The organism is Pseudoalteromonas luteoviolacea, assembly GCF_000814765.1.
Taxonomy (GTDB): Bacteria; Pseudomonadota; Gammaproteobacteria; order Enterobacterales; family Alteromonadaceae; genus Pseudoalteromonas; species Pseudoalteromonas luteoviolacea_H.
This window is the reverse complement of sequence record NZ_JWIC01000005.1, coordinates 288358-403700: the sequence shown is the minus strand read 5'-3', so window position 1 is coordinate 403700 and position 115343 is coordinate 288358. Positions and strand designations below refer to the sequence as shown.

At 41.2% G+C, this 115343-nt stretch carries 96 protein-coding genes and 1 other RNA gene (1 of these 97 running past the window's edge); 65 read left to right on the top strand and 32 right to left on the bottom strand.

Annotation, left to right across the window (positions count from 1 at the left end; translation table 11 throughout):
* The first annotated feature begins 684 nt into the window (after positions 1-684).
* Complete coding sequence (locus JF50_RS26020; protein ID WP_052262212.1) at positions 685-1821, top strand: hypothetical protein; 1137 nt, start codon at positions 685-687, stop codon at positions 1819-1821.
* A 147-nt stretch (positions 1822-1968) separates the two neighbouring features.
* On the opposite strand, the gene ssrA is transcribed toward JF50_RS26020, so the two are convergent.
* The 3 genes from ssrA to JF50_RS09245 all read right to left on the bottom strand — a co-directional run bounded on the left by ssrA (position 1969) and on the right by JF50_RS09245 (position 3725).
* Positions 1969-2326: a transfer-messenger RNA gene (gene ssrA, locus JF50_RS26700) on the bottom strand.
* Positions 2327-2514: 188 nt separating this feature from the next.
* Entirely contained in the window at positions 2515-3177 is a 663-nt protein-coding gene (locus tag JF50_RS09250) for a hypothetical protein (protein ID WP_039609156.1), read from the bottom strand.
* 50 nt (positions 3178-3227) lie between these two features.
* A complete protein-coding gene (locus tag JF50_RS09245) occupies positions 3228-3725 on the bottom strand; it encodes a hypothetical protein (RefSeq protein WP_039609155.1) in 498 nt (165 codons plus the stop codon).
* A gap of 218 nt (positions 3726-3943) precedes the next feature.
* Between JF50_RS09245 and JF50_RS09240 the strand changes: the two genes are divergently transcribed.
* Positions 3944-4870: an ADP-ribosylglycohydrolase family protein gene (locus tag JF50_RS09240; protein WP_052262211.1), complete on the top strand. Its 927-nt coding sequence runs from the start codon at positions 3944-3946 to the stop codon at positions 4868-4870.
* A 273-nt stretch (positions 4871-5143) separates the two neighbouring features.
* On the opposite strand, the gene JF50_RS27140 is transcribed toward JF50_RS09240, so the two are convergent.
* Entirely contained in the window at positions 5144-5317 is a 174-nt protein-coding gene (locus tag JF50_RS27140) for a hypothetical protein (protein ID WP_160290461.1), read from the bottom strand.
* 374 nt (positions 5318-5691) lie between these two features.
* Between JF50_RS27140 and JF50_RS09235 the strand changes: the two genes are divergently transcribed.
* From JF50_RS09235 to JF50_RS09150, 19 genes are all read left to right on the top strand, one after another.
* Positions 5692-6738, top strand: a complete 1047-nt coding sequence (locus JF50_RS09235) for an energy transducer TonB (RefSeq protein WP_039609154.1) — start codon at positions 5692-5694, stop codon at positions 6736-6738.
* A 169-nt stretch (positions 6739-6907) separates the two neighbouring features.
* Positions 6908-7795, top strand: coding sequence for an ABC transporter six-transmembrane domain-containing protein (locus JF50_RS09230; protein WP_039609153.1), 888 nt, complete (start codon positions 6908-6910; stop codon positions 7793-7795).
* Positions 7785-8957, top strand: coding sequence for an efflux RND transporter periplasmic adaptor subunit (locus tag JF50_RS09225; RefSeq protein ID WP_052262210.1), 1173 nt, complete (start codon positions 7785-7787; stop codon positions 8955-8957). The genes JF50_RS09230 and JF50_RS09225 overlap by 11 nt, the downstream gene beginning before the upstream one ends.
* Entirely contained in the window at positions 8941-12033 is a 3093-nt protein-coding gene (locus JF50_RS09220; RefSeq protein WP_039609152.1) for an efflux RND transporter permease subunit, read from the top strand. Before JF50_RS09225 ends, JF50_RS09220 begins: the two co-directional genes overlap by 17 nt.
* A gap of 54 nt (positions 12034-12087) precedes the next feature.
* Positions 12088-13014: a helix-turn-helix transcriptional regulator gene (locus tag JF50_RS09215; RefSeq protein WP_200890388.1), complete on the top strand. Its 927-nt coding sequence runs from the start codon at positions 12088-12090 to the stop codon at positions 13012-13014.
* 84 nt (positions 13015-13098) lie between these two features.
* Positions 13099-13317: a DUF6500 family protein gene (locus JF50_RS09210; RefSeq protein WP_039609151.1), complete on the top strand. Its 219-nt coding sequence runs from the start codon at positions 13099-13101 to the stop codon at positions 13315-13317.
* Positions 13318-13550: 233 nt separating this feature from the next.
* A complete protein-coding gene (locus JF50_RS09205) occupies positions 13551-15737 on the top strand; it encodes an OsmC domain/YcaO domain-containing protein (RefSeq protein WP_039609150.1) in 2187 nt (728 codons plus the stop codon).
* 193 nt (positions 15738-15930) lie between these two features.
* Positions 15931-16977 (top strand): S66 family peptidase, encoded by a 1047-nt coding sequence (locus tag JF50_RS09200; protein WP_039609149.1) that lies wholly within the window; start codon positions 15931-15933, stop codon positions 16975-16977.
* Between the two features lie 85 nt (positions 16978-17062).
* The gene (locus tag JF50_RS09195; protein WP_039609148.1) at positions 17063-17953 is read left to right on the top strand and encodes a helix-turn-helix domain-containing protein; all 891 of its coding nucleotides are present in this window, start codon (positions 17063-17065) and stop codon (positions 17951-17953) included.
* A 106-nt stretch (positions 17954-18059) separates the two neighbouring features.
* On the top strand, positions 18060-18350 hold the full coding sequence (locus tag JF50_RS09190) for an antibiotic biosynthesis monooxygenase (RefSeq protein WP_039609147.1): 291 nt from the start codon (positions 18060-18062) through the stop codon (positions 18348-18350).
* 71 nt (positions 18351-18421) lie between these two features.
* Entirely contained in the window at positions 18422-18955 is a 534-nt protein-coding gene (locus tag JF50_RS09185) for an RNA 2'-phosphotransferase (protein ID WP_039609146.1), read from the top strand.
* A gap of 21 nt (positions 18956-18976) precedes the next feature.
* The gene (locus JF50_RS09180; protein ID WP_039609145.1) at positions 18977-19612 is read left to right on the top strand and encodes a Vat family streptogramin A O-acetyltransferase; all 636 of its coding nucleotides are present in this window, start codon (positions 18977-18979) and stop codon (positions 19610-19612) included.
* 297 nt (positions 19613-19909) lie between these two features.
* Positions 19910-27148 (top strand): leucine-rich repeat domain-containing protein, encoded by a 7239-nt coding sequence (locus tag JF50_RS09175; protein WP_039609144.1) that lies wholly within the window; start codon positions 19910-19912, stop codon positions 27146-27148.
* Between the two features lie 357 nt (positions 27149-27505).
* Positions 27506-27601 (top strand): hypothetical protein, encoded by a 96-nt coding sequence (locus tag JF50_RS27885; protein ID WP_419177502.1) that lies wholly within the window; start codon positions 27506-27508, stop codon positions 27599-27601.
* 1 nt (position 27602) lies between these two features.
* Positions 27603-27734 (top strand): hypothetical protein, encoded by a 132-nt coding sequence (locus JF50_RS27880; protein ID WP_419177501.1) that lies wholly within the window; start codon positions 27603-27605, stop codon positions 27732-27734.
* 415 nt (positions 27735-28149) lie between these two features.
* Positions 28150-28713, top strand: coding sequence for an AAA family ATPase (locus JF50_RS09165; protein ID WP_039609143.1), 564 nt, complete (start codon positions 28150-28152; stop codon positions 28711-28713).
* A 264-nt stretch (positions 28714-28977) separates the two neighbouring features.
* Entirely contained in the window at positions 28978-29595 is a 618-nt protein-coding gene (locus JF50_RS09160; protein ID WP_039609142.1) for a hypothetical protein, read from the top strand.
* Between the two features lie 103 nt (positions 29596-29698).
* Positions 29699-30319 carry a hypothetical protein gene (locus tag JF50_RS09155; protein ID WP_039609141.1) on the top strand — a complete coding sequence of 207 codons (621 nt, stop codon included), beginning with the start codon at positions 29699-29701 and terminating at the stop codon, positions 30317-30319.
* 649 nt (positions 30320-30968) lie between these two features.
* Positions 30969-31496, top strand: coding sequence for a GNAT family N-acetyltransferase (locus tag JF50_RS09150; protein WP_152614495.1), 528 nt, complete (start codon positions 30969-30971; stop codon positions 31494-31496).
* Positions 31497-31558: 62 nt separating this feature from the next.
* On the opposite strand, the gene JF50_RS09145 is transcribed toward JF50_RS09150, so the two are convergent.
* Entirely contained in the window at positions 31559-32101 is a 543-nt protein-coding gene (locus JF50_RS09145; RefSeq protein WP_039609140.1) for a redoxin domain-containing protein, read from the bottom strand.
* Positions 32102-32113: 12 nt separating this feature from the next.
* Positions 32114-32695: an NAD(P)H-dependent oxidoreductase gene (locus tag JF50_RS09140; protein WP_039609139.1), complete on the bottom strand. Its 582-nt coding sequence runs from the start codon at positions 32693-32695 to the stop codon at positions 32114-32116.
* A gap of 118 nt (positions 32696-32813) precedes the next feature.
* Here JF50_RS09140 and JF50_RS09135 point away from each other — a divergent pair, with 118 nt between their 5' ends.
* Complete coding sequence (locus tag JF50_RS09135; RefSeq protein WP_039609138.1) at positions 32814-33176, top strand: winged helix-turn-helix transcriptional regulator; 363 nt, start codon at positions 32814-32816, stop codon at positions 33174-33176.
* An 88-nt stretch (positions 33177-33264) separates the two neighbouring features.
* Here JF50_RS09135 and JF50_RS26010 read toward each other — a convergent pair whose 3' ends face one another.
* Positions 33265-33933, bottom strand: coding sequence for a response regulator transcription factor (locus tag JF50_RS26010; protein ID WP_052262207.1), 669 nt, complete (start codon positions 33931-33933; stop codon positions 33265-33267).
* Positions 33934-34450: 517 nt separating this feature from the next.
* Between JF50_RS26010 and JF50_RS09125 the strand changes: the two genes are divergently transcribed.
* The 5 genes from JF50_RS09125 to JF50_RS09105 all read left to right on the top strand — a co-directional run bounded on the left by JF50_RS09125 (position 34451) and on the right by JF50_RS09105 (position 41502).
* Positions 34451-35194: a sulfite exporter TauE/SafE family protein gene (locus tag JF50_RS09125; RefSeq protein WP_235423409.1), complete on the top strand. Its 744-nt coding sequence runs from the start codon at positions 34451-34453 to the stop codon at positions 35192-35194.
* Between the two features lie 235 nt (positions 35195-35429).
* Positions 35430-36086, top strand: coding sequence for a TetR/AcrR family transcriptional regulator (locus JF50_RS26005; protein ID WP_052262206.1), 657 nt, complete (start codon positions 35430-35432; stop codon positions 36084-36086).
* Positions 36070-37419 carry an efflux RND transporter periplasmic adaptor subunit gene (locus JF50_RS09115; RefSeq protein ID WP_039609137.1) on the top strand — a complete coding sequence of 450 codons (1350 nt, stop codon included), beginning with the start codon at positions 36070-36072 and terminating at the stop codon, positions 37417-37419. The genes JF50_RS26005 and JF50_RS09115 overlap by 17 nt, the downstream gene beginning before the upstream one ends.
* A 1-nt stretch (position 37420) precedes the next feature.
* On the top strand, positions 37421-40552 hold the full coding sequence (locus tag JF50_RS09110) for an efflux RND transporter permease subunit (RefSeq protein ID WP_039609136.1): 3132 nt from the start codon (positions 37421-37423) through the stop codon (positions 40550-40552).
* A 119-nt stretch (positions 40553-40671) separates the two neighbouring features.
* Positions 40672-41502 (top strand): sterol desaturase family protein, encoded by an 831-nt coding sequence (locus tag JF50_RS09105; RefSeq protein WP_039609135.1) that lies wholly within the window; start codon positions 40672-40674, stop codon positions 41500-41502.
* Positions 41503-41579: 77 nt separating this feature from the next.
* Here the strand turns inward: JF50_RS09105 and JF50_RS09100 are convergent, their stop codons facing one another.
* The 3 genes from JF50_RS09100 to JF50_RS09090 are packed head-to-tail and all read right to left on the bottom strand — an operon-like array spanning position 41580 to position 43741.
* Entirely contained in the window at positions 41580-42809 is a 1230-nt protein-coding gene (locus tag JF50_RS09100) for an NAD(P)/FAD-dependent oxidoreductase (RefSeq protein ID WP_039609134.1), read from the bottom strand.
* Between the two features lie 10 nt (positions 42810-42819).
* Positions 42820-43143 (bottom strand): 2Fe-2S iron-sulfur cluster-binding protein, encoded by a 324-nt coding sequence (locus JF50_RS09095; RefSeq protein ID WP_231099535.1) that lies wholly within the window; start codon positions 43141-43143, stop codon positions 42820-42822.
* A gap of 7 nt (positions 43144-43150) precedes the next feature.
* Entirely contained in the window at positions 43151-43741 is a 591-nt protein-coding gene (locus JF50_RS09090) for a carboxymuconolactone decarboxylase family protein (protein WP_052262205.1), read from the bottom strand.
* Positions 43742-44026: 285 nt separating this feature from the next.
* Here JF50_RS09090 and JF50_RS09085 point away from each other — a divergent pair, with 285 nt between their 5' ends.
* From JF50_RS09085 to JF50_RS09045, 9 genes are all read left to right on the top strand, one after another.
* Positions 44027-45103, top strand: coding sequence for an alpha/beta fold hydrolase (locus JF50_RS09085; RefSeq protein ID WP_039609132.1), 1077 nt, complete (start codon positions 44027-44029; stop codon positions 45101-45103).
* A complete protein-coding gene (locus JF50_RS09080; RefSeq protein ID WP_039609131.1) occupies positions 45100-46320 on the top strand; it encodes an NAD(P)/FAD-dependent oxidoreductase in 1221 nt (406 codons plus the stop codon). The genes JF50_RS09085 and JF50_RS09080 overlap by 4 nt, the downstream gene beginning before the upstream one ends.
* Before the next feature lie 40 nt (positions 46321-46360).
* A complete protein-coding gene (locus JF50_RS09075; protein ID WP_039609130.1) occupies positions 46361-47503 on the top strand; it encodes an acyl-CoA dehydrogenase family protein in 1143 nt (380 codons plus the stop codon).
* Complete coding sequence (locus JF50_RS09070; protein ID WP_052262204.1) at positions 47500-49059, top strand: amino acid adenylation domain-containing protein; 1560 nt, start codon at positions 47500-47502, stop codon at positions 49057-49059. Before JF50_RS09075 ends, JF50_RS09070 begins: the two co-directional genes overlap by 4 nt.
* 110 nt (positions 49060-49169) lie before the next feature.
* Positions 49170-50717 (top strand): NAD(P)-binding domain-containing protein, encoded by a 1548-nt coding sequence (locus JF50_RS09065; protein ID WP_039609129.1) that lies wholly within the window; start codon positions 49170-49172, stop codon positions 50715-50717.
* A gap of 18 nt (positions 50718-50735) precedes the next feature.
* Positions 50736-51344 (top strand): chorismate--pyruvate lyase family protein, encoded by a 609-nt coding sequence (locus tag JF50_RS09060; RefSeq protein WP_052262203.1) that lies wholly within the window; start codon positions 50736-50738, stop codon positions 51342-51344.
* A gap of 3 nt (positions 51345-51347) precedes the next feature.
* Complete coding sequence (locus JF50_RS09055; RefSeq protein ID WP_039609128.1) at positions 51348-52823, top strand: cytochrome P450; 1476 nt, start codon at positions 51348-51350, stop codon at positions 52821-52823.
* 237 nt (positions 52824-53060) lie between these two features.
* A complete protein-coding gene (locus tag JF50_RS09050) occupies positions 53061-53258 on the top strand; it encodes a hypothetical protein (RefSeq protein ID WP_039609127.1) in 198 nt (65 codons plus the stop codon).
* 635 nt (positions 53259-53893) lie between these two features.
* Positions 53894-54085, top strand: a complete 192-nt coding sequence (locus tag JF50_RS09045) for a hypothetical protein (protein ID WP_039609126.1) — start codon at positions 53894-53896, stop codon at positions 54083-54085.
* A 262-nt stretch (positions 54086-54347) separates the two neighbouring features.
* Here the strand turns inward: JF50_RS09045 and JF50_RS27840 are convergent, their stop codons facing one another.
* Positions 54348-55655, bottom strand: a complete 1308-nt coding sequence (locus JF50_RS27840; protein WP_039609125.1) for a methyl-accepting chemotaxis protein — start codon at positions 55653-55655, stop codon at positions 54348-54350.
* 481 nt (positions 55656-56136) lie between these two features.
* On the opposite strand from JF50_RS27840, the gene JF50_RS09035 reads away from it, so the two are divergent.
* On the top strand, positions 56137-58065 hold the full coding sequence (locus JF50_RS09035) for an alpha/beta hydrolase family protein (RefSeq protein WP_039609124.1): 1929 nt from the start codon (positions 56137-56139) through the stop codon (positions 58063-58065).
* 299 nt (positions 58066-58364) lie between these two features.
* Positions 58365-58862, top strand: a complete 498-nt coding sequence (locus JF50_RS09030; RefSeq protein ID WP_152614494.1) for a hypothetical protein — start codon at positions 58365-58367, stop codon at positions 58860-58862.
* 249 nt (positions 58863-59111) lie between these two features.
* Here the strand turns inward: JF50_RS09030 and JF50_RS09025 are convergent, their stop codons facing one another.
* A complete protein-coding gene (locus tag JF50_RS09025; protein ID WP_039609122.1) occupies positions 59112-60008 on the bottom strand; it encodes a LysR substrate-binding domain-containing protein in 897 nt (298 codons plus the stop codon).
* A 153-nt stretch (positions 60009-60161) separates the two neighbouring features.
* On the opposite strand from JF50_RS09025, the gene JF50_RS09020 reads away from it, so the two are divergent.
* Positions 60162-60926, top strand: a complete 765-nt coding sequence (locus tag JF50_RS09020; protein ID WP_235423408.1) for an isocitrate lyase/PEP mutase family protein — start codon at positions 60162-60164, stop codon at positions 60924-60926.
* A 207-nt stretch (positions 60927-61133) separates the two neighbouring features.
* Here the strand turns inward: JF50_RS09020 and JF50_RS09015 are convergent, their stop codons facing one another.
* Positions 61134-61580, bottom strand: a complete 447-nt coding sequence (locus JF50_RS09015; protein ID WP_039609121.1) for a hypothetical protein — start codon at positions 61578-61580, stop codon at positions 61134-61136.
* A gap of 665 nt (positions 61581-62245) precedes the next feature.
* Between JF50_RS09015 and JF50_RS09010 the strand changes: the two genes are divergently transcribed.
* Complete coding sequence (locus tag JF50_RS09010; protein WP_039609120.1) at positions 62246-63877, top strand: DUF342 domain-containing protein; 1632 nt, start codon at positions 62246-62248, stop codon at positions 63875-63877.
* 46 nt (positions 63878-63923) lie between these two features.
* Here the strand turns inward: JF50_RS09010 and rnt are convergent, their stop codons facing one another.
* Positions 63924-64586, bottom strand: coding sequence for a ribonuclease T (rnt, locus tag JF50_RS09005; RefSeq protein WP_039609119.1), 663 nt, complete (start codon positions 64584-64586; stop codon positions 63924-63926).
* 210 nt (positions 64587-64796) lie between these two features.
* Here rnt and JF50_RS09000 point away from each other — a divergent pair, with 210 nt between their 5' ends.
* Positions 64797-65672, top strand: a complete 876-nt coding sequence (locus tag JF50_RS09000) for a flagellar protein MotY (protein ID WP_052262250.1) — start codon at positions 64797-64799, stop codon at positions 65670-65672.
* A gap of 31 nt (positions 65673-65703) precedes the next feature.
* Here the strand turns inward: JF50_RS09000 and mnmC are convergent, their stop codons facing one another.
* Positions 65704-67686, bottom strand: a complete 1983-nt coding sequence (mnmC, locus tag JF50_RS08995) for a bifunctional tRNA (5-methylaminomethyl-2-thiouridine)(34)-methyltransferase MnmD/FAD-dependent 5-carboxymethylaminomethyl-2-thiouridine(34) oxidoreductase MnmC (RefSeq protein WP_039609117.1) — start codon at positions 67684-67686, stop codon at positions 65704-65706.
* Between the two features lie 181 nt (positions 67687-67867).
* On the opposite strand from mnmC, the gene fabB reads away from it, so the two are divergent.
* The 3 genes from fabB to JF50_RS08980 all read left to right on the top strand — a co-directional run bounded on the left by fabB (position 67868) and on the right by JF50_RS08980 (position 70244).
* A complete protein-coding gene (gene fabB, locus JF50_RS08990; RefSeq protein WP_039609116.1) occupies positions 67868-69082 on the top strand; it encodes a beta-ketoacyl-ACP synthase I in 1215 nt (404 codons plus the stop codon).
* A 201-nt stretch (positions 69083-69283) separates the two neighbouring features.
* Positions 69284-69721, top strand: coding sequence for a hypothetical protein (locus JF50_RS08985; protein WP_200890387.1), 438 nt, complete (start codon positions 69284-69286; stop codon positions 69719-69721).
* Between the two features lie 16 nt (positions 69722-69737).
* Positions 69738-70244 carry a hypothetical protein gene (locus tag JF50_RS08980; RefSeq protein ID WP_152614493.1) on the top strand — a complete coding sequence of 169 codons (507 nt, stop codon included), beginning with the start codon at positions 69738-69740 and terminating at the stop codon, positions 70242-70244.
* A 58-nt stretch (positions 70245-70302) separates the two neighbouring features.
* Here the strand turns inward: JF50_RS08980 and smpB are convergent, their stop codons facing one another.
* Positions 70303-70782 (bottom strand): SsrA-binding protein SmpB, encoded by a 480-nt coding sequence (gene smpB, locus JF50_RS08975; protein ID WP_023401520.1) that lies wholly within the window; start codon positions 70780-70782, stop codon positions 70303-70305.
* A 141-nt stretch (positions 70783-70923) separates the two neighbouring features.
* On the opposite strand from smpB, the gene JF50_RS08970 reads away from it, so the two are divergent.
* Positions 70924-71358: a type II toxin-antitoxin system RatA family toxin gene (locus JF50_RS08970; protein WP_039609113.1), complete on the top strand. Its 435-nt coding sequence runs from the start codon at positions 70924-70926 to the stop codon at positions 71356-71358.
* Positions 71359-71673 carry an RnfH family protein gene (locus JF50_RS08965; RefSeq protein ID WP_039609112.1) on the top strand — a complete coding sequence of 105 codons (315 nt, stop codon included), beginning with the start codon at positions 71359-71361 and terminating at the stop codon, positions 71671-71673.
* A 61-nt stretch (positions 71674-71734) separates the two neighbouring features.
* Here the strand turns inward: JF50_RS08965 and JF50_RS08960 are convergent, their stop codons facing one another.
* From JF50_RS08960 to JF50_RS08940, 5 genes are all read right to left on the bottom strand, one after another.
* A complete protein-coding gene (locus tag JF50_RS08960) occupies positions 71735-72172 on the bottom strand; it encodes a DUF2069 domain-containing protein (RefSeq protein ID WP_039609111.1) in 438 nt (145 codons plus the stop codon).
* Positions 72169-72720: an NAD(P)H:quinone oxidoreductase gene (gene wrbA, locus JF50_RS08955; protein WP_039609110.1), complete on the bottom strand. Its 552-nt coding sequence runs from the start codon at positions 72718-72720 to the stop codon at positions 72169-72171. The genes JF50_RS08960 and wrbA overlap by 4 nt, the downstream gene beginning before the upstream one ends.
* A 4-nt stretch (positions 72721-72724) precedes the next feature.
* Positions 72725-73072 carry an arsenate reductase (glutaredoxin) gene (arsC, locus tag JF50_RS08950; RefSeq protein WP_039609109.1) on the bottom strand — a complete coding sequence of 116 codons (348 nt, stop codon included), beginning with the start codon at positions 73070-73072 and terminating at the stop codon, positions 72725-72727.
* Between the two features lie 122 nt (positions 73073-73194).
* Positions 73195-74643 carry a M48 family metalloprotease gene (locus JF50_RS08945; RefSeq protein WP_039609108.1) on the bottom strand — a complete coding sequence of 483 codons (1449 nt, stop codon included), beginning with the start codon at positions 74641-74643 and terminating at the stop codon, positions 73195-73197.
* A 1-nt stretch (position 74644) separates the two neighbouring features.
* On the bottom strand, positions 74645-75310 hold the full coding sequence (locus tag JF50_RS08940; protein WP_039609107.1) for a hypothetical protein: 666 nt from the start codon (positions 75308-75310) through the stop codon (positions 74645-74647).
* Positions 75311-75562: 252 nt separating this feature from the next.
* Here JF50_RS08940 and JF50_RS08935 point away from each other — a divergent pair, with 252 nt between their 5' ends.
* The 3 genes from JF50_RS08935 (at position 75563) to JF50_RS08925 (ending at position 79032) form a co-directional block, all read left to right on the top strand.
* Positions 75563-75811 carry a sulfurtransferase TusA family protein gene (locus JF50_RS08935; protein ID WP_039609106.1) on the top strand — a complete coding sequence of 83 codons (249 nt, stop codon included), beginning with the start codon at positions 75563-75565 and terminating at the stop codon, positions 75809-75811.
* Positions 75804-76871 carry an AI-2E family transporter gene (locus tag JF50_RS08930; protein WP_039609105.1) on the top strand — a complete coding sequence of 356 codons (1068 nt, stop codon included), beginning with the start codon at positions 75804-75806 and terminating at the stop codon, positions 76869-76871. Before JF50_RS08935 ends, JF50_RS08930 begins: the two co-directional genes overlap by 8 nt.
* A gap of 127 nt (positions 76872-76998) precedes the next feature.
* On the top strand, positions 76999-79032 hold the full coding sequence (locus JF50_RS08925) for an aminotransferase class V-fold PLP-dependent enzyme (protein ID WP_039609104.1): 2034 nt from the start codon (positions 76999-77001) through the stop codon (positions 79030-79032).
* A gap of 17 nt (positions 79033-79049) precedes the next feature.
* Here the strand turns inward: JF50_RS08925 and JF50_RS08920 are convergent, their stop codons facing one another.
* Positions 79050-80111, bottom strand: a complete 1062-nt coding sequence (locus tag JF50_RS08920; protein WP_039609103.1) for a LacI family DNA-binding transcriptional regulator — start codon at positions 80109-80111, stop codon at positions 79050-79052.
* Between the two features lie 371 nt (positions 80112-80482).
* Here JF50_RS08920 and pgi point away from each other — a divergent pair, with 371 nt between their 5' ends.
* The 14 genes from pgi (at position 80483) to JF50_RS08850 (ending at position 100850) form a co-directional block, all read left to right on the top strand.
* A complete protein-coding gene (gene pgi, locus JF50_RS08915) occupies positions 80483-82129 on the top strand; it encodes a glucose-6-phosphate isomerase (RefSeq protein ID WP_039609102.1) in 1647 nt (548 codons plus the stop codon).
* A 310-nt stretch (positions 82130-82439) separates the two neighbouring features.
* Entirely contained in the window at positions 82440-83912 is a 1473-nt protein-coding gene (gene zwf, locus JF50_RS08910) for a glucose-6-phosphate dehydrogenase (RefSeq protein WP_039609101.1), read from the top strand.
* The gene (gene pgl / locus JF50_RS08905; RefSeq protein ID WP_039609100.1) at positions 83912-84622 is read left to right on the top strand and encodes a 6-phosphogluconolactonase; all 711 of its coding nucleotides are present in this window, start codon (positions 83912-83914) and stop codon (positions 84620-84622) included. Before zwf ends, pgl begins: the two co-directional genes overlap by 1 nt.
* 890 nt (positions 84623-85512) lie before the next feature.
* The gene (locus tag JF50_RS08900) at positions 85513-88185 is read left to right on the top strand and encodes a TonB-dependent receptor (RefSeq protein WP_039609099.1); all 2673 of its coding nucleotides are present in this window, start codon (positions 85513-85515) and stop codon (positions 88183-88185) included.
* 52 nt (positions 88186-88237) lie between these two features.
* Positions 88238-89758, top strand: a complete 1521-nt coding sequence (locus JF50_RS08895) for a tryptophan halogenase family protein (protein WP_039609098.1) — start codon at positions 88238-88240, stop codon at positions 89756-89758.
* A 610-nt stretch (positions 89759-90368) separates the two neighbouring features.
* The gene (locus tag JF50_RS08890; RefSeq protein WP_039609097.1) at positions 90369-91079 is read left to right on the top strand and encodes a SapC family protein; all 711 of its coding nucleotides are present in this window, start codon (positions 90369-90371) and stop codon (positions 91077-91079) included.
* A 199-nt stretch (positions 91080-91278) separates the two neighbouring features.
* Positions 91279-92268 (top strand): isoaspartyl peptidase/L-asparaginase family protein, encoded by a 990-nt coding sequence (locus tag JF50_RS08885; RefSeq protein ID WP_235423417.1) that lies wholly within the window; start codon positions 91279-91281, stop codon positions 92266-92268.
* 88 nt (positions 92269-92356) lie between these two features.
* Positions 92357-92785, top strand: coding sequence for a CBS domain-containing protein (locus JF50_RS08880; RefSeq protein ID WP_039609095.1), 429 nt, complete (start codon positions 92357-92359; stop codon positions 92783-92785).
* A gap of 79 nt (positions 92786-92864) precedes the next feature.
* The gene (gene hrpA, locus JF50_RS08875; RefSeq protein WP_039609094.1) at positions 92865-96746 is read left to right on the top strand and encodes an ATP-dependent RNA helicase HrpA; all 3882 of its coding nucleotides are present in this window, start codon (positions 92865-92867) and stop codon (positions 96744-96746) included.
* 85 nt (positions 96747-96831) lie between these two features.
* Positions 96832-97215, top strand: a complete 384-nt coding sequence (locus tag JF50_RS08870; RefSeq protein ID WP_036977231.1) for a response regulator — start codon at positions 96832-96834, stop codon at positions 97213-97215.
* Between the two features lie 9 nt (positions 97216-97224).
* On the top strand, positions 97225-97521 hold the full coding sequence (locus JF50_RS08865; RefSeq protein WP_039609093.1) for a PilZ domain-containing protein: 297 nt from the start codon (positions 97225-97227) through the stop codon (positions 97519-97521).
* 201 nt (positions 97522-97722) lie between these two features.
* The gene (locus tag JF50_RS08860; protein ID WP_039609092.1) at positions 97723-99228 is read left to right on the top strand and encodes an ATP-binding protein; all 1506 of its coding nucleotides are present in this window, start codon (positions 97723-97725) and stop codon (positions 99226-99228) included.
* Positions 99229-99314: 86 nt separating this feature from the next.
* Positions 99315-99986, top strand: a complete 672-nt coding sequence (locus JF50_RS08855; RefSeq protein WP_039609091.1) for a response regulator — start codon at positions 99315-99317, stop codon at positions 99984-99986.
* Complete coding sequence (locus JF50_RS08850) at positions 99987-100850, top strand: hypothetical protein (RefSeq protein ID WP_052262202.1); 864 nt, start codon at positions 99987-99989, stop codon at positions 100848-100850.
* Positions 100851-100899: 49 nt separating this feature from the next.
* On the opposite strand, the gene JF50_RS08845 is transcribed toward JF50_RS08850, so the two are convergent.
* From JF50_RS08845 to JF50_RS08805, 9 genes are all read right to left on the bottom strand, one after another.
* Positions 100900-101760, bottom strand: coding sequence for a Tim44 domain-containing protein (locus JF50_RS08845; RefSeq protein WP_039609090.1), 861 nt, complete (start codon positions 101758-101760; stop codon positions 100900-100902).
* A gap of 110 nt (positions 101761-101870) precedes the next feature.
* On the bottom strand, positions 101871-102602 hold the full coding sequence (locus JF50_RS08840) for a DUF3379 family protein (protein WP_039609089.1): 732 nt from the start codon (positions 102600-102602) through the stop codon (positions 101871-101873).
* Positions 102602-103117, bottom strand: coding sequence for a sigma-70 family RNA polymerase sigma factor (locus tag JF50_RS08835; RefSeq protein WP_039609088.1), 516 nt, complete (start codon positions 103115-103117; stop codon positions 102602-102604). Before JF50_RS08835 ends, JF50_RS08840 begins: the two co-directional genes overlap by 1 nt.
* Before the next feature lie 51 nt (positions 103118-103168).
* Complete coding sequence (locus JF50_RS08830; RefSeq protein WP_039609087.1) at positions 103169-104815, bottom strand: BatD family protein; 1647 nt, start codon at positions 104813-104815, stop codon at positions 103169-103171.
* A complete protein-coding gene (locus JF50_RS08825) occupies positions 104809-106686 on the bottom strand; it encodes a vWA domain-containing protein (protein ID WP_039609086.1) in 1878 nt (625 codons plus the stop codon). Before JF50_RS08825 ends, JF50_RS08830 begins: the two co-directional genes overlap by 7 nt.
* Position 106687: 1 nt before the next feature.
* Positions 106688-107674 (bottom strand): vWA domain-containing protein, encoded by a 987-nt coding sequence (locus JF50_RS08820; RefSeq protein WP_039609085.1) that lies wholly within the window; start codon positions 107672-107674, stop codon positions 106688-106690.
* Entirely contained in the window at positions 107667-108101 is a 435-nt protein-coding gene (locus JF50_RS08815; protein ID WP_039609084.1) for a DUF4381 domain-containing protein, read from the bottom strand. The genes JF50_RS08820 and JF50_RS08815 overlap by 8 nt, the downstream gene beginning before the upstream one ends.
* Positions 108102-108106: 5 nt before the next feature.
* Entirely contained in the window at positions 108107-109048 is a 942-nt protein-coding gene (locus JF50_RS08810) for a DUF58 domain-containing protein (RefSeq protein WP_039609083.1), read from the bottom strand.
* Between the two features lie 16 nt (positions 109049-109064).
* Complete coding sequence (locus tag JF50_RS08805) at positions 109065-110021, bottom strand: AAA family ATPase (RefSeq protein ID WP_039609082.1); 957 nt, start codon at positions 110019-110021, stop codon at positions 109065-109067.
* Positions 110022-110313: 292 nt separating this feature from the next.
* Between JF50_RS08805 and fadI the strand changes: the two genes are divergently transcribed.
* On the top strand, positions 110314-111624 hold the full coding sequence (gene fadI / locus JF50_RS08800; RefSeq protein ID WP_039609081.1) for an acetyl-CoA C-acyltransferase FadI: 1311 nt from the start codon (positions 110314-110316) through the stop codon (positions 111622-111624).
* Entirely contained in the window at positions 111625-113727 is a 2103-nt protein-coding gene (fadJ, locus tag JF50_RS08795) for a fatty acid oxidation complex subunit alpha FadJ (protein ID WP_039609080.1), read from the top strand.
* A 675-nt stretch (positions 113728-114402) separates the two neighbouring features.
* Here fadJ and JF50_RS08790 read toward each other — a convergent pair.
* Positions 114403-115343: the 3' portion of a S8 family peptidase gene (locus tag JF50_RS08790; protein WP_052262201.1), read on the bottom strand. It continues 901 nt past the right edge of the window; the window shows 941 of its 1842 coding nt (coding positions 902-1842); its start codon lies beyond the right edge, outside the window — the gene reads right to left on this strand; it ends in the stop codon at positions 114403-114405.

The following is a 115343-nucleotide window of genomic DNA, read 5'->3' as shown; positions in this document are numbered from 1 at the left end:
GGCTAAAAATTTCACAAAGCAAACGACAGTTGTAGTATCGTCGCCTGTAATAGGTTAGCGAGACAATAGAGTTAGATTGTGGTGAATTACTAAACGCGTGGAAGTTGGCTAATAAAGTATTTAAAGCTCACTCCAATTTTCTAGATGTAAAGCTTTGTTTGTATTGAAAAACACTACCAAATAGAAGGTAAGGAATTAACTTCCCGAGTTAAGCTGATGTTTATTGCGACGACCAAATTAAACAAACCGTAACTTAAATCAGCCAATGACTAATTTAATAGTGTTTTAAATGATGATGTAGCAAACCCTAAAACCAGTGTGCTTAGTAATAGGAAGTGACGATGAAAATGATGACTTACAAACTAAATTGGTTATTGTTCTGTTTGAATTACGATTTACTTAACTTATTAACTGTATAAATAGTTTTTCTTAGAAAAACAGATTTAGCTAATGATTATGTATACCAAGGAGCCATTAACTTACCTGTAAATTTATAAAAATGCAGCCAAGTACAATGTAAGTGTCTTTTTATGAATCAATAGTGACTTGCACAACGAGTAAAACGAGACAGACAGAGCCAGTACATAAGATATAAATAGCGCTTGTAATAAATTGTAATAGTAACTTTTAGCCATGTAACTATCATTTTGTTTGCCGAATACGACAACCAAAAAGGAAATAGTTATGAATAGTTCTAGCACGCTAGAAGGCACATCTTGGGTTTTTAAACTGAATATCAATAATCAAACAGATAGAGATTTAACATTAACGAATTCAAATCTATCTTGGGGCTATTGGTATAGAGATAATGAAGATGACAGCGCGCCAGTGACTGTGCCTGCACGAGAAAATGTAGAAGCCTTGGGTGTAAGGGCTGCCAGCGGGACATGGACAGGATATGAGTGCGATGCGACTTGGAAAGATGAAACAAAAGGGGAAGGTAATCTAGGTACCATCAGCCTTTATATTGACGTCCCGTTCTCGGGTGATAACGAGTCCAGCTTAGATGTGAACGGGTTAGTGTCTGTTGAAGGGTGGGAGGACCTCCCTAAAAGTGGCCACCACTTTACGCGCAATATAACGGTTATAGAAGTGGGTAATCAGCTACAGGTATTAGATGAAGATGTGCAAAGAGTACAATCAGAATTCTTAGAGTACTTGAATGTGACCGCTGAGCTCAATGCGGTAGTGCAAAACTGGGATGTGTTAAAAGACGTAGAAGCAAAAAATGAGTTTAACATCCTTGAATATGTGCCTAAAGGCTACATGTACCCACCTAAGGATACATTGCTGTTCAGAACGGACAAACATTTAATTGAGAAGAAATTGTGGCAAGGCATTGCAGATCCAATATATACCTCTCGATATGCGAAGGACACCTACGTTGATGAGTATTTTTCTGTTGGATTATACTTTGTAAATACTAACCCTCGATTAACAGAAACGATCCCAGCGGGTGTCACAAAAGCCTATGAAACAACGGTTGAAGTGACTTCTGCAATTAAGAGTACGCTCACAAACTTCATGTCTATTAGAGCCGCTTTAAAAGTGGAGTCTAAGGATCCGATTTCAGGCAGTGCAATCGCTTCAGAGCTGGAGTCTACGTATTCAGTTCAAAATGTACTAGAAGAGTCGAACTCTTACTTTAAACGAGAAAAACAGACGATTGAGCTCGAAAGGTCTGAGAACAACAGACTGTTTGTTCAATGGTTATTTAGTACCGCAGTGTGCATATATCGCAAAGATAAAAAAGGCAATGTTTCATTGGTCTCTATATCGGAGTGGGGCGAAGAAGTAATAGATCAAGTCTATGACTATTAAGCCGTAGTTTAGTGTATTAAATCGGTTTTGGGGTGGTTACACTATTAGGAAGCTTTTTGGACACACCAATATCATTATTAATATGAATTAAAAACAAAAAAGCCAGTTAAAGAAGTTCTCTAACTGGCTGTTTTATAACACTTAATGTGGTGGAGCTGGGGGGATTTGAACCCCCGTCCAGAAAGCGTCGACCCTCGGTCCTACATGTTTAGTATCGTCTATTGGTTAACCTTTAAGTCTCGGACGAACACGATAAGTAAAGGCGAGGCCGCTTATATTTAGCCCTTCAACCCCGGCCAGGGTTTCCGTAGCGATCTTATGTAGGGTGACACTCCAAATCCAGAACCACAAGCATTTCTTGGAGGAGTGCTAGCGGGCTTATTATGCCGCTAGAGCGTAGTTATCGTCGTTTGCGATTACTTTAAATGCGGCTTTTTTACGAGGCCAACCGCCCCTCGACATGCACCTCAGGCTTCATGAATCCTGTCGAATCCTAATCAGCCCCTGAAATCTTTCATTCAGTACATAACAGTTCACTTTTAATACTAAGTTAAGCTGTTATTTTCCGGCATTGTAGCCCTAATATATTGGCTTAGCAATAGTTTTTATGGCTTTTGTGTGACTGTGGCGGTTAGTTGCTGATTAACTAACCGCTTTGTTTGTAAAGTATCCTGAACTCGTCAATTTACTTTGCTAATGTAAAGCATGCTGTTTAAATCGGGCGTTCCAGTCAACTTGGTGTAATTGTGATAGCTGTTTTGCACTTAATACTTGTGACAATTGTTCTGTTTTGATTTGGTTGAGCTTTTTGACCTGTGCGTTAAATGCGTCAAAACCTGCGTAGGTATCGGTATCAGCTATCACATAGGCCACGTCAATGAAGTTGTCGCGCAATATTGAAAAGACTTGCTGCTGTTGGTTATGGGTGAGTGCATCATTTTGTGATAAATGCGCGACCATCATTTGTGCTTTTTTATCTGAGTCGGCTTGCAAGGTTGGTAAATACTGTTCTTGCCACTGGGTCCGGCCTGTTAAAAATTCTTGATCTACTCTTTGTTGTGCTGAAAGCGTTGATGGTGTGTTTTTAGGTTTGATTATCTGTTTTTTAGCGTACGTTTGATGAGCGGTGTTTTGTGCGGATTGCTCAAGCAGATGCAATCGATTTTGTATATCTTGTAGTTCTGTACTCACATCTGCGGTGGGGTCATTATCTTTTTGTGATTGCAAAGTGAGTTGTTGTTCAAGGTTGCTAATTTGCCCAGACAATTTAGTTAACTCAAGTTGCGCTGCAATATTGGCAAGCAACAATACCAAGGTTAATAAAATAAACAAATAATGGGTTTTAGAGTATGTCATATTCATTTCCTAAAAGGCATCAGCCAAATTGAGCTGATGCCAAGCTGGGTCTATTTACCGTAACCTTCCTCTTTTTCATAAACATAACCGCCAGATGAAGTTGCGTTGAGCATTTCAACGACATCGGCAGTGTAAAAATGATTAACCAGTTCACTGTTAAAGCCACGGTAAATAGTTTTAGCCTGAGAGCGAGTGGTATAGCCCTCAGTGCCTTCATACTCATAGCCTAAAGCCTTGACATTTAGTGCTTCTAGGTTATCTGATGTGTAAAAGTGATTTCCACCAGGGCCTGCATTTGGGTTATGCATGCGATAAAATGCTTTGTTAGCATCGCTATCGTCATAGCTGACTAAAATGACAGCGGGGCCTTCATAGGTATAGCCCCCAGAGCCTACTGCATTAATCATTTCAGTCACGTTGGTTGTATAAAAATGATTACCATGTTTGTACGCTCGGTATAGTGTTTTGTCAGCAGCTAAAGTTGATAGGCTGGTTGTGGCTAATAGTGCGCTTAATAATAAGGCGACTTTTTTAGTTTTTCTTTCCATCTTCATTCCTTGTATTTATCTAATTAGGCGTTAAAGCCAAAGTGATTATAACATTTAATTTCATTTATTAATAATTAATTTACATTTGGTTGGGTGTTAGGTATTTAAGTCATTGATGGTAAATATAGTTTTGCAGTGCTTTCATTCAGTATTCAGCTAAAATTAGGTATTAATTTTGATTACTTAGCCTTTTAAAAAATACCTTTGGAGCCTAAATAATGATTGAAAAAAGTAAGTTTGTTGGATGCTTCAAGGGGCTTGCGATTGGTGATGCGTTGGCGGCTTCTTATGAAGGGGGTCCAGTAGAGCGACTTTTATGGCGCTTTATAGGGCGAACAAACACCGGACAAAGAAGGTATACAGACGATACGCAAATGTCTATTGATATTGCGCAGTCATTTTTAACTCAAAAACACATAGATCAAACGCATCTTGCACACACATTTGCTCACAGCTATAAATGGTCTCGAGGGTATGGACCAAGCGTTGCCTCTTTGCTTAAAGGCATTAAAAACGGGCAATCATGGGAGAGTCTCAATCGAAAAAAGTTCTCGCAGGGCTCTATGGGCAACGGGGCCGCTATGCGAGCGCCAATTGCAGCATTATGTTGTTTAGGTTGTGAAGAGAGTTTAAATGAGTATGTACATAAAAGCGCAGAGATCACGCATGCACACCCTCTGGCAATAGAAGGGGCGCAGTTAATTGCTAAAGCGACGCATTTATCAATGAGAGGCGTTGAAACTATTGGGATCTTACAAACTCTATGTGCGAGTGCCGTTGATCCTGTCTATCAACTTAAACTTCGTAAATGTCTGGATTATATGGTCGATGCAAAGGCGCATAGCTTAGCGTTAGTAAAGAAGGAGTTCGGTAATGGCATGCTCGCGACTGAGTCTTGTATTACGGCACTTTATTTCGCTTTTACATATCGACGGCAATCATTTTCTGACATGGTGCAAGCAATTTGTGATTTGGGAGGGGTTTCAGATACCATAGCTGCAATGGCAGGGGCCATTTGGGGCGCATGTAATGGTGGGTTGTCGATGATTGAGTACGACAATCGCATCGAAGATTTAACCTTGGTTGAGCAGTTAGCAGGTCAAATTTATTTACACTATCAAGAACGCATCGAATCGATTAATTAAGCGCTCGGTACTCATTAGTTAAAAACTAACAAGTATATTATTCGTGCTAAATTTATAAACATGTCAGCTTTAATATCTCGTTTTTATTGCGGTATGTATCGCTTGCTGAAGGTAACTACTGACATTGATAGCTATTTTTTAGTTTTAAGCCGTCACGTAATTGTCGTGATTATTTCGATTATCCATTTGTGGGTGAGTACTTTATGGGTTTCATACTCGGTATTAAAAAAAGCCACGTAAAAGCTGCGGCTATAATGGTGTTTTAAGGGGGTATTAGCAATAACGGCTATAGCAAGTACCTTGCGAGCAACACGCTTGAGTATTGCCAAAGCAATTTGTCCAGCCAGAGTTACAACCACCTGCCACATTAGGTGTTTGTGCGTCAGGTAATGCTTGCTTGTTTTTACTCAGATCTTTAATGCGCTTCTTATCAAGTGTTAGTTTCATAATGCGTCCTTTTATTCAAACTTGTTGATGATATTTTTCACTTTGTGTGTCTGTGCACACAGAAAGTGTTTTTGAGCTTATGCATTAATTCATATTAAGGCTATTGAAAATTTATCATCTTATCTAAGTTAATGACTCAATTTTTTGATTGAAAAATACGCGGGTTTTCGGTTTTACCTAAAAAAGGTTCTTTACTTGTTTATTTTTATTATTGCAATATGCGAAAATAAAATCAGTGCATGCCCGTTATAATCACTCATTATAACCAAGCTATAAAATCTCAAATTGTAACGATGATAAAATGAGCATATTGAAATATATCTTTGATAAATTTTTATCTGGCATGTGCTTTATTTCAATCAAAAAGGAAGAATATGAAGTTAATTTCAGCATTGCTACTCGCTGCGTCTACTTTCACTTATGCGGCAAAAGCAGCACAAACAGGTGAGGATTTAAGTGCAGAGGTTATCGACGCAGTACCGATAAATAAGCCCGCCGCAGTATTTCCAAGGTTAGCTGCTAATCGCGGCAGAGAAGGGTGGGTACAACTAAGTTATGTCATCAATGAGAAAGGTGAAGTTGAATCACCAGTTATAGAATATTCGTCAGGACATGCTTCATTTGAGCGTTCAGCACTTAAGGCTGTGAATCAATGGAAATTTAAGCCTGCATTGCAAAATAATAAACCAGTAAAGCAATGTAAAAACCAAGTTCAAATGTCATTTTATCTTCCAGATGCGCCTCGTAGTGTTTCTTCTTCGTTTTTGAACCGTTATAAAAAGATTGGTAAAAAAATTGATAGCAATGATTTGGAGTTAATTCCTGAATTATTTGGTGAAATGCGAGAACGGAAGCTTAAAAACTTTACTGAAGATACATATTATTGGGTAGCAAAAGCACGTTATTATGCTGCAACAGGAGATAAATATCGCGAGCTGCACGCGATCATAAGAGTTATCAACGCTAGAAAAGGGTATATACCAGATGATATGTTTATTGCTTTTTTGAGTCGAGCAACCGTTTTAAACCTAGAGCATAATCTGCTCTTTTATGCACTACATACATTTGAGCGTTTGTCTGAATTTCCTGGTGCACAAGCGTCGATTAACAAGTTAAAGCCATTTATCGATAAAGCTGACGCCTTAATAAAAGACGACAGTAAAACGATTTGGGTAAAAGGGAAAATCAAGCGGTCTTTGTGGAGCCATAAATTGGTAAGAAACGCATTTACGATTGCTGATATCAATGGCAGCCTATCTTCTTTAGAAGTCAGGTGTAAAAATCAATTTTCATCGTACGATGTAAAGCCAGGGTTGAAGTGGAATATCCCGAAAAATTGGCAAGGCTGTCAGGTCTACGTGTACGGAGAAAAGGGTGCGTCATTTCACCTAGTTGAAACGCCGCATGGAGAAGAGGTCTAGTTAGTTAAAATGGCGTGTGGTCAAGTTTGTATGCACACGCCGTTCAATTCTACTCATGTTCAAACTATTGTGCGTTTTTAAGTGCAATAGTCACAAAACAGCAACTGGGGACACTTTTTCTTCCCTTCAATTGGCCATACTGCGCACTAGAAGTATTTAGGAGTGTGTTATGTCCAATCAAAATTCCATTTCACTATTTTCTGTTGTTAGCTTAAGCCCCTTTAAGGTGGCTATGACATGGCTAATGGTTGTGGCAGAAAATATTTTGCTGATCTTATTGCCACTATTAATAGGCTATGCCATTGACGGTGTCTTGGAGAACAGTACTGCGCCTTTACTTGCTTTTGCGGCGAGCTTATTTGGTTTGGTGGTCGTAAGTGTACTGCGTCGATTTTACGATACGCGGGTGTATGGTGATATTCGTGTTAAGTTGGCCGAAACGGTTGCACATAATTTACGTGGTACAGATATATCCGCCAAAAATGCTCGTCTTATGATGTCTCGAGAGTTGGTGGACTTTCTAGAAAATGATTTACCAGCACTGATGACGGCAGGGATCCAGCTGGTGTCCATCGTGATCATTTTAGCGACATTTCACACTTACTTTGCATTGAGTGTATTGGCTGCAAGTTGTGCGATGTTATTGGTTTATGGGTGTTGTCATAGCACATTTAAACACCTCAACGGCAGATTGAATGACCAAACTGAGAAGCAAGTCAAAATACTAAGTGGTAAACCTTTTGCCGCTTTAAGCGCCCACCTAGAAAAGCTCAAAAAACATGAAATTGCCCTTTCTGACACAGAGGCCCTAGTGTACGGCTGCATTTTTTCACTGCTTTTTGTGTCGGTGCTCGGCAACTTATGGTTAGTTAATATGCTACCTAGCCCGTCTACGGGTGAAGTCTTTTCCATTCTCACGTATTCACTCGAGTTTGTTGATACCGCCATTATGTTGCCGGTGACGCTGCAGGTGCTTTCGCGCCTAGAGGAAATTACTCAGCGCCTCAATCGAGATGAGTCAGTTTTTAATGATAAGGAAGCAAGCTATGAAGTATAAAAAGGGGGCAGCCATAGGCGCTGGGTTATTTGCAATTTTTATCGCATTGGTGATTGTGGATGAATTAGCGGTCAAATCTGAACCATCAGTCGTTAACACTGAGACTAAGCAGACTGTATCAACATTAACTTTAATGGCCAAACCTCACTACCCAAGCGTAGCGTTGATTGGCAATACACGAGCACGATTTGTGACTCAATTAAAAGTCACCAGTGACGGCCAATTAGCTTGGTTAGATCAACATCTGGAGCCGGGCACGCTCATTGAGCAAAACACACCGTTGGCTAAGTTGGATGTGACCCATCTTCATTCTGAACTGGCACAGGCCAACAGTCGCGTGGTGCGTGCTGAGCTTGAATTAGAGCGACAGCTGCACGAGCAATCTGTTGCTTTGAGTATGCTATCGACTAAAAATCAAAGTCGCTTCGCTAAAAGAGAGCCGCAAGTTGCGGCTGCCAAATCTGACTTAGCACAAGCGAAACAAGCATTAAAAAGCAGTCAAAAGCGATTGCAAGAGGCTAATATTATTGCGCCATATGATGCGGTTATATTGTCGAGGTTGGTTAGCCCAAATGACTTGCTAACAGCGGGACAAGCGCTTTTTGAAGTGGCAGCCAGTGACAGCATGGACGTGGTAGTGCCAGTGTCGGAACCTCTGTGGCAAAAATTTCATCCTCAGTTATTAAGCCAACAAATTAGGGTAAATGTAACAGACCGTGCGGGTAGCACTTGGCCGGCAGCACTCAGGTATGTCGCGCCCAATGTGGACTTAACGACTCGCCAGCGTCAGTTGGTTTTTAATGTTGTTAACCCTTATGCACACGTATCGCCATTGTTGCCAAATCAGCCAGTACAGGTGAACGTGTCATTTTCAGAGCCGCTTATGTCATATCAAGTCCCGCAAAGTGCGGTGACCAGAGATGGCTATGTATGGACACTGAGTGAAAATAATACGCTACAAAAAGAAGCGGTAGAGGTACTCTCCCACAATGAGGAGCATGTACACATTCGTTTCAATACAGAAACTTTAAACACCAAACAAGTGGTCGTTTACCCATTACTTAGCATGATAGCGGGCACGCAAGTGAGTGCTATCAAAAGTTACACACAATTTGCAGGTAACCAAGATACGCTGGGAGGGGCTGATGAGCTGGCTCACTAAATGGTTTATTGATAACACTGTGGCGGCAAACTTATTGATGTTTGCCATCATCGCCAGTGGCGTTTTAGCGATGGGGCAATTACGAGTTGAGTCTTTTCCACAGATACCACCGTCGACCATTTCTGTTTCTGTGTCGTATCCCGGAGGGAGTGCTGAGCAAATTGATAAAGGCGTTACTCAGCGTATTGAAGAAGCTGTTAGCGATGTTGCTGGCGTTAAGCAAGTAATCAGTGAATCGAGGGAAGGGACATCGACAGTCACCATTCGTAAAACGACTGATACAGATATAGATCAGCTATTGAGTGAGGTACGAGAGCGGGTTAATGCCATCGTGGGGTTTCCGACGTTGGCAGAGAGACCTATTGTCAGTAAAGACGAATTTACCAATTTGGCAGCGTTTGTGATTGTCTCTGCGCCGCGTACAAGTGAGGATTTACAACCTATCGCAAGACAGGTTGAAATGGCGCTAAAGAAGCATGCCGATATCTCTCGCGTTGACAACTGGGGCAGTCGCAGCCCGCAATTGGTGATTGAGCCTGATCCTATTCAGCTTGCCCAGCTGGGTTTGACATTGGAAAGTGTGGCCGTTTCGATAGAGCAGTTTTCTTTAGAAACCAGAACCGGAGAGCTTGAAAGTCAAAGTGGTCGATTGCTTTTACGAGGCGATGGCTATGCTGATAGCATCCAACAGCTTAGCAGTATTCCTGTTGTAACCAATGCTCAAGGGACAATCAAGTTATCTGATATTGCACAGGTATATCGTGACTTCGCGCAAACCCATTCGATTGTGCGCAACAATGGTGAAAATGCCATCGCATTGCTTGTGAGTACCAGTCAGTCAGATAATTTGCTGCATGTGAGCAAAGCGGTCAATGACACGCTTGAACAAATGCGTAAGCACCTACCGGCTGATGTTCAGCTAAGTACCATGGCTGATATGGCGCCTTATATTGAAGATCAGCTATTTAGACTGGGTAATAATGCATGGCAAGGACTGCTCATTGTGATTGTATTGCTTGGCATCTTTTTAGACTTAAAATTGGCATTTTGGGTATCTGCGGGCATTCCGGTGGCGCTATTTGGTACCTTAGGGGCTCTTCAGCTGACCGATCATAGTATTAATGACATTACCTTATTTGGTTTTATCTTAGTGCTGGGGATATTGGTCGATGATGCGGTGGTTGTCGGGGAGGCCATTCATGAACAGCGGGGAATGCATAAAAGTAGACAACTGGCTGCATTTAAAGGCGTTCAGTCGGTGTCGGTGGCAACCATATTTGGTGCTTTGACGACCATTGCCGCCTTTTCGCCAATGTTGTGGATCAACAATGAGTTAGCCAAGCTCTTGGCGGGCTTTTCCGTGGTGGTGATCCTCGCATTGTTATTTTCGCTTATTGAAAGTAAGTTTATTTTACCATCACACTTGAGCGCCTCAACAACAAGCAAGCTCAAATCTCCCTCTGTAGTGAGTTGGGTGCAAAAGCGAGCACAAGCACTGTTGAACAATGTAAAAACCAAGGTATACCAACCCGCACTTAGTTTTTCCATTCGCTATAAGGTAGCGAGCTTATTATTTTTTACCGCGTTTATTACGTTAGCTTATGGCATGTGGTCGACAGGGACGATCCGAAGTGCTGTCTTTCCGGAAATTCCCGGGCGTTACATTACAGCCAAAGTGTCATTGCAAGATGGCGCGCCTTTGCCATTGCAAGCTAACGCATTAAGTCAATTAGAAAGCGCTGCGAAAAAAGTGTCTGATATGCTTAAAAGGGATTTTGAATTAGCGCAGCAGCCGTTTGCTAATGCACTGGCTTGGTCAGATGGATATGGCGATATTGAGGTCACGTTAGAGCTTTCAAACGAGGCACTTAGCACCTTGCCAAGTCATTTACTCACTGATAGTTGGCGCAAGCAAACAGGCGCGGTGGAAGGTGCTTACTCGGTGCAGTTCTCAGCCTCAGAAGCCCCTGCTGGTGGGACGTTTATTTCAATCACAGCGCCTGAAAAAGCACAAGCCAAGCTTGTGAGCAGCCAGCTCTCACATGCGCTGTCGTTACAAGCAGGAGTGATGGATATTTATGATGACGCCAAAGGCGGACAATGGCAGGTGCGTATTGTACTCAATCAGTATGGTCAGCAATTGGGTTTGACTCAGCATCATATTGCCAACTTTTCTGGCGGTGCGTTTGGCCATAGGGAAATACACAGATTGCTAGATCAAGGCCAAGAGACCAAGGTCATAGTGCGGTATGCGCAGCATGAGCGTCAAAGTATCGAGCAGCTAAAGCACAGTATATTGACATTAGACTCAGGCCATAGCGTTCGATTAGAGGATGTCGCTATATTCTATTTTGAACAAGTGCCAGAAGTGATTTATCGAAGAGAGCATGCCGAGGTGGTCAATGTGTACTGGAAACAAAATAGACATATCCAGTCGCCAGAGGAGGTGCTGGTCAACCTGCAAACTGAGATAAGTCGCCTTGAACAGCAGTATCCGACTGTAAAAATAAAAGCGGGCGGGGAGTTTGAAGAGATATCAGAAGTGTCGAAAGGGTTTAAATCAGCCATGTGGATGACAGTGATCCTCATTTATATTTTATTGGCCATTCCGCTTAAATCTTACTGGCAGCCGTTAATAATTATGGCGGTGATCCCATTTGGTTTTGCGGGCGCTATTTTTGGTCATTATATTATGGACCTGCCAATCAGCTTGCTATCGATGTTTGGTATGATGGCGATGACGGGGATTGTGATCAATGATTCCTTGGTATTGATCACCCGTTTTAACTACCTTTATCGAACGGGCACGCCATCGAATGAGGCTTTAATACAAGCGGGGCTCAGTCGTTTTAGAGCGATATTTTTAACCACGGTGACGACCGTCTGTGGTTTACTGCCACTGTTGTTTGAGCAAGCAGAGCAGGCACAATATTTAAAGCCTGCGGCTGTTTCTCTTATTTTTGGCGAGCTGTTTGCAACGACTGTCACCTTGATACTCATCCCTGTATTGCTCGGGTTATTTTGCCGTAAGCAGCCAAAGGCGCAAACCTCTGGCTTACTGGAGCAAAGTAGCTAACTACAATTGTTTACACCGTGAAAATTGCTTTTATCTGCTGAGCGCGAGATAGTTGTGACATTCGCCACAACTATCTCGCTTATGTCTGAACAAAACTCACCCCCTTTTGTATTGGTGCCTGAGTACGCTTTATTAGAGTCGTTACCTAAGAATGTCCAAACTCGCTTTGCTACCGCTTTGACGTTGATGCATGAAGATTTAGCGTCAGGGCTAAGTTGGGAGCAAATTGCCACACAAAGTGCTATTTCTCCATTTCACTTTCACCGTCAATTTACTGAGTTATTTAACGAAACGCCGGGGCAATATTTGAGCCGGTTACGTTTGCAGTATGTGGTTCACTATCTCTTTGCAGAGCAAGATTATAAAGTCATTGATATTGCGCAAGAGTGCGGGTTTTCGTCATCTCAATCACTGGGTAAAGCACTTAAAAAAGCGCTGGGTCTAACAGCGAAGCAGGTCCGTGCACTGGGTGTCAGTGGCACCCCTCGTCAAACAGCTGAAATTATCAGCAAGCTTGCACACCCTGATGCGCAGGGCACGATTGAAAACAAGCTGGCAGCCAAGCTGCCTTGTGAATTGGTGTGGTACCCACAAAGGGGCATGAAGTTTTTACCGCATGTGAGCAATGACTGGGATACGATTTTTGATACCTTTGGTGAGAAGTCCACACGGATCATGGCAATGACACCAATCAACCAATTAGAAAAAAGCTGGCAAGATATCGAAACCCACATAGGTGATTGGCAAGCCTCTGTATCTGAACACACCCTATCCGTGGCTGAAGGGCATTACTTTTGCTGTGATGTGTATGTGGTGTCAGATGCGGGATACGCCGCTGCGCTCGAGCAGCTATTTAGTATCATTGAGTCTCAAGGCTATCAATTGGACGAAAAGGGGTATTTGGTTGAAATCATTCGTGATATCGAAATGACGGATACAGGCGGGGTAACGTTTTCATTTCAAGTACCTATAAAGATATAAAGTCTGATAGATATGTCTGAACACGATTGAGAAAAGGTCGCAATGCAAGTAACATGGCGAAAAATTTAAAATAATAAAAGTAATATGAGACAAAGCCTTAGAGATAAAATCATTCAAGTGTGTGAACAGAAAATTGAGAAAAAAGGAGAGGGCGTTGGGGTATCATTTTATGCTTTCTTTGCGAACAAAAATAGCGATCCCGAGCTATTGATGGAAGCGGCAACATGGTGGATCCAAACGCACCAATTAGATCATTTTGAAAAAGCACTCAAAATAAAAGAGATGGTGCAGCAGGGCGTCTAACATTTGTTTAGATAACCAGGTTTTTTAGCACTTTTTGAGCATTTAGCCGAGTCTAAGTGTGAATTTTACCCAGAACTCTGCTGTGGGTCGGCTAAAAGCCAATTTTATTTGCTGAATTTTGCAATTAACCCAAGACTAATGACACGAAAAAGAAGATAATTGCACAGTTAAGATCATTTTTTGCTGTTTGGTCGCGTTTACCGAGCAGCTGCACAAAACTGTGGAAGAATTCAATGGAAATTAAAGTTAATTTTCTCGACAACCTTAGACTTGAAGCTAAGTTTGACGATTTTAGTGTCATTGCCGATCAGCCGATCCGATATAAAGGTGATGGTTCTGCACCGAGCCCATTCGATTATTTCTTAGCTTCATCAGCACTTTGTGCGGCTTACTTCGTGAAGGTTTACTGCGTATCTCGTGACATCCCGACAGATGGCATTCGCGTATCACAAAACAACATCGTTGACCCAGAAAACCGCTACAACCAAATCTTTAAGATTCAGGTTGAGCTTCCTGAGAGCATTTCTGAAAAAGACAGAAAGGGTATCCTACGTTCAATCGACCGTTGTACGGTGAAAAAGGTAATTCAAACGGGTCCTGATTTTCAAATTGAAGATGTTGAAAGCCTAGACGATGATGCGCAAGCTATGTTGATGGTGAACCCCGAGCAGGATGCTAATACATTCATTCTTGGTAAAGACCTGCCTTTAGAGCAAACGATTGCCAATATGACGGGGATTTTGTCTGATTTGGGTATGAAGATTGAAGTGGCGTCATGGCGCAACATCGTGCCAAATGTGTGGTCACTGCATATCAGAGATGCGGCGTCGCAAATGTGCTTTACTAACGGTAAAGGTGCAACGAAAGAAAGCGCGCTTTGCTCAGCACTGGGTGAATTCATCGAGCGATTAAACTGCAACTTCTTCTACAATGATCAATTCTTCGGTGAAGAAATCGCAAACAGCGACTTTGTGCACTATCCAAATGAAAAGTGGTTTAAGCCGGGTCCAAACGATGAATTACCGAGCGAGATTTTGGACGAATACACGCGCGATGTGTATGACGCAGAGGGCGAACTGAAGGGCTCAAACCTGATAGATACAAACTCTGGTAATGTTGAGCGCGGTATTTGCTCAATTCCCTACACGCGCCACTCAGATGGTGAAACGGTTTACTTCCCGTCAAACCTAATTGAAAACATGTTCTTAAGTAACGGCATGAGTGCAGGCAACAACATGGCTGAAGCCAAGGTACAGTGTTTGTCTGAAATCTTTGAGCGTGCAGTTAAAAAGCAAATCATTGAACAAGAAATTGTATTGCCAGATGTACCCGAAGAGGTGCTTGCTAAATACCCAGGTATCGTAGACGGTATCAAGGGGCTTGAAGCGCAAGGCTTTCCAGTTGTAGTAAAAGATGCGTCATTAGGCGGTCAGTTCCCTGTGATGTGTGTGACGCTGATGAACCCAAAAACAGGGGGCGTATTTGCGTCATTTGGTGCACACCCAAGTTTAGAAGTTGCGTTGGAGCGTAGTTTAACTGAGCTACTGCAAGGTCGTAGCTTTGAAGGCCTAAACGATGTCCCTCGTCCAACTTTTAACAGCATGGCAGTCTCTGAGCCAGAAAACTTTGTTGAGCACTTTATTGATTCAACCGGTGTGATCTCATGGCGCTTCTTCAGTGCAAAGAAAGACTATGACTTTGTTGAGTGGGATTTCTCTGGCACAAATGAAGAAGAGTGTGACAAGTTATTTGGAATCTTAAAAGACCTTGGTAAAGAAGCATATATTGCTGAGTTTACAGATTTAGGTGTGGCTTGCCGTATTCTAGTGCCTGGCTATTCGGAAGTATATCCAGCTGAAGACCTTATTTGGGATAACACCAACAAAGCACTTCAGTACCGTGAAGATATTCTTAACTTACACAGATTGTCTGATGAAGAGTTGGCGGATTTGGTGAACCGTTTAGAGGAAAGCCAGCTAGACAACTATACAGATATCATTACTTTGATAGGTATTGAGTTTGACGAAAATACGGTTTGGGGTCAGCTAACTATCCTTGAGCTGAAATTACTGATTTACTTGGCGCTAGGTGATTTAGAAGAAACTATGGACTTGGTTGAGTCTTTCCTTCAATACAACGACAATACAGTGGAACGTGGACTTTTCTATCAAGCGATGCACACAGTGCTTGAAATCGCCCTAGATGAAGAGCTAGAGATTGAAGACTATATCCATAACCTGACTCGTATGTTTGGACAGGAAAACATGGACAATGTGATTGGCTCAATCAATGGTGACGTGAAGTTTCATGGCTTAACAGAGACAAACACGCAGTTAGAAGGACTAGATAAGCACCTTAAACTGATTGAAAGCTATACAAAACTGCACAAAGCGCGTGCAGCCATCGCAGCGAAAAAATAAGCTAAATACCTAAAGCCCTAACTCAGTTTAGGGCTTTTACATTTCAAATTTATCTTGCATTGCATCTTTTGTTACCAGCATAAACGCTGCGCTTTTTACTCAGTATCATATTATTACCTCATAATGCTCTTTACCTAACTTACTGATTAAGTAATATATTGCTTGTTACGTTTACGTGTTAAATAGGGTTTACATGATAAAGCCAAAGCCGCTACAAAAAGGCAGTAATATTGCCATCTTGGCACCATCCGCTGGGTTGTCTTGTGTTTTTCCACATATCTATCAACTGGGCATAAAAAACCTTACTGAAATGGGGTTTAATGTCCTTGAGTATCCGACAACTAAAATGAGGGCCAAAGAAGTCTTTGATAACCCCAAATCCCGAGCTGAGGATATTAACCGCGCCTTTGCAGATGATAATGTACACGGCATTATTTCTTTGATTGGCGGAGAAGATTCTGCGCGTATACTGAAGTACTTGGACCCTGAAATCATTCAGGCTAACCCCAAGTTATTTATGGGGTACTCTGACTTTACCGCGGTATCTGTGTTTGTGAATCAGTTAGGGGTAGTGACATTCAACGGGCCCTCCGTCATGGCGGGATTCGCCCAGATACACAATTTGCCTGATGAGTATCGCGCGTACGTTAAAGCGTTTTTGTATGGTGAGCTTGAAAACGCAACCATACCCACTTTTTCACACTTTTATGATGGATACCCTGATTGGTCCGACGCTTCTACAGCTGGACAGTTAAACCCGATACAAGAGAATGTTGGGCCAAGGTTTTTTGGTGGTGTTTTAGCTGATACAGATAAAGTGTCTGGGCAGCTCTTTGGTGGCTGTATTGAAGTACTTGAAATGTTAAAAGGCACACAGTTTTGGCCTGCTGCTGATTTTTGGCAAGGTAAAGTGTTATTTCTTGAGACCTCTCAAGAGAAGCCTTCCCTTGATTATGTAAAGTATTGGCTTCGTAATTATGGTGTGATGGGGGTATTCGAACACTTATCTGGGCTTTTGATCGGTCGTGCACGGGATTACAGTGCAGATGAAAAAGCACAGTTGGATGAGGTTGTTTTATCTGTTATTCGTGATGAGTTTGAGTGCCATAGCTTGCCGGTTGTGACCAATTTAGACTTTGGGCATACAGATCCTCAAGTGATTTTGCCACAAGGTGGTGATATTGAAATTAATTTAAAAGCCAAGCAACTAAAATTGTTAGGAAGTGCGTTTAAAGCGTAAATTACACTTCACTAATTGTGACGAAATGGTCTAAATTAGCTGCATGTAACCTCTCTGTAACTTATTAAGTGAAAAGGCAACAAGGATGAATACGGCAAATTATTGTCAGCAACATGTGTTGGTGATCCCACAGGCGCTGGGCGCACTTTCTGATGTGCATAAGAAGGCTGCGTTAAATGGCAGTGCGATTTACAGCAAAGATTTGGAGCAAAATTTAGTTGATGTGGAATTTTACACAAATCAGCTGTGTATTGTTCATGTTGAAGAAGGGACGGAAACGCTCACTTGTTGGGATAATCAGTCGATTGAACTCAAAGCGGGTCAATCCATTTTGCTATGTCAGGGTCAAAATTTACATTCAGATTTTGTACATAGTACGCAAAACTTAAAAGCGTGGTTGGTCTTTTTTGACAGAAGTATTATTGAGCAATTTTTAATTTCAAACCATTTACAGCAGCCTAAAGGCAAGAGGGATGTAAAACCGTCGTTGAAGCTTGAGCATTGTTTAGTAGAAGGGTTTTTTAAACAGCTGAGGTTATACGTCGAGCAGGAAATAGATATTACACCGGTATTAAACTCTAAACTAACAGAGTTATTGTATCTTTTACTTCATATACTCGGTGATGACTTAATCGTCACGCTTAATATGGCTGACCATACATTACCAGCGAGAAGAAACCTGAAAAGGCTACTTGAAAACAAAACGGTATTAAAGTTTTCAGTTTCGGACTTGGCAAAACTCTCAGGACGAAGCGTATCGGGTTTTCAAAGAGACTTTAAACAACAATTTAATGAACCGCCAAAACAGTGGTTGATCAAGCAACGTGTACATTATGCCAAATCTTTAGTTGAGCAAGGGAAATTATCCATCACAGATATCGCGCTTGAAGTTGGTTATACCAATATTTCTCATTTTATCAAAGCCTATAAAAACCAGTTTGGTGAAACACCAAAGCAAGATGGTATTAAGCTTTGACTGAAAAAGTCGGCTATGACCGAAAAACGGCATTTTTTTGTGTTAGCAGCATTTAATAATTTCGTCATAGATATACTCAATACCACTTTCATAAATCGGAGCGAGTATGTCTGTAAAAGTAATGATAGAGTGTAACCTGAAACAGGGTAAAACTGGTGAATTAGATGCGTTTTTATTGGCCAATGTACCTACTGTAAGAGGTTTTTCGGGGTGTGGTCGGGTAAGCGTTAGTTTTGATGAGCACAGCGTGGTGATGATGATCGACGAAGATTGGCAAAGTGTCTCTCATCATCAAAAATACCTGCAATTCATTAGTGATAACGGTGTATTACAGCAGCTTAAATCGTTTATGTCGTCTCCGCCAACGATTCGATATCTTCAGCTAAGTCATTACTGAGGGAATCTTCAATTAATATTTTATAAAATTGTGCTTAATTTATCCTCGTAATTAGGATAAATTAAGCACCGATGAATAATAAAAAAATATCTAAATACCTAAGTCTAGTTTTACGACATAAGCCGGAGCTAGCAAATCTTCAATTAAATAATCAAGGCTGGGCCTTAATAGATGATTTAATCAAAAACTCTCGTGAACACGCTTTATCTCTAGAACTTATTCAATCGATTGTTGATGCTAATGATAAACAGCGCTTTGCTATCAGCGAAGATGGCAAAATGATACGCGCTAATCAAGGGCACTCGATTGATGTTGATCTGGCATTAAAAGCCACCATACCTCCTGATATTTTATTTCATGGCACAGCAAGTCGATTTATTGAGTCAATAAAAGAGGTCGGCTTGATAAAAGGTCAAAGGCATCATGTGCATTTGACAGAGTCGAAAGACACAGCAATGAAAGTCGGTAGGCGTTACGGCAAGGCAATTTTACTGGGCATTGATGCCAAAGCAATGCATATGCAAGGTGTAAAGTTTTACAAAACGCAAAATCAAGTCTGGTTGGTTGAACATGTACCACCAGAAAAATTACATTTTGATTTATAAAAACACAGTAAGGAAGAACTTTTGACAGGACCAAATCCAAATAACAAACATCCGCTAGCAGGCTTTCCGCAAGTAGGCTTTTTAAAAAACTTTATCACCTCAGACAATATCAATGTTGGCGATTTCACTTATTACGATGATCCAGAAGGGCCCGAAAATTTTGAGAAGAACGTTTTATATCACTTCGATTTTATTGGCGATAAACTAAATATTGGCAAATATTGTGCAATTGCCACTGGCGTGAAGTTTATTATGAATGGCGCGAATCATAAAATGTCAGGCTTTTCGACTTATCCTTTTCAAATTTTTGGTCATGGCTGGGAGAAAGTCATGCCTAAAGATGGCGAGTTACCTTTCAAAGGCGACACAGAAATAGGCAATGATGTCTGGATCGGGTATGAATCTACCATTATGCCGGGGGTTAAAATCGGTAATGGGGCCATCATTGCTAGCAAGTCGGTGGTTACCCAAGACGTGCCTCCCTACAGTATCGTGGGAGGAAATCCAGCCAAAGTGATTAAAATGCGCTTTGAGCAAGATGTAATCGATATGCTTCAAGATATTGCTTGGTGGAATTGGCCAGTAGAAAAGGTGACTGAGCACCTAGATGCCATTGTTGGCAATGATTTTCAAAGTCTAAAATTATCAGGAAATTAAACTGTTAGTACCTAGTGCTAGGTTAAGGGTGAAGCTCTAATATTTTTGGTTCTGCTTTTGAAAGTGCGTTGTGTCTATTAAATAAATGTAGACAATTAGCCTATAAAAAGTCGAAATGGGTTTTCGACTTTTCAAATTTCCACATAGATACACTGATAAAATAGGGGAGAAGTTCCTTAACTTGTATTAAATAATTTATTCCATTTGGTTTGGAGACTTACACTTCCCCATTGATAATTTAACTTAATTAGGTACAATTGCGCGATTATTGCGCTTTTTGGACCAAATAACTTTAAAATGAGCAAAACTTACTCAGTATTTCGTGCGTTAGTTTTATTTGCAAGTATATGTGTACTGTCAGCTTGTGGCGGTGGCGGAAGTACAGAAAATACTAGCGCGCCACCTCCAACAGTCTCCTCAACTTCTGATAATAAAAATGAGTCACCTAAAGTAGAAATTTTAGGTGAATCCGAAGCTTTGGAGCAGACGGAATTTAAACTACTAGCGATCGCGTCGGATGATAAAGCCGTTGTAGACTATAACTGGGTTTACGAGTCAAATGGGCATACTTTAAACGTAAGCGGTCAGGATAAGGCTGAACTTATTGCTTCCAGCGGTGATATTGATAACGATATTGAAGTTATTTTTACAGTGACAGTAACCGATGAAGAAGGATTGAGAAGCAGTTCTGAACATCAGGTTATTTTAAAAGCGCAAGATATTATTGCACCACTTATAGAAATAAAGGGTCCAGAGAAGTTAGTAGAACAAAGTGAAGCGGTATTTTTGGCGAATATTGAAGGTATTGAGTTAGAGCAATCTGATGTTGCTTGGTCTTATCAGCCTGAAGAAATATTTGAACGATTTGAGGCCAATGGTAAAGAGCTGGTTGTAGTGAGTAGGAATATACTTCAAACAGAAGTAGCGCAGCTAAAGTTATTCGTTACTGACAGTCTTGGTGAGCAACATCAAGCAACCCATCAAATTACATTGGTGCCGGCAAGCCCCCAAATTAGTGGTGTGAATATTTCTGGGCCAGACTCAGCATTAGCTGAAACGACATTCGAATTAACTTCTGACGTTGTGCATAGCGGAGGAACACCGGTTACTTACCTCTGGCACCATGACTCAAATCTGACTTTAACGCTTGCAGGAGTTGATACAGACACACTTCACGTGACGGTACCTAAAGTTCGCCAAGAGACGAACGTGAACTTTACGTTAGTTGTTAGCGACGATAAGGGCGCGAGCCAAAGCTCTGTTCATAAAGTGACACTTAAGCCCGCACCTCTGTTTGCTCCAAGCGTTTCTATTACAGGGAATAGCTCAGTATTTGCGAACTCTGAGTTGATATTAAACGCTCAAGGTAGTGATAAAGATGGTCATATTGTTAGTTATCGATGGCACTATGTATCTGATGTTGAATTATCTCTTGGGGATGCAGTATCTGATACATTGACTGTGTCTGTTCCTGATGTGGATGAAGACACACAAGCTACATTCGCAGTGACTGTTGTAGATGATTCCGGCCTTGAAGCGACTGCATCTCATTCTGTAATAATTGTTGCTCCCGAAAATAGTGCCCCAATTGTATCCATAACTGGCAGCACTAGCCTACAAGAGGGAGATAAAGAAGTCTTAACGGCTGTCGCCACAGATCAAGATGGCACAATTGTTAAGTATCATTGGCACTATCCTAGTGATGCTCCAATTCAGGTAAGCGGAGAGAATAGTGCGCAGCTAACCGTTGAAACGACGGATATCTCGTCAACCACTCAAGTTAACTTAGATGTTATTGTCACAGATAATGAAGGTGCTACTGCACAAGCACAAGTTTTGCTCTCTTTAACGCCTTTACCAAACCAAAAACCCGTGGTGAAAATAACCTCTGAGCAGACAACATTTGTAGAAAAACAAGCTTTCACTTTACAAGGTGAGGCGCAAGATACCGATGGACATATTGCAAGTTATCAGTGGCAACATAATGGTCCTAATGAGTTGCAACTTTCTGGTGTAAATAGTGCTGTTTTAAGTGTTCACAGCCATGATATACAAGATGAGCTCCCAGTTACATTTACGTTAAATGTCACTGACAATCTAGGAGAGGTTAGTCAAGCGACTTTTGAGGCCACGATTGAAGCAATTAAACATCAACTAACCTTAGCGGGTACCATCACTGATGAACCAATTGGACATGCGAACGTAGAAGTTCAAATCGGCGCTGATAAATTTCTAACACAGGCAAATAGCGTTGGCGAATATACAATCGACGTAAATATTGATGAGTCGCAGGTCAATGCGATGACGACAATTCGCGCTACAGGTATTAATTCGCAAAGCCATGTTGAATTAATATCTTTGTTAGGCGAAGTTGATGAGCTTACAGCATCTGCAGGCGATGATGGCGTTTTAAACTCTGAAGAAGTCTTTGGTGTTAATGTAACCAACTTAACAACCATTGAGTATGGCCTGATCCAAGACGCTGGAGTAGAAATATCAGAACAAGCTTCTTTGAACGCTGCCAGAAAGAATATTGATCCTGATGAAAAATTGTCGCTAGCGGCGGTCGTTAAAGCCGTGATTGATCATGGTCATGCGCTGCCTGAAGGTATTAACTCGACGCTTGATCTTGCGAAAGATCTACCTAAAGCAAGAAAAATGCTTAGACAGCTCAAGTCGTCAAATCCAGATTTATTCAAACAAATCAGGCAAGATATTAAAAAAGATGAACAGTTGATGCAGCATGCTGCGTTTGTTCCCTATGGTACTTATGTTTTATCGGAGTTGAGTCATTTCAATGGTTTCACGGCTAAGTTAATCTTTAATAATGATAATACTGGCCGCTTAGAAGGAACTGCGATAAGGGCGTTTACGTGGTCACAAGCCGGTGCCAACCTCATATTGAATTTAGCTCAGCCTCTGGATATTTATGAAACGGGTAGTTACTTCAGACCTGATTATCAAGTGGATCAGATTTCAATGGCCTTATTTCATAGTAGCGGAGGTACATTTTCTGCTGAAGTATCTATGCGTACAGTTGCTAAAACTGGTGAATCAGCGATAGAAGCAAGTCCGTTTCATGGCTACTTTGCATCAGTTTCGTCATTGCCATCATACTCAGAATCTGACTTTTTAGGTAAGTGGCATATTAATATGCAACAAACGACGCGAATTGCCTACGCACAAGGTATTGAGTTCTTGGCGAATAATATTGCCCACGTCACGTCTGTAAAAAGTCCAAGCAGGGTATATTGGTCAGTTAGTAATAACCAATTATATTACAGCTTTGGTCAATACAGCTATAAGATATCGGTGATCCGTGAATTTGAACTTGGTTTACAAGTGCTTGTTGAGCAGGATTCATTTATTACGGGCAAACAGATATTTCCGGCACTATTGGTCAAGAATCAGAATATTAGCTTTAATGATATTAATTATGTAAAAACATGGTCACCTGAAAAATTAAAAGGTGAGACGGAATCATTCTTAATCGATGAGAATAACTACTTTCAGTACGCATGGCAGCGTAATGTGTTTGCGCGAATGCAAGATGGTAAGTTACTTCGTCATAACTACAGTTTTGCGGGAAAAAATAGTGAAAAATGTGATACTAATTTAGAGCAATGTATTGCTGACCACAATTTTGAGTTTACATTACTTGCCAAAAAAGATGATTTAATTGCCGTACAGTATTCATCGGTTGATCTGCGTGGAGAATCTCCTAACTTTATTGCCAGTCAAGTTTTTATTTTTAGATTAAGCGACGAAGGGCTAGATACCAGCTTTTTTACCGATTCTTTTGTTTCTAATAACAATAATTATTTTGTATTTGGCAGTAGACCGAGTTTGTATCAAGCCTCAGCAGAGGGAATCACTCACTTACAGGGTCAAAGGCATTGTCACAGAACAGAAAGTAATACGACCACCTGCAACGATGCTATTTATATAGGTAACAATAATTATTGGGTCTCCCGTGAAGGTGACCTACTGTTGCTTGTAGACATAGATACAAATGAGCAATCGTATTTAAAGCTTATCAGCTCAGATGAGAATGGGGTGACATTGTGTCATTTTACTCAAAATGCTGTTTGTACAGAACAAAATATAACTTACTTCTCTTTTGCAAAGCCTGCCCTTGATATAAATATTACGCAAGAAGGGATAGGACAGGTAATCTCTTCAGTGAACGCTTTCACCTATAAGGAGAGCTTTAAGCTATTACTACAGCCGGATGATGACTACACTGTCAGCGAGGTAAGCGGGTGTGAGGGTACATTAGAAGAGCTAGATGACCAGAGCTTCATCTACTCAGTTATTGCGCCATTAGCAGACTGTGATATTCATATTAAGTTTGGATTAAAGCCCCCGTTTTTCGGTGAGCAACTGTTTGTGAATTCAGCGCTTGAAATTCCACATAGCTGGTATTTTCAATTTAATATTGACGGCACTGGTGTTGCGAATGTTAATAGCAACCTAATTAACTTTACCATAGAGCAAACAGATACATCTGAATATCAAGCTGAATTTGCACAGATGCGGTATGGAGGAAGTAATCACTATTCGGTGCGAGTTGGAGATGGTCAGTATATCACTGCAACCGGTTTTAAATTGAATTACCGTGATGAAGGTGTATATCTTATTTGGTTAGGTGTGAAAGGGCAGTACGATACACCTTATGAAACCTCTCCAGTCTTATTGACTAACAGCAAAGATATTCAAACGATAAATGTCTCGCCTGCAGATATTGTTGGAAACTGGACATTAAGCTATGGTCTGTATAGAGAAACAAGCTCTTCAAACACATCACAAAATATAGAAATTACCCTAAATGAAGACCAAACAGGGGTACTTTCTACTGGCCATAATAAAGGCTTTCCGAGAGAAGATGCATTATCTTGGGAACTTACCAGCGATAAAAAGCTGAGACTATTTCAAGAGCGATACGGGAATGTTGCTGAATTAAGACTAATACACTCTTCAGAGCTTGGTTATCAATTTTTGGTTGAATATATAAAAGACTCAGCTTCAAATGGATATAGCAGTGGCTGGTTGCAGCACGGTAGTGGCATTTTAATTAAACATCGTGATTATACCTTTGAAGATATTTCGGGAAAGTGGCGGTTTAAAGATGGGTCAATAGAAAAAGGGTTTGAACTACACTCCGACGGTACTTATACAGAAGTAAATATTAATGGCGCAGCATCAGCGGAGTGGAAATCTAATACGTTGTATGTAAGCGGTAAGTATAACGATAAGTTTGATATATTTGACCCATTTTGTGACTTACAAAATGAGCTTTGTATCGAAGGTTATACCGCGCAGTATAAGGTGTTAGGTCAAGATGGAAGCGATCTCTATGTATTGGATAGAAGATGGTGGCCAATTGGTAATTATGAAGAATCAAAATTGTTGAAGGTCGCATTGAATTCCGATCCTGCCTTGAGTCAATTTGAGCCTCATATGCTTGGAATTGGTAACTTAAATTACCACTGGCAAAGACGAAAAGACCATTTGAAATTATACGAAATTGATTCGTCTACAACGAGGTATTGGCGTATTGATACTGATTCGAATGGACTTCAATTAGCGATTGAGGATAAATTTACTGCACCGATTTCGTTTGAAGCTGGAAAACTTAAATATCTAATTGATGATGTCATTTACTGGGTTGAAATTGTAAATAGTAATCAAAATGGAATATGGGTTTGCCGTTATGCCCAAGGTGAAAGCTGCAATCAGTCAAATCAACATTTCTTGAGTTACGAAATCCCTTCATTCGAAGTGAAGATCTCAGCTGGCGCGGGTGGGCAAGTCAAGACAAACCTTATTGGAGATTACCAGCTTTACAATTTACCTTTGGAAATTGAAGTTGAACCAGAAAGTGGCATGTATGTCATGCAGTTTGATGCGTGTCACTTACGACATAGCCTTGATTACCGGTGGTATAGTAATAAGCTGGTTTTTGACAATGATGAGCTTAATCAGGTTTGCCATCTAAACATTGAATTTAAAGTATGGGAAAAAGTACAATCAGAACGTTTGGGTATCACAGATCCCTCAATGGCTGCTTGTGTAAACCAATACAACCGTGCCTCTAATCCACATATTGAATATGAAGATGAGCTTAAGTGTGACAATGGTAGTAACATGTGGGAGAGTTTGGCTGAACTGGATAAGTTTGAATACCTCACACAATTAACTTTAAGTAATGTGTCAAGCTTTAGTGAGCAATCACAGGCTCAATTACAAAGTTTGACGAATTTGAAAAAGTTAAGTTTGAACTCGGTTAACCTAAATGAATTAGACTTGTCTCAGTTGACAGATCTCAGGGCATTTGAGTTAAGTTCGAACAATCGGCTTAATATGCTCACTTTACCAGAGGGAAGCCCGTTGATGAATCTCAAGATTACTGCTGGTGGGCCACGTGTATTAAATGCGATTAACAGTGACGACTTGCAGGCGATAGTTCTATCTGGAAGTGATGTAGAAATACTTGATGTAACGGGGTCTAATAACGTCTATTCAATCAGCGCGGGGAACAGCCAATTACAGCAGATCGTTGGTGTTACCAAACAACATGAATTGTCATATCTTTCTCTAGATAGCACGCCTGTTGTCCAATTAGATTTATCGAACTACGTCAATTTGGAGATATTGCGTATCAACAAAACGCAAATTACGGAGCTGGATATTACTGGAATGTATAGCTTAGAAAGCTTACATGCAAGTGAATCCGCACTACAAAATTTGTCAATAAACGATGAGAGTAATTTGAGAAGACTAGACGCATGGAAAACTCAATTAACGTGGTTAGAGCTCTCAAGAATGCCAAATTTAGACATACTCAATATTCAAGATTCAAAGTTAACGTCTTTAGATTTAACAGGCGCACTTAACTTGAGTAATTTGTATGCTAACAATAACCAAATAAAGTCTGTTGTGATGCCAATAGAATCACAACTAACGTCTTTGACGTTGCAAAATAACCAAATCTCAGATCTTGAATTTGTCGGTGAAGGAAAAAATGACCGCCTTGTTTATATTAATTTGGAGAACAACCTGATTAATCACTTTTCTGATGAAAAGCTAGGGCGACTCAGGAACCTAACCTTATCAGGCAACCCTTTAAGTAGTTTAGAGCTAGGTAATAAAAGTATCTTTTGGCGCTTGTATTTAAACGATACGAAATTGACCTCATTTGATACAACTGGTTTTGTAAAACTAGAGGAATTATACCTCAACAATACGCAAATCACTCAAATTGACATATCGGCAAGTATAAGCAAATTAAGTCTAAATAATACGGGCATAACAACTCTGAACCTACCTGATGGTTTACGCCATAGCACAATCTACTTTGGAGGTAATACATTGGGTACTCTACAAGGTGGAAGTGATTTATACGCAATTCGTTTATATTTAACAGACACACAAAGAAGCGAACAGGTTGAGCAGTATCTTCAAGAGAATAGTTCGGTTATTAGGGCTTATGAATGCAATGAGATTGGTGGATTTTCGTGCCGTTCTATAAATTGATTTTAAGCCTGTGAATAAACTACATCTGTGATGTACTATGCTGAAGTCGTAACGTGAATAATAAAAGCACATATTTATGTATGTGCTTTTATTATATTTTAAAGAGCTATAGATTTTTGATATTGAAAAGATGGAAATGGATACATTGTTTTTAAATACTGTTTGGTTGGTGATACGCTAGATACTGGAAAACATTGCGCGATCGCTACGGGCGTGAAGTTTATTATCTTTTCGATTGAGCCTTTTCAAACTTGTAGAAATCACTGGTATTCCGTCATGCCTAAGGATGGCTAGTTACCTTTCAAAGGCAATACAGAAATAGGCAATGATGTCTGGATCGGGTATGAGTCTACCATTATGCCGGGGGTTAAAATCGGTAATGGGGCCATCATTGCTAGCAAGTCGGTGGTTACCCTACAGTATCGAGGGAGGAAATCCAGCCAAAGTGATTAAAATGCGCTTTGAGCAAGATGTAATCGATATGCTTCAAGATATTGCGTGGTGGAATTGGCCAGTAGAAAAGGTGACTGAGTACCTAGATGCCATTGTTGGCAATGATTTAGAGGCGTTAATCAGGGCTAAGTAATGCAGTAAAAAGTTGAAAAGTAGCTGAAAGAATACAAATCAAATTTTGGGTTGCTTGTGATAACGGTTTTATTAAGTCAAGTTATCTTCGTAATAGAGAGTGAAGGCTTTATTAATGCTTTGGGTTATATTAAAGCCAGTTTTATGACCTTTTGAATGGAGGTATATGCATGCCTCCCATATCGCTGGGAATATACGCTTTTACGAAAGATAAAATCGATATTTTTGTTTACGGCAATAGTCACAGTCAAATAGTAGCTGTAGATTATCGGAGCTAAGCCGTTTTCTGCCATCGGTGCGTCGTTTTATTTAGATGCTATTTCTATCATGGTTAATTTGCTGGCAATAATCATAATTGGGCTAACATGGCGTTTTAAATTTTTTGCCAATGACTAATGTGCTAAATGGGGTTGTTGATGGTAAAAACACAGGTTATCGCGATAAGTGGAGCATCAGGCTGCGGTAAAACATCCCTCATAAAAATAGTCTCAGATAAGTTAAGCTGCCCATATTTACTTTTTGATGATTATACAGACGCGCACACTTACCCTGACGATATGAACGCGTGGTTGAAAGCGGGTGTTAATCTCAATGAGATTAAAACCCCCGCTTTTATCGGAGCACTTGAGACGATTACACTGTCATCTAATGCACCTTATGTCTTTATAGAAGAGCCTTTTGGCCGGTGTAGAGCTGAGATATCAAAGTATATTGACTATGTCATTTTGCTCGATGTGCCTTTAGAAGTCTGTTTGTCACGTGTGATCACCAGAAATATCAATACGCCACATATTGATTCACTCAATGCCATATCAAAATACCTTTGTGCTTATGACAATCATTTACACGCTATTTATTCAAACGTGGTTGAACAAGTTCGTCAGACCTGCGATTTGACAGTGACAGGGGTATTGCCTCTTTCAAAGTCTGCTGACCTAGTCGAGAGCTGGTTAGTTAAAGTGCGTATTTCTCAGTCTTAAAAATGTATTTCTCAGCTTAGAAATGTAAGCCATCCTTGCAATTTATATCGGTCCTTTGTGCGCATCGATAACTGTTTGTTATCAAGCTAGTTAATTCCTCCCTTAATAAATGACTGAAAATATTAGTAATAAAAAGACCGAACGGGCCCATTAGAACGCATTTAGTTATTTTTTCTCAGATACTGAACTCATCACATCACAGGCTGCCACGAATCGAGCACTAGTCACTGTGATGAGGACGAACTAAATATCAGTGGAGAAAAAATGATGAATACACATAACACAGAACATTGCACAACCCATTGGGATACAAGGTTGTTTTTGATAGCAGGGGGCTGCATGTTAATCAATACAGTTTGTTTATGGATGAGACACTTTTCGGGCTATCAGATGTCTTTACTGTGGGCCGCGGTACCGGCCATCATCGCATTAGGGTCTTGTACCTTTGGAGTTTTAAAGTTGTATCCAAAAGCGGTGAGTCAAGCAAGGAAGCTTGCCATCGGTGGGGCATGTTTTGCAGTCATATCTTTGGTATCACTTGTATTAGCTGCAATGTGGATTTTTGTCTTATCCTTGTTTGGAGAGGGGATTACAGGTAGACCAACTTCTGGGTTTGCAATATTGATTGGCATATTTATGGTAAGTATGGTGATATCGTTTGTTTTTAATGCGATGGCTTTTTTAATGGAACGTGTCACTCGCCATATCGGACTTTTATTACTCATCCCCGTCAGTTGTTGGCTACTTATGTTGATTGTTGCATGTGTAAAGAGCTTTGAAGCGGGCTTATCCTTAGACTTTTATACCAATGGTGTGATTGGTGTTGCATTTTTATTGATATCATTTGTGATAACAAAGCAAAGAAGCTGTGGTGTATTGTAATTTAAACACTGCAGTGATGATTTTGATATATGCTACCGTTCATTTTATATTTATAATTCATGACGTATATTTAGTGTCAATTCAATAATAATAAGAACATGCAATGATAAAAAACATTTTTTTCGCATTACTCGTCACGGTTCCATTTCTATCAAATGCAGCTATATCTATAAAGACGGCAGCTGGTACAGATAAAGAACTGAAAATAGAAAATACCTTAAAAAAGTTAATGGATAAATATGATATTGAACAATGGATTTATACAAGTAAGGCATTAGTAAATGAGAAGGCAAGAGTTCCACATAGTCACCCTGTATTAACGATGAATACTGCAAAAGCCTATTTGGAAAGTGAAAATAGAGTGTTGTCTACCTTTCTACATGAGCAATTTCACTGGCATGTGGTATTAAATGGTAAAGGTTCAATTGATGAGTTCCGCGGTGCAATAAAAAGAGAGTTTCCAAAAGTAGAGTATAAAAGACCATTGGGCAGTGGAGATGAGGGCGGTACGCTTACACACCTAGTTGTATGCTACCTTGAATATCGTGCAATGGCATCATTGATTGGTGAAAGTGATGCAAAGGCGCTACTTAAAAGCAATCCATATTACACTTGGATATACAAAACAATTTTAGACAAAGAGAATCACCCAAAGCTAGATAAGCTAGTCCAAGAGCTTAACCTTACCATTTTTAACCAAGATAGTGATGTGATAAGAATTTAAGGCGTTTCGGCACCTATTTGCTTATAGTTAGGTGTGCTCAAGTTAATGAGCACACTGTTTGGTTTTCGTGAATTAAGGAATTAATGGCAGTAAGGTTGTGCTTGCGACAAAGTGATGTGAAGGCTTTGACTCAGTGACTCTAGACTGGCAAGTACTTGAATGGACGGTTGATCAAGCGTTGTATTCAGTAAATCAATTGTTTGAGATAAACGTTCTTCGACTTCTAAAAAATCGATTTGATTAACAGCAATTGTGCTCTTTTCTACGCTTACTAATACTTTTAATTGTTGTTAGTTCATAATTTTACCTTTGTACTTAATTTGAGTTGTATCAGCGATTTCTATAATACGCTTTGAAATTGATTGATGAAAATGCTCGTAACGCTAGATGAGGGAACCGACCTTATTATTTAAACTCCTTCGTTTAGCAAGACAGCTGAAGGTGATATTTGCATAGATTACTAAAGTGTCTATTTAATTGAAGTTAAGGTAATTAGGCGCGTATTGAAGTTTATCTAATTCATAGATAATGATTTTTAATTAGAATCGTGAATAAATAGCACTTAACTCATTAATTCTATTAGCATAGTCTTATTGTTTTCTGTACTTTTAAATAAGTTAACAGCTGTGTCGTTTGAAATAGAAAATGAATGAGTAATCAAAGGAGTATTTATAAAGTGGTAGATTACAGACTTGCCAAGGTATCGGAACTGAATGAGTTGAAATCGCTTTTGTGGAAATATGGTCCAAATGAGTGGAACTATCTAACACAAGAAGGGGTAAAAGGGGAGTTTGCTTTAATCGAGCAGAAAGATGCAGAGGCCCTTGTCGCGCTAGACGGTGAGCAAATAGTTGGTTTTGCTGTTTTGATAAATGGCAGTGTAAGCCCAGATTATCTGAGTCAATATTGTAGCTTGGATAAGATGGCATTTATAGGAGATGTTGTCGTATCTTCAAGCTATAGTGGAAAAGGCATTGCAACACAGTTGTTAATCAATAGTATTGATTTGGCCAAAGCCAAAGGGGTTGAATTCGTTTTAATTGAAAGGCATGAAGAGAACTTGGCTTCTGCGGGTATGATGAAAAAAGCTGGGTTTTCAATTGTCGACATATTTTATGATCCACACAAACGCAGCGCAGGCTCGCAAAATAGTGTGATATTGTCAGTGTCAATATAAGCCGGAATTAGCTATTTAGCAGTACTTACCTATTCGTTAGTACTGCTTTTTACATTAGGTGCTTAGCGATGCATGCCACGTATTGGGTAGTTATTATCAGGATCTTTAATCCAAGTTAAGCCATTGACGAGCGCCTCTAATTCAGGTCTTACAAATGGGTTATTTGAAATATCTATCACTTGTATCTTACCTTGCTCATTGACAACAAAGAGCCCAGGCTCTGAGAACGGGTGGTCTGTTTCTTGATCTGAGCGGGGATCCGAAATATACAAACCTAACTCCTTCATTTGTTCAAGCGTCATACCATATGCAATATCAAACTCGGTATTTAGCTGAGATGCATGCGTTACCAGTTGCTCTTTGTTATCGCCGGAGATAGCAAGAACGTCCACGCCGATCTTTGCAAGACGTTCCATGTAGTTTTGTAGCTGGTTGAGATATTTAGTACACAATGGACAGTGTTTTCCACGATAAACGACGATCAATTGCCAGTCAAACCCAGTTCTTGGCTCTCCTAGAACAATCTCTTTACCAGTTTTTAATGTGACTGTTTGCGAAGGAAAAGTGCTGCCAGCATGCAGCTTATTTGTGTAGTCTTGAGACATGGTAATGCTCCTTTAAAAATATTGGTCAATATGGGCTGAAAATCGAGCTAAATCACTTTCAACATCGGCGTTTTTCATGACATCAAAGCAAGCAAAGGTAGGCAAAGCCGTCATGTTGAAAAACTTAAAATTCATATGCATTGGGAATAGTAGATCATCGACCGATTTGCCATCGAAGAACTCATTTTTGTCATCAAAAGCCTGTTTGGGCGCATTAAAGGTCACGGATATCATGTACTTTTTACCTAACAGTGCACCGCCTTTTCCATAGTTTTCGGTCGGGTTTTGGGCACTTCGACCATCACCATGACACAACGCCCCCGCCATACCTGCGGTATACACCTCATCCATGTATTTTTTAAATGACCATGAGACGCCCATCCAATTAATGGGGGATTGGAATAATACAAAGTCAGCCCATTGGTGGTGGGCAAGCTGTTGATCAATATCGATTTCATCTTCCATTGTAACTACCCTAGTTTGATGTCCTTTACTCTGAAACAGTGTGCTTGCAGTATCAACGAGTGTTGCATTTAGCTTGCCCTCTGAGAAAGGGTAATACTGATGTCCGTTGATGATTAATATATTGCTCATTACTCACTCTCCACCTGAAGGTTTATTGTTCAATGTGATTTAGGTATAGTTTAGGTACCTGTAATTAAATAACAACTAGTATACTTTTAGTAACCTAGTTTTTTTCATGGTGAATAAAATGAAAAGCTCAATAAAAACAGATGCTAAAGGGCGAAAAAAAGTTCTGAATATGTGTGATGAACCCTGTGCAATAGAAAAGGGGATGCGTCTGATCGGTGGGAAGTGGAAAGGCTCGATTATTTACCACCTAAAAGATGAACCTGTCAGGTTCAATGATTTAACAAGAATGTTGGGTGGAGCCACAAAAAAGATGGTAGACCAAAGGTTAAAAGAGCTTGAGCAAGAAGGTATGGTGATCCGCAAGGTGATCAGTCACAGACCGGTCGCTGTAACCTACGAGCTAACTGAGTTTGGTCGCTCTGCATTGGAAATTCTTGAATCTCTTCGGGTTTGGTCTGAGTCTCACAACATTCAAATTTAAAATAACTTGAGGGCAAGGCCCCCAAGAGCACTAAATGATTGCTGTTTAAATGAATATATTTATACGATTTAACCAATTCAGATTGAAATCAGCTGAATCCAAGCTCCTTGGTTAAGGCCATAGCTGCTGAGCGATTTGGTGCATTGAGTTTTTCTAAGATTTTGGCAACATGGTTTTTGACCGTGTATTGGCTGATCCCTAAAATCATGCCTATTTCTCCATTTGTTTTCCCAGATGAAATCCAATCTAATACCTCTTTTTCTCTATTGGTGAGTGACTGGATCGGTGAACGTGTTGTCTTATCTGATTGATATCGAGAAATTTGTGCCTTATGCAAATAAGGGAGTACGAGTTCAATTAAATAAGATGCCGGTGCCGTACGATTTGAACGTTTGTTATTAAATGCAACCAGTGTGAGAAAATTTGAATTTGGATTATCCAAATCATAGAGAGTAATATCGGATAGAGGATTACGCTCTTTGCATAGAGTCTTTAATAAATTTATGTTTTTAAACTTTTTCACCTTAGCAACGGTGAGCAAGTCTTCTTTGAATTCGTGTGGAAATGAGCGTGAAAACTCTGATTTTACCTCTAAGTTCGATTTATCAATCAGGGCTAAATACAGCCCGTCTGATTCAGCAAACGACATCGCTTCTTGAAAAATTATTTCATCCAATGAACGTTCAATGATTGACGTTTTTAGCAACTCGATTGCTTTAAGTACGCTCGAAAGCTCTTTTGTGCAGCCCAAAAACATATGCATTCTCCTTTACAAATACGACTTCGATAGGCGTATTAACTTAGTCTGTTAGCCAGCAAGTTTAATTTTCATGTGACGGTGCCTATTTAATTAATCGCCTGATTAATTAAACATGAACGGCTAATTGATATCAACGAAAAGTGAACGAATTGTGTGGTAAATAAGTGTAAAAAATTAAAAAAATGTGTTTTACACTTGGTGATGCCTCTATAAATTTATTTATGTGTCTTTTTTTTATACGTTTTTTAAAAGGAAGTGAATCCTCTAAGATTATGATAAATTTGATTTTTTATTTCATCCTTGGAGGCGTAGTTATTTTTGCTCTTTGTCAAGTTGATCTAAATCAATTTACTGAACGTAAATAAAAAGTTTTTTATTTGTTATCTAAAAAGCAGCAAAACATCGATATGGCGTAGAGCTACTCTCAGTCGAGTATGGTCCAATCAGACTATTCGCAGCACTAATTCCACTTTGATAAACTGCGAGTCAAGATTGCAGGGACACAAAAAATACTATGATTGATAAATTAAGACAGCCATCAACTTGGCCACTGTATTTTACATTGCTGATATACGTCACATTGATTTGGATGCAAGGACTTTCAAGTGCGATGCTACAAGTACTTCAAGAAATAGAAATTGCAGCAACGATGGCATTAGGCTCTTTTGTGGCTGGTGGAACTGCGTTAGGAGGGGGCGCTGTTGCATTCCCAGTGATGACTAAAGTGTTAAATATTGAGCCCAGCACTGCGAAAGTATTTTCTCTAGCGATTCAAAGTTTTGGCATGACAGCGGCAACAATCACCATTTTGTGCCGCCGTATACCTATTTATACCAATTTAGTGCTAATGGCACTGCCTATGTCCGCATTGGGGGTGGTGTTGAGCTTAATGTACGTCGCGCCGATAGCACCTCGGCTATTGGTTAAATCCATTTTTAGCTTTTTGCTGCTGTGCTTTGCCATGACGATGCTGCTTCGCTGGTGGAGAAAGGCTCATCATCAACAGAGTGCACAACAAATTCAGCCTAGTACACTTCGTTTTATGGCGGTCGCATTTATTGGTGGTATTGCAAGTGGCCTTGTGGGGTCAGGATCTGATATTGCGTTATTTGCGCTGCTTGTGATCGCTTATAATGCGGATATTAAAAAAGCAACGGCAACATCTGTGGTGGTCATGGCATTTACTTCACTCGTTGGGAGTGCAATGAATGCATGGTACTTGGGGCGATTACGCCAAAAATTGAAAGTTATTTGCTAGCGGCAATACCAATCGTTGTTGTGGGTGCGCCGCTCGGTGCTTATGTCTGCTCTAAAGTGAAGGTAGGGCACCTCGTTAGTTTCTTGTTATTGCTTATTGTTTTGGAAGTGTCTTTTACAAGTTATGAGCTTTGGTCTGGCAATGTATTGATGTGATCAAAGTTTGAACATTTATTTGACTGTGGGCCCGACTTTTTATTTAATTAACCAGTTGATTAAAAAAATAAGAACACAAGATGGAAACAGATACCAATAAAAAAGCGACACGGGGTCGCCCAGTTTGTGAGGTAAAGCAAGCTGAGCAGAGGGCTAAGCTGATACTGTCAGCGAAGCAACTGCTTAATACCAAGTCATATAGTCAAATTACCATTCGGGACATTGCTTCTGAAGCAAGTATTAATTCGGCGATGATCAAATACTATTTTGGCAGCAAAGAAAATTTATTTGTTGAATTAATTCAGGCCATTGCAGATGAACAGTTTTCTCAGTTCGAAGGTTTAACAGAGCAATCGCAACCAGTTTATCAATTTATACTGCGCTTTGGTGAAATTTTGCAAACTCACCCTGGTATTGTGCATTTGTTGAGTGAAGAAGTATTAAATAAAACAACGCCTTTGGCACACGCATTTATGGCTTCATTTCCTGCTCGTGTCTCACAGTTTTTACCGCCTCTTATCCAAAAAGAAACAGGCACAGACGATCATAAAAAAGCAAAGTTAGCGGCTTTTCAGCTCATTACACTTGTTGTTTCTCCCTATATTTTAAAAACCTTGCGCCAGCAAGCGTGGCAAATTGATGATACTGAGATCCAAGGTGAAGCATGGGCAAAGGATTTATACCAGCATTTCATATACGGACTTAAGGAGAGTGACATCAATGAGGTGGGATCTTAGCGCAAAAAAAAACTTGCCTATTGCCATTTTAGTGGGGGTAGTGCTTGTAATTCTAGTGGTCAAACTAGCGACATCAACTAAACACAATAATACTGAGCAAATAGGACAGAGGGCTCAGTTTCATGCGTTAACGATGCAATCAGTAAGGCCTGAAGTAGTTGGGTATGGGAAAGTGACGCCTAATATTCAGCTCAATAGCCTTGCACAAGTGTCAGGTGCTGTGACTTATGTGCATCCTGCGCTTAAAAAAGGCGAGATTTTTAAGCAAGGTACACTGTTGTTAGAGATTGATGACAGTGACTATCAATTACAACTGGCTAAATCAGAGGCGAGTTTAGCCAGTGCTGAGGTAGAACTTGCAGTTAAGCAAACAGCGATAAAAAATAACCAACTAGATATTAAGTTGAGTCAGCATAAGCTGAAGATTGCTGACGCAGAGTTTACTAGATTAAAGCGTTTATTCGCCAGTGCAAGTGTATCTCAAACTGAACTCGACAAGGGTCAACAAAACGTCTTGGTGCAGCAACAAGATTTACAGCGGAATTTAAATCAAGCGCGTTTATTACCTCTTGAAGTGAAAGCATTGCAGGCGCAAGTCAAAAAAGCCGCTGCTGATGTTCATAAAGCCAAGCTTGATATTACCCGGACTAAAGTGCACTTACCATTCAATGGCCGTATTCACCGGGTCCATATTGAGCGAGGCCAATTAGTCACCAAAGGGGCGAATTTGTTCAGTGCCAGCGACATAGAAAAAGTATTGATAAACGCGCAATACACTTATCAAATATTCAACCAGTTTTCTGGCTTTTTTAAGCAAACGCCCAACTTAAAAAATATCTCAGATGATGGGATGGCGGCTTACTTGAAAGCACAAGGTCTCGAAGCAAAGATAGAGATATTGTCCCAGCCGGGGGTTTACTGGCCTGCGTCAATAGAGCGTCTCAGTGATGAAATCGACCCCCAAAGTCAAACTGTGGGTGTTGTGGTATCTATTGCCGATAGTTATCAGCAAATTTCACTGGGTGAAAAGCCGCCGTTACTTGCTGGTATGCGAGCGAAAGTGACTTTGTCCGCCAGTGAACAAGCATTTGTGGTGATCCCTCGCCATTTTGTGCGAGATGGTCATGCGTTATTGGCGGATAAAGAAGACAAGTTAACTAAACTTCCTTTACATGGTGCAATAAAGCAAGGAGATAGCTTTCTATTAGATAAGCCATCACTTGTTGGCGCTAAGCTCATCACTACAGATTTGTTTCCCGCAATTTCGGGGACTCAATTAAACCTCACCCCGACAGCATTGCTCAGTGATGCGACAGCAGCGGAGCGGCACTGATATGATACGCTTTTTCATTGCTCACCCGACAGCCGCCAATATTTTAATGGTGCTATTTTTGGCAATTGGGCTATTTAGCTTGCCACAAATTAAGCGAGAAACGTTACCCCAAATTGAAAGTTATCAGATTGATATTATGGTGCCATATCCAGGGGCAACGGCAGAAAATGTTGAGCAAAAAATCTGCCTAAGTCTTGAGAGTGCGCTAGATGGGATCAGCTTTTTAGAAGAGCGTCATTGTGTCGCTCGTCAAAATCTTGGCCAAATGACGGTAAAAATGTTTGAGCAGGGCGACTTTGAGCAATTTACTACGGACGTAAAAAATGCCATAGACACCATCGACGATTTCCCAGAGCAGGTCGAGCAATGGACCATTCAAGAACGTGGCAGAACGCAGGAAGTTGTCAGTATTGCACTGACGTCAAAATATGATGATTTGACGCGTGTTGAATTAAAAGCATTGGCTGAGCAAGTAAAGCAACGTCTACTGCGTGACCCAAATATTCCCATAATTGAAATTAATGATTTCTCAAAACATCAGTTAAGAGTCAGTGCGTCACAGGACACCCTACGTCAATATGGGTTGAGTATGGAAGAATTGGGTAGGCGTGTGTCTAGCCAGAATATTGAGCTGCCGTTAGGTACACTCAATACTGAACATGCGGACACACAAATTCGTTTGATGGACGAACGTAAAGATATTGAGTCACTGAGTACTTTGGTTGTTGCATCTGGCACGCAGGGGAATGATGTGACCGTGGCTGATTTAGGTCAGGTACTCAATACGTTTGAAAAAGAGGAAAAGCGAATTTACTACGATGGTCGACAAGCTGCAATTTTGACCGTGAAAAAGAACTCTGTGGATGACAGTTTGCGAGTACTCAAAGCCACTGAAAGCGCACTATTACAGATCAAAGCCGGCTTACCCGAAAGTGTGGTGCTTACCTTAACCAGTGATAATACCAGTTTGGTAAAAGATAGAATATCGCTGTTGATCAGTAATGCTTGGCAAGGCTTATTATTGGTTTTTGGCGTGATGTGGCTATTTTTCTCGTTTAAATATGCTTTTTGGGTCGTGATGGGGTTGCCAGTGTCATTTTTAGCGAGCTTCTTTTTAATGCTGCATTTTGGTGTGTCTATCAACATGCTGTCTATGGTTGCACTATTACTGGCGCTTGGGATTTTGATGGATGATGCCATTGTGATTGCCGAATCTATTGGTACTAAAATTGAGCAAGGTCTTGCCGTTCAGGAGGCGGTACTAAAAGGCACGCTTGTGGTACTGCCAGGCGTATTGTCTTCTTTTGTAACGACGTTATGTATTTTCATTGGTCTTGTGTTCATTGAAGGGAATTTAGGTCAGATCCTCAAAGTGATCCCCATCGTGTTAATTTCAGTGATCACTGTTTCTTTGATTGAAGCCTTTTTAATTTTACCTAATCATTTATCTCATGCATTGCAATCTAAACACAGGGACAACCCTTTATCCTTGAAAGTCGCGGATATTCGCAGTCGTTTTGAAGCGAAGTTTCGCCGCTGGAATGATGCCATTTTGGTCTTAAATCATCGTCTTATTAAGTACAGATATTTAGTAATAGGCGCAGTGATTGCGTGTTTCTTATTTTCGTTAAGTATGTTGATCTCTGGGACATTAAAATTTACCGCTTTTCCTGATATTGACGGGGATGTGTTGCAGGGAAGACTGTTGATGCCAAATGGCACGCCTTTCGAAGTGACAAAGCAAACCATGGGCAAGATTGAAGCTGCCCTTGCGCGTACCAATGCAAAACTTAGTCAAGATGAAGGTTCGGAGCTGGTCAGAGCGATGACCATCACGTATGGAGAAAATCCAGACTATCAAGATCAGGGGGCCAACCTTGCTTATATCTCTGTTGATTTGCTCAGTGCCGAGCAGCGTCATACCACCATTCAGGCTTTTTCGGATCTTTGGCGGACTGAACTTGGCACTTTGCCAGAGGCACTGACCCTGTCGTTTAAAGAACCTAAACTTGGACCACAAGGGCGCGCGATTGATATTCGTTTAATGTCAGACAACACCGCCGATTTGGCCCATGCCGCGTACGAATTAAAAACTTGGTTAAAGGGCTATCAAGGTGTGCAAAATATTACGGATAATTTACGTCCGGGAAAACCTGAATACACGCTAACGCTGAAGCCAGGTACATTAGATTTGGGGATTAACTCAATGATCATTGCCAACCAGTTAAGGCCTGCTTTTCAGGGCACCAAGCTACTAGAAACCCATATTGGCCTTGAAGACTATGAGGTGACAGTCAAGCTTAGCGAAGACAGTATGAATGACTATAGTGATTTTGATAATTTCCCGATCATTCATCCGGTTTCTCGTATTGCCATTCCACTTTCTGCTCTGGTGAATATTGAGCAAACACGCGGATTTGCGGTGATTAATCGGTTTGATAGTTTGACCAGTGTATCCGTGTATGCTGATGTAGATAGTGAGTTGAATACTGCATCAGCAGTGGTGGGAGATTTAAAAAATGCGTTTCTGCAAGACTTGCAGGCTCGTTATCCTTCGCTTATCTACAGCATTGAGGGTGAGGTCAAAAATGCAGGGATCACCCAAGCTTCAATGCGCAGAGCCATGCTATTAGGTATGATTGGAATTTTCCTGCTTTTAGCGTTGCAATTTCATAGCTATATTGAGCCTATTATTGTGATGGTTTCAATTCCACTTGCTATGATTGGGGTGATTTGGGGACATTTTATCATGGGGATAAATTTCTCAATGCCTTCTTTGATGGGGTTTATTTCTTTAGCAGGCATTGTGGTTAATGACTCTATTTTGTTGGTCCAGTTTGTAAAAAGTCGTGTGAAGCAGGGGATGAGCGTGCATGAGGCCGCAGCGATGGCTAGTCATGATAGATTTCGTGCTGTGGTGTTAACTTCGGTGACAACGGTTGCTGGCATGACGCCTTTACTCTTTGAGACAAGCTTGCAAGCGCAAATATTAATACCTCTGGCAACCAGTATCGTCTTTGGTATTGTCACTTCGACTTGCTTAGTACTACTCGTCTTGCCTTGTTTATACAGCATTTTAGAAGATTTTGGTGTAGCAAAACCGCATACAGTTCACAGCCCCATCCATTCGTAAACTTGGACGTGCATACCGTTTAAACAGGCAGTGTGCACGTTTATATCAAACTAACTTGTTCTTTTGGCTTGTCATTGTTACAAGATAGGCATTGTCATCCTTCTAGGTAAATTAACGTAATGCTGGATTTTTTGGAAGTTGCAGCAAAACAGGTGTTGATCGCTTGTTCTAATTTATTATTAATCGGGTTGCTTTTTGTGCTACTCGCTGTGTTGGTAAAAGGAAAGGAAGTGCTAAATCAAGCTCGCTCTGCTATGGCTTCGGGTACATTTAATCTCGGTTGGATGGGATTAAACTTACTGTTGTTGATGCCTGTTGCTGGCGGGTTGTATGCATTTTTTTATTCATACCCGATAGGTCTCATTGATAGATCTTTTTGGTACGCTTTACCAGAGCCTGTGGTGATATTTGCTGCGATATTTCTGGGAGATTTTATTGGTTATTGGCGACATCGGTTTGAGCACTCAAGAATTCTGTGGCCTTCGCACCGAGTTCATCATACTGACGAGCATATGACTTGGCTGACATTACAGCGTTTTCATCCAGTGAACTTTTTCACTACCATGATAATAGATACCTCGTTTTTGATTTTAATGGGGATCCCACCGTATGCCGTTGTGGCCAATAATATGGTCAGAAACTATTACGGTTACTTTATTCATGCAGATTTACCTTGGACATACGGAAAGTGGAGTAGGGTATTTGTGTCTCCAGCGATGCATCGCTGGCATCACGCCGCAAATCCAAACGCCTACCACACCAATTTTGCTACCGTGTTTTCTATTTTTGACCGCGCTTTTGGCACTTATCGAGTACCCGGACCATGTGATGAACCGTTGGGGGTGAAAGACAGTTTCGGAAAGTCTTTCGCTGCCGAATTACTCCACCCATTTAACCCCAAAGCATATAGTGTGAAAAAGCGGCCCAAAGTCACGCAAGCAAGCAAATAAAAAAAGAGCCCGATTAGGGCTCTTTTGGGCTTTCACGCTTGGGGTGTGCGCCGTTTTATGTGAGTCGGTTTGTCAAGTCAGCTTAATTGGGCTAACGCTTTAAATAGGTCAATATCTGTGTTACTTAACAGTGCTTTTGGTACATCGAGCTTGTTAGCAATGATTTTTTTGGCTGCCATAAATTCTTTTGCGCAGTTGATACAATCAGCTGCAATGATTTTGCCTTGCTTTAGATACCAAAGAGATAAGGCTTTATCGTCTTTTTGGCGTAAAACGGTTTCATCGTAGCCTTGATTGAGGCCTGCAATTTGTATTTTGCAATCGAATTGATCTGACCAAAACCAAGGTACTGCTGTGACGGGTTTGTATTTGCCACAGATGGTCGCGGCGGCTGTTTTCGCCTGCTCCAGAGCATTAGGTACAGATTCAATGCGTGTTGCAAGGCCACTGTGGTGCTCGATACCTATGGTGCAATCGCCCGCGGCATAAATGTTCATGTCAGTAGTTTGGCAAAGCTCGTTTATCACAATGCCGCCATGTTCGACTAATAATCCAGCTTCTTGTGCAAGCTCGGTGTTGATTTGAGCACCTATGCCGACAACTACGATGTCTGCGGGAATAACCTTGTCCTCACACAGTACAGTGCTGACAGTGTCCTTGCCTTGAAATGCCACCACATTCGTCTGTGTAAAAATCTTAATGCCATTGCTTTTATGTAGATTGTGATAAAACGCGGAAATTCGCTTTGCCGTGACACGGGCAAGTAGCCGAGACTCGCGCTCTATGATGGTGACGTCATGGCCCATTTTTTTAAGCACTGCGGCGGTTTCTAAGCCAATGTAGCCACCGCCGACCATCACGATACGCTTCTTACTATTGTTTACATCAATGGCAAGGGAGAGTTTTTCGATATCTTTTAAGGTTTTTATGTAAAAAATATTGTTCAACTGCGCCCCCATACAGTCCGCTGTCCTTGCGCGACTGCCGGTGCAAATGAGCAGCTTGTCATAGCTGAGATGTTCACCATTATGTAATTCGATACTTTGCTGCGCGGGCTCGATACGCTTTACTCGTGTTTTTAACCTGACTTCTATGTCGTCTTTCTGATACGCGCCTTGAGGGCGGATCAGCAGTTTTTCCGCAGTCACTTGGCTTTGTAAGTACGTTTTTGACAAGGGTGGGCGGTGATAGGGCAGGCTGTCTTCATCGGTCAGCAGTACTATTTGCCCTGTCCAGCCTTCTTTGCGTAAACTGGTGCATGCTTGTGCCCCTGCATGACCACCGCCGATAATGACACACCTTTGCATATCAAACTCCTTAATATTGTGATTCTGGTAAATGTACTTGCAAACCATGATGCTCATCAGAGACCAGTACTTGGCAGCTTAGTCTGCTCAAATCGGTGGGCTCAGAGACCATCTCTAACATGTCACTCTCACTACTGTCTGGTTCGGCAATTTTTCCTTGCCAATCAGTTGTTAAATAGCAGTGGCAAGTGGCACAGCTACCAGAACCTCCACACTCTGCTTCAATGCCCTCGACCATATTTTCCATGGCCGCTTGCATCAAAGATGTGCCATTTGGTACATCGACCTTGGTTTCGTTTCCTGCAAAATCTACAAATGTAATCTCAGGCATCATGTTGTCCTTATACGGTGAATTTAGTGATTTGATTGATCTCGTCAAGAATGGCAGCAGGGTCTGCCTCTAATTGACTGTCCATCGCTGTATTCCAGCGATTTAAGAAGCCGCAGATAGCCACAACAGCAGCGATCTCAATGACTGCCTGTTCAGAGTAATACTGACCGAGTTCTTCATAATGCGACTTTTCCAAATGTGCAGGTGAAGTACTACAAGCAAAAGCAAATCGCAGCGCAGCGCGCTCGGCTTGGTTATAAAGCACATTGGTTTCAAATTCAAAGGCTGCCAAGACCTTCGCTTTGTTAACATTGACGCGGCTGGCAATATGTGAAAAGTGTCCTTGGCAGTACTGACAGCCTGCAGCATTGCTACTAATGGTTGCGATGGCCCACTTGAGTTCATTGTCAATGTGTTCAAATTTGCTCAGGCAACCAAATAGCTGCCCAAACGCCTGCGCCAGCATAGGATTTTTCGCCATGGTAAGGATCCCGTTTGGAATAAATCCAAGGTTGTTCTCTATGGCCTGATAAATTGGTTCCAAATGCGGCGTTGACTCTCGATTGACTGGTTTAACCAAATGGTTATTACCCTGTTTCATATACCCTTGCTTCCTTCTTAGTGATAGTCCCAACAAGGTAATTTTTTTACACCTCTGTGCCTATAGTCCGTTCGGACCAAAGGGATAGTCCACAGGAGCTATGTTCGAAAAACCATGATAGCGATAAAGTTTTTACAGACGAACGAGCAGGGCATAAAGCACCCGTTCAAGGCCGATAGAGTCAAGTGCCTACAGAAAACGAGCCTGAGGATACGGATAAACATTGAGGTGTTTTGAGTGTTTGTTGCAGGTCAACAATATTGCCAGACTAGATAGGAAACTAGGATGATTGAAGAACTTATTGAATTTATAAATCAAGATTTATTGGAAGGGGCGGCGCCCGATCTGGATCAACATACACCGCTTTTGGAGCTAGGGATTTTAAACTCACTATCTATGGTCAGATTACTGGCACATGTTGATCAGCGCTACGGTGCGAAAATTCCTGAGCATGACATTACGCCTGTTCATTTTGAAAACATAGAAACCTTATGTGCATTAATCACAGCGTTAAGTTCAGAGGATAAAGCACAAGCACAAGAAGCCACCTCTGAACTAGATCGTTTGGTTAAATTACAAGAAAGCTACGGTATTAAGAGTGAACTCGTTCCAGCGGGTAGCGGCTTCAAGCAGCATACTTTACGTGTTAAAGGGGATGGCCCTCTTTGGATTTTATTGCCAGCACTTGGTAACCCTTCTACCTCTTGGTCATCCACATTGCGTTCTGTGCAAGGGCGTCATAACGCGGTTGCGTTGGATTTAGCGGGGTTTGGTTTAAGCGAAAGTGCCAACGATGCGCCCTCTTATGTGGACCACGTTGAATACACACTACAGTACTTGGAAACATTGGAAGAGCAAGAGTGGGTGCTAGTTGCAAATTCGGCTGGCAGCATGATCGCAACAGAAATTGCCAGACGTTATCCAGACAAAGTAAAAGCGCTGGTGTGCACTGGTTTTGGTTTAGTCGAAGATGTCGATAGTTGGTGGGGAGATCTGAAAAAAATGTCCGCCAATCCTGAGCAGTTCTTAGCGGCTGCTTATTATCATCCACCGAAGATGACGCCTGCGCTTGAAGATCTATTGAATGATGTCTTGTCACGTCCTGCGTACCATACCTTTTTAGATGATTATGCCAAAAAGTCGATGGCGACGACCTTTGATAACGTCACGGTACCGACACTGTTTGTTGCGGGTAATCATGACCAAATCATTCCGCCTGAGTGGAGCGAAAAAGCGGCCGAGCAACTTGAGAATGCCACTGTTACGCGACTGTCTAGATGTGGTCACTTCTCAGCATCTGAGCGCCCTGAAGAGTTTGTTTGGGTTGTTGAAGATTTCTTAACTAAGGTGGATATGGCATGAGCGCATTTAAAAGTTACGACGTAGTCATTATCGGTAGTGGTCCCGCAGGCAGCCTTTGTGGTATTGAGTGTCGCAAAAAGGGTCTATCCGTATTATGTATCGAAAAAGATGAGTTTCCACGTTTTCATATCGGTGAATCACTAACCGGTAATGCGGGTCAGATCATTAGAGACTTGGGCCTTGCAGATGAAATGAATGCGGCAGGGTTTCCCGATAAGCCTGGCGTAAATGTGATTGGCTCTCTATCTAAAAATGAGTTTTTCATTCCAATTCTTGCGCCTACATGGCAGGTGAGGCGCAGTGACTTTGACAACATGTTAAAGCGTAAAGCCCTTGAGCACGGCGTGGAATATCAACAAGGCTTAGTAAAAGACGCTATTAAACATGAAGGTAAAGTCGTTGGTGCCATTTACAAAGCCGATGGTATGGAACATCAAGTGCGCTCTAAGGTTCTGGTGGATGCCAGTGGTCAAAATACCTTTTTATCGAGAAAAGGCATTGCTGGTAAACGTGAAATTGAGTTCTTTTCCCAGCAGATTGCTTCGTTTGCTCATTACAAAGGGGTTGAGCGTGATTTACCGCCATTTTCGACAAACACCACCATTTTATACTCGAAGCAGTATCACTGGTCATGGATCATTCCAATCTCACCGGACACAGACAGTTTAGGGATAGTGATCCCCAAAGATCTCTATTACAAAGAGTGTAAAAACCCAGACGATGCCATTGCGTGGGGGATGGAAAATATCAGCCCTGAGATCCGACGCCGTTTCCAAAATGCTGAGCGTGTTGGTGAGTCACAATCGATGGCTGACTTCTCTTACCGCATTGAACCTTTTGTTGGTGATGGTTGGTTGTGTATTGGGGATGCGCATCGCTTTTTAGACCCTATCTTTTCTTATGGCGTTTCGTTTGCCATGAAAGAGGGGATCCGCGCAGCGGATGCGATTAAGCAAGCGATTGACGGCAATGATTGGAAAACCCCATTTTATGCTTATCGAGACTGGAGTAATGGTGGACAGCAAATCGCAGCTGACCTGATCCGTTACTTCTGGATTTATCCAATCTTTTTTGGCTACCAGATGCAAAATCCGGACTTGCGCGATGAAGTGATCCGTTTGCTTGGTGGCTGTTGCTTTGATTGTGAAGGCTGGAAGGCGCCAACCATTTTTAGAAATGCCATCGAAGAGTACGACCGCAAGCAAATGGTAGGTTAGGAAAAGCATTGCGCTTTTCCTTTTAAGGGAAGGATTGATTATGAACTTTGAGTGGAATGAGGATCAGCTCGAGTTATTTGAGCATGCACTGAGCTTTGCTAAGGACTTAGATTTTTCTAAGTTGCCGCAAGGTGAGTTTCCGATGGAAGCGTGGCGTGCGCTTGGCGAATTTGGTTATTTTGGATTACCAATAGATGCTAAATACTCACCAGCTGGTAGTGGCTTTGATATTTTAACAACGGTCAAAGTCTTAGAAGGTTTAGGTCAAGGATGTACGGACACGGGTATTTTATTTGCCGGTGCAGCACATACCTTTGCCTGTGCGATGCCCATTTATGAACATGGTAGTGAGCAATTAAAGCAAAAGTTACTACCTTTGCTTGCCAGTGGCGAGAAGATTGCGGCAAACGCGATATCGGAAGCTGAAGCAGGCTCTGATATTGGTAAGCTGACAACCAAAGCTTGGCGTGACGGTGATTATTACGTTATCAAAGGCGCTAAATCATATGTCACAAACGGCAGTGTCGCAGACTACTTTGTACTTTATGCGACCACGAACGAGAAGTTTGGTTATCTTGGTCAAACCGCGTTTGTTGTACCAGCAGACTTACCCGGTATTGATGTCGGCAACAGCTATAAAAAATTGGGCCTAAACTCAGCGCAACTTAATCAAGTTTTCTTCGACGAAGTCAAAGTGCATAAAGATTACGTACTTGGTAGTGAAGGCCAAGGCGCACGTATTTTTGCTGCCTCCATGGATTGGGAACGCTGCTGTTTATTTGCCCTATTCATTGGCGTGATGCAAAGAGACCTTGAGCGCTGTATTGATTATGCCAATACCCGCAAGCAGGGCGACAAAACAATCAGCAAATTTCAAGCTGTTTCACATCGTATTGCAGATATGGAAGTGCGCCTACAAAGCGCCAGACTGCTGTTGTACTTTGCTGCTTGGCAAAAGTCACAGAATGTTGACAACACCAAAGCAGTGGCATCAAGTAAATTAGCCATCAGTGAAGCCTTTGTCCAATCTGGCATAGATTCAATTCGAGTGCATGGTGCGCTGGGGTATTTGCAAGAAAGCGGCGTTGATTCAAGCATTCGTGACGCACTTGGGTCAGTCCTATTTTCTGGCACCTCTGACATTCAACGTGAACTTATCTGTAATAGGTTGGGCCTGCTATGAACATACTCAGTGATGTTTTACTCAAAGGACTGTGCGTTGGTGGCGATAGTGCATTGGCCGTTGCTGACAACAAAGAGTCATATAGCTATGGCGATTTATCTCTTGCAGTGACACAAATTGCCGTGCTGTTGCAAAGCAAAGGTGTCAGATCAGGGGATAGAGTGGGGATCTGGGCGGACAAATCATGTCGTGCATTGGCTGCGATGTTGGCAGTGTCCAAACTTGGCGCCGTCTATGTGCCAATTGATCCCATGAACCCGATGGTTCGAGTTGACATTATCCGCAGTGATTGTGCCATGAAAGCTCTGTTCACGACTCAGGCCAAATTGGCGCAGTACCGTGAAACGCGCGCCGAGGGTTGCCATTTTATTGTACTTGATAGTGAAGGCGAGCTGGGTGCTCAAGCGACACAGGCGAGTGAGCTCAATCAAGTAAGTCACTGGTGTGATGTGCTGGCGTGTCAGCCATCAAGACTGAAAAATGATGTCGTGCCCGCTGGAGATGATTTAGCGTATATGTTGTACACCTCTGGATCGACAGGCGTGCCAAAAGGCGTTCGGATCAGCCACACCAATGCCCTCGCATTTGTAAAATGGGTGATCGAGAAAATAAAACCTGTCGCCTCAGATCGATTTTCGAACCATGCACCTTGGCATTTTGATTTATCGGTCTTGGACATTTATGTGGCGCTGGCAAGTGGCGCCAGTGTGCACCTTGTATCAGAGCTAGATAGTTACGTCCCTCAGAAACTGGTTAATTTCATTGCTGAACGTCAAATCACTATTTGGTATTCAGTACCAACTGCCTTGACCATGATGATGAATGCTGATGCACAGTTTGGGCAAAAATGTAAGCAGCTTCATACCATTATCTTTGCGGGTGAAGCGTTTGAGGTGAAGTCTCTTAAAGCGTTACGTACCCAGTTTCCTCTGAGTGATTTATTTAACTTTTACGGCCCCACAGAAACAAATGTATGCAGTTATTACAAAGTACCAGACGTTGTGCCTGATGAGCTACCGATTGGATACGCGGCAAGTGGTGCGCGCATAAAAATCTGCGACCTAGATGGTCATGATGTAGCACTTGGGCAGCAGGGGTTTATCACTGTGATTGGTCCTACTGTATTTGATGGTTACTGGGGTAAAGACTGCCGTCAAGAAAAGGCATACAACACCGGGGATATTGGTTACATCAATGAACTGGGTGAGCTTATGTATGTTGGTCGACAAGATCATATGGTGAAAGTAAAGGGGTACCGAGTGCATCTTGGTGAAGTGGAACGCGCGCTTTATCAACACCAAGAAATCAAAGAGTGCTTAGTGGTGTTAGATGAGCAAAAAAAGCTCGTTGCGCACGTGGCTACCGCTGGGATTAAGCCACCGTCATTGCTGACGTTAAAAATGCACTGTGCCAAACGATTGCCAAAATATATGTTGCCCGAGCAAATCGTGTATTGGGAAGCGCTTCCGCGCAATCGTAATGGCAAATTATCGCGTCGAAGCTTATCAGAAACCCGCCCACATCAAGCCAGTCATACGGCACAAAGTGGTGCGTAACCAGTTTACAGCAAAGTAAACATTAACCTCGAAGTTGCAAACAGCTCAGGCACTTGGCCTCAATCATTATGGCAACGCAATGCAACTTCTTGCTATACACGGAGAGAATTATGAATAAAACCATAGCAGTGATAGGTGCTGGTTTATCTGGTATTGCCGCCGTCAAACAATTAACCGATGGCGGTCATCAAGTAACTTGCTTTGAAAAAGCAGAAAGTTTCGGTGGGGTATTCGCAGATAAGAAAATCTACGACGACTTACACCTCACTATCTCGAATTATTTTATGGCGTACTCTGATTATGTACCCAATCATCAAAAACTAAAGTTTTGGTCTAAGAAAGAATATATCAACTACTTAGGTGAATACATCGCACGCTTTGATATTGCAAAGCATATTCACTATGACCATGAAGTATGCAGTGTTCAAAAACAGGGTGAAAAATGGCTGGTAACTTATAAAAATGGCGATAAAGAGCAAGCGAAAGAGTTTGATATGGTCGCAGTGTGCTCTGGACACTTCCAAAAGCCTAAGCTCCCAGAGCTGCCTGGCTTGGATATGTATCAAGGAGAGATTGAGCACTCTAATGATTATCGCGATAAGCATAAATACGCTGGTAAACGTGTTTTATGTGTCGGATTAGGTGAAAGTTCCGCGGATATCACCTCGGAAATTTCACAGGTGGCACGTAAATGTATTTTGTCACTGCGTCGATACCCAGCGGTGGCTCCACGCTATATGGCGTTTCAAGAAGATCCTTATTTCACCATTGATACGTCTTGGTTAACGTCGCGTATTGTGAACAAGCTGCCGCATAAATATCACGGTGGGATCACCAAAGGGATTTTTAATAAATACGTCAATAGCCGTAACGATCATGTTCGCATTCGGGGTGAATGGCTTAAAAAATCAGGGCCTTCTCATTATCAAGCGGTCACTAAAAATGAGCGACTTTTCCGCCCGATAGCCGATGGTAAGGTTACCCCAAACATTGGTGGCATTGAGCGGTTTGAGAAAGATGCTGTGGTGTTCAAAGACGGTTCTCGTGAAGAAATTGATGCGGTTGTATTTTGTACTGGCTATCAGCTGAGCTTTCCATTTTTAGATGTCAGTATTTCCAATATGCGTGACTTATATAAACAGATGTTTATACCTGAAATGGGTCATTCGTTGTCATTCATTGGCTTTGTCAGACCTCAACAAGGTGGCATCCCCGTCATTGCTGAGATGCAGTGTCGGTATTTATCAAAGTTGGCTAAAGGCGAGGCAAAATTGCCGACTTTATCTGAAATGCATGATGTCGTGAAGCATGACACTAAGCATTGGCAAAAGGAATACAAGATAACCCCGCATGTCGCATCACTTGTGAATTACTGTCATTACATGGATTCAATGGCAAAGCTGGTTGGGTGCATGCCACAGATCCCAAGTTTATTTAAAGATCCATTGCTTCGAGTGAAGTTGCTGCATAACCCGCAATTTGCAGCCCAATACCGTCTGGATGGACCCAATAATATGACGCATACGGCAAGAGAGTTTTTGTTGAGTTTCCCCAATATTAGTTCTTGGCCAAGGATAGTTCATTTTGAATTGGCCCTTGGTGCACAAAAGCTCCTTTCTCGTCTGCGTTTAGACGGGTTACGTGAGATCAGTAAGTAATTAGTGCGAGGAAAGGACATGATCCGATTGTCAGATGAGTGTTTATGCAATTTAGACGAGCGTCTAAATACACAAGCCTACAACGTAAACAACTTGAGTTATCTGCAAAAAATTATCTTAGGCACAGATGGCACGGTAACCCAGTTATTAGAGAACATCGTTGGGGAGAAAATTGTTGTCGATAAGTTGCTAGAGGCGGATATCGCGGTATTACCTCATGAGGAAGAGATGCATTGCCAAAGAAGGGTGATCACCCTTAATGGAGGGAAAACGGGTTTGCCTTATTTGTATGCGGACTCTTTGGTTTATCACGGCAATATGAATGTGAACTTTTCTCGTGCATTAACTCAAACACGCATTCCCATCGGCAAGGCATGGGAAAAGTTTCAAATTGAAACATATAAAACGCTACTTTCTTGGGGCTTTGAATACGCAAACGAGCTGTCTCAGCACTTCGCTATTGAGCCTCATGATCTTGTCGTGTATCGCACGTATTTAGTGTATTCGCAAGGCAAGAAAATTTTTCGCATTACCGAGAAGTTTCCACTTGCTTGGTATATGCAATCAGAGCAGTTCGACAACCAATTTGCGTCAGCAGAATTATCAACTTTAGTCAGTGGGATTTGACCAATGAAAAACACCGATACAGCAGAAGCTTTACCACAAAGCAAGTTAAATATAGATGAGTTAACGCCAACAATTCCTCATATCACGTTTGATAGTGAGGATGGACAGACGTTTTTCTGGGGTGAAGACTTTCACCTTATTATTGAATCCTTGTCTAAAAAATACGGCGACATTTATTCTGTGGAGACAGCCAAAGGGCCCATAGTGGCGCTCAATGGCTATCAATATATTCGAGAGGCGCTAGTGGCACAGAATGATGTGTTTAACGTGCGCGCAGATTACGAAATACTGCAAATCGCCCCACAAAAACACTTCCTAGAATTAGAGGCGGGTGAGCAATGGCAAGTGCATAGGAAAGTATTTGCAAATGCCATGCGCGAATATTTCTCTACGCGTTGGGATCAGATTGAAACTTGGATGACCACAGAGATCAACGACATTGCAGAAGTCTGGAAAGCACAAGGAGATATCGCGTTTGACCCAAATAGAGAGGTGTCGTTAAAACTTGCTAGCTTTTTACACAAAGTGATGTTTGATGACCGTTTTGGTGAGTTTGAAGTGAATATTTTTGATGAGAAAAGTTTGAGTTGGTTGCCTAATGGCTTTATCAATAGTACTCGTCATGAACTGATGCCAAAGGACTTGCAAGCGCAGTATTACGATCAATATGGTGATGCAATTGAAAAGTTTAGCTCTAACTTGAACGGACTTGATCAGTACGTCTCGTTCAATGTCAATCGACGCAAAGAGGATTATGTAGCAGGAGAGTATCGTGATTTATGTGATTACTTATTTGCAGCAAATGCCAGTGTTGATGATGAAACTAAGGCTGCCCTTAATATTGGTGAAAAGGAAATTGTGGTCGGTTCATTGACTCAGGTTGCTGGTGCTGGTGGCGGTGTAGGCGCGTTTGCGATGCGCTGGGCGTTACTTTATTTGGCTGCGTATCCGGAATATCAAGCGCGGGTACAAAAAGAATTAGACGAAGTAGTAGGGCATGATGAGGTGCCATTAAACAAGCACAAAGCAGATTTACCTTATACACAGGCTTTTATTGCTGAAGTTCTGCGCCATTGTTCTATCACGTCTATGCCGGCTGCGAATTATGCAACCAGTCAGGATACGTTGTTAGATGGTTACTTTATTCCTGAAGGTACACCGTTGGTGATTAATAACTACAGTATTACGCGTGATGAAACATTGTGGGAAAACCCAGATGAGTTTGTGCCTGAACGCTTTTTAGATGACAACGGTGAGTTGAGTAAAAAGCAACAAGGTAAAGCATTTCCATTTGGGTTAGGACAGCGACGTTGTTTAGGAGAGCATTTTGGGAAGTATATTATCCATACCTTGTTTGCACAGTTGGCGCATAAATTTGAGTTTTCAATGCCGGAGGGCAAAAAGGCAAATCTAAAAGCAATTTCAGGGGTGTTTTTAGTACCAGAAGAAGTAGAGATAAGAGCTAAAGCCAGAATTTAAAAGTGCAGCACTTATATTTATTCTCTCTACTTGTATAAGCAGGGAGAATAAATTAATTCCTATAATATATAATTTTTCTTAGGTTGGGCTTTACATATGTGTTTGGTTATGACAGAGTTGTTTTATTGAATTTAATATTCAAATTTTTTTATTTGTAATTTAATTCAATGTGACAGAGGCGGCTTTATTGCTAATTAAAACGAAAACATTAAAAAAGTAAGAATTAAAGGAATTATAATGAAACTTAATTTTAAAAAATCAAAGCTAAAGACCCTTTCAAACGACAAAACTGCTTTACCGACTCAAGCTACACGCGGTATTGCAGGCGGTGGAAGATGGATTTCATACTATAATGAATGTGATCGACCAACATCAACAGGCTGTTTGTCAAATGATCCTAACGACACAAACTGTACAACGAATACTTGTGCATAATTATTATCTTTAATTTAAAGGTCAGTATATGCTGGCCTTATTATCCCTTCCTGATTTCTTATTTATTAATATTAAATAGTTATATTTTGCTCTACTTTTTTGTTTTTATATTTTTTAGTGCGATGTTCTTAGAGTGTTTTCGGTTTTTTGGTTAGGGTTTAATTTAATGCCAATGTTTTATTTTTAACTCGTAATTTAATGTTAACTTAAAGTTGGTTTTTTAGTATTGTAATCGCTGTGGTTTTTTATCTTTTTTTCGATTTCTCAAGCTCACAGTGCTGATAAATGGCTCGTAGATGTTAAAGAGTATCGTTTAAAACGGCATCTGGACGACTGTTTTCATAAACCCCAAATCTCGTACTAGAACCAGTGGGAATAGTTTTATTGTTTACCCTAATAACGCTAATGTAGATTATATCTACTCAATGCTACTAGCCGCAAAAGCAGCAGATAAACCTGCCAGTGTCGCGGTCGATGCAAATCACTGTTGAACGAGTGGTTTCGAGTATGGATACAGTCGACCTTCTATTGCCCGCATTAAGATGTAAGATGCTTAAGGTTAAGAATTAATTCCGTTACCTTTGACTAAAATAGTATATCAAGATTTACCTTAATTGCTATAAAGCGGTGTCAATATGAAGACTTTTACAATAAACAGGCTTAACACTCCTTATGGCATTTTTAAAATATCTGGATTTTATGATTATAATGAAAGCATAAAAATAACGAAGTTAGAGATTATGGGCACTGATGGTTGGGTTTTGTGTAACGAAAATTTTGATGCCAAGCAAGAGCTTATTTTGATGGTAAAGAATTTCTTAGCGTAGAGGCGTTAATTGAACTCTCTGTATGATAATGGATGTAAGCTTAGTTAGTGATTTAGGTTGTCACAAAAATAGTGCTTATTGCGTATCATAGATTGCTTTTTTAAGAGCGCACTTGCTACTTTTTTTGCTCTTTACCTTCACTAATAAAGCAGCAGAAAAGTAGCAAGTCTTTGGTTATTACTCTAACAAGCATTAATAACGCTGTGTTATATCTAAGATATTAGATAAATTAGTTTGTTCGCTGTAATTAAAATACGTATACCTAATTAAGCCTAGCGACAGTATTCACAATACTATCTACTTGTTGGTTAATTTCATTAATAGTGGTATTAAGGTCTTCAATGAGGGCGACACCTGAGGCTACCTGTTCAGCACTTTGTCTCATAGATTCGGATGCTTCTGCTGAATGTGTAAGGTTTGTTTTAACCACATCAGCAATTTCAGTTGTAGAGCTACTAGTCCTGGCTGCAAGCTGACGAACTTCGTCGGCGACAACCGCAAACCCTCGCCCTTGTTCCCCTGCACGGGCTGCTTCAATGGCTGCATTGAGTGCCAGTAAATTAGTTTGTTCTGCAATTGCGCTGATAGTAGAGACGATATTATCGATCTGATCTGATTGCTTATTCAGTGCTTCTATTTTAGTTAAAGCAGTGTTCATGCCGTTGCTCAGGATGTGCATGAGGTCAATAACGCCCGTAACCGATTCAGAGCCATTTTGGGCCGCTTTATCAGCAAGATTAGATGCATGACCGACATCTTCTTGAGTTTGACGGGTAGCCACAATACGTTCTGTGATATCAGAAGCAAATTTAGTCACTTTAATGACTTTTCCGTTTTTATCTATAACCGGGTTGTAGCTGGCTTCAAGCCATAATTCGCTACCCAATTTGTTTTTTCTCTCTACTTGACCACTAAAATAATGTCCAGCAGCTAACTGGTTCCACAGCGCACTATAGTCGTGAGACTGAACAATATGCTCAGGACAAAATAGGCGATGGTGTTGGCCTTGGATCTCCTCTAACCGATAACCCGTTGCTGCTAAAAAATTATCATTGGCCGTCAGGACGTTGCCTGATACATCAAACTCAACAACCGCCATGGAACGGTATAATGCATCAATCAGGTTTTGTTGAGATACTGCGGTATGTTCGCGTTTAGTGACATCAGAGGCAAATTTGATGATTTTGACAAGGCTACCATCGATGTTAAAAACTGGGTTGTAGCTTGCCTCTAGCCAAAGTTGCTTACCAGAGCGAGTAAAGCGCTCTATAGTGCCTGAGAAAAACTCGCCCTGATTCAGGTTTTGCCAAAGACGTTGGTAATCTGAGGAGCCAGTATATTGTCTATCACAAAAAATACGGTGATGTTTACCAATTAATTCATCTAATTCGTATTCCATCACTTTGAGGAAATTATCATTTGCGGTAATGATTTTTCCTTCAGGGGTGAACTCAATAATGGCAGTAGAGCGGCCTACAGATACTAGCGTTTGCTCCAACGCCTTTTTTTCGTTCGTGACTTGCTCAAGCGATTGCTGCAGTGCTTTTCTTTCTTTGCCAAAACTAAACATTGATGTTCAAAACTCTAAGTGTGATTATTTCAGGGAGTCGAATTATTGTGATGTGTGGTTGAAAGTCAATCATAACAGCAAAATATCATCAATAAGTATGACTTTTGTACCTTTTTTACATGTGAGATTTGTTTTTTGTATATAAAACAATAGCTTGGTTTTTTTAGTCGATTTTGATTTTATTGGTCATGTGTCATTAACGCTAATGGGGTGTTTGCCTTAACATGCATTATTTTAGTTTTTAGTATCGAAATATTAACTAGCTTGTGCTTTTTTTAAGCAGATTATGTTTGGGTTTTATATTCAGAGCTAGGCGTATACAGCACAGCCAAAATTGTTCAATGTTTATTCCGTATATAAATGAGATAGGTGCGCTAGATTTTAATTCAGACTATTTAATACTCTACTGAAGGAAAATAATAGATATGATTGATACAATATATTGATAATATTTAGAAAATTTACAACTATAGGATTTATAATGCCTTCAGCATTATGGTTATTGATGGCGTTTTGGCTGTTAACTGCTCATTTTTACGCTCATGGAAGTACACAAGAAAAACTGCCTGTAGAGGCCTATGCAAGTCTCCCGAATGTCAGTCAATTTAATCTCTCTCCAAATGGTTCCAAGTATGCTTATGTTATAAATAACAAAGGGGAGCTAATTTTAGCTGTTCGTGATATTGCTACCGGTAAAGTCACAGCAATAACAAGAACTGATAATTTAAATGCTAAGCTAAACTGGTTTGACTGGTTAAATAACGACACTTTGTTGTTTGGGATATCATATACAAAAAGAGAGAGTGTCGTCAGGTATACACGTACAGAGCTACTCAGTGTTGATTTAAACAATATAAGTAAAGGCGCAAAGTTGGTTGTGCGTCCGAAAAGAGGTCAACATAACGCTCAATTTAAAGACCGTGTTATTAGCATGCTGCCGGACGACCCGGAACATATTTTGCTGTCAATCGATTTAAACCAGCCGAACCGACCCGATGTATATAAACTTAATGTTAAAAAGCGTAAACTTAAACGTATTGTTAGATACAAAGCGCATGTAGATGGTTGGATAGCAGATAGACAGGGTAATGTTCGACTATCTTATCACAGCGACGAAACACGTATTTTTTATCGTTTGTTAGATAACAAAACCTCAAAATGGAAAACCATTTTTGATTACGAAGTTTTTTCTAAAGATAAAGTATCAGTGCTAGGGTTTGATAGTGATCCTTCCATTTTATATATTAAAGCACTTCACAATGATAAAGACTCTATTTTCAAAGTCGACCTTAAGGAACCTGAGTTGACTAGAGATCTTGTATTTCATGATCCAAATTATGATGTTGATGGAACGCTTGTTTATTCTCCCATAACGGGAGCTGTTGCCGGTTTTTCTCATGCTTATGCTGACAACTCCATTCAATATTGGGATAGTGACTTAAAGACATTGCAAAGCTCTATTTCACAAGTTTTACCAAGCGCCACTAATATTATTACCGATATGGATAAAACGGGTGGCCGGTATATTGTGTATAGTGAATCTGATAAGGACTCGGGAAGTTATTTGTTGGGAGACACGAAAAAAAATTCGATCCAGTATCTTGCGAAAAGATATCCGAAAATTGATGAGAGTAATTATCTTGGTAAACAGAGAGTTGAGTATTCGGCTAGGGATAAGGTAAAAATCGAGGGTTATATTACATTACCTCAAGGGCATGAACCAGGCCGAAAATACCCTGCAATTGTGTTGCCGCACGGCGGTCCCTATGCTCGAGATTATCAGGGTTTTGACTACTGGTCAGAGTTTTTCGCACATAACGGTTACATCGTGTTGCAACCAAACTTTCGAGGCTCGTATGGCTATGGGTTCGAATTTGCTCAAGCTGCAATTGGCGGTTGGGGCAAGGTTATGCAGGACGATTTAGATGATGCTGCGAAATGGTTAGTGGCGCAGGGGTATACAGAGAAAAATAAAATGTGTATCGCGGGTAGTAGCTACGGTGGGTATGCCGCAATAATGGCTGTTATTAAACATCCAGAAACCTTTAAATGTGCCGCGAGTTTTGCTGGAGTGACTGATTTGGAGTCAATGTACTCCAGAGCTCGTTACTTTATCAATAAGGACGTAGTAAGAAAGCAATTAGGAGGAGAGCGGTCCCTATTGGAAAAGGTGTCGCCTGTCAGTTTGTCAGAATTTATTTCCAAACCGATTTTGCTTATTCACGGCACAGAAGATGTCACTGTCCCTGTAAGTCACAGCAAAAAACTGGTCAAAAAATTACGAGATAAAGATGTTACGTATATTGAACTAGAAGATGGCGACCATCATTTGAGTTATCAACCTCATCGTATTCAGACTTTAAAAGCGATGCTGGCATTTTTTGATGAGCACTTAAAATATAAAAAGTAGCCTGTGCAGTCTTAAATCTATATCTGGTGTGAGCATAATTAGTTAGCTCCATTTTAGGCTATCAGACTTTTAATTTGATAGCCTTTTATTTATCTTAACCACCTATTATTTGTATATTGAATGGACCTACTCCTGTTGTGTTAACCCATCATGAGTGCAATTTTTTTGTTGTTAGCAATAGAGGTTGTTATAACTGTCATGATAAGTCACCGATTAATTAGCGCTCAATATGTTGAACAATACGCACAAAAGGTGATAAATATTAAGGTCCAATAATAACAATTAAAATGGGAAATAATGTGCGATTAAACTTTATGTTACTTGCATCAGCGCTATCATGCGGTGCATTGGCACATAGCACGCCAGAAGAAGCTGTTGGATCATTATTTAAAGCGCTCTCTCATGCACCAAAAGAAAAGCCCGATATTGCTAAATTAAAAGAGTTATTTCATACACAAGCTAAAATATTTGGTGTTCATCAAGCTAATGCGGATCCTAAGTTGATGGCAGTTTCTGGCGCTGAGTTTTTTACTTTGTTAGATAAAGTGCCTGAAAAGGGGTTTTACGAATGTGAAGTGCTGCGTAAAGTACAGGTGTATGACCGATTTGCTCATGTATATAGTTTGGCAGAGACTCGTTTTATGAAGGGTCAAAAAGAGCCCGATTTTACTGGGGTCAATAGCATTCAACTCTATAAAGTGGAGAATAAATGGCAAATCCTCTCACTTTATTACCAAATAGAAAACCCAAGCGTTGCAATTGACTTAAATGGCGCAAAAAGCGGCACATGTTTATGATTTGAATTGTGGTTTATCAATAATACACTAATTCAGTAGCTGAGGTTCACTGACAGAGAGTGGGGTTGTTATGTAGCATAAACAGTATGTGAAGCATAACAGTCTATTCCCCTAAATTGTGTGCTGAGTACATAGTACATATTTGGGCGCAGATCTTTGTTAATATTCTAAGTTTGATGATGTGCGCTCTGGGCTTTTAAGTGTGCTTGTGACTTACATGTCATAGTAACGCTCACATAGCATAATGATTTAGCTGTGCTTCATTTCATGATTAAGCCAGTCGGTAAATATTTTAAGCCTTGCCAGTCTTGGAGAGTTTGCTTCGAAAACAAAATATCTCTTAACTTTATTTGGGTGTGGCAGTTTATAGGGGATCACAAGCGCACCACTGTCGAGCTGTTGTTGACATAAGTATGGGGCTGCCAGCGTAACACCGTGGCCACTAGAAACGGCACTAATTGCCATATCCGTCGAGTTTACTTTTGTCCAAAGAGTATGACTTTCAAACCCTTTTACTCCGGCTGCGTTAAACCAACTAGGCCAATCGTAGGGACCTTTATGCGTTAAAGTCACTATGTGATGAGATAATAAATTGGCAGGTTCGTTTAAATTTAGCTGTTTTGCCAAGCTACTCGAACAGATAGGGTAAACAGGCGACTCGCCAAAATATTCACAAATAAAATTATCCGGTGTATGTTGTTCAACTGTGGTACCAAATCGAATTGCTAAGTCTATATGCGTCTGTTTCAAATCCACAAAATTTGCTGAAGAAGAGACGTTGATTTGAATATTCGGGTAACGATTTGTAAAACCCTGCAACCTTGGCATTAGCCAAAGGGAAATAAAAGCCTGTGTCGAGGTAATAGTCAGTTCACCATCAATGTCCTCTCTTTGTACACAATTTATGCCTTTATCTAATATCGACAGCCCTTTTTGAGCATGTTCGAACAGGGCAGCACCTTGTTGAGTCAATCGCATTCGCTTTCCTTTGCGAACAAACAAACGGGTATTGAGTATGGCTTCAAGTTGACGAATTTGCTGGCTAACAGCAGCCTGAGAAATACTCAGCTCCTGTGCAGCTTGGCTGTAGCTGTTGTGTCGTGCCGCACATTCAAATGTGACTAGCAGGTTGATATTTTTAAACACGTGATGTTGATAGTGATTGAATTTATTTTTGTATTATAAGCTGTGCTTATAATAAAAGTCGATTTTCATCGTTGGCCTTTTTAAAACGAGACTGCAAAAATGCAGCCATTGAACATACATCAATAAAACTAATAAATTGAAGACAAGGATAAAATGATGATTGAATTTAAGCAGCTTCATCAACAGAAGATGCCACTTTTACTGGCAAACGTTTGGGATGTAACAAGCGCAAAGTGTGCTGAGCAAGCTGGCTATCAAGCAATTGGCACCTCTAGTGCAGCATTGGCTGCGGTACTCGGTTACGAGGATGGTGAACATATGCCTTTTGAAGAGTTATTGTTTGTTGTTAAAAGGATTGCAGCATCTAGTAACTTACCTTTAAGTGTCGATATTGAGTCTGGCTATAGTACAGATCTACATATTATTGCTCATCATATTCAGCAGTTAGCTGAGTTGGGGGTAGTTGGGATTAATATAGAAGATAGCCGAGTGAGAGAATCACGCACATTGTGCAATAAAGATGAGTTTGCAACCTTGCTGCAGGGGTTGCGCGCTGAACTTACGTCTCGTGATGTATCTATCTTTATTAATGTCCGTTGCGATGCATTTTTACTGGGCCTTGAAAATGCAATAGATGAAGCGCTTATCAGAGCGAGTAGTTATCAAGCCGCTGGTGCGGATGGGCTATTTTTCCCATGTATCTCACATGAACAAGATATAACTAAAATTGTGGAAGCGACATCGTTACCGATTAACGTGATGGCCATCCCATCTTTGCCGGACATAGACACGTTGGCACAACTTGGCGTTAAACGAGTAAGTACAGGTAATTTCGCGCAGATTTCAATGAATGAGCAGTTGATTGCACAGTTATCAAAAATAAAAACACAAAGAAGTTGCTCAGGACTTTTTGAGTGACGCTATTTCATCATTATATGGCTTATTGAAGTTTAAGTATGAGGTGTATTTGTTATGTTTAACAATACACCTGACAAACGAGTAATGAGTATGTGCGCGTTTGAAAACAATCCATGAGTTCATTGATAACTTTAAAGTACACAGTTAATTATCAGCTAAGGTTAATACGCTTTTTAACGGCTTAAAATCATTTTTCGCAGTTGCTATTCATTGAGTATATAAGTGATAAGGCGCTTTGCATATTGCCACTTCCAAGTGACTAAAATCTCGGCTACAAAATGGGGCTGCGTATAGAATAGTTGAGTTAGGTTTGAAAACTGAGCGACTTAAAATATTGAACGAGCTTTGTTCATGGCCAAGTGCGTATAAGTTGCTTTTATGTATTTTCCACGTGCAAACTTTTTCGCTTTCAGGATTATTGGCTTGTGTGATCTTGACGACATTTGATGCAAAGGATAAATCCATGTAGCTTTTTTGGCTGTTGGCAATTTTGTAGTAGAAAGCATGACAATCTTTGCGACAGGGTATCAGCTCAAATTCTGTCGCATGTTCGACTGGACTATTACCGTAAAATAAGCCGGATGTTTTTTTGCGAATGGTAATATAGCCAAAATCTTGACCTTGCGTTATCAGTTTCAGGTGTTGTTTGCTCATATTTTCTTACCCACAGTGATTCAACATCATCTGTATGGCACTCTCTCTAACCAATCTTATTAAGACGAACGCCTCAACGAGAACATTAGCCATACTTTGTTGAGCAAATATGACACCAGTTAAAAACTGATAGCAGATTACGAACAAGTCCTGATAAGAAGGTTTTATGTACAAATAACTTCTTACTTCCTCCATAATTTGTTGGTAACTTTTGCTTAGCCTTTTTGATCAGGTTGTATATAAGGCAATAAACAGGTCAGTGTTCTGAACAGTTCATTGCAATTTATTTATGGCTTAATACATGCATAAAATTTCAAGATAGATTTTGCTAATCGGAAAATGTTACAAAATTAATTTACGGTGTTTTCAAGAGTGAGGAACGATAAAGGCGATAAAACGTTAGCTCTTTATATCAGATAGAGGTTAGATATAAGCTAATAATAAAGTCTCATATTGTGAATTTTACTAAAGAAATCACGCATTTTTCCGATAAATTTAGTAATAATAGCAACTTGTGCTAGTTCAGCGTTTAGTGCGTTTACAATCATTCATAATTTGCCTTAAAAGTGGCCAATTTTAACTTAACATTGTTAGGGCGATATGCTGAAATGGTGGAAGCTGCATAAAAAAAAGTAAAATATGCAAGAGTATTTAGGAAGGAAGTGATGTCGTTGTTTAGTTTTGATGAGGAGTCTGGGTATGTTTCTATGAAGGAACATCCTGCGCATTCGGGGTTTCCCGCGAGTGCTGCACAGCTAGTTGAGCTGCTGGAACAATCCTCTTATGCCGACTTTGATGTCATTCACGCCAATATAGGTCAGTTGTTTGCTCCTTCAGATGATAGAGAGAAAGATGTTCTTATCGTTGCAAGGGCTGTTGATGCTTCTATCGTCGTGCATGTAGAAGAAAATAACATGTTGGCAGAAGCGCGCTTGACGACTGCAAGAGGCGGCAAGCTCATAACGATAGATGAAGCAAGAGATGCATTGACCAATGCTGGAGTGGTAAAGGGGATCAACGAGAGGGCACTGGATACATTTTTAGGGCAGCAGTTTGAGCAATCTCCTGGTAGTGTGTATTCCGGTATCGTCGCTCATGGTGTCAGAGCAAAAGATGGCACAGATGCGCGGTTTGTGAGGCTGTGTATGACTGCTCAAGACCGTGTGCTCAGCCCACAGGAAAAGTCGGGTGGAAAAGTTGATATGCGTGACTTAGGCGCAATCATCACTGTTAAACCTGGCAGTCCTTTGATGAAACGTGTACCTCCGACGCCTGGAGAAAAGGGGTTCTCGGTGTTTGGTGATATTTTAGAACCTAAACCGGGAAAAGACTTTACTTTACAGGTCTCAGAAGGCACTAAAATCAGTCCTGATGACCCAAATTTATTGATAGCCAACGCCAAAGGTGTACCTGTTTCAGTCCCTCGAGGCATGCGCGTGGATGATGTTTTGTGTTATGACAATGTTGACGTCACAACCGGGCATATTGAGTTTGACGGCAGTGTTGTGGTCAGTGGTGATGTGAAAGATGGTATGAAGATCAAAGCCACCGGAGACATAACGGTGATTGGTTTTGTGGAGTCAGCCCATTTAGAGAGTGAAAGTGCGGTTACCGTGATGTTAGGCGCAATAGGCAGAAAGCGCCTTGAAGGTGAAGACTTCTCTTGTGTTATAAAAGCAAAAAGAACGATTTCTGTTGGCTATGGTCAATATTGCCATATTGAATCGGACCAAGATTTGTTTATTGAACGTCAAGCCTTACATTGCGACTTAAAGTCAAAGCGTTTAATACGCGTGGGCAAGGGCGACACGCCAAGAGGAAAGCTGATTGGTGGCAATGTCTATAATGCTATGCGTATCGAGGCGGGTGAAGTCGGCGCACCATCAGGCACTCGCACGCGTATTGTATTGGCGCAAGACTGGTATGATTTGAAGAAAAAAGAAAAGGAGTTTAAAGAGCTTGATAAGTTGTTATCGGACAAGATTTTAGCTGTTAAGCGAGCGCAGATTAAAGCTAAAAAGACACCTGCTTCAGATAAGCGGGACAACTACTTGAAAAAGCTTGCAACCACAGAACAGCGTTTAGATGCGCATTACAAACGAAACATTCGTAACTGCAAGCTGGTCGCTCAAAAGCTGATGCGTTTGGTTAAGTTAAGTCGTGTTAAAGTGAATGAGTTAATGCATCCGGGTATCGAATTGACTATTGCTAAAGATAGTCGTTCTTTTTCAAGAATTTACCCACCTCATTCTGTTAAATTAGACGCTGGGAAAATTACTCAGGAATTTGTAAATTAAAAAAGCAGCTAAGGCTGCTTTTTTAATGTCTGATGAAACCCTGAATTTAGTCTTGTTCAGTGTTCTCTTGTTCTTCGCTCTGAGGAAGCGGCCATCCGCCAAGCGCTTGCCACTTGTTGACAATGTAACAAAATAGCTCAGCAGTGCGCTCGGTATCGTACAATGCGGAATGTGCCTGAGCGTTATCAAACTCAATTCCAGCTGCACGGCATGCCTTCGCAAGTACGGTCTGACCTAAAGCAAGGCCCGATAATGACGTGGTATCGAAACTCACGAATGGATGGAAAGGTGTGCGCTTTATATTATTACGCTCAATGGCGGCATTTAAAAAACCATGGTCAAAGGCCGCATTATGGGCAACGATGACAGAGCGCTGACATCCTGCATCTTTTTGTGCTTTTCTTACCGCCTTGCAGATCTCTTTAATCGCTTCACTTTCTTCTACTGCACCGCGCAGTTCAGAAAAAGGATCAATGCCGTTAAACTCGATGGCAGATTGTTCAATATTAGCGCCTTCAAATGGTGCTACATGAAAATGAATTGTCTTATCAATGCTGAGCTCGCCTTGGTCGTCCATCTTTAATAGACTGACGGCAATTTCTAAAAGGGCATCAGTTTCTTTATTGAAGCCTGCTGTTTCAACATCAATTACTACGGGGAAAAAGCCTCTGAAGCGTTTTGCGAATAGGGTTTGCTCTTGTTCTGCCATGATAAACTTGGTTTTCTAAAATTAGCCGCCTATTATACTGATCATAAAGCAAGATGCTAATTAGGATCAGGTGAACAAGCAGATATTTTTAGTTTCTGTCGATTTATTGTCTCGAAAGGCGGTATGTTTATTGCTTCTTAGTATCTTGAAATATGATTTAGGCACTGACAGATTAGCCTGTTTAGTTGTGCAATGGCTTGGAGAAGCAAAGTGAGTTTACATTTCAATATCTTAGCGACTGTTATCACATGTGTGTTTGCGGCAAGTGCACACAGTGCGATGCGGCAATATAGTGCCTCGGTTGATAACTCCAAGTGGATGGTGGACAGAACTACACGGTTATCTTGCACACTTTCCCATGATGTACCGTACTATGGTGAAGCGATTTTTAGCGCGTCGGCGAGTAAAAATAAAGACCTCACTTTTAATCTTGATATGGTTATTCGACCTGAAGATTATGATTTTGCTGGGCTAGAATCTGTTCCGCCAAGTTGGCGAGCGGGGCTCCCAGCTCGCTCAATGGGAAAGATGGCTTTACTTAAAAAGTTTGACGGAGAACTGTCTAACTCGGTGGCGTGGGAAATGCTTACAGAGCTTGAAAAAGGATATCAACCGACTTTTTACTATCAAGACTGGAATAATAAACACGACCAAATTGCGGTGTCTTTATCCTCTGTTAATTTTAAAAAATCTTATTGGGACTTTTTACAGTGCAGAGATAACCTGCTGCCATACAGTTTCGAAGACATTGCATTTGTGGTGATGAACTATCGTAAGAACTCAAGTGAGTTAACCAAGTCGTCTCGAAAACGCTTAGATATGATTGGGGAGTACCTCAATAATGACCCTGACATTGATTCTATTTATATCTCTGCCTATTCAGACAGTTATGGCGGTAAAAACGTTAATTTAAATTTATCGAAGAAACGTGCGATGGCCATAAAAGAGTATATGGCGAGTAAAGGTGTACCTGCTGATAAAATTATGACAGATGGATTTGGTGAGAAGCGTCACGTTGCCATTAATACAACGCCAATTGGACGTGAAGCTAACCGTCGAGTGATCATTCAGATTTCCAAGCCCTAAAAAGGGCTTGGAAACGTACACCGTCGATGGTTTATATTTTGTTGCGGATCATATCCCTGATGATCAAACGTGCTGGATGCAACGCTTCATGCACCCGCTCACTAAATGGCAAAGGTTCTTGAAACAGACTTGCCACTAAATGCTCTGTGACAAGCGGTGCTGTACAGAGCCCTCTGGCGCCAAACCCCGTTACAATATGCAGGCCTTTATGAGGCAAGTTCGGTTCTTTAAAATCATAAAACTTACCTCTTTTGATATTATCAAATGCGTGAAGTAGGTCGTCTTTGTCTTGTACTTGCCCAATCATCGGGGTGTGATCGTTAAAGCAACACCTGACCGCTGCTTTGGCACTTTCAACTTGTCCTAAGCTGTTATCAAAGTCTGTACCTTGATAAAACCCTGCAAGTTGCTGGCGATTCGTAATGTCATCTTGCACGGTGACGGCTCTGGATTTGCTGTGTTTCTCAAAGGTTGCCCCCATACAATGTAAACCGTTTTGACTGGGGGTAAAGTAGCCTTTGTGGCAAAGCACAGTCGAGAGTTTGGATGACGCTGCACCTTCGCGAATATGAGAAACTTGTCCTCGTACACCGTGGATCCCAATCTCTTGGGTTTGTTCAAACCTATCGGTATGTTCTCCTGCACAAATGAATACATCAGAGAAGGGCCCGAATGTTTGTTCGCCAGCGTCTAAATACCAGCCATCGTCATGTTTGTTTAAGGCCTTTATCTGAGTGTTGAAATGACATTCACTGGATTGCTTGGTTTGAGCGGCATCAAACACGGCCTGGGTTAGCTCTGGAGGGCTTACCCAACCGCCCAGCTCAATGAACAGACCGCCATAGGGGGTATCTATATTTGAAATAGACTGCGCCTCAACTTGGTCCACAGCTTTGATGAGTTGTTTTGGGTATATTTCACTACTCGCCACTTTATTGTGCTGTATTTGTTTGCTGTCATTAATACTTTGAAGCAAAACGCCGCACCATTGATGGGAAAATTGGAAACCCAAATGACTAAGTTGGTCATAAAAGCGCTTCGCATACAAAAAGCTGTGTGCATAAAACTCTGATGGGATCCCATATTCACTTTGTAAGTTTGGATATACCGCCCCTTGAAGATTGTGGGATGCCCCTCGTGCGAGCGTATCGTCCTCGCAAAATAAGCTGCTCTTTACACCACGCTTAGCCAAATGGTATTGCAGGCAACTACTGGCGATACCACCACCAATAATTGCAACATTAGATAATTCAGCCTTTTGATGCTGATAATACAAAGGGGTTGTCGACTTTTCAGTGACTGCTTTTAATTTGCCAACAACCATTTCACGTTTACGGCCATAACCCTTGACTTTTTTACACTCAAACCCAGCGTCTTGTAAGCCTCTTCGAACAAATCCCGCAGCCGTAAAGGTGGCGAAAGTTGCATGCTCTTGGCTTAAGTGCGCCATGCTATCAAATAGTGTTTGCTGCCACATATCTGGGTTTTTACTCGGAGCAAACCCATCTAGGTACCAGGCATCTACCACGCCTTTACTTTGGTATGCAATCTGCGGCATAGAGTCTTGTACATCACCAAACCACAAATCCAAAATAACTCGTCCCTGATCAAACTCTAATCTATGACAGCCTTGAAGTGCTAAAGGATATTGTTGGCATAGTTGCTCAGAAAGATCACTGAGCCCAGGCCATGCTTTGAGCGCTTGCTTTAAATCACTCAACTTAATCGGATACTTTTCGAACGACATAAAATAAAGTCGTTCAATAGCTAAGTTTTTAGTGCGTTTAAATTGTGACCAAGTATTTAGAAAGTTTAGACCTGTACCAAATCCAGTTTCTGCAATGACAAAATGTTTTCTTGGGTGGCTTGAAAATCGTGCTGGCAACTCATTTTGTTCGAAAAACACATAATTTGATTCGGCGAGGCCGTCATCATTAGAGAAATAAACATCGTCAAAATTGTCAGCTACAGGCGTGCCTGAATCATTAAAGTGAATTTGTGCGTTACTTATCATAGGAGTACGTTGGTATAATGCTCATAAATTACAGGTATTTTACTGGTTTTATTTGCATTAGTCCGTTGCAATTTTACAAATATCAGTTCAGAGTACGTGTGTACGCTGGAAAGCTGACCACTTGATCAGTATTTTATGCGTAGAATACACCTAAATTTTTTAAGTTCTAAGGGAATTACCCATGAGAAGAGCCGTAATTACGGGGATCGGTGTTGTTTCAAGCATCGGTAACAACAAGCAAGAAGTATTAGAATCTTTGAAAGCGGGTAAAAGTGGTATTGCTTTTAACCAAGAATTTGCCGACATGAACCTACGCAGTAACGTGTCAGGTAAAATTGATATTGACGTAAAAGCGTTAGTAGATCGTAAAGCACACCGTTTTATGGGTGATGCTGCTGCATACTCATATATTGCGATGGCACAAGCTATCGAAGACTCTGGCTTATCGGAAGATCAAGTTTCGAATGAACGTACTGGCCTTGTAGTTGGTTCTGGTGGTGGTTCTTCTAAGTACCAAGTAGAAGCCGCAGATATTTTACGTGAGCGTGGCGTAAAGCGTGTTGGTCCTTACATGGTACCACGTACTATGGCGAGTACAACATCAGCGTGTCTTGCTACACCTTTCAAAATTAAAGGTGTGAACTATTCAATCAGCTCAGCATGTGCGACTTCTGCACACTGTGTTGGTCATGCCGTTGAGCAAATTCAACTTGGTAAGCAAGATGTTATCTTTGCAGGTGGTGGTGAAGAACTTCACTGGACACTAGCAATGGAATTTGACGCGATGGGTGCACTATCAACAAAATATAACGAAGAGCCAGAAAAAGCGTCACGCACTTACGATGCAAATCGCGATGGTTTTGTTATTTCTGGTGGTGGCGGCATCATGGTTATTGAGGAGCTTGAGCATGCTCTAGCTCGTGGCGCACATATTTATGGTGAAATCGTAGGTTATGGCGCGACTTCAGATGGCTACGACATGGTTGCGCCATCAGGCGAAGGTGCGGTTCGTTGTATGAAGCAAGCAATGGCGAACCTTGACTGTGGTATTGATTATCTCAATACACACGGTACTTCAACGCCAGTGGGTGACGTAAAAGAGCTTGGTGCGATTCAAGAGCTATTTGGCGATAACTCTCCAGCAATCAGTGCGACTAAAGCAATGACCGGCCACGCGTTAGGTGCAGCGGGTGTTCATGAAGCTATTTACTCAGTACTGATGCTAGAAAATAACTTCATTACTCCATCAATCAACATTGATGAGCTGGATGAAGAAGCAAAAGGTTTAGACATCGTAACAGAACGTCGCGATGTTGAACTAAACACAGTTATGTCGAACAGCTTCGGTTTCGGCGGCACAAACGCCACATTGGTTGTTCAAAAGTATAAAGGCTAATTTTTTAAATTAGACGATTATGAAAAGCCCTACGGGGCTTTTTTTGTTTGTAGTCACTGTTTTTAATTCTTCTCTCTTGTCTTAATTTCGTCTTTTATCATGAATATATTTATGCCTTAAATTCAGGGTGTTGAATAATATATTTCAATATGCTAGAAAATATTTGTGCATATAAAATGTACAGTTTTGAAAGGGATAATTATGGAAGATATTTACGAAGTGGATGTAGATGGAGATGGCATCAGTGATGGTGTTGTTGCTGACGTAGACGGCGATGGTTACGTGGATACAGTAGGTATTGATCAAGACGGTGATGGCATAATTGATACCGTGGCGATGGATACAGATGGAGATGGATATGTTGACACCATCATGGTAGATGAAGATGGTGACGGCGCAGTTGATACGATTGCTATGGATACCGATGGTGACGGTTACGTAGATTCGGTCGGCGTTGATTCTGATGGGGATGGTGTCATTGATACCGTTGCTATGGATACTGACGGTGATGGGGTAATTGATCTGGTAGCAATGGATTTAGATGGTGACGGCGATATTGATGCCGTAATCGCTGACACTGACTTTGATGGTGAAGCGGATACCATGATGATTGATGACGATGGATTTGACGATTATTAATAAAAAGGATTTAATTATGTTTAACAAAATAAAAGAGACAGCGGCAAAAAACTTTACTGACGAGGAAGGGAATAGTCAGCTGGGTGTAAATTTAAAAGAAAAGAGTGAAGGCTTAACTGCTTCTATAAAGCAAAAAGCGACAGATGCAAAAGATAATATCAAAGATATATCTGTCATGAATAAAGTAAAAGAGTTCACTAAAGCGTCTGTCAAAACGGTCGAAGACATAGATAACGATCTATTAGCCGGTAACTCTCAATACGAAATTAACAACTTTAGGGTATCAGCAACTGCGGGCGTCACTGCCGGTATGACATTAGACATCCACTTTGTTAAAAACCAAGGTGCAAAAGAGATTGCGCAGAAGGCATCGCGCTTTTTAATCGTGGTTAACCCTGATACGGGTAGCAAAATTCAGGTGCCGCGCAGTGCGCTTGTAAATAAAGATACGGCTAAGATTAAAGATCCAAAAACGGAAGCTGTTTTAACTATTGATGCCAAGACGGGGGCTATTCTGTCTTAAGTTAGATGAAACAGCCGGCATGATACAGCCTAAGTAATTAGGCTGTATATTCAAAGCATTAAACTTTGTGCTTCATCAGTCTTTCTTTATCGCGAGACCAATCTCTGTCTTTAATGTCAGCACGTTTGTCATGCATCTTTTTACCTTTAGCAAGGTGGAATTCTAGTTTGACCCAGCACTTCTTCCAGTACATTGCTGTCGCAACTAAAGAGAAGCCATCACGCTCAGTGGCACCGATTAACCTGTCTATTTCTCGTTTGTTGAGCAGTAACTTGCGATAGCGAAGCGGATCACAGATAACATGAGTTGAGGCACTATTTAAAGGCTGTATCTGACTGCCAAGTAAAAATGCTTCACCGTCTTTTAGATGAATATAAGTTTCTGAGATATTAACCTTACCAGCTCGGATGCTTTTGACTTCCCAACCTTGTAGTTCCATACCTGCTTCGAACTTATCGTGTAAAAAATACTCATGACGCGCCTTTTTATTAAGCGCTATGGTATTGCTTGTTGATTTATTTGATTTTTTCTTTGCCATAATGGCTTAGTCTACCTACAAATCGAATTGGAAAACAGAGTTATTTAATTTTTATGCCATATTTTCGCTCACAGTGGCGCTGCAAACAAGATAAATCTTTAAAAGCTTGGTAAAATTGGGACAGTTAAGTTTGGAGATCGTATGCCACAAGTAGAAAAAAGTGCATTGGTGATGTACAGCACACAAGAAATGTTTGATTTGGTCAATGATGTAAATGCTTACCCAGATTTTTTACCGAACTGTTCTGGTGCGAAGGTGTTGAGTAGTTCAACGGAAGAAATGACAGCAAGTTTAGAAATTTCAAAAGCAGGTTTGACCAAGTGGTTTACTACTAAAAATCAATTTGAAGGCAATCGAGTTAAAATGCAGCTCGTTGATGGTCCATTTAAATCATTACAAGGCTATTGGGAGTTTGTAGAACTGGATGAACAGGCTTGTAAAGTACACTTAAAATTAGAGTTCGAGTTTGCTAGTAAACTCATTGAGCTTGCTTTTGGTAAAGTGTTTAATGAAGTTGCAAAAAATATGGTTACGGCATTTACCAAGCGCGCTAAATCGGTATATGGGGTTAGGTAAATGATTAAGGTTGAAGTTGTATTTGCTCTGCCAGACAAAGCGACATGTTTAACGGTTGATGTTGCTGAAGGTACATCCGCTGAACATGTTGTGATGCAGTCGGGGATCTTAGAGCGATGTCCAGAGATTGACCCCACAAATTTGAGTTTAGGGATTTGGAATCGGACAGTAAAATTACATCAAGTTGTCAAAGAGGGTGACCGTATAGAGGTTTATCGTCCATTGATTGCTGATCCTAAAGAAGCAAGACGACGAAGAGCTGACAAAGCAAAAGAAGAGGGAAGAGCAAACAAGATCACAGGTGGTCGAGCTTAACTTCTAACATTAAAAAAGCCACCATACGACGTGGCTTTTATGGTGACTTAAACACGCTTAATTATTTAATGCTGTCTTGGTGAGCTTCCTTTTCATCGGCTAAGTCATCTTTGAGTTTGCGAATTTTTAACCCCAACTCTTGCCCTCTATGTTTTGCATAATAAGTACAACCAATGAACATAGATGTGGCAAAAATCAATTCTAAGCTAACCCAAAGTAGCTCATCTGTCGCTATCCAAAGCAGCGTAAAGCCATGTATAAAGTAGATTAAGACAATGAAATTAGCCCATGCAAAGGTATATGGCTTGTCTTGAATTATGCCTTTGAGAGGTAATAACAGAGGAAGAATATAGACTGCAAACATAAAGCCTATACTGTGTCCTTCTCTTGGGGAGAGAAGAAATAGCCAAGCGGGCATTAAGATTAATAAGCCAAAGTAGCCAAAGAGCGCTAATCGATGGAATTGCTTCGTTTTCGGTTGTTTTGGGGTGTCACTCATAATAGTTTCTTTGCAACTGTGTAAAGTCGAGTTGCTACTGCTCGACAAATTTTAGTTTCAGTGTCGGTTAATTGTGAGTTGTTATCCATCCCAGCAACATGGCTGGCACCATAAGGTGTACCACCGCCCTCAGTTGATAAAAGCTCGGGGACATCATAAGGCACGCCCATCAGCATCATGCCATGATGTAATAATGGAAGGGACAAATTGAGTAACGTGGCTTCATTACCTCCATGCATACTGCTAGAGGAGGAAAAAACACATGCCGGTTTATCAATTAATTGCCCTTTAAGCCAAATATCACTGGTTGTTTCCCAAAATGATTTTGCTTGAGCTGCCATCATGCCAAAGCGTGTTGGTGTACCAAATGCTAAGCCATCGCACTCAATGAGGTCTTGTTTGCTTACTACAATGTCATGTGCGTGCTTTTGAACAAAGGTCCGCAACCGCACAGTTGCACCGTGGGCATTGAGTGTTTCGGCTATTTCATTGGCCATAGACTCTACTGAGCCATGACTTGAATGGTATAAAACTAAAATAGTTGGCATAAGCTTAAATGATGTCTAAAACCGATTCAGGTGGGCGGCCTAGTGCTGCTTTAGTTCCATTGACGACAATTGGGCGCTCTATCAATTTTGGATTTTCAATCATTGCTTTTCTCAATGTTTGCTCATCACTGTTTTTACTCAGGCCCAACTCTTTATAGATAGCTTCTTTGTTTCTCACTAATTGATGGGCTGACTCAAAACCAAGCTGAGTAATTAACGTATCAAGGGTCGCAGCATCAATGGGGTTTTTCAGATACTCTACGATATCGGGTTGAACGGCATTTTCTTCCAATAAAGCAAGCGTTTGTCTTGATTTTGAACAGCGAGGGTTATGATAAATAGTGACTGACATAATGAACCTTATAAACGGTAACTTATATTTTTGTTGATTGTAACTTATCGAAGTAAGTGTGCCTATCTTTTGCATTAACTTAATATTTAGCTTATTAATGACTAGGTAGGCCGTTGATAATATTACAATTTGGCAAGTTCTTTTTGCATGTTTCGATACTTAGCCAAGAGCGCTTTTAGACGCAATTTTTTGATTTCATCGTCTTTTTCGATGAAGTTGAGCGCTTTCTGAACTTCGTCAGCTGCTTTCATAAAAGCACCATAGTGAGACAGTAGACTTGCCCTTGATTCATGATAAGCCGCTTTATTCTCACTGAGTTCATATGCTTCGGTGAGCAATTGCTTAGCAAGTACATGATTAGGCTTCTCTAACAAAAACACTCTCAGGAGTTGCTCTGCTTTGTCGTACTTTTTCGCCTTAATGGCGGTATTAGCTAAATTTAATGTGATAACTTGATTATTCGGACGAAGTTGATGCTTCTGCTCTAGAAGGGAAATCACTTTGTCGTATTGCTTTTGCCCTAATTTAATATCAGTAAATACATCTAAATAAAACAGGTTGTTGGGGTTTTGCTTAAGTAATTTTCCGATGATTTTATCCGCTTGGTCGTACTTCTTTTGGTCGAGTAAAGAAATAGCGAGACCGTATTCATACTGGCTTTTATCAAGGTCAGAGCTGGTTCTTAAAATATTTTCAAAGTAGGCCTGAGCATCTTTTTTGTCCAACTGGTAGCGAGCCATGACACGGCTTTTTGCGTAATTAAAGTCTGCACTGCTTGGGACGTACTTTTTAGGGTATTGTTGTGCTCTGAGCCTGACGTCTGACACTCGAGAATCAGGCAAAGGGTGCGTAAGCAAGAACGCCGGGGGCTTATTTTTAAAACGAACTTGGGCGGCCAGTTTGGTTAAAAACTCACTTGCAGCATATGGGTCGTAACCCGCTTTTTGTAGAGTTTGCATGCCAAATCTATCAGCTTCTTGCTCAGCCTTTCTGCTGTGGGTAAGTTGACTCAAAGTTGCTTGAGTACTATTCGCTGCAAGAATTGCCATACCGGCATCAGGGGCGACAACCGTGGCAAGAATACCGGTGATTAAGCCCGCAATAGTCAATGCGCTATTGTCTTTTGCTTGCTGGATCCTTCGGGCCAAGTGCCGTTGTGTGACGTGAGCAATCTCGTGACCAAGCACAGATGCGAGTTGGCTTTCATTGTCTGATTGTGCAATAAGCCCTGTGTGCACCCCAACATGGCCACCATAAAATGCAAATGCGTTGATCGCTTTGTTGTTTAGCCAGAAAAACTTAAAAGGAAACCTAACATCATTTGCACTGGCTACTAACTTGTTGCCTAGTGATGACAGGTATTCATTGAGCACCGGATCTTGAACAAGTGGAGAGCTTGCGCGGATCTGCATCATCATAACTTCACCTATGGCTTGCTCTTTCTCAATAGGTAAAACTTGAACAGCAGACGTACCAAGGTCAGGAAGTTTAAAATCTGAGGCGGTACTTACGGTAGAATAACTCATTGTTAGAGCGCATAAAGTCGCAGCAAGTGCTTGTTTTAATCGCATTCTAGTCCTTCTTATAATCGTCACCGAGCATGATTTTAGCTAGATTTATTTCATCTTCACAAGCTCGGGCGTCTTTTTCACATAATAAATAAAAATCCTTTATTGAGACCCCATCGACATTGATAACGTTCAATTCTCTTTTCAAAAGAGAAATGGTTTGATGAACAACCTTGTGCGCATGCAATATCAACGCTTTGTCTGCAATGTCTCCTCGTTCAAAGTAAAAACGAATAAACTTATGCATTTGGCTGAATCTAATCAGCGTTTTCATGGTGTGGGGGTCCCATACATTAAATTCTAAATATTTATTATCTTTAAGGTATGTATCCACTTTGACATTACGGGCAATTGGAAATGCCCAAAGTTCATAACCTCGCTCTGTAAAAGCTTGATGGAGAGAGACTTTTGGCGCACTGTCACAATGCACGATACCATTATCATCTTCATATCCGTCCAAAAGCTGTAAATTCCAATTGCGCTTGTCTAATAATCTTTTGATCGCATTATCGAAGCCGTGCTGAAAAATACCCTCGCTTTCACTGACCGAAGACGCGACTAGGTGGTAAAACGGCGGGAGCTCACCCCAATTGATTTGTTTTTTGTACCAATTGATTTCTTTTAGTGTGGGGTTCGCCGGCAAACGTGCCTTGTTATTTGCTTTTGGCATGTGGTTTCCCGTAAAACTTATTGTTCTTATAAGAATAAACCATTGGCAATGTTCAAGCTACTGAAAGACGCCGCTTTGCTTTCAAAATAGATGATTTTTCGCTTGCTCTTTGCTAGGCGGGTAATTTATAAACGGGGTTGCAGATACTGCGAACGCGAATGGGGTATATAATTGGTTTCTATTGTTTTTAAATTGTATTGTATGTGCTTTATCATTACCTACACCTAACCTAAAATTAACAAGGGGAGGCTTGTGAGTTTGTTTAAAACTAAAAATGAAGAACCAAAGGTGATTGACTTGCGAGGCTATCAATGCCCGCAGTTATTTGTACAATTTAAATGGCAGCTAAAAAGCATGTGTGTTGGCAGGATAAGATTTATATATTCAGATGCGCAAGACATATCAGATGTAAAGCGCTATTTGTGTGGTCATTCGTATCACCATGCCTGTTTAAATGAGGGCACTTTTAACTATATTGAGGTTCACGTCACGGATGTTTGAGTTAATTAAATCCTGGTACCAAGAGAAATTTACAGACCCTGATTCGGTCACACTTCTACTGATGCTCGTTTTTATGGCGACCATGCTGTATTTTTTTGGCTCATTTGTCATTCCTGTCTTAGTTGCTTTAGTGATAGCTTATCTACTTGACTGGCCAGTGACACGTTTACAAAAGGCCATACCCAGTCGATTAATGGCAACTAGCATAGTAATGTTAGGTTTCATTGGCGTAGTTTTGGCGCTACTTCTTGTGATTGTACCCGTGCTATGGTCGCAGGCGAGTAACCTAGTTCAAGAAGCCCCGAGCATGATAGAGAAAGGTCGTGATTACTTGCTTCATTTGCCTGATGACTACCCCAATTTGATTTCGGTGCAACAAGTACAGAACATCGTGACTGGTGTTGAGAGTAAAGTGTTGGCATTGGGAGAAGTAATTGTGTCGGTGTCGTTGACATCAATTAAAGACTTGGTTGCATGGTTAATTTATTTGATACTCGTCCCATTGCTGGTATTTTTCATGCTCAAAGATAAGACGAATTTAACAATGGGTATTAAGCAGCTTATACCTAAAGACAGAAAACTTATCACGCAAGTGTGGGAAGAAATGGATCATCAAATAATGAACTATATTCGCGGTAAAGTCATTGAGATAGTCATTGTTGGTGGTACAAGCTTTATTGCCTTTGCTGTATTAGATTTGCGTTATGCAGCACTGCTTGGCACGTTAGTTGGGTTGTCTGTGTTAATTCCGTTTATTGGTGCGGCATTAGTGACGATCCCTGTCGCTGCAGTGGCGTTGTTTCAGTTTGGATTAGCACCCGAGTTTTGGACCATACTCATTGTCTATGGGATAATTCAAGCGTTAGATGGTAACTTATTAGTACCGCTGTTATTTTCAGAAGCCGTCGATCTAAACCCTGTCTATATTATTGTTGCCGTTTTATTTTTTGGCGGCTTATGGGGGTTTTGGGGAGTATTCTTTGCGATCCCGCTTGCATCCTTGGTCAAAGCGTTAGGGAACGCTTGGTCTACTAGCCAACGCCAGGCAAACCCAATTTAGCACACAGGTGAATGAGATAAAAAGGAGCATTTATGCTCCTTTTTTTGTATTTGAGAAATTAATTATCTTTAACTGAAAGAGTGTTTATGTGTAAAATGGAATAACTTAGTTCATATAGTTATAAGTTGTGTACGTGAACCCCAAAAGCCCGGAACAGATTTATCTTGACGCAAATGCGACTACGCCAGTAATCAGCCCTATATTGGAAAGAGTCATGGAAACCATGGCTGTTAATTTTGGCAATCCATCCAGTGCTCACTTGGCTGGGATTAAAGCTAAAGATTTGCTAGAAGAAACTCGACAACTTGGGAAAAAGGCGATAGGCGCCCTTGGTGGGGAGTTGCTTTTTACGTCTGGTGCAACCGAAGGGATCCAAACGGCTATAGTGTCAGTTATCAGTCATTATTTGAAATATGCACCAAGAGATCCGCATGAGCCTACTATATTGTATGGGGCAACAGAGCATAAAGCAGTTCCAAACACGATTAAGCACTGGAATAGCCTATTAGGTCTTAATGCGAGGCTAATAGAGATCCCAGTAGACCAGTACGGTATGTTAGATCATGATTTCATTGCACGTAATATATCAAATGCTGTGATGATATGTACGATGGCAGTGAACAATGAAACTGGAGTCAGACAAGATCTATATGGGCTAGAAACAGTGATTCGTGCTCATAATCCAGATATCGCTTGGCTTGTGGATTGTGTACAAGCATTGGGAAAAATGGAGATGCGTATGGATACGATTTCTATTGATTATGCACCATTTTCTGGTCACAAGTTGTATGCGCCTAAAGGGATCGGCTTTTTGTATATAAGGTCGGAAAAGCCTTACATTCCTTTTGTCGCGGGTGGTGGTCAAGAGTCAGGGATGCGATCTGGCACAGAAAATTTACCAGGTATTGCTGGCCTGCATAGTTTATTTTCTCTACTTGTGAGCCAAAGTGAAGTCTTCAATTCGATTCATAAGCTCCGGCAGCACCGTGCTATGCTGGTGGACGCAATACAGGAGACGTTTCCAAAAGTAACTTTTCATAGTCATTTTGAAGACTCGGTACCGACGACACTTAATTTTTCTGTGGCCGATTTCACGGGTAAAGAAGTGATTGACTTAATGGATGCGGCGGGGATCAGGGTAAGTGGGGGTTCTGCTTGCAGTTCAGGTGCAAATAGCAGCTTCGTTTTACAAGCTATGGGACTGAGCAATTGGTGTTGCTCAAATGCAATTCGTTTGTCTTTTGGACCTGCAGACAGCACAGTGTTTATTGAAAAAGCCTGCCACGCGATCCGTGCAATCAAACCCTCAATACTACATGAGCAATCTTCGAATATATGTGGTTTGACACACCTATATTATCAAAATCAACAGTGCTGGTTATTTGTCTCCAAAAATCAAGAAGCGGTTGTTGTTAGCCCGATCCAAGCTTTGTTACCTAAAATAAAACGCATGTTAGAAAACAAAAGTTTGAACAAGGTAACATTCATTGTCAGTGACGATACAGACCAAAGCGAGCAATTGATAAACAATATAACAGGTATCTTTGGACAATCAGTTGAAGTTTTGATGCCAGACCAACTGGGGCAACACGGGGGTTACTTTGGCAGTGATGATTGGAGTGTTACATACCACACTGTGGATGGCAAAAAGTCTATGATCTTCAGCGTCTTTAATGAAGAAACACAAAAAAAGGTATTTCTGACCAAGGCGTTTTGCAATTTAGATACAAGTTCAAATAGTCTTTTTTTCGCTACCGACTTTGCTAAAAAAGAGACTTTTCTTTGTTCAAACACGGCATTAAACAACCAACTTGACTGTGAATACACTTCAATTGAATATGATGAGCTAGCAAGTCGAAAGGCTGCGAATAGTTGGTTAAATACACACGATGCTGTAGTGCTTGATGTAAGAGAGCGAGGAGAACATCATTTATCTCTAGGTGAAGTACCAGAGAAGCTGGACTGTGAATTAGAAAATCGCTTGATCAATATTCCGATAGGGCGTTTGGTCAATGCGTTTATTGACGGCAAGTTATCAACCGATTCAATGTATCTCATTGTCTGCAGAACCGGTAAGCGCTCAAAATTGGCCGCTGAGATATTGTGCTCTTTGGGCGTTAAAAAAGTAGCTAACTTGAGTAAAGGACTGGCACGACTTTAAGCGCCAGTCTCAATTTATTAAACCGGTGCCGGCCCTGTACTTTCACGAACTACAATCGTTGGAGTGAAAGTCGTGATGATGTCTTTATCTTGTTTTCTGCTGCCACGCGTTTTGGAGAAAAGTAACCTTGCTGCATGCTCCGAAATAACACTATTTGCTTGGTGTGCAGTGGTCAATTTAGGCCATGTTTGTCTCGAGAAGGGTGAGTCCTCAAACCCAGAAATAGATAGCTGTTCTGGAATAGCGATGTTCATCAGTCTAGAAGCAAATAATGCACCTGCCGCGATTTCATCGTTTCCGCCTAATATGGCAGTGATTTTGGCCGCATTGTTGTCTTTCAATAAAGCTTTAGCACCTTTTACTCCAGACTCAAAAGAGTAGGTTCCCTCATAAATGAGCTCATTATTAATAGAAAGGTCGTGATCTTTGAGTGCTTGTTGATAGCCTGCTAGACGCTCTGTTGTTGATTTATGTTCCGCATCTCCGCATGCGAATGCAATTGTTTTATGACCCAAATTAATAAGATGCACAGTGATTTCATAAGCTGCTGCATAGTCATCAACGTAAATACAGTTGTTGTTTTTAATTTCTGGTGCATCGTCGGGATCATTTGGAGCAGCCTCATTTTGCCCAGAGAGTAGCCTAACATAGGCAACGCCTAACTCATCAAGCATATTAATGATGTCTTGTTGCTCAGAAAGTGGAGGTGTTAATACTAACCCAGCTAATCGAGAACGTTGAATCATGGTGGCAATCTCTTTATGCATATCAGGATCTTGTGCACAACATGGATGAATTACAAGTTCATAGCCTTCGTCTTTGCACCGAGATAAAACACCATTTTGCATGTCTATAACATAATAAGCATTTGGATTATCATAAACCAAGCCTATTGCAAATGAAGAAGTACCCGCCAAATTACGAGCGGCAGTATTTGGCTGATAATCAAGTTCTTTGACAGCTTGCATCACCAAATCGTAAGTTTTTTTTCTTACAGAGGGTTCTTTATTAATAACCCTTGATACAGTTTTCATTGATACGCCAGCATGCTTTGCGACGTCGTTGATGGTTACTTTCATTTTTTTTCTTCTATAGGGTATAGGCTTAATTCTTGGCCAAAATTTGAGTCATTAGTTAACACAGGCTCTCAATTTGCTGACTTTTAGTGCTAATAAGCACTAGCAAGCATGCGCTAAAGGGCAATATAGTATATTTCAGCTTTTCATGAAATGATCAAATTTAAACACGCGAACATTTTAACAATAACTGAATAACTTTAATTTATTTAATGATACCGGTGTCAAAAATTAAAAAATCAGTTATTATATGCAAAGTAAAATGAGGAACATGCAGTTTGACAGCGTTGTCATTTTAACTTATGGTTAACGCTCGAATATGTTTATGTGTGTATTTTATGAGTTTGCACACTATCATCGCTAGGGGAAAAATTATGAATTGCCGTACAACATTACCAAGTTGGCAAGCATTATCAGCATCATCAGAACAACTAAAAGAAAAGCATTTAAAGACTCTTTTTGAGACTGATAGCGGGCGTTTCGATAAATTTTCTCGCCAAATACCTGGCGTACTGTTTGATTTTTCAAAGCAATTAATCGACGACAACACATTTGAGCAGCTAGTCAAACTAGCTAAAGAAACAGATATTGCTGCGTGGCGTGAGAAAATGTTTTCTGGAGAGAAAATAAATATCACAGAAGACAGAGCTGTCTTACATGTTGCACTGAGAAACCGTGAAATGTCCCCAATTTATGTAGATGGGGTAAATGTAACAGCGCAGGTAGAGGCTGAGCTTGAAAAAATTAAAGCTTTTACTGAACGTGTTCGTAAGGGTGAGTGGACTGGTTTCACTGGCCAAGCTGTAAAAGATATTGTGGCTATCGGTGTAGGTGGCTCAAACTTAGGCCCGCAAATGGTCACGGAGGCACTAAGTGCTTATAGTGACGGCAACTTAAACGTACACTATGTCTCGAATGTCGATGGTGTGCAACTGGCTCAGGTTTTAGATAAGGTCAATGCAGAGACGACATTGTTTGTTATCTCCTCGAAGACTTTCACTACATCTGAAACAATGAATAATGCGCAATCAGCGGTCAGTTGGTTTTTACAAAGTGCAGAGAATGACAGTGCTATTGCAAAGCATTTTGTTGCTGTGAGTACAAACCTTGAGAAAACTCGTGCGTTTGGTATCGCCGATGAAAACGTGTTTACTATGTGGGATTGGGTAGGCGGTCGCTTTTCTCTTTGGAGTGCAATAGGCCTGCCAATCGCGTTATATCTAGGCTACGATGCTTTTGTTGAGGTGCTTGAAGGTGCTTTTGAAGTTGATACGCATTTTAAAACGGCTGAGTTTGAAGATAACATTCCTTTACTTATGGCACTATTAAGTGTCTGGAACTCTAGTTTTTTGGGACATACTTCCCAAGCTATATTGCCGTACGATCAAGCACTTCATATGTTACCTGCATACCTTCAACAAGGTGAAATGGAAAGTAATGGTAAACATGTAACATTTGCAGGACAAACTGTACCTTATACAACCGTGCCAATTATTTGGGGTATGACTGGTATTAATGGTCAACATGCTTTTTATCAGTGCTTACACCAAGGCAATGTGATTGTGCCAGCTGATTTTATTGCGTCTGTAGAACCTCAAATAGAGCTTGGACAGCATCATGATGTATTGCTATCCAACTTCTTTGCGCAAACAGAAGCATTAATGGCAGGCGTAAATGAAGAACAAGTTCGTGCTGATCTCACTGCAAAAGGCAAATCTGAAAGTGAAATTGAGCAATTGGTCGCACATAAAATCCACCAAGGTAACCGCCCAACAACGTCAATTATCTTAGACAAAGTTGACGCCAAAGCTGTGGGCAGGTTGATTGCACTGTATGAGCACAAAATTTTCTGTCAGGGTATTATTTTGAATGTCTGCTCATTCGACCAATGGGGTGTGGAGCTTGGTAAAGGCTTGGCGAGCAACATAGAAACAGAATTAACGCAAGCAGATGTTAGTCATGAGCATGATAGTTCTACATCTGGCTTAATCGCTTACTATAAGCAAAAAAGAAATAAGTAAATCGTAGCTTCAAGTTGCGATAGTAAAGAATACCTTTGAACGGGTAGCGCTGGAGTACTTAGGGCCTGTATTTTTGTGAGAGGAATTACAGAGCCCCTAAGACTCATTTTTGAGACTGTTTAAATAAAAATATAATGCATTGCTTGGTATTTCCTTCTACAACCAAAGTGATCATGTGGTCTGAGAACGAATTCAAACCTATAAGTGAAGTTGTGTTTGGCATGTTTACCTAAAACACCAAACGGTTTTGATTTTAGCGCGTGTTCTCCATTGAGTAATGACCGCGCACCTAACCTAGTGAGAAATAATTATGCTTAATCCTTTTGATATCGTAATTTTTGGTGGGGGCGGCGATTTAGCGTTGAGAAAATTGTTGCCTGCTATGTATCGTGCATATCAAGAAGGCAACCTGCCCGAAGGTAGTCGAATCCTACCGACTGTTCGAGAAGAAAGTAAAAAAAATGAATACGTTGAAAATGCAGGCAAGGCGCTTCAAGAACATTTAGGTAAAGGCGAATACAATCAAGCTGACTGGAATGCTTTTTCCCAATTTTTAGTGCCAGTTGTAGTCAATGTCACAGAAGCTGATGATAATTGGGACCTACTTCGAGACATTTTGGAACAAGACGACAATAATAAATCTCGCGTTTTTTACCTTTCTCTTCCTCCCGCTGTTTATGGCACCTGCTGTGAACTGTTATCTAAAAAGTCTCTAATCAGTGAAAATTCACGCGTTGTTGTTGAAAAGCCTATCGGTTACTGCGGAGAGTCTGCTGAGGAAATTAATTCGAAAATAGCTGAATATTTTGAAGAAGATCAAATATTCCGTATTGATCATTACCTAGGTAAAGAGACGGTTCAAAACTTAATGGCATTGAGATTTTCTAATGTGTTATTTGAAAATCTATGGGATGCAAAAACGATTGATAACATTCAGATTAGTATTTCAGAGACCGTTGGTTTAGAGAGCCGAGCTGGCTTTTATGACAAAGCGGGTGCTTTAAGGGATATGGTTCAAAACCATTTACTTCAGCTGCTTTGTTTAGTTGCAATGGAATCTCCTCACAAACTGAATGCCAATCGAATTCGAAATGAAAAGTTAAAGGTGTTAGAAGCGCTGAGACCGCTGACAGATGAGCTTGTTGATAAAAACGTTGTTAGAGGTCAATATGTTCCTGGTGATTTGAATGGTACTTTAGTTCCTGGTTATTTAGAAGAGCTAGGAGAGGGGTCAAGCACAACCGAGACGTTTGTTTCTATTCGAGCACATATTGATAACTGGCGCTGGTCTGGCGTACCTTTCTATTTAAGAACCGGTAAACGTATGAAGCAACGTTGTGCGGAAATCGTGGTTGAGTATAAGCCGGTCTCTCACAATGTGTATGATGATACTGTCGGTCCAATCTTGCCTAACCGCTTGATCATTAGACTTCAGCCAGAAGAGAGCATCCAGCTTACGTTGATGTCAAAAAGACTAGATAACTTAGAGATGCAACTAGAACCTGTCACATTAAATATTGAGTTGAGTGAAAAGTATTCAAATGGGTTCCATTCAGATGCGTACAAGCGTCTGATGTTAGATGCAGCTGCAAATAATCCTTCACTATTCATCCATCGTGACGAAGTAAGGCAAGCTTGGAAATGGATTGACCCTATTATCGCAAGATGGCAAGAAAAAGGCGCGCCGGCTTTATACAGAGCAGGATCTTGGGGCCCAGAATCAGCGGATGAATTATTAGAAGAAAAAGGCCATGCCTGGTTTAATGTTGGAGAGAATAACTAATGGCAATATTAACGGAAAAGTTTTTCGATTCTAAAGATGAAATGACCGAGCACTTGGCTTCTATCTTAGAAAATACATTAAGCCAAGCCATCGAAACTGACGCCGCTGCAAGTATTCTGGTGTCTGGCGGTTCATCTCCCGCCCCAGCTTATAAGCGCTTATCTGGCTTGGATTTAGATTGGAGCAAAATTACGGTAGCGATGGTTGATGAACGCTGGGTTGAGCCGAGCCATGAAAAGTCTAATGAAGCATTCATTAACTCGACATTACTGCAAGATAAGGCTTCAAAAGCGTCATTTGTGACAATGAAAAATAGCCAAACTACAGCTGTTGATGGCCAAGCGGAAGTGGAAGAACGCTATCAAGCATTGAAACAGCCATTTGATGTAACTATTTTAGGTATGGGCCCCGACGGGCATACCGCTTCTTTGTTTCCCAATGCAGAAGGTTTAGAGTCAGCTCTTGAAACAGATCAATTGGTATGTGCAATTAACGCTATAGAAAGCGAAGTCACAGGCAGTATTACCGAACGTATCAGTTTAACTTTAGCTGGTATAGCGAATACGCAACATGCAATTTTGCTTATTAGTGGCGATGCAAAACGTGCTGTTTACGAAGAAGCAAAACAAGCTGGTTCTGAATTGGATATACCGTTGAGAGCTGTATTAGGACTACCAAATTTAAAACTGAGTGTTTTTTGGTGCCCTTAAACCCTTTCTTTTGCAAAAGCGCGTGTAAAGCGCGCTTTTTCTCAGTTCCTGTCTATATATTGAATTTTCACTCTTCTAAAATTTTACCGCGCACGCTTAAAGTGCTATGAAAAATATTAGTGTTAGAAAAGCATCCTTACATTATTTATTGTTCTGAATTTTTATTCATGCCGAGTGGCTTAATAAATTTGCATACTCGAACCGATTAACTAAGTTTGGGAAAATATCAAAAGTAGTTACTATGAGTGAGCTGCTTATTTGGTAACTCGATATGTTCAAACATGGAAACGCACTAAATACATACTTTATTCGTATTTGTTATATCGAATAAAAAATAATTTTTGTCTCTGAAATTTTTTTTATTGCAAATAATGAAATCAATTTTTAAGTAATTGAAATTAATTTCTTAATTTTCAACCTGATCCATGAGTATTTGTTTTTTGTCCTGCAAGGGTGAGTCCTTTTCGCTTTTACTGGACATACACCATAAAATCATCTAAAATGACAGCGTTGTCATTGAGAATTGTTATCACCTTGAACAGCTTCTGCCCAGGCTATTATTTTGATGAACTCTCCAATTATTGCATTAGATTTATGCAGTCACTTATTTAGATACAAAAAAGTTGTATCATTCACCGTATTAACTACAGATTTATGCATCTAGTATGCTATATTAGAACGCGTTTGTAACAAAGTATATCCAAAGCTTATATAATTTTATGTTTTTCAAAGACTTAGAAATTTAAGTGAAAATTTTTAAAGTTTTTGTTTAAAAAACATGTAGCGATTATGTAATTTTGGGTGTATGGTTTGTTATTAGATGACAGCGTTGTCATCATCACTGGGCAGAAGTGATTTAAAAACCAACAAAATGATTCAAGGGGAATCCTGTGTTAGCTAATAATTTTAAGAAAAGTTTACTAGCTGCAAACATTGGTCTTGCGTTTACCGCAGGTGTATCTGGTGTGGCAGTTGCTGATAGCGGTACTCAAGTCAAAGAAGACGTAGAAGTAATTGAAGTACGTGGTATTCGTCGCTCATTAGAAGCGTCTCTTAATACCAAGCGTTTTGCAGATGGTGTTGTAGATGCAATCACAGCAGAAGATATCGGTAAATTTCCAGACAAAAACATTGCAGAGTCTCTAAAACGTGTACCTGGTATCACAATCCAAGGTCAATTTGGTGAAGGTGATGCTGTTTCTATCCGTGGTGCAGGTGCTGACTTCACTAAGACAACTCTAAATGGTCAAAACGTAGCTTCAACTGGTTGGTTCGTATTAGAGCCGGCTAAGCGTTCATTCAACTACACGTTATTGCCATCTGAATTAGTAGGCGGTCTAGAAGTTTATAAGTCGTCACAAGCTGACATCATTGAAGGCGGCGTAGGTGGTACTGTTATCGTTAATACACGTACACCACTTGAGCTAGATGCAAACACTATTTATGGTTCACTTGAGTTTTCTCACTCTGATGACTCAGGTGAAACGGATCCACAGTTCTCAGGTATGTACAGCTGGAAAAATGACAATGAGAACCTAGGTTTCTTATTCTCAGCAGTACAGCAAACTCGTCAACTTCAGCGCCAAGGTAACGAGGCATTTTGGGCATGGGGTAGTGGTCCTGTAGGTTTTGAGCAAGAGCGTGAGCGTAGTGCTTTCACTACTGCAATCGAATATGCTCCAACTGATTCTCTAAGTTTTGTTGTTAACTACATTGATATGAAGATGGAAGCTAACAACACAAACTATGCAATGTGGTTAACTCGTGGTGCTGATGACGCAACGACTGCATATATCCATGGCAATGGTTCAGAAGCGACTCCAGGCGTACCAGTAGCTGGTGCAATGAACGTTGCATTTTCACAAATGCGTCCTCGTGAAGCGACGATGAACTCAGATTACCTTGATTTCAAAGTAGAGTACGCTGGCGATAACTACAAGCTAGAGCTTGTTTTCGGTGAAACAACGTCTTCTGGTGGTACAGATTTCGAAATGGTTATGAACCCGAATTCAAATGCTGATATTTCTGCGGGTACATATGACTTCACTTCAGGTCACCACAAGTGGAACCTGCCTGAAGGCTTCGACCTAGCTACTTATACTCCAGGTGTAACTGATGCAACACCGCACGGTGCATTTGCAATGGGTACTGGCAGTAACTTCAATGCAACACCAAAGACGGATGAAGAGCAGTTCATTCAAGCAGACTTTGAATATATGCTTGATCATGACTTCATCAACTCAGTTAAAGTTGGTTTCAGATACGCTGAGCACGAAGCAACTAGTCGTCGTTTTGAGTTTAATCAAAACCTATGTTCAGATGACGTAACGACAGGTTGTTTTAACCCAGTATACGTACTAGACGGTACAGATCACGGTACATTCGATGTAGGTGCTGATGACCTTCAGATCCGTCGTTATGATATCGATGCAATGAAAAGCTGGGCAAAATCTAGTATTCAAGGCAGAACAGAAGACTTTGGCGCTTACAGCCACATTGAAGAAGAAAATACTTCAGTTTATGTAATGGCTAAGTACAGCGGTGAAAACTACCGTGGTAACTTTGGTATTCGTTACGCTCAAACTGATGCATCATCTATTTATTACAAAGAAGGATTAGCCAATCAACGCACTGTTGAAGCGGCTGATTACAGCGAAGTTTTACCAAGCTTCAACTTTGCATATGACCTTGCTGATGACAAAATTTTACGTGTAGCTGCTTCTAAAGTAATGACGCGTCCACAGTATAATGACATGTACTTTAACCCGTCACTATCTGGTGTTAACAATGAGCAAAACGATGACCAAAGAGTTGCATTAGGTAACCCTGGTCTAGTTCCGTTCACTGCAAACCAAGCTGAAGTTGGTATTGAATGGTACTTCAATTCAAGCTCACTATTAGCGTTAACTGCTTTCGTTAAAGATGTAGATAACTTTATTGTTATTAACCGTCGTGACGCAACTGCTGATGACATTACTAGACTTGGCTTGCCAACATTACCAGACAGAGAAGCTGTTAACGGTTGGACAATTGAAGAAAACTTCAATGGCCCAGGTGGTAAAGTACAAGGTATCGAATTCCAGTACCAGCAAGACTTTGGTAATGGCTTCGGTTCAATGGTTAACTACACGTACACTAAAGGTGAAGCTGATACTACTGAGTTTACTAATGGTAACGGTGAAGTAACTCGCGTATTCACTGATGGTAACATCGAATTAAGCGACAGCTCAAAATACGCTTATAACGTAACTGGTTATTATGAAAATGACTTGTTCTACGCTCGTCTTTCATACAACTACCGTAGCAGTTATATGATTCGTGAAACAGGTGGTTACGGTAACCGCTTGCATGAAGGTTTTGGTTCAGTTGATTTGAGCACGGTTTACCACGTTAACGATAACATCGATATTAAGTTTGATGTTGTGAACTTAACTGGTGAATCAGCAGAGCAATACGGAAATAACGCATATATTGAAGCGAATAATGGTTTCAGCGACGGTTTCCCTCTTTATGAATACGAGCAGGCTACACGTTACAGCCTAGGTGTTTCAGTACGCTACTAATAACTCGTAATCTAGAAATTAAGGAGCTTCGGCTCCTTTTTTGGTATTTGTTATGATTAAAAAAATTGTTATTGTTGGTGGCGGCACGGCCGGTTGGTTGGCTGCAAACCATTTAGGCAAGCGCTTCTTTGGTTCGGGCACCGAAGTTAAGTTAATTGAGTCTGCTAATATTCCAACGATTGGAGTAGGTGAAGGCACTGTCCCAATGATGAGACAAACGCTCGAGTACTTTGGGATTGATGAAGGCGAATTTATCAAAGAGTGTAATGTCGCGTTTAAGCAAGGCATATCTTTTGAGAATTGGATGGCGCCTAATAACGGCAACATGCATCAATATTATCACCCATTCGATTTTTTTAGCTCAGAGCTAGGTTTAGTAACATCGTGGCTAAATGAGCACTCAGATACAAGTTTTGCTGATTTTGTTGGCTTCCAATCGACTCTTTGCAATCATAATTTATCACCAAAGTTGATCACTCAACCGCAATATGATGGCGCTGCAAGTTACGCATATCATTTAGATGCAGGTGCATTTTCTGAATTACTTAAACGCCATGCGGTAAGTCAATTAGGTGTTATTCATCAATACAGTGATTTAGAAGAAGTTGTCATACGTGATGATGGAGAAATTGGACATTTAGTAACAGATACTGGCATAGAAGAAGCAGACTTATACATTGACTGTACGGGATTCAAGTCTTTGTTACTCGGTGAAGCTCTGCAAGTGCCTTTCATTCCAAAAGGGGATGTACTGTTTGCTGATAAAGCGCTTGCGGTGCAAGTGCCATATAGTGAAAATGAGCATATTCCTTCATATACCCGCTCTACGGCACAATCAGCTGGTTGGATATGGGATATTGGTTTGTATACCCGTAAAGGTATAGGCCATGTTTATTCATCTCACCATACCACGCAAGAGCAAGCCTACGTAGAGTTAGAAAATTACATTGGTACTGACTTAGATAAATTGAATGTCAGATCAATTGATATGAATGTAGGGTATAGAAGTAAGGCCTGGAGCAAAAATTGTGTTGCGCTTGGGCTGTCACAGGGGTTTGTTGAACCTTTGGAAGCAACTGGTTTGCTCGTTTTTGATGTAACTGCAAAAATGTTGGCGGACACACTACCGACTAATAAAATCGCATTTAATACAGTATCTACTCATTTTAATGAGACGGTGACTAATATGTGGAATAAAGTCATTGATTTTATTAAGTTGCATTATTGTATTTCTGATAGGGAAGACAGCGCGTTTTGGCTTGATAATAGAAGCCTTGACTCAATTCCTGACTCATTAAAAGACAAGCTTCAGCTCTGGCTTCATAAAGTACCGACACATTATGATTTTGGTGGTAAATTTGATGTGTTTGATATAGATAATTATCTTTATGTGCTTTACGGCATGTCATATCCAACTAACATTGAATCAAACCTGATTACTTCTTATGAGGCTAAAAGGGTGTCAGATATTGTGAAGACAATACAATACCAGCAGAAGCAGGCACGCGAACTTGCTCTCAATAATAAAGCCCTACTTGATAAAATTCACCAATTTGGTTTGGCTAAGCAGTAAAGTTCTTACCTTAATAGGTGCTTATATTACGCCTATTAAGGGGAGATAAGGTTAAATGTTTATCGCTCAATGTCTATAAATTGACTCAATGACGTGACCCGCCTAAAGCCCATTTTGTGTAAAGACTCTTTGTTTTAGAAAAGTCGATGTATTCCATCAGTTTATGTGTATAGTTAAACTGATCCAGCGGACTATCACGTTTTGAATAGTTAGCTTGTTTGTAGTCACTTCACACTATGATTTAGAGTATCTAACTCATAGTGTGGAGTAGCTCCTTTTATGGAAAGGCAAAGACCTGAGATTAAGTAGTTACACAAAACTTTGTCAGGCATAAAGCTTTATGTATTTTTAAGTATTTTCATCGATTCTCTAAAGTGTTCATCATGTGCTTTTAACGTGCATATCTGGCCGAAAATCAAACGGGGTTTGCGTGTTTTTTAAGCTTGGTTGTTTATGGATGTAGTTGATGCTTTACGGTGCAAAACAATCAGTAGAAATTTTTTGTTAATAAATCAAAATTAAAGCTTTAATGCTCTTTTCTTTTGTTTCTAAAACCTTTAGCCTTAGAGCCACTAAAAGTAATAATTACGAATTTGAATGGAGTAGTATTATGGCGGAGCAACAAGTGCAGCCTTTACACAACGAGAAGCATGCTAACCTTAAAGTACAAAACGGCATCAACGTTGATTTTCTTAAATCACAGCACCTAATCCCAGTTGTTGCACATGAGTTTGCTCGTGTAGCAACAGAGTTTCCAATGGCGTTTGTTAAAAATACTGAATCAGGTCAGTTCCAAGCGGTTGCACTTTTCGGTCTTGAACCAGGCGAAAACCTTTACGTAAAAGACGGCGTGTGGCAGTCAGGTTTTGCTCCTTTAGCAGCTGCTCGCTACCCGTTTGGTCTGGTTAAGCACCCTGAAGAAGATCAGTTTGGTATTGTAATCGATGAAGCAAGCCCACTAGTAAGTGAAGAGACGGGTAATGCATTATTTGCTGATGGTAAAGAAACTGAGTACCTACAAGCACGCAAAGAAGCACTAGTAAACTATGTTGAGTTTGCTCGCGTAACTGAAGTGTTCACAAAGTACCTTGCTGACAAAGAACTTTTAGTTCAACAGACACTAACAGTTGAAATCGCTGGTGAGAAAAAAGACATCAACGGCATTTACCTTGTAGATGAGCGCAAGTTAAACGAGCTAAGCGACGAAGATTTCTTAGATCTTCGTAAGCGTGGCTATTTAGCGCCTATCTTTGCTTTCTTGACTTCAACTCATCAAGTTGCTCGTCTAGCGCGTTTAAAAGCACAGTCTCAAGAAGCTTAATTCACTTTTAGCTTCTAAGAAAAAAGCACCTCAGGGTGCTTTTTTTGTTTTGGAATTTATCCGCTTAATTCAGCCCCTAACAACTTTTGACGCATAATGTTGCAGATATGTGTTCTTGTGTTTATCGTGCTTAAAATGCACCAATAATTATAAGGAACTCAGGATGCGCATGTTAAAAACGTTCTCAGCCATAATCGCAATGGCCACAGCCCTTCAATTGTCTGCACAGGAAACGCAAAATTTTGCAATCGCTATCCATGGTGGGGCAGGTACGATTGAAAAAAGTCGTTTTACACCTGAGCAAGAGAAAGCTTATCGTTTAAAGCTTAAAGAAGCTGTTGAAGCAGGGTATAAAGTATTAGAGAAAGGTGGAGATAGCCTAGATGCGATCACCATTGCTATTAATATTTTAGAGGACTCTCCATTTTTCAATGCAGGCAAGGGGGCTGTATATACTTATGACGGCCATCATGAACTTGATGCATCCATCATGGATGGTAAAAATCGTCAAGCTGGCGCAGTTTCTGGTGTGATGCATATTAAAAACCCCATAAACTTAGCAAGAGAGGTGATGGATAATTCAGTGCATGTCATGCTCAGTGGCAAAGGTGCAGAAACGTTTGCTAAGCAGCAAGGGCTTGAGGTCGTTCCCGCCTCTTATTTTAATACATCACACCGCCATGAGGCTTTATTGCGAGCAAAAGAAAAACTAAAACAAAAGGAAAGTGGAACTAAAGATTACCAAGCCTTGCATCAAACACTTCCAGAACAGTATAAAATGGGGACGGTTGGCGCTGTTGCACTCGATAAGAATGGGAATTTAGCTGCTGGAACCTCCACAGGCGGTATGACAGCAAAGCGTTTTGGACGAGTAGGAGATTCGCCTATCATTGGTGCAGGCACGTTTGCCGATAATAACTCCTGCGCTGTGTCAGCGACAGGGCATGGGGAGTATTTTATTCGATATAACGTAGCGGCAGACATTTGTGCTCGGGTTGCCTATCAAAACAAAACAATAGCGCAAGCAGGACAAGATGTTATTTTTGGTCCCATGTATAGAGATGGGGGGACAGGCGGGGTGATCATCGTAGATAAAGAGGGAAACATCAGTATGCCGTTTAATACTAAGGGGATGTACCGAGCGAGTAAATCTAACCGCTCTGCAACCTATGTAGGTATTTTTAAATAACCTTGTTCAATTGTTGATTCTTAGGCAAATTTTTCAGTGCCAGCTACTATTATATTGGTAGCTGGCATTTTATTTGGGGGAATAAACAATGCAATCAGTTAAAGTAGCAGATTATTTTAATCACAGACCAGTAACGTTTAATTCAAATATGCGGATCGAAATGGCGGTTGAGAAGCTTTTACAAAGTGGTCAGTCCGGTGGACCTGTGTTAGATGACAATCATAAGGTCATTGGTTTTTTATCAGAGCAAGACTGTATCAAAAAAATGCTAGAGGCAACTTATCAAAACGAGTCTCACAGCATAGTGTCAGATGTTATGAACACTCAGCCAGTATGTGTGAGTCCAGAAGACAGTATTTTGCAGGTTGCCGATAGAATGTCGAACGACAAACCCAAACTTTATCCTGTATGTGATGAAGATGGCAGATTAGTGGGTGTCATAACTCGTGCCCATGTTTTACTCGCATTTGATAAACATTTGCACGATACGTACGAATCTGGGAACAGATTTGTTTAAAAACTTGTTTTTACTTGGGTAGATTACTCAGGTTTTGATAAACTACGCGACGATTTTGGAATTTTCAAGGTGTCGTGTAGTGGACTTAAAGTCGTTGTATTCAGATATTCCTTTTTGTTTAAAGAAGGACCAGTTTTTATTTAAAAAACGTCTGCAAGGTGTTAAAAAAATAGCCGATGAGAAAAAGCAACAGAAAGTGCTTGCTCAGATCGGTGAGTCCATTGCTCGAAGCCAACAGTTGAAGACCCAGCGTCAAGAGGGTTTACCTCAGGTTACCTACCCTGAATCTTTACCTGTAAGTCAGAAAAAAGAAGACATTAAAAAAGCGATTGCTGAGAATCAAGTGGTTATTGTGGCCGGTGAAACGGGTTCAGGTAAGACGACTCAGTTACCAAAGATTTGTCTTGAGCTTGGCCGTGGTATTGACGGTTACATTGGCCATACACAGCCTCGTCGACTTGCAGCGAGAAGTGTCGCCAACCGTATTGCAGAAGAAGTTGGCTGTCAGCTTGGTGAAGAAGTAGGTTTTAAAATTCGTTTCAGTGATCAAGTTTCAGACAGAAGTTACGTTAAGTTGATGACTGATGGTATTTTACTGGCAGAAATTCAACAAGATAGATTTTTAAATCAATACGATACCATCATAATTGATGAAGCACACGAACGAAGCCTTAATATCGACTTTATTCTGGGTTATCTGAAGAACTTACTTCCAAAACGTCCAGATCTTAAAGTAATCATCACATCAGCCACCATTGACCCTGAACGTTTCTCTAAACACTTTAACGATGCGCCAATTATTGAAGTATCAGGAAGAACTTTCCCGGTTGAAGTACGCTATCGCCCCGTAATTGACGTGTCTGGTGAAGAAAGTGAAGCTGAAAATGACCAGCTACAGGGCATATTTGATGCAGTAGATGAACTGTGTGAAGCCGGTCCCGGTGATATTCTCATTTTCATGAATGGCGAGCGAGAAATCCGCGATACAGCTGATGCATTGTCAAAACGTAACTTAAAAGGCGTTGAGATTTTACCGTTGTTTGCACGTTTATCTAATGCGGAGCAAAATCGGATATTTGCGCCGCATAGTCACCGCCGAATAGTGCTTGCTACTAACGTGGCTGAAACATCATTGACAGTGCCTGGTATTCGATATGTTATAGATCCAGGCACCGCTCGTATAAGTCGCTATAGTTATCGTACAAAAGTACAACGTCTACCGATAGAAGCGGTTTCTCAAGCGAGTGCGAACCAGAGAATGGGCCGATGTGGTCGTGTCGCAGCAGGTATCTGTATTCGTCTGTATTCTGAAGAGGACTTCTTAGCGCGACCAGAATTCACTGATCCTGAGATCCTGCGTACTAATCTTGCATCAGTCATTTTGCAGATGCTTGCACTTGGCCTTGGTGATATCGCAAAGTTCCCGTTTGTTCAAGCGCCAGATAGTCGCAATATTAAAGATGGTATGGCGTTGCTTGAAGAGCTGGGAGCGGTTAAGCCAGCTTCGCGCAGAGAAAACGCCAAGTTGACTCAAGATGGTAGAAAGTTAAGCCGTTTACCTATTGATCCGCGTCTTGCAAAAATGGTGATGGCATCAGTGCAACAAGGGGCTTTAAACGAAGTGATTGTGATTGCTGCGGCACTTTCAATTCAAGACCCACGAGAACGACCGCAAGAAAAGCGCGGTGCAGTAGATGAAAAACATGGCCGTTTCGATGATCCTAACTCAGATTTTATGGCTTTTTTGAATTTGTGGCAGTATTTGGAAGAGCAGCAAGAAGCACTGTCGCGCAGCCAGTTTAGAAAGCAATGTCAAAAAGACTTTTTGGCCTATATGCGGATCCGTGAATGGCAAGACATTGTTTACCAGTTAAAAACTGTGTGCGATGAAATGGACTTCAAAGGTTCCGGCAATGAAGCTGGTTTTGATGCCATCCACCAATCTTTGCTCTGCGGTATGCTCAGCCATATCGGTATGAAAGACGAAAAACAGCACTATAAAGGGGCAAGAAACAGTTTGTTTCATATCTTCCCAGGTTCAGCCTTATTTAAGAAAAGCCCCAAATGGTTGATGTCGGCAGAACTTGTTGAAACAAGTAAGCTTTATGCACGTATCAACGCAAAAATCGATTTGGCGTGGGTTGCTCCTTTGGCGCAGCATTTGGTGAAGCGTAGTTACAGTGAGCCACACTGGGAGAAAAAGCAGGGTGCCGTTATCGCGTTTGAACAACAAACGCTTTATGGTTTGACCATCGTTTCGAAAAAGCGCACTGTTTACAGCCAAATTGACCCTATTATTAGTCGAGAGCTATTCATCAAAGAGGCATTAATTGGCCAACAGCTAGGTCAAAAAACGCCGTTCTTAGAATACAACCAGTCACTTGTTGACGAGATACAATCATTAGAAAATAAAGCCAGACGCCGAGATATTTTGGTGGATGAGCAAGCAATGTTTGAATTCTATGATCAGCGCATTCCCAGTGACGTAAATAACCGAGCTACATTTAATCACTGGTTTAAAAAACAAAGTGATAAACGAGTGTTGCATATGAGCAGAGAGTCATTAATGCAACACGATGCTGACAAAGTTACCGCTTTTGACTATCCGGACATTTGGCAACAAGGTAATTTGACGTTACCTCTTAATTATCATTTTGAACCTGGAAAAGCGGTTGACGGTGTGACTGTCAATATTCCTTTAGCCCTTTTGAATCAAGTTCAAAACGAAGGTTTTGATTGGCATATACCTGCGCTGAGGCATGAGTTGATCTGTGCGCTCATTAAGAGCTTACCAAAGACGCTGCGCAGAAATTTTGTACCTGCACCTAATTATGCTGACGCGGTGTTAGCATCGATTGAGCCACTGCAAGGGCCTTTACTTGAATCTTTGGCGACTCGATTGTTACGTATGACTGGTGTCAAAGTTAGTGAAACTGATTGGGATATAGGCTCGCTTGAAAACCATTTGAAGATGCAGTTTGAAGTCGTAGATGACGCTGGTAAAGTGATTGCCCATGGTTTTGATTTAGATGCACTTAAAGAAAAGCTCCAGGGTAAAGTATCCCAAACGCTATCCAAAGTGGCTGAAAAAGGGATTGAGCAAGAAGATCTCACCGAGTGGGTCTTTGGTGAGTTGCCCCAAGAGTATACTAAAACACAAGGCGGTTATGAAATTAAGGCTTTTCCAGCTCTGGTTGATAAAAAAGACAGTGCGGCAATCACCTTGTTTGATCACCCTGAGAAGGCTGCACAGGCCCATCGTTTAGGCCTGAGAAGATTGGTGTTGCTTAATATTCCTTCTCCTGTTAAATACTTGCAGCAACATTTGCCAAACAAAGCGAAGTTGGGGTTGTATTTTAATCCATTTGGTAAGATTCATGATTTGATTTCGGACTGTACTGCGGCTGGTGTAGATAGCTTACTTAAACAATTCGATACCATCAGAGATGAATCTGAGTTTGAGCGCGCAAAAGAGTTTATTCGCGGTGAACTAGGCGATAGAGTTGTGGAAATTGCTTCGCAAGTTGAGCAAGTGTTGAGCATCGCACACAGTGTAAATAAGCGCATGAAGGGGCGTGTTGATTTGACCATGATAACTGCTCATGGTGATATTAAATCTCAGCTTGAATCGCTTATATTTAGAGGGTTTGTCAGTGCGCATGGTGCTGATAAAATTTCTGATTTATTGCGCTATTTAAAAGCAATTGAAAAACGTTTAGAAAAATTACCTGTTGACCCTAACCGAGATCGTCTATGCGTACTAGAGTTAGAAAAGGTTAGTGAGCTATACGCGCAAAAGTGCAATAAGGTGCCAAAAGGCATGCCAGTACCTGAAGATCTAGCACATATTTTTTGGATGATTCAGGAACTAAGAGTGTCATTATTCGCTCAAACCTTAGGTACACCTTATCCAATTTCATCTAAGCGCGTGACGAATGCACTAAATGAATTGGATTTATAGGAATTGACTTGCATTTTGCTTTGAGCCAATTACCTTAATAAGAGGATATAAATTTTTGGATTGTGATAAGGAAGCGACATTGACTATGTCCACGCAGCAAAGACGGAGTAGAACACCGCATGTGTTAGTTGTTGATGATGAGTACTTTAACTACGAAATGTTGTCGATGGCTTTGTCAGATGCGTTTAAATTCAGTTATGCGGAATCTGGGATCAGTTGCTTGTCAAATGCAATAGCTGATCCACCAGACGTTATTTTGTTGGATGTATGCATGCCTGGTTTAGACGGGTATGACACCTGCCGCATGTTGAAAAATACACCCGAAACCAAAGATATTCCGGTAATGATGGTCTCAGGTTTGGAATCTGAGCAAGAAAAACAAGCAGGGTATGAAGCGGGTTGTGATGAATATGTTGTTAAACCATTTGCCATGCAATCGCTTTTGGAAAAAATAAAAAATATGGTCTAGGAGCTCACTATGATCCATGAAGATAAACGTCGCTTTATGCGCATGATGGTCAATGCGCAGGCTGAAGTAACTGTCAGCCAGTCTGGAGAAAAATTTCTTGGTACTTGTCAGGATCTCAGTGCGACAGGCTTGTCGGTAGAGATTGACCATCCGCTAGAAGTTGGTGAGTTGGTAACTGTGTTCATCAACAGTAAAAGTACGACTATCCCGCCTTTTAATGCCAGTGCCAAAGTCGTTCGATGTAGTAGCGATGAAAATGCAACTGATAAATATGTTGTAGGTCTAGAAATCGTCCAATTTAACTAGTCGCCATTACAGTTAATACGAAGGCTACTATTTGCCTTCGTATCTCTAACTTCCACGGTTTTTGCACAATCTTATCCGATACTGTTTGTAGTAAATTAGAAACACATCTTTTATATATGCTGATGTTGACCTTTGTAGGTATAGGCTGGCATTGGTTTTGGCGATAGTGATGGCCGCATCTTTGACTTTTATGGAGTTCCAATGAAGTTAACCCTAAGAAGAAAGCTGCTTGCGATTTTGTTGTTGGTTAATGCCGTGCTTATATCTGCGGTGTACTACGCAAATCAGCTCGCTTTTGAAAAAAGTTTCAAAGAATATTTGCAAAATAGTAGCCGAGCTAAATTGACTGCGTTATTGCCAACTATCAGAGAGAACTTTGATAGATATGGTGAAGATTGGATGACTAGAAAAAGCCCGCATTGGACAAGATTGGTGGGTGAATATCATGGGCGTTCACAGGCTGAAATAGATGAAATGGTAAAACGTCCACCTCGGCGTGGTCCGCCAAGGCATCATCGTTCAGAAAGTGATAAACCAAATGCAGATGCGAAGTTACCTGAGCGAAGAATTGGAAGAGAAGAACGTCCACCAAGGCATATGCGTGGTGCCCAGTCTCGGTTGGTGTTTAAGTCCGCGACTGGTGAATTACTAAAAGGCAGGAAGGATAGCAAAAACACCACGCTTTGGATCGAAGTGTATAAAAATGAAGATAACACGGGGCCGCTTCTTGGATCTATCGGTCTTGAGAATGGGCTCGAAATTAGTAACTCGCTAGACTCATTGTTTGCAAGCAGACAGCAACACTGGTTTTTAGGGATTGCTGTTATAGCAATGTTGGTAAGTAGCTTATTGGCAATTCCTTTCAGTCGCTTCTTAGTTGCGCCAGTCTTGTCTCTCAGAGCTGCGGCGAAAAAAATAGCTGCGGGTAATTACGAGCCGCCATTTAAATCATTCAGCAAAGATGAACTAGGGTTACTCGCAAAAGATTTGAATACATTGGCAATCACGTTGGCTGATAACCTGCAATCTCGTCAGCAATGGATAGCCGATATTTCTCATGAATTAAGAACACCGATCGCTGTGTTTAAAGCCGAGCTTGAAGGTATGATTGATGGCATTATCGAGTCTGATGAGGCCCAATTACATTCGCTTTATGACGAGATTAATCGTTTAACAAAGTTAGTTGATGATTTGCACCAGCTATCCATGTCAGATAGAGGCTCGCTTAGTTACCATATGCAAGAATGTGATATCACTGAGATCATTGGTCATACATTTGACTCGCATTTAGCTACACTGAAAAGTAAGCACTTTGAATGGAGTATTGAAGGCCAACCTGAAACCATGCTGTACTGTGACGAGGCTAGGTTGTTGCAGCTATTTGGCAATTTTATGCAAAATACACTACGTTACACAGATTCCAGCGAAACAATACCGGGTAAGATAAGGGTGCTTATTACTTTGCAAAAAGACCAAGTGTTGATCCGCTGGCAAGATAGTAGCCCTAGTGTAGAGCCTGACTTATTGCCCAAGTTGTTTGATAGGCTTTATCGTGTTGATAAAGCACGGGATCGTGCATCAGGAGGCTCCGGCCTTGGCCTTGCAATTTGTGCCAGCATAGTGCAAGCGCACAGCGGAACGATAACGGCAACTGCCAGCGAGTTAGGCGGTGTAAGTGTGGATGTGACATTGCCCGTAATAAAATAAGTTAACGTCGAATTAGGTTCATGGCACTATGTATCATACTGGTTGAAACCTAGCGCGCTAAAAAGTAAAACGACTAAGGTATTAAAATGATTAAGCAGAAAGTTCTTATCATTGAAGATGAAGAGAAGCTCGCCATAATTTTAGGTAAGTACATAGAACAAGCAGGTTATGAATTTGAGATTGTAATGGATGGTGCCGATGCGCTCAGCAAAGTACGAACATTTGAGCCAGACATTATTCTCCTAGATTTGATGCTGCCATCTGTCGATGGCATTGAAATTTGTACACAAGTACGTAAAGACTCCGCTGTGCCAATCATCATGACTACTGCAAAAGTTGAAGAAATTGACCGCTTACTGGGTTTGGAAGTTGGCGCGGATGATTATGTGTGTAAGCCATATAGCCCTAAAGAAGTAGTTGCAAGAGTAAAAGCGATATTAAGACGGACCAATAATAGCTTGCCGATACAAACGGGCTTAATACTTGATGAAGAGACGTTGTTTGTGAATTATAACGGTCAACGCACTGACTTGACGCACGTTGAATTTATGTTGTTACAAACCATGTTTAAGCATCCAGGCCGTGTTTATAATAGAGCAAGGCTAATGGATTCGATTTATGACGACGACCGCGTCGTGAGTGATAGAACCATTGATAGCCATATAAAAAAAATAAGAAAAAAACTTCAAGATATTGCACCTGAGAGTGAGTTTATCCATTCTATTTATGGGGTAGGTTATAAATTTGAAGTGATGTAAATGGGAGACGTTACACCATGGCAGCAACAGTTTTGCAATGAACATAGGTTGCCAATTACTTATATATCTCAATTTGATCACGCCTTGTCATGGTTTAAAAAAGAGGTTTTAGATCACGCTAACCCTCAGTGTATTGCCGTAAGCGGCTGCCAAGGTAGTGGTAAGTCAACGCTTTCTGCCTACTTTGTTGCCTATCTAAAAAGCCAAGGGAGAATGGCTGAGTCTGTATCAATCGATGACTTTTATTATTGCAAAGCGAAGCGGTTGGCTTTATCTAAACAGTACGCACCTCCGTTTGTGACGCGAGGAGCACCAGGCACACATGATATTGAACAGGCAATTACTGCTGTTAATCGCTTTAAGCAGGGCAAGCCATTTGTTTTACCTCGATTTGATAAAGCGATAGATGATCCTCATCCTGAGGATAAATGGACTCCAGTCAACGCAAAACTCGATGTGTTAGTCGTTGAAGGTTGGTGCTTGGGCATACCGCATCAAACAGCAGCGCAGTTAACAGAAAGCTGTAATGCGTTTGAAGCCCAAGTTGATCCGGAACGATTATATCGCTCACAAGTAAATACTTTTCTAAAGACGGATTATCAACGACTGTTTCGGCTATTTGATAAGTTGGTTTTTTTGAATGGGCAAAGTTTTGAGCATGTTTTGCGATGGCGTTTAGAACAAGAGCAGAAATTAATTGAACGCTGCGGTAAAGGGATGAGTTATCAGCAGATAGAAGCGTTTATTCAACCATTTCAAAGGTTGACTGAGTGGGGGATTAAAACGCTGCCTGAGAGGTGTGATTTAGAGTTGGTGTTAAGTAAAGATCGAAGCATCATATTAAATGACGACTATAAACAATAAGGGCTCTTTATCTAGAGCCCTTTATTAAAAAGCGATAAGCCAATACAGCTTAGCTATCAATTAGGTCTTCTACACCTACGATCAACCAAGGCGCATCACCTTGATTTTTGCGTTCTAGGTGCCAAACCTCATGGATAGGCTCTTCTTGCATATCACCTTGGTCGCGGTATTTACCACGGAACATAACACTGATTTCCCACTTTTCAGCGCTGACGTCTGCACGAGCTAGTTCCGCATCAACAAACATCACTTCAGTTTCTACGTCACCTTGTTGCTCACGCTCTTGGCGAAATTCTTCCACGAGCTCAGGGCTTAGGTATTCAGACATTGTTGCATAGTCTTTTTTGTTCCAAGCCGTCTGGATAGTTTGGTAATGTGAACGTGCACCTTGAAGGAAGCCATTTACATCGAAATCACGAGGTAAGTTAAATGGAACGTCCTGTTGCGCACCAAAACCGCCAGCTGTTTGATTGGCCTGAAATTGCTGTGGCTGAGAGAACTGTTGGTTTTGCTGTTGTTGAGCAAAGTTAGGCGCGCCAGCCATTTGCGGCTGCTGTTTTTTACGCATAAAGCCCATGATCACTTTGAATAGCACAAATGCAGCGATAGCGAAAAGGATCATTTCAAGGAATTGGAAACCCTCGAAATCGTCGCCCATCATGGCTGCGATTAAACCACCAGCTAAAAGGCCACCTAATACACCGGCCATAATACCTTTTTTGCTCGATTTTTTCTTTGCGCCTTGCTGTGCTGCAAGTGATTTAGTATCAACCTGCTTTTTTTGTTGCACAGTTGAAGTTTGATGTGTTTTACCTTTTTTCTTGCTGCCAAACTTTTTACGCGCTTCAGCGTCAAAAGCCGTTGCAAACAACATTGAAACGATAGTCAATAAAACAAAAAATTGTTTCATGGTTTTCCTCTAAGTTTAAATACTGTGTCACATTCTAATGAAAATAAAAAAGAAATTGAACTGAAATAGGACGGTAATAGGAACAAATAGGGCGCTTGCCGCGCCCCGTTTTATAGCCATTGTAAGGAGTTGTTGACTTCCCCTTGATATTTTTCAAGAGGAGTGCCTAATTTGGCTACCAAAATGGTATCGGCATTAGCGCCTTTGTTAATTGAACCGCTAAAACGACTGTCATTAAACTCGGTATCACCTTGGCGATAGTCGTTTTTATCGCTTGGTACAATAAACACCGTCATAGGGCCATGATCAGATTGAAAAATTAAATGTAAGCTGCGCTGGCCTTTAAAATTACAGAACGTGGCGTAGGTTACTTTCCCTGGTAAAGACTCCAGTTTGCCACCGAGCATTGCCAACTTCTCATTGACAATTTGCAGGTTAACTTCTTTGTTTAACTTTAATGCACTTTCTTCATAATATACATGTTCAAGGGCGTGCTCCCCAGCATACAGTGGTGCGTGTACAGCAGTGCTGAAATACACCATTACAGCCAGTGCCACCGAAGCCGCTGATGCAATAGGGACGGTGAAGCGTCTATACCAAGCCAGTTTAACCACATTATCCGAAGAATGTGTTGCTGGTTTTTCATCCGCTTCTATATTAGCAAGTAACTTTGCTTGTAAGCCTTCTGGCACAGGTACCTTTAGCGCATCGCCGAGCAGGGCATCAAAATCCTGCACCTCTTCAACTAAGCGCTTTTTAGCCGGATCCTGCTTTGCCTCATCCGCTAGGTGTTGATCGCTTGGATCGGCGAACAGGCGACGGCGAAATTCTAAATCATCCATCAGTTTGATGCCCCCTTTGCTGATTCATTCACGTTAGTTAATGCCTCTTTTAGCTGATTTCTCGCTCTATACAATCTGGTCATAACTGTATTTTTGTTTAACTCCAAAATCTCTGCGATTTCATCACCAGAGCACCCCATGACCACTTGAAGCAATAAAGGTTCTCTATACTCGGAAGCTAACTGGTTAATCTGTCTTTGGACAACCGTTTGCTCCATTTCATCGTCTAATGCTGTGCTTTTGGTATCGACCAAGGTGTCATTTTCAACATCAGCATAATCAAATTGTTTTCGTTCAAAGCGACGCGCGTTCTCTCGTCGCAATATGGTTAATAACCAAGACTTAGCGGCTTTTTCATCCTGAAGTGCATCTAGTGAGCGCCATGCACGTAAAAATGTTTCCTGAACCAAGTCTTCTGCAATAGTTGGGTCCTGGCACAACCAATAAGCAAAGCGATATAACTCCGTATGGTAAACCTGAACCAAAGATTCGTAACGTTTTTGTTTTTGGGTCATGCTAACTAGACCTTGCCTTTAGCAATATTATTTCACTTTTCGCCATATTATTTAGTAAAGCGTCTCTAGGCGATTCTTAGCGTCTGATTTTGAACGCTTTTTAATTTTACACATATGATTATATAGCGTTACGAGATCGACCTGTTTTTTATTTGCACTATAAAGGGATGCTTGCAACTTTGCAATTTCTTCCCTAATTTCGGTCGGCTGCTGGCTGGTCCAAGATTTTAGTGGCTGTTGATAAGCGAGTTCCACATATTCTCGTAATAACGTGTAAAACTGTCGGGCTTCATTTTGCTTTGCCACTTTTGCAAGTTGTTTTAACTTATCCTGTGCATTTGTATTGTCTGTGTTCTGACTATCTTTTGCGGAGGCTTGTACTGGTGTATGGGATTTTCTTAACAGCATCACTACCAGTGTAATTAACCAAAGTACATAACCTAAACCCGTTAACACCCAATCTACCCAAGATTTTTTTGCGTCTCTATAGATGATTGTCGGTTCAACCTGATTACTCGGCGCGACAGATTGCATAGTGACGTTAGGTTGCGGCTGTACTGTTGGTGTCTGTGGTTGATTTGGATCCGCGATAACTTCAACGGTTCTTGCTGGCAATGTAGCATATTGGATGCGGTTAATTACGGTGTTAAACCATGGTAATTTAATCTCTGGGAGTGTGTAAGTACCAGGCTTTTGTGGGAGTAGGGCATAAGAAGCAACCATTTGCGAAATGACTCGGCCATCTCTTGCCATTTGATTTCGATCGGTCTCATCTGGGTAAATTCTAAACCCATCTACACTTGGAATGTCTATATCAGGCATTTGTTCTTTGGTGATACCCAGTGCAGTCAGAGTAAACGTTCTCGTGATCGGTGAACCTACTACAACTTGTTTATCTTCTGGTTGCCATTCTTCTGCCAAGTTCACTAATTCACTAGGTAGCCATGCGCCTTTATAGTCGTTTGGAATAGGCTTCACTTCAACGTCAATAGATTCTCCAACAGCGCTTACAGCCATTCTGCGATATCCTTCACGAACTTGGCCATTAAAAATAGGGCCTTCCACGGTGAAGTTACCACTTTTCTGCGGTTGAATGAGGTACTTTCGGGTTATCACTCGGTAGCGGCGACCATCGACGACTTCATAGGCTTCTTCTTGTTGTCCCATTGCGGTGATGGAGCCTTCGTTCATAGTAGGCTGGCTCATTTGCGCATCAAGCAAATCTTTGCCAATGAAAAGCTTAACGGTGTATAAAGCGGCTTGCTGTACATACAAAGACTGCGGTGCCAGCTCCGTTGTGACAAAGATATCTTTTTGTTGGCTATCATCTGACTCTCTTGCTACTACGCGTAAGTTAATAGGCTGAGATTTGATGCCTGAGACTTCAAATGCAGGAAGCGTAAACTCACCTGCGCTTCTGGACATGACTTGCATTTGCCAACTGGTTGCACTGCTCATACTACCATTGACTATTTGAGTACGAGAGCTGGTACTGATTGGTCCAGTAACAAAGTTTTTCGCTATGGCAGAAGTATCAGGCATTTGACCTGATACCTTACCATTGGCTTCAATGGTTAAAGTAAAGTATTCACCAACCAAAACTGGGTTTTTATCCACACTGGCGGTGAGTCTGTCTATGGCCAAAGCGGGCAGCGCGACAGCGAATAAAATAAAACAGATAGCAAATCGCATTACCATGATTTTTCAGCTCCTACTGGTTGTCTTTGTTGTTGTCTTTGTCTTGATTCCAAAAGCATTTTATTTTTTAGCAAAATGGCAGGGTCATCAGGTACTCTTCGAAGTAGTTGGTCCAATTGCTGTGCTTTTTCTTTTTCTTCAGGTGTTAGCTCTCTCATCTCAGATTGCGCCATTTGCTGCGCCTGCTCGTCTTCTGATAGCTCGCCTTGAGGCGTTTGCTGTGGCTGTGCTGATTGCTCTTGTTTTTCAGCTTGCTCGCCTTCTTCACCTTCTTCACCTGCTTGTTTGTCGGCTAACTCTGGCTCATTCTGATTTTCAGATTGCTCATCACTTTGAGATTGCTCTGACTGTTCGGTATTCTCTTGTTCAGACTCATCCCCTTGTCCATCTTGAGACTGGCTCTGTTGCTCGTTTTGGTCAGATTGTTCTTGGTTTTCACCTTCGCCTTGTTGTTGGTCGTTTTGCTGCTCAGAGGATTGCTCTTGTTGCTCTTGATTATTTTGATCCTGATTTTGTTGGGACTGCTGATCTCTCATCTGCTCAAGTAACTCTTTATTTTCTTGTGCTTGTGAAAGGGTAGGATTTATTGTCAAAGCACTATCATATGCCTCAATGGCTTCGTCGATCTTACCTAAGTGTGCCAGTGCATTACCAAGGTTATATTGGCCAATTGCGGTATCTGTATGCTGCAATGTTTTAGCTGCTTGCTCGTATAACCCTTGTTTGTATTGAGCTGCGCCACGCAGTGTTGCATCCTGTGCAGCACTGGCTTGGTCAAAGTGTTCATCTTGGTAGGCTGATAACGCGTTTTGATCTGTATTTTTGAACCAAGATTGCCAATCAGCAGCATAGCTAGGTGAGCTTGGAAGATAGGCGATAACGCAAATTACCAGCGTCACTGCATTGTTACGAAATGCCAAAAGCGCAAGTGGAATAATGGCAAATAACAGGTATTGACCCGCATCGACGCGCCAAAGTGTTTCGTTTGGTTCATTGGGCGATTCAATGTCCTGTGTATCCTCAATCGCAAAGGTTTCAATATCTGAATTATCCGGCGAATAAGTGGCATATTGGCCACCTAAGCGTTGGGCTAAAGAGCGTAAACGTTCAGCGTAAAGCTTAGGCACAACGATTTGTCCATATCTGTCTTTTAAAAACCCTCCTTCAGGTACGCTGATTGGAGCACCTTGAGCAGTGCCAACGCCATAAATATGAAGCCTGTAACCCGAACCGCTCAGCATACTTTGTATATCTTGCGCATCTTCTAGTTCAACTTCATCTGTAATCAAAATGATTTCACCGGATGGGTAACCTGCCTGTTCAAGCAGCGTTTTCGCTTGGTCAATACCAGCAAGTACGTTGGCGCCTTTTCCTGGCATAATGTCTGGGCTAATACTTGGAACTAGATTCTCTAGGGTGTTTATGTCGCTCGTTAGTGGCGACACAATGAAAGCATCCTGAGCATAAGCAACCAAAGCAGTGTCACCCTCACGAAACTGCTGCAACATATCAAGTGTCTTAAATCTTGCTTGTGTGAGTCTATTTGGTGCTATGTCCGTGGAGTACATTGAGTAGGACATGTCCATTACTAATACTCTTGCCTGTTTGGCTGAAAACACTGGCACACTTTGCTTTTCAATGCTTGGACCCGCAGCGGCCAATACCCCAAGTAAAAGTATGAGACTGGTCAACCAAGATGAATGATTAGACTTTGCCTGCTTGCCTTCGGTCAAAACAATTTTGGCTAGGTGTGGCGCGATCAACTGAGATTGTTTGCTGCTGGACTTTTTATACCACTGCAGTAAGCAGATGACACTCCAAGGTAATAGTAGCCACAGTAAGTCAGGTCTAATAAATTGAAATTCGGTCATATTAATTATCTCGCCTCCATTGCATTGCAAAGCGAATTAGCAGCGCTAATCCCCAAATAGCGATGGCCGCTAAGAGTGGGATATAAAATAATGCGATTTTAGGTCGGAATGTTTCATCTTCTGCGGAGATGGGCTCCAAGTTATCTAATTCAGAGTAAATTTGTTGTAGACCTTGCACATCTTTTGCTCGGAAATAACGGCCACCTGTTTCAGATGCAATATGAGTCAGTGTTTGCTCATCAATGCTTGCACCAGACATATTGCCCAAAGAGAAGAACCCGCGATTTCTTCGGCCATCTGAGCCGACACCAATGGTATAGACTTTTATCCCTTCTTCTCTGGCTAAAATAAGCGCTTCTTCGGGTTGTAAGTTACCTGCGGTATTTTGGCCATCAGTGAGTAATATCAGAATACGGTTACTTTCTTCTTTTTGATTGAAGCGTTTGACAGCAAGACCTAGTGCATCGCCAATGGCTGTGGCTCTGCCTACCAAACCAATTTGCGATTCTTGTAGCATCTGACTTACGGTGTTAATGTCTTTGGTTAACGGTGTTTGTAAAAAGGCAGTATCCGCGAATAAAATCAGGCCAAGTCTATCGCCTTGTCTTTGTTCTATAAAGTCGCCTAAAACTGCTTTAACAACCGAGAGTCTATCTATGTAACGGCCGTTATATTCCATGTCTTCTTCAGCCATTGAATGTGATAGATCCACCGCCATCATGATGTCTCTGCCTTCACTGGGTAACGTAATTGGGTCATCCAGCCAAGTCGGATTACTCAATGCGGTCACCAGCAGCAACCAAATGAGCATTTCTAGCCAGTTTTTTTTATGAGATAAAACCTGTTCCTGCGTGCCTATTGCGCCCAAAGTGGCATAACTTGGCATACGGATTTTGTGTTGTGTCTGTAGCGCAACAGGTTTGAGTCTGGCGATAATCCATGGTAGTGGAAGCAACAAAAAAGCCAATGGCCACTCAAATTCAAACATCTAAGCGCTCCTTGGTTTTAAAGGTCTTAATTGCCATCATAAGTTGTTCAATTTGTTCGTTGTTATTATCTGATTTATATAAAGCGGTAATATCTTGCTCTTTGAACTGCGCTTTTGATACCGAATTTAATGTCTGGCACCAGCTAGTACTCGACTGAGCGGCAGCAGACGTACCGTAATAGTGTTTAGCTAGTCTTTTCACTATGCCATGTAAAGCAAGGGCATCTTGCTGATGCTGCTGGCTTAATTGGATTGCTTCTCTTTTGGCTGCACCAAACTGCCAGTTTTTATAGAGCCAAACAGCCAAAGCAACAATGACAATAATTGAAACGCAAATAAGTGCCCACATTGGCAAAGATAAAGGCCACCAGCTCACTTGTTCTGGTGGCATAACATCGTGCAGGGCATCTAGTGGAGATTGATTCATTACAGTTACCTAGTGAGCTGAGTTTCTAAGGGAATATCCGCAGAAAAATTAAGCATAGTCATACCTGCACGCTGCAAGCGTTTGAGGCGAGCGCTGAATACTTGCTGCGCGCGTTTGGCAAATTTATCTCTAAATTGCTTATCGCTAAGCGGGAGCGTCCAAGTATTTTGAGTGCCTTGGATCTCAACGGCTTGGTTATAGGCTGGTAAAGTATGCTCAAAGGGGTCACTGACTTGGCACCCGGTCAGTTCACAGTGTCGACTCAAGCCTTCTAGGAGTGAAAAACTTTCATCATTGAGGTCTGAAAAATCAGAAATCAAGTAAATTAAACTGCCTGGTTTTGCCAGATGCTTCAGCCTTTTTAGGTTGTCATTAAAACGGCTGGCGCTTGCGCTATCTCGATTAGCAAGGCTCGTTTCATGCACATCACACAGTTGGTGGCAAAAAGCGAGTACGCCTTTGTCTCTGGCAGTTGGTTTGAGCTCGTGGTGGCTATGTTCTGAAAATACCACTCCGCCGAGTCTGTCACCGCGCTGTGAGGCTGACCAAGCGACTAATGCACTTAAATGGGCTGCTTGTACTGATTTCAGTAGGAGCTGACTACCAAACAACATGCTGTTTGACAGGTCAGTATAGATGAATACCGGGCGTTCTTTCTCTTCTTGATACAGCTTTGTGTGTGCTTCACCTGTACGGGCTGTGACGCGCCAATCTATTGCGCGAATATCGTCGCCGTATTGGTACTGACGAACTTCGGCAAACTCCATACCTCTTCCTTTGTGTGGTGCAAGGTATTGTCCCGCTTGTCCGCTGCGTATTTGGCCTTTCGGTTTTAAGTCGAGCAGGCGGGATTTGCTTCTATAATAAAGCAGTTCTTTTAGCCCAAGTTCAACGCCATTGGTATGACAGTTTTTAAACCAGTTTTGGATATCAATATTTGCTTTCATAGATCGAGCTTATACTTTAAGGGACTGGCACTAACTCAAGGATTCGGCTAATCACCTGATCTTTCGTAATACCGTCTGCTTGTGCTTCATAGCTCAAAATAATGCGATGTCTCAATACGTCATGCAAAACAGCTTGTATATCATCTGGTGTAACGAAGTCTCGCTGTTGTAACCACGCATGCGCACGTGCGCATTTATCCAATGCAATTGTAGCGCGCGGACTGGCACCTAGCTCTATCCATGTACCTAGTTGGGCATCAAGCGTAGCTGCTTCACGGGTAGCGATAATAAGTTGAACTAAATATTGTTCTAACGGTTCAGCTAAATGTAGTTCTAGCACCTTTTTTCTTGCTTCAAAAAGCGTCTGTTGGCTAATTGGGCTAAATTCCACTGTCTCTGTACTGAGTGCTTCGCCACGAGTGAGTCGCAGTATCTCTAACTCAGTTTGTGCTTGTGGGTAATCAATATTGAGGTGCAACAAAAATCGATCTAACTGCGCTTCAGGGAGTGGATAGGTCCCTTCTTGTTCAAGCGGGTTTTGGGTTGCCATAACCATGAACAATTCCGGTAATGGATAGGTAGTCTTACCTACTGTAACCTGTCTTTCTGCCATCGCTTCTAGTAGAGCTGATTGAACCTTAGCTGGTGCACGGTTGATCTCATCAGCGAGTACAAGGTTATGGAACAGAGGGCCTTTCTCAAATACAAACTCACTGGTTTGTTGTCTGTAGATGTCGGTGCCGGTTATATCAGCAGGCAATAAGTCAGGGGTAAACTGAACGCGCTGGAAGCTGCCTTCAATGCCTTTGGCAAGCGCATTGACCGCTCTGGTTTTAGCAAGACCTGGTGGACCTTCTACTAATAAATGACCGTCAGCTAGGATAGCGATTAATAGTGCTTCAGTGAGATCAGGTTGACCAATAATTTGTGTATCTAAGTATTTTTTTAATTCAGTAAACTCATTAACTGCCATGCTTGTTTGTCCTTGTTATGACAAATTTGTTGCTTATTTATATGGATTGAAACGAAAAACTCAAGCTTTTGAGGTGTAATTTCACACTTTTCTTAGACTCTTTTTTTTTGTTTAGTTCCATATTTTTAATATATTTTTCAAATGCTTTTTGATTTGTTCAAAAATCACGCTAAGTTTAATTTGCGCTGTGATTTTTACAGACTATTTCCATTTTTCTATTGGCAGAATGGATTCGGTTGTTTAGAATCGAGTTAAAATAACAGGTCAGACCTGTCAGCGGGAGAGCAAATTCATGTCTGAACAAAACATTCTAAAAACAATAAACGGAGACCGTATTGCCATTGTCAGTGGCCTACGTACTCCTTTCGCGAAACAAGCTACTGCTTATCACCATGTGCCAGCACTTGACCTCGGTAAAACCGTGGTCAATGAGATGCTAGAGCGTTTGAATATCGATAAAAAAGAAATCGATCAGCTCGTATTTGGCCAAGTAGTACAAATGCCAGAAGCGCCAAATATTGCGCGAGAAATCGTGTTAGGCACGGGTATGCCGGTCTCTGTTGATGCTTATTCTGTTTCTCGCGCCTGTGCAACTAGTTTCCAGGCTGTCGCAAATGTTGCAGAGTCTATTATTGCAGGTCACAGTGCTGTGGGTATTGCCGGTGGTGCTGATTCGTCATCTGTCCTTCCGATTGGCGTCAGTAAAAAGTTGGCGGGCAGCTTAGTTGATCTGAACAAAGCAAGAACCTTGAGCCAGCGCTTAAAAATCTTCTCTAAATTACGCCTAAAAGATTTGTTACCTGTTCCACCTGCAGTTGCAGAGTATTCAACTGGCCTATCAATGGGTGACACTGCAGAACAAATGGCAAAAACGCATGGGATCAGCCGTGAGGAACAAGATGCGCTAGCACACCGTTCGCATTCATTAGCGGCAAAAGCGTGGGATGAAGGTCTTTTATCACCCGAGGTGATGACTGCGCATGTTGCGCCTTATAAAGGCTTTATCGACAGAGATAACAATATACGGGCAAACTCTTCGCTTGAAGGCTATGCAAAGTTGCGTCCAGTATTTGATCGTAAGCATGGCTCGGTTACAGCTGCTAATGCAACGCCATTGACTGATGGTGCAGCCGCTGTGTTGATGATGAGTGAGAGCAAAGCGAAAGCACTTGGCTATGAGATTCTCGGTTATGTACGTTCTTATGCCTTCTCTGCAATTGGTGTACACGAAGATATGTTGATGGGTCCAGCACATTCGACCCCATTGGCATTAGATAGAGCTGGTATTGAATTGAAAGATCTTGACTTAATAGAGATGCATGAAGCGTTTGCAGCACAAGCACTGGCTAACGTTAAGATGTTTGCCTCTGATAAGTTTGCCCAAGAAAAGTTGGGACGCAGTAAAGCCATTGGTGAAATAGACATGGATAAATTCAATGTTAATGGCGGCTCACTGGCATATGGACACCCATTTGCAGCAACAGGTGCCAGACTTATCACACAAAGTTTAAATGAATTAAAACGCCGAGGTGGTGGGCTTGCATTGACAACTGCATGTGCAGCAGGTGGTTTAGGTGCGGCTTTTGTATTGGAGAGTGCATAGATGTCAGTATTTAATTATGAATTGAACAGCCACCAAGTTGCTTTGGTGACTATTGACGTGCCTGGCGAGAAAATGAATACACTTCGTGATTCATTTGCTGATGAGCTATTAGAAGTGCTTGAGCAAGGTAAAAATGATGACGTAACAGGCATGGTGTTCGTAAGCGGTAAAACAGACAACTTTATTGCTGGTGCAGACATCAAAATGCTTGATAATGCCAATACTCGTGAGGATGCGCTGCGTTTGTCTGAAATGTGTCAGCAGGCATTTTTCAAAATGAAATCCCTACCATTCCCAACGGTAGCTGCAATTCATGGTGCAGCCCTCGGTGGCGGATTAGAGTTTGCATTAGCATGTGACTACCGTGTGTGTACGACTGATGACAAAACCAAGCTTGGTTTACCTGAAGTGCAACTAGGTTTATTACCCGGTGGCGGTGGGACACAAAGACTACCAAAGTTGGTTGGTATCCAAAAAGCGCTTGAGTGGATGTTAACAGGCAAGCAGGTAAGAGCGAAGCAAGCTGCTAAAACAGGTTTAGTTGATGAGAGTGTACCTCACAGCATTTTGATGGATGTTGCTGTTAAATTGGCTCGAAAAGGTAAGCCTAAAACACGTAAGCCTAAGCTGGATAAATTAAGCCAGTTATTGGAATCGAATCCTTTTGGCCGCAATATTATTTTCAAAAAAGCACAAGAAAATGTTGAGAAGAAAACAGGGGGGCATTACCCAGCGCCATTGGCAATCATTAAGGCTGTTCGTGCGTCTGTAGAGCTTGACGAGCTTAAAGCGTATAAAACGGAAGCTGAAGGGTTTGCAGATCTTGTGATGACTGAAGTTTCACGCTCTTTGCGTGGTATTTTCTTTGCGACGACAGAAATGAAAAAAGAGTGGCAAAGCGATGATACTGCAAAAATTGAGCGAGCGGCTGTACTTGGCGGTGGGTTAATGGGCGCGGGGATCACGCACGTTAGCGCGGCAAAGGCGGGAGTACGTGTGCGCATTAAAGACGTTGCACATCAGGGGATCAGTAACGCACTTAACTACAGCTATAAGATCCTGTCTAAAAAGCAAAAGCGCCGTATTTTATCTAAAGCACAAATGCAATCAACGATGAATAGCATCACGGGCACAACCGATTATAGTGGCTTTGAGCATATTGATATCGTGATTGAAGCGGTGTTTGAAGACCTTGCTTTAAAGCAGGGGATGGTGGCTGATATTGAGCGTGAATGTGCAGAGTCGACCATTTTTGCCAGTAATACATCGTCACTTCCAATTGCCCAAATTGCTGAAAAGGCTGCACGACCTGAGAATGTCATAGGTCTACATTATTTTTCTCCAGTGGAGAAAATGCCGCTAGTAGAAATCATTCCTCACGAGGGGACTTCGGAACAAACCATTGCTAAAACAGTTAATTTTGCACGCAAACAGGGTAAAACCCCCATTGTGGTAAAAGACAAAGCGGGGTTCTATGTCAATCGAATTCTGGCACCTTATGTCAATGAGGCGGCTAACCTGTTGCTTGCAGGAGAACCAATTGACAAGATAGATCAGGCGCTTGTTGAATTTGGTTTTCCTGTAGGACCTCTGGCATTACTTGATGAAGTGGGTATCGATATTGGCTCTAAGATAGCACCAATTCTCGAAAAAGAGTTAGGCGAGCGATTTAAAGCGCCTAATGCATTTGAGCGCATGATTGACAATAAGCGTCTGGGCAGAAAGACCGGTCGTGGCTTTTATACCTATGAAGGTAAGAAAGGCAAAAAGGTGGATGAGTCAGTTTATGATTTACTTGGTATCACGCAAGCACCTCGTTTAAACAAGCAAGAAATTGCTAATCGTTGTGTTGCGCAAATGCTGAATGAAGCATCTCGCTGTTTAGATGAAGGGATCATCGCCTCTGCAAGAGATGGTGATATTGGTGCCATTTTTGGCATTGGTTTCCCGCCATTCTTAGGCGGTCCGTTTAGCTATATGGATAAACGTGGCATCAATAAGGTGTGTTCAGAGTTATCTACGTATGCAACCGAAAATGATGTGTTTACCCCGTCAGAACCATTAAAAGCGAAAGCGGAAGCAGGTGAAGCTTACTACAGTTAACATGTTGACAAGAGAAAACGCCGTACAATACGGTGTTTTCTTTTACTCGATATTTTACCCAACTTAAAGCTGTCTAATTTAATTCGCTTTCCTCGCATTGAAGTCAAATGCCTTTTCCCTTAACTAGTTCCCTTCTTGAATTTTAATCAATAGCATAGCGTCTTTAGCTGTCCGATTTTTGAGTGCACCTACTGTTCTTGTTGAAAAAAGGTATCTAAACGAAGCTCACTTAATTTCGTTTTTTATTATCCAGCCTTTTTTATGCCTTAGTTGTGGATATTTACTTTCTGGATTATGTTGCTTACTTAGTCTAAGTAGGTGTTTTCTTTATATCCGCTGAAATCAATATATACCAACCAGTATGTTCTGTTTGAACAAAAGGTATCAATTGGCTAGAGGAAATAGGGTCAGTTGAGTAAGAATCTGGCAGGTCAGTAATAGAAATTTATATGTACAGTAAATATATACGTTCTAAGATTTTATTATCTACTGGACAGTAATTTTATATAACTTGAAATTTGATAAAGGAATAATATGAAAAACACAAAGAAACGGATGGTTGCAATTGCACTCGGTTATAAGTGCTACACAGCAGATGACGCTTAAGTCAGATTAGTATGCTGCTATTCCAGCATACAGGTAAAAGAGAGCTACTGTGTAGCTCTCTTTTGTGGATTAGTGACCGTAGAACGTGATTGTCCAGCCAGTCAGTAGACCTGGTTTGGTATTGTTAGGTTGAACTTTATCACTGCGTTGTGGAGTGACTGTGATAGAGTCTTCAACAAATTTACCAGTGCCAAGGTCGTATACTCTCTCAGACCATCCATCTTTAGCATTCGTATCAATGATACGTAGCTTCCAGTCACCTTTTGCAGATTCGCCATAGAAGTGATTAGACAAAATTGGATTGCCATTAAACCTGTTACCTTCAATATCGGTACCAGCAGTTAAAATCACACTGCGAGTATTACTCGGTGAAATAAGCTCGATAGATAGGTCACCAAGGCGGTCATGCTCTAGGTTTAAGTTTACTCGCACACCTTCGACAGTGAGCTCTTCATTCTGTGTATGCACAGACTCAGTGCCAGAGAAGTCGCCATCATAGATGAATGCGTCAGCAGCCACTGGTACATCGTAAGATTTAATTTGTAAGTCACCAAGAATTGGACCTGTTAGTAGTGCTTTTTCTACAGCTGCATCCACATTAGCTAAACCAAAACCATAGTCATAGTGGAAAGGCAGACCTGCACCATTTACTTGCCACGCAGGAATTGCTTCGTACTCACCAATCATGCGTGGTTTAGAGTCTGCATCTACTTGGGTTGCCGTTGTGATCATCAGGTGTCTAACATCACGCCATGAAAGCTGGTGGTTGGCTGACATGACAAGCGCAATTGCGCCAGAAAGTGCCGGTGTAGCAGCCGAAGTACCATTCATGTTAAAGGTGTACAGTGGGTTTTCACACTGAGTTTCGGTGGCATCAGTACATGTTTTTGGTAAATCTGTTGTTACGGTCGCTGGGCTATAGCGTCCCCACTCACCAGCAGGTGCGGTAAGTAGAACAGCTGATCCTCCTGTTGAGTAGGCCGCAAGGTTACCCTTAGCATTCAATGCTG

Coding starts and splice junctions, on each gene's coding strand:
- JF50_RS26020 (WP_052262212.1), top strand. CDS start 685: ATGAATAGTTCTAGCACGCTAGAAGGCACATCTTGGGTTTTTAAACTG.
- JF50_RS09250 (WP_039609156.1), bottom strand. CDS start 3,177: ATGACATACTCTAAAACCCATTATTTGTTTATTTTATTAACCTTGGTA.
- JF50_RS09245 (WP_039609155.1), bottom strand. CDS start 3,725: ATGGAAAGAAAAACTAAAAAAGTCGCCTTATTATTAAGCGCACTATTA.
- JF50_RS09240 (WP_052262211.1), top strand. CDS start 3,944: ATGATTGAAAAAAGTAAGTTTGTTGGATGCTTCAAGGGGCTTGCGATT.
- JF50_RS27140 (WP_160290461.1), bottom strand. CDS start 5,317: ATGAAACTAACACTTGATAAGAAGCGCATTAAAGATCTGAGTAAAAAC.
- JF50_RS09235 (WP_039609154.1), top strand. CDS start 5,692: ATGAAGTTAATTTCAGCATTGCTACTCGCTGCGTCTACTTTCACTTAT.
- JF50_RS09230 (WP_039609153.1), top strand. CDS start 6,908: ATGTCCAATCAAAATTCCATTTCACTATTTTCTGTTGTTAGCTTAAGC.
- JF50_RS09225 (WP_052262210.1), top strand. CDS start 7,785: ATGAAGTATAAAAAGGGGGCAGCCATAGGCGCTGGGTTATTTGCAATT.
- JF50_RS09220 (WP_039609152.1), top strand. CDS start 8,941: ATGAGCTGGCTCACTAAATGGTTTATTGATAACACTGTGGCGGCAAAC.
- JF50_RS09210 (WP_039609151.1), top strand. CDS start 13,099: ATGAGACAAAGCCTTAGAGATAAAATCATTCAAGTGTGTGAACAGAAA.
- JF50_RS09205 (WP_039609150.1), top strand. CDS start 13,551: ATGGAAATTAAAGTTAATTTTCTCGACAACCTTAGACTTGAAGCTAAG.
- JF50_RS09200 (WP_039609149.1), top strand. CDS start 15,931: ATGATAAAGCCAAAGCCGCTACAAAAAGGCAGTAATATTGCCATCTTG.
- JF50_RS09195 (WP_039609148.1), top strand. CDS start 17,063: ATGAATACGGCAAATTATTGTCAGCAACATGTGTTGGTGATCCCACAG.
- JF50_RS09190 (WP_039609147.1), top strand. CDS start 18,060: ATGTCTGTAAAAGTAATGATAGAGTGTAACCTGAAACAGGGTAAAACT.
- JF50_RS09185 (WP_039609146.1), top strand. CDS start 18,422: ATGAATAATAAAAAAATATCTAAATACCTAAGTCTAGTTTTACGACAT.
- JF50_RS09175 (WP_039609144.1), top strand. CDS start 19,910: ATGAGCAAAACTTACTCAGTATTTCGTGCGTTAGTTTTATTTGCAAGT.
- JF50_RS27885 (WP_419177502.1), top strand. CDS start 27,506: ATGCCGGGGGTTAAAATCGGTAATGGGGCCATCATTGCTAGCAAGTCG.
- JF50_RS27880 (WP_419177501.1), top strand. CDS start 27,603: ATGCGCTTTGAGCAAGATGTAATCGATATGCTTCAAGATATTGCGTGG.
- JF50_RS09165 (WP_039609143.1), top strand. CDS start 28,150: ATGGTAAAAACACAGGTTATCGCGATAAGTGGAGCATCAGGCTGCGGT.
- JF50_RS09160 (WP_039609142.1), top strand. CDS start 28,978: ATGATGAATACACATAACACAGAACATTGCACAACCCATTGGGATACA.
- JF50_RS09155 (WP_039609141.1), top strand. CDS start 29,699: ATGATAAAAAACATTTTTTTCGCATTACTCGTCACGGTTCCATTTCTA.
- JF50_RS09150 (WP_152614495.1), top strand. CDS start 30,969: ATGAGTAATCAAAGGAGTATTTATAAAGTGGTAGATTACAGACTTGCC.
- JF50_RS09145 (WP_039609140.1), bottom strand. CDS start 32,101: ATGTCTCAAGACTACACAAATAAGCTGCATGCTGGCAGCACTTTTCCT.
- JF50_RS09140 (WP_039609139.1), bottom strand. CDS start 32,695: ATGAGCAATATATTAATCATCAACGGACATCAGTATTACCCTTTCTCA.
- JF50_RS09135 (WP_039609138.1), top strand. CDS start 32,814: ATGAAAAGCTCAATAAAAACAGATGCTAAAGGGCGAAAAAAAGTTCTG.
- JF50_RS26010 (WP_052262207.1), bottom strand. CDS start 33,933: ATGTTTTTGGGCTGCACAAAAGAGCTTTCGAGCGTACTTAAAGCAATC.
- JF50_RS09125 (WP_235423409.1), top strand. CDS start 34,451: ATGATTGATAAATTAAGACAGCCATCAACTTGGCCACTGTATTTTACA.
- JF50_RS26005 (WP_052262206.1), top strand. CDS start 35,430: ATGGAAACAGATACCAATAAAAAAGCGACACGGGGTCGCCCAGTTTGT.
- JF50_RS09115 (WP_039609137.1), top strand. CDS start 36,070: ATGAGGTGGGATCTTAGCGCAAAAAAAAACTTGCCTATTGCCATTTTA.
- JF50_RS09110 (WP_039609136.1), top strand. CDS start 37,421: ATGATACGCTTTTTCATTGCTCACCCGACAGCCGCCAATATTTTAATG.
- JF50_RS09105 (WP_039609135.1), top strand. CDS start 40,672: ATGCTGGATTTTTTGGAAGTTGCAGCAAAACAGGTGTTGATCGCTTGT.
- JF50_RS09100 (WP_039609134.1), bottom strand. CDS start 42,809: ATGCAAAGGTGTGTCATTATCGGCGGTGGTCATGCAGGGGCACAAGCA.
- JF50_RS09095 (WP_231099535.1), bottom strand. CDS start 43,143: ATGATGCCTGAGATTACATTTGTAGATTTTGCAGGAAACGAAACCAAG.
- JF50_RS09090 (WP_052262205.1), bottom strand. CDS start 43,741: ATGAAACAGGGTAATAACCATTTGGTTAAACCAGTCAATCGAGAGTCA.
- JF50_RS09085 (WP_039609132.1), top strand. CDS start 44,027: ATGATTGAAGAACTTATTGAATTTATAAATCAAGATTTATTGGAAGGG.
- JF50_RS09080 (WP_039609131.1), top strand. CDS start 45,100: ATGAGCGCATTTAAAAGTTACGACGTAGTCATTATCGGTAGTGGTCCC.
- JF50_RS09075 (WP_039609130.1), top strand. CDS start 46,361: ATGAACTTTGAGTGGAATGAGGATCAGCTCGAGTTATTTGAGCATGCA.
- JF50_RS09070 (WP_052262204.1), top strand. CDS start 47,500: ATGAACATACTCAGTGATGTTTTACTCAAAGGACTGTGCGTTGGTGGC.
- JF50_RS09065 (WP_039609129.1), top strand. CDS start 49,170: ATGAATAAAACCATAGCAGTGATAGGTGCTGGTTTATCTGGTATTGCC.
- JF50_RS09060 (WP_052262203.1), top strand. CDS start 50,736: ATGATCCGATTGTCAGATGAGTGTTTATGCAATTTAGACGAGCGTCTA.
- JF50_RS09055 (WP_039609128.1), top strand. CDS start 51,348: ATGAAAAACACCGATACAGCAGAAGCTTTACCACAAAGCAAGTTAAAT.
- JF50_RS09050 (WP_039609127.1), top strand. CDS start 53,061: ATGAAACTTAATTTTAAAAAATCAAAGCTAAAGACCCTTTCAAACGAC.
- JF50_RS09045 (WP_039609126.1), top strand. CDS start 53,894: ATGAAGACTTTTACAATAAACAGGCTTAACACTCCTTATGGCATTTTT.
- JF50_RS27840 (WP_039609125.1), bottom strand. CDS start 55,655: ATGTTTAGTTTTGGCAAAGAAAGAAAAGCACTGCAGCAATCGCTTGAG.
- JF50_RS09035 (WP_039609124.1), top strand. CDS start 56,137: ATGCCTTCAGCATTATGGTTATTGATGGCGTTTTGGCTGTTAACTGCT.
- JF50_RS09020 (WP_235423408.1), top strand. CDS start 60,162: ATGATGATTGAATTTAAGCAGCTTCATCAACAGAAGATGCCACTTTTA.
- JF50_RS09015 (WP_039609121.1), bottom strand. CDS start 61,580: ATGAGCAAACAACACCTGAAACTGATAACGCAAGGTCAAGATTTTGGC.
- JF50_RS09010 (WP_039609120.1), top strand. CDS start 62,246: ATGTCGTTGTTTAGTTTTGATGAGGAGTCTGGGTATGTTTCTATGAAG.
- rnt (WP_039609119.1), bottom strand. CDS start 64,586: ATGGCAGAACAAGAGCAAACCCTATTCGCAAAACGCTTCAGAGGCTTT.
- mnmC (WP_039609117.1), bottom strand. CDS start 67,686: ATGATAAGTAACGCACAAATTCACTTTAATGATTCAGGCACGCCTGTA.
- fabB (WP_039609116.1), top strand. CDS start 67,868: ATGAGAAGAGCCGTAATTACGGGGATCGGTGTTGTTTCAAGCATCGGT.
- JF50_RS08985 (WP_200890387.1), top strand. CDS start 69,284: ATGGAAGATATTTACGAAGTGGATGTAGATGGAGATGGCATCAGTGAT.
- JF50_RS08980 (WP_152614493.1), top strand. CDS start 69,738: ATGTTTAACAAAATAAAAGAGACAGCGGCAAAAAACTTTACTGACGAG.
- smpB (WP_023401520.1), bottom strand. CDS start 70,782: ATGGCAAAGAAAAAATCAAATAAATCAACAAGCAATACCATAGCGCTT.
- JF50_RS08970 (WP_039609113.1), top strand. CDS start 70,924: ATGCCACAAGTAGAAAAAAGTGCATTGGTGATGTACAGCACACAAGAA.
- JF50_RS08965 (WP_039609112.1), top strand. CDS start 71,359: ATGATTAAGGTTGAAGTTGTATTTGCTCTGCCAGACAAAGCGACATGT.
- JF50_RS08960 (WP_039609111.1), bottom strand. CDS start 72,172: ATGAGTGACACCCCAAAACAACCGAAAACGAAGCAATTCCATCGATTA.
- wrbA (WP_039609110.1), bottom strand. CDS start 72,720: ATGCCAACTATTTTAGTTTTATACCATTCAAGTCATGGCTCAGTAGAG.
- arsC (WP_039609109.1), bottom strand. CDS start 73,072: ATGTCAGTCACTATTTATCATAACCCTCGCTGTTCAAAATCAAGACAA.
- JF50_RS08945 (WP_039609108.1), bottom strand. CDS start 74,643: ATGCGATTAAAACAAGCACTTGCTGCGACTTTATGCGCTCTAACAATG.
- JF50_RS08940 (WP_039609107.1), bottom strand. CDS start 75,310: ATGCCAAAAGCAAATAACAAGGCACGTTTGCCGGCGAACCCCACACTA.
- JF50_RS08930 (WP_039609105.1), top strand. CDS start 75,804: ATGTTTGAGTTAATTAAATCCTGGTACCAAGAGAAATTTACAGACCCT.
- JF50_RS08920 (WP_039609103.1), bottom strand. CDS start 80,111: ATGAAAGTAACCATCAACGACGTCGCAAAGCATGCTGGCGTATCAATG.
- pgi (WP_039609102.1), top strand. CDS start 80,483: ATGAATTGCCGTACAACATTACCAAGTTGGCAAGCATTATCAGCATCA.
- zwf (WP_039609101.1), top strand. CDS start 82,440: ATGCTTAATCCTTTTGATATCGTAATTTTTGGTGGGGGCGGCGATTTA.
- pgl (WP_039609100.1), top strand. CDS start 83,912: ATGGCAATATTAACGGAAAAGTTTTTCGATTCTAAAGATGAAATGACC.
- JF50_RS08895 (WP_039609098.1), top strand. CDS start 88,238: ATGATTAAAAAAATTGTTATTGTTGGTGGCGGCACGGCCGGTTGGTTG.
- JF50_RS08890 (WP_039609097.1), top strand. CDS start 90,369: ATGGCGGAGCAACAAGTGCAGCCTTTACACAACGAGAAGCATGCTAAC.
- JF50_RS08885 (WP_235423417.1), top strand. CDS start 91,279: ATGGCCACAGCCCTTCAATTGTCTGCACAGGAAACGCAAAATTTTGCA.
- JF50_RS08880 (WP_039609095.1), top strand. CDS start 92,357: ATGCAATCAGTTAAAGTAGCAGATTATTTTAATCACAGACCAGTAACG.
- JF50_RS08870 (WP_036977231.1), top strand. CDS start 96,832: ATGTCCACGCAGCAAAGACGGAGTAGAACACCGCATGTGTTAGTTGTT.
- JF50_RS08865 (WP_039609093.1), top strand. CDS start 97,225: ATGATCCATGAAGATAAACGTCGCTTTATGCGCATGATGGTCAATGCG.
- JF50_RS08860 (WP_039609092.1), top strand. CDS start 97,723: ATGAAGTTAACCCTAAGAAGAAAGCTGCTTGCGATTTTGTTGTTGGTT.
- JF50_RS08855 (WP_039609091.1), top strand. CDS start 99,315: ATGATTAAGCAGAAAGTTCTTATCATTGAAGATGAAGAGAAGCTCGCC.
- JF50_RS08850 (WP_052262202.1), top strand. CDS start 99,987: ATGGGAGACGTTACACCATGGCAGCAACAGTTTTGCAATGAACATAGG.
- JF50_RS08845 (WP_039609090.1), bottom strand. CDS start 101,760: ATGAAACAATTTTTTGTTTTATTGACTATCGTTTCAATGTTGTTTGCA.
- JF50_RS08840 (WP_039609089.1), bottom strand. CDS start 102,602: ATGGATGATTTAGAATTTCGCCGTCGCCTGTTCGCCGATCCAAGCGAT.
- JF50_RS08835 (WP_039609088.1), bottom strand. CDS start 103,117: ATGACCCAAAAACAAAAACGTTACGAATCTTTGGTTCAGGTTTACCAT.
- JF50_RS08830 (WP_039609087.1), bottom strand. CDS start 104,815: ATGGTAATGCGATTTGCTATCTGTTTTATTTTATTCGCTGTCGCGCTG.
- JF50_RS08825 (WP_039609086.1), bottom strand. CDS start 106,686: ATGACCGAATTTCAATTTATTAGACCTGACTTACTGTGGCTACTATTA.
- JF50_RS08820 (WP_039609085.1), bottom strand. CDS start 107,674: ATGTTTGAATTTGAGTGGCCATTGGCTTTTTTGTTGCTTCCACTACCA.
- JF50_RS08815 (WP_039609084.1), bottom strand. CDS start 108,101: ATGAATCAATCTCCACTAGATGCCCTGCACGATGTTATGCCACCAGAA.
- JF50_RS08810 (WP_039609083.1), bottom strand. CDS start 109,048: ATGAAAGCAAATATTGATATCCAAAACTGGTTTAAAAACTGTCATACC.
- JF50_RS08805 (WP_039609082.1), bottom strand. CDS start 110,021: ATGGCAGTTAATGAGTTTACTGAATTAAAAAAATACTTAGATACACAA.
- fadI (WP_039609081.1), top strand. CDS start 110,314: ATGTCTGAACAAAACATTCTAAAAACAATAAACGGAGACCGTATTGCC.
- fadJ (WP_039609080.1), top strand. CDS start 111,625: ATGTCAGTATTTAATTATGAATTGAACAGCCACCAAGTTGCTTTGGTG.